At 69.3% G+C, this 111726-nt stretch carries 101 protein-coding genes and 1 pseudogene (2 of these 102 cut by a window edge); 51 read left to right on the top strand and 51 right to left on the bottom strand.

The genetic code is table 11. The features are described from left to right. Positions 1 to 1302: the 3' portion of a serine/threonine-protein kinase gene (locus ASC91_RS30095; protein ID WP_056205039.1), read on the top strand. 480 nt of this gene lie to the left of the window's left edge; 1302 of the gene's 1782 nt are visible here — the last part of the coding sequence; its start codon lies off the left edge, out of view; it ends in the stop codon at positions 1300 to 1302. A 35-nt stretch (positions 1303 to 1337) separates the two neighbouring features. Here the strand turns inward: ASC91_RS30095 and ASC91_RS27280 are convergent, their stop codons facing one another. Then, complete coding sequence (locus ASC91_RS27280; RefSeq protein WP_056205036.1) at positions 1338 to 2288, bottom strand: tetratricopeptide repeat protein; 951 nt, start codon at positions 2286 to 2288, stop codon at positions 1338 to 1340. Between the two features lie 381 nt (positions 2289 to 2669). On the opposite strand from ASC91_RS27280, the gene purE reads away from it, so the two are divergent. Genes purE through ASC91_RS27260 form a run of 4 tightly spaced genes read left to right on the top strand, consistent with a single transcriptional unit; the run spans position 2670 to position 6288 of the window. Further along, the gene (purE, locus tag ASC91_RS27275; RefSeq protein WP_056205300.1) at positions 2670 to 3134 is read left to right on the top strand and encodes a 5-(carboxyamino)imidazole ribonucleotide mutase; all 465 of its coding nucleotides are present in this window, start codon (positions 2670 to 2672) and stop codon (positions 3132 to 3134) included. Further along, positions 3131 to 4318 carry a 5-(carboxyamino)imidazole ribonucleotide synthase gene (locus ASC91_RS27270; RefSeq protein ID WP_056205032.1) on the top strand — a complete coding sequence of 396 codons (1188 nt, stop codon included), beginning with the start codon at positions 3131 to 3133 and terminating at the stop codon, positions 4316 to 4318. Before purE ends, ASC91_RS27270 begins: the two co-directional genes overlap by 4 nt. Beyond that, the gene (locus ASC91_RS27265) at positions 4318 to 5304 is read left to right on the top strand and encodes an L-threonylcarbamoyladenylate synthase (protein ID WP_056205029.1); all 987 of its coding nucleotides are present in this window, start codon (positions 4318 to 4320) and stop codon (positions 5302 to 5304) included. The genes ASC91_RS27270 and ASC91_RS27265 overlap by 1 nt, the downstream gene beginning before the upstream one ends. Before the next feature lie 24 nt (positions 5305 to 5328). Further along, positions 5329 to 6288: an SGNH/GDSL hydrolase family protein gene (locus tag ASC91_RS27260; RefSeq protein WP_157282187.1), complete on the top strand. Its 960-nt coding sequence runs from the start codon at positions 5329 to 5331 to the stop codon at positions 6286 to 6288. Between the two features lie 104 nt (positions 6289 to 6392). Here ASC91_RS27260 and ASC91_RS27255 read toward each other — a convergent pair whose 3' ends face one another. Further along, positions 6393 to 8138: a long-chain-fatty-acid--CoA ligase gene (locus ASC91_RS27255; RefSeq protein WP_056205025.1), complete on the bottom strand. Its 1746-nt coding sequence runs from the start codon at positions 8136 to 8138 to the stop codon at positions 6393 to 6395. Between the two features lie 62 nt (positions 8139 to 8200). Continuing rightward, positions 8201 to 8902, bottom strand: a complete 702-nt coding sequence (locus ASC91_RS27250) for an FFLEELY motif protein (RefSeq protein WP_235532123.1) — start codon at positions 8900 to 8902, stop codon at positions 8201 to 8203. A gap of 35 nt (positions 8903 to 8937) precedes the next feature. On the opposite strand from ASC91_RS27250, the gene ASC91_RS27245 reads away from it, so the two are divergent. Beyond that, positions 8938 to 9801 carry a triacylglycerol lipase gene (locus tag ASC91_RS27245; protein WP_157282185.1) on the top strand — a complete coding sequence of 288 codons (864 nt, stop codon included), beginning with the start codon at positions 8938 to 8940 and terminating at the stop codon, positions 9799 to 9801. Here the strand turns inward: ASC91_RS27245 and hppD are convergent. Beyond that, positions 9753 to 10892 carry a 4-hydroxyphenylpyruvate dioxygenase gene (gene hppD, locus ASC91_RS27240; protein WP_056205295.1) on the bottom strand — a complete coding sequence of 380 codons (1140 nt, stop codon included), beginning with the start codon at positions 10890 to 10892 and terminating at the stop codon, positions 9753 to 9755. The two genes, ASC91_RS27245 and hppD, sit on opposite strands and share 49 nt — an antisense overlap. A 120-nt stretch (positions 10893 to 11012) precedes the next feature. Between hppD and ASC91_RS27235 the strand changes: the two genes are divergently transcribed. Together ASC91_RS27235 and ASC91_RS27230 are read left to right on the top strand one after the other, a co-directional pair. Next, entirely contained in the window at positions 11013 to 11495 is a 483-nt protein-coding gene (locus ASC91_RS27235; protein WP_056205021.1) for an Lrp/AsnC family transcriptional regulator, read from the top strand. A 32-nt stretch (positions 11496 to 11527) separates the two neighbouring features. Then, positions 11528 to 12076 carry an RNA polymerase sigma factor gene (locus ASC91_RS27230; protein WP_056205018.1) on the top strand — a complete coding sequence of 183 codons (549 nt, stop codon included), beginning with the start codon at positions 11528 to 11530 and terminating at the stop codon, positions 12074 to 12076. Between the two features lie 13 nt (positions 12077 to 12089). Here the strand turns inward: ASC91_RS27230 and ASC91_RS27225 are convergent, their stop codons facing one another. The 4 genes from ASC91_RS27225 to ASC91_RS27210 form a co-directional block, all read right to left on the bottom strand. After that, a complete protein-coding gene (locus tag ASC91_RS27225) occupies positions 12090 to 12932 on the bottom strand; it encodes an HDOD domain-containing protein (protein WP_056205016.1) in 843 nt (280 codons plus the stop codon). Positions 12933 to 13237: 305 nt separating this feature from the next. Further along, positions 13238 to 13474, bottom strand: coding sequence for a hypothetical protein (locus ASC91_RS27220; protein WP_157282183.1), 237 nt, complete (start codon positions 13472 to 13474; stop codon positions 13238 to 13240). 75 nt (positions 13475 to 13549) lie between these two features. Then, positions 13550 to 13741: a hypothetical protein gene (locus ASC91_RS27215; protein ID WP_056205010.1), complete on the bottom strand. Its 192-nt coding sequence runs from the start codon at positions 13739 to 13741 to the stop codon at positions 13550 to 13552. A 285-nt stretch (positions 13742 to 14026) separates the two neighbouring features. Then, positions 14027 to 14590 (bottom strand): hypothetical protein, encoded by a 564-nt coding sequence (locus ASC91_RS27210; protein ID WP_056205007.1) that lies wholly within the window; start codon positions 14588 to 14590, stop codon positions 14027 to 14029. 148 nt (positions 14591 to 14738) lie between these two features. On the opposite strand from ASC91_RS27210, the gene ASC91_RS27205 reads away from it, so the two are divergent. Beyond that, positions 14739 to 15167, top strand: a complete 429-nt coding sequence (locus tag ASC91_RS27205; protein ID WP_056205004.1) for a nuclear transport factor 2 family protein — start codon at positions 14739 to 14741, stop codon at positions 15165 to 15167. A 3-nt stretch (positions 15168 to 15170) separates the two neighbouring features. Here the strand turns inward: ASC91_RS27205 and fusA are convergent, their stop codons facing one another. Continuing rightward, on the bottom strand, positions 15171 to 17228 hold the full coding sequence (gene fusA / locus ASC91_RS27200; RefSeq protein WP_056205001.1) for an elongation factor G: 2058 nt from the start codon (positions 17226 to 17228) through the stop codon (positions 15171 to 15173). A gap of 332 nt (positions 17229 to 17560) precedes the next feature. Here fusA and ASC91_RS27195 point away from each other — a divergent pair, with 332 nt between their 5' ends. Beyond that, complete coding sequence (locus ASC91_RS27195) at positions 17561 to 18970, top strand: M28 family metallopeptidase (protein ID WP_056205000.1); 1410 nt, start codon at positions 17561 to 17563, stop codon at positions 18968 to 18970. Positions 18971 to 19465: 495 nt separating this feature from the next. Here ASC91_RS27195 and ASC91_RS27190 read toward each other — a convergent pair whose 3' ends face one another. Continuing rightward, on the bottom strand, positions 19466 to 21310 hold the full coding sequence (locus tag ASC91_RS27190) for a hypothetical protein (RefSeq protein WP_056204997.1): 1845 nt from the start codon (positions 21308 to 21310) through the stop codon (positions 19466 to 19468). Positions 21311 to 21815: 505 nt separating this feature from the next. Continuing rightward, a complete protein-coding gene (locus ASC91_RS27185; protein WP_056204995.1) occupies positions 21816 to 22259 on the bottom strand; it encodes a hypothetical protein in 444 nt (147 codons plus the stop codon). Positions 22260 to 22471: 212 nt separating this feature from the next. Here ASC91_RS27185 and ASC91_RS30835 point away from each other — a divergent pair, with 212 nt between their 5' ends. After that, on the top strand, positions 22472 to 25030 hold the full coding sequence (locus tag ASC91_RS30835; protein WP_056204993.1) for an EAL domain-containing protein: 2559 nt from the start codon (positions 22472 to 22474) through the stop codon (positions 25028 to 25030). Between the two features lie 2 nt (positions 25031 to 25032). Here the strand turns inward: ASC91_RS30835 and ASC91_RS27175 are convergent, their stop codons facing one another. The 4 genes from ASC91_RS27175 to ASC91_RS27160 form a co-directional block, all read right to left on the bottom strand. Continuing rightward, positions 25033 to 25506: a hypothetical protein gene (locus ASC91_RS27175; protein WP_157282181.1), complete on the bottom strand. Its 474-nt coding sequence runs from the start codon at positions 25504 to 25506 to the stop codon at positions 25033 to 25035. A 122-nt stretch (positions 25507 to 25628) separates the two neighbouring features. Next, positions 25629 to 27098, bottom strand: a complete 1470-nt coding sequence (locus ASC91_RS27170; RefSeq protein WP_082533059.1) for a CHASE3 domain-containing protein — start codon at positions 27096 to 27098, stop codon at positions 25629 to 25631. After that, the gene (locus tag ASC91_RS27165) at positions 27061 to 27474 is read right to left on the bottom strand and encodes a response regulator transcription factor (RefSeq protein WP_056204985.1); all 414 of its coding nucleotides are present in this window, start codon (positions 27472 to 27474) and stop codon (positions 27061 to 27063) included. Before ASC91_RS27165 ends, ASC91_RS27170 begins: the two co-directional genes overlap by 38 nt. Before the next feature lie 134 nt (positions 27475 to 27608). Then, positions 27609 to 27938 carry a BON domain-containing protein gene (locus ASC91_RS27160; protein WP_056204983.1) on the bottom strand — a complete coding sequence of 110 codons (330 nt, stop codon included), beginning with the start codon at positions 27936 to 27938 and terminating at the stop codon, positions 27609 to 27611. A 187-nt stretch (positions 27939 to 28125) separates the two neighbouring features. On the opposite strand from ASC91_RS27160, the gene ASC91_RS27155 reads away from it, so the two are divergent. Continuing rightward, positions 28126 to 28776: a response regulator transcription factor gene (locus tag ASC91_RS27155; protein ID WP_056204980.1), complete on the top strand. Its 651-nt coding sequence runs from the start codon at positions 28126 to 28128 to the stop codon at positions 28774 to 28776. Here ASC91_RS27155 and ASC91_RS27150 read toward each other — a convergent pair. Next, positions 28770 to 28961, bottom strand: a complete 192-nt coding sequence (locus tag ASC91_RS27150) for a hypothetical protein (RefSeq protein ID WP_056204975.1) — start codon at positions 28959 to 28961, stop codon at positions 28770 to 28772. The two genes, ASC91_RS27155 and ASC91_RS27150, sit on opposite strands and share 7 nt — an antisense overlap. 125 nt (positions 28962 to 29086) lie before the next feature. On the opposite strand from ASC91_RS27150, the gene ASC91_RS27145 reads away from it, so the two are divergent. After that, on the top strand, positions 29087 to 29860 hold the full coding sequence (locus ASC91_RS27145) for an ABC transporter substrate-binding protein (RefSeq protein ID WP_056204973.1): 774 nt from the start codon (positions 29087 to 29089) through the stop codon (positions 29858 to 29860). On the opposite strand, the gene ASC91_RS27140 is transcribed toward ASC91_RS27145, so the two are convergent. The 6 genes from ASC91_RS27140 to ASC91_RS27115 form a co-directional block, all read right to left on the bottom strand. After that, positions 29857 to 31449, bottom strand: coding sequence for an acyl-CoA dehydrogenase family protein (locus ASC91_RS27140; RefSeq protein ID WP_056205292.1), 1593 nt, complete (start codon positions 31447 to 31449; stop codon positions 29857 to 29859). The two genes, ASC91_RS27145 and ASC91_RS27140, sit on opposite strands and share 4 nt — an antisense overlap. 152 nt (positions 31450 to 31601) lie before the next feature. Further along, on the bottom strand, positions 31602 to 32756 hold the full coding sequence (locus tag ASC91_RS27135) for a GGDEF domain-containing protein (RefSeq protein WP_056204971.1): 1155 nt from the start codon (positions 32754 to 32756) through the stop codon (positions 31602 to 31604). After that, complete coding sequence (locus ASC91_RS27130; protein ID WP_056204969.1) at positions 32753 to 33220, bottom strand: CreA family protein; 468 nt, start codon at positions 33218 to 33220, stop codon at positions 32753 to 32755. Before ASC91_RS27130 ends, ASC91_RS27135 begins: the two co-directional genes overlap by 4 nt. Before the next feature lie 9 nt (positions 33221 to 33229). Beyond that, positions 33230 to 34342, bottom strand: coding sequence for a beta-propeller fold lactonase family protein (locus ASC91_RS27125; protein ID WP_162247877.1), 1113 nt, complete (start codon positions 34340 to 34342; stop codon positions 33230 to 33232). Beyond that, entirely contained in the window at positions 34339 to 35622 is a 1284-nt protein-coding gene (locus tag ASC91_RS27120) for an alanine racemase (RefSeq protein WP_056204963.1), read from the bottom strand. The genes ASC91_RS27125 and ASC91_RS27120 overlap by 4 nt, the downstream gene beginning before the upstream one ends. Positions 35623 to 35629: 7 nt before the next feature. Further along, positions 35630 to 36529, bottom strand: a complete 900-nt coding sequence (locus ASC91_RS27115) for a diacylglycerol kinase family protein (protein WP_162247876.1) — start codon at positions 36527 to 36529, stop codon at positions 35630 to 35632. A gap of 122 nt (positions 36530 to 36651) precedes the next feature. Here ASC91_RS27115 and ASC91_RS27110 point away from each other — a divergent pair, with 122 nt between their 5' ends. Next, positions 36652 to 37842: a GGDEF domain-containing protein gene (locus ASC91_RS27110; RefSeq protein WP_056204957.1), complete on the top strand. Its 1191-nt coding sequence runs from the start codon at positions 36652 to 36654 to the stop codon at positions 37840 to 37842. A 162-nt stretch (positions 37843 to 38004) separates the two neighbouring features. On the opposite strand, the gene ASC91_RS27105 is transcribed toward ASC91_RS27110, so the two are convergent. Next, on the bottom strand, positions 38005 to 38601 hold the full coding sequence (locus ASC91_RS27105; protein ID WP_056204955.1) for a YdeI family protein: 597 nt from the start codon (positions 38599 to 38601) through the stop codon (positions 38005 to 38007). A 1-nt stretch (position 38602) separates the two neighbouring features. Beyond that, complete coding sequence (locus ASC91_RS27100) at positions 38603 to 39184, bottom strand: TMEM175 family protein (protein WP_056204952.1); 582 nt, start codon at positions 39182 to 39184, stop codon at positions 38603 to 38605. A 66-nt stretch (positions 39185 to 39250) separates the two neighbouring features. On the opposite strand from ASC91_RS27100, the gene ASC91_RS27095 reads away from it, so the two are divergent. The 4 genes from ASC91_RS27095 to ASC91_RS27080 all read left to right on the top strand — a co-directional run bounded on the left by ASC91_RS27095 (position 39251) and on the right by ASC91_RS27080 (position 43038). After that, positions 39251 to 40240, top strand: coding sequence for a transglycosylase SLT domain-containing protein (locus ASC91_RS27095; protein WP_235532122.1), 990 nt, complete (start codon positions 39251 to 39253; stop codon positions 40238 to 40240). 95 nt (positions 40241 to 40335) lie between these two features. Beyond that, positions 40336 to 41487 carry a GGDEF domain-containing protein gene (locus tag ASC91_RS27090; RefSeq protein WP_056204949.1) on the top strand — a complete coding sequence of 384 codons (1152 nt, stop codon included), beginning with the start codon at positions 40336 to 40338 and terminating at the stop codon, positions 41485 to 41487. Positions 41488 to 41644: 157 nt separating this feature from the next. Continuing rightward, positions 41645 to 42487, top strand: a complete 843-nt coding sequence (locus ASC91_RS27085) for an ankyrin repeat domain-containing protein (protein WP_235532126.1) — start codon at positions 41645 to 41647, stop codon at positions 42485 to 42487. Then, a complete protein-coding gene (locus ASC91_RS27080; RefSeq protein WP_056204943.1) occupies positions 42484 to 43038 on the top strand; it encodes a DUF4124 domain-containing protein in 555 nt (184 codons plus the stop codon). The genes ASC91_RS27085 and ASC91_RS27080 overlap by 4 nt, the downstream gene beginning before the upstream one ends. Before the next feature lie 3 nt (positions 43039 to 43041). Here the strand turns inward: ASC91_RS27080 and icmF are convergent, their stop codons facing one another. After that, complete coding sequence (gene icmF, locus ASC91_RS27075; protein ID WP_056204940.1) at positions 43042 to 46332, bottom strand: fused isobutyryl-CoA mutase/GTPase IcmF; 3291 nt, start codon at positions 46330 to 46332, stop codon at positions 43042 to 43044. A gap of 81 nt (positions 46333 to 46413) precedes the next feature. Here icmF and ASC91_RS27070 point away from each other — a divergent pair, with 81 nt between their 5' ends. From ASC91_RS27070 to ASC91_RS27060, 3 genes are all read left to right on the top strand, one after another. Continuing rightward, positions 46414 to 46896, top strand: coding sequence for an Lrp/AsnC family transcriptional regulator (locus ASC91_RS27070; RefSeq protein ID WP_056204937.1), 483 nt, complete (start codon positions 46414 to 46416; stop codon positions 46894 to 46896). Positions 46897 to 46993: 97 nt separating this feature from the next. After that, a complete protein-coding gene (locus tag ASC91_RS27065) occupies positions 46994 to 47911 on the top strand; it encodes an SMP-30/gluconolactonase/LRE family protein (protein WP_056204934.1) in 918 nt (305 codons plus the stop codon). Between the two features lie 77 nt (positions 47912 to 47988). Further along, positions 47989 to 49971: an OPT family oligopeptide transporter gene (locus tag ASC91_RS27060; RefSeq protein ID WP_056204933.1), complete on the top strand. Its 1983-nt coding sequence runs from the start codon at positions 47989 to 47991 to the stop codon at positions 49969 to 49971. An 80-nt stretch (positions 49972 to 50051) separates the two neighbouring features. Here the strand turns inward: ASC91_RS27060 and ASC91_RS27055 are convergent, their stop codons facing one another. Next, positions 50052 to 50729, bottom strand: a complete 678-nt coding sequence (locus ASC91_RS27055; RefSeq protein ID WP_056204929.1) for a Bax inhibitor-1/YccA family protein — start codon at positions 50727 to 50729, stop codon at positions 50052 to 50054. A 105-nt stretch (positions 50730 to 50834) separates the two neighbouring features. On the opposite strand from ASC91_RS27055, the gene ASC91_RS27050 reads away from it, so the two are divergent. The 5 genes from ASC91_RS27050 to ASC91_RS27030 all read left to right on the top strand — a co-directional run bounded on the left by ASC91_RS27050 (position 50835) and on the right by ASC91_RS27030 (position 56140). After that, entirely contained in the window at positions 50835 to 51731 is an 897-nt protein-coding gene (locus ASC91_RS27050) for a LysR family transcriptional regulator (protein WP_056204927.1), read from the top strand. Positions 51732 to 51827: 96 nt separating this feature from the next. Continuing rightward, on the top strand, positions 51828 to 53006 hold the full coding sequence (locus ASC91_RS27045; RefSeq protein ID WP_056204926.1) for an isovaleryl-CoA dehydrogenase: 1179 nt from the start codon (positions 51828 to 51830) through the stop codon (positions 53004 to 53006). A 23-nt stretch (positions 53007 to 53029) separates the two neighbouring features. Next, positions 53030 to 53704, top strand: a complete 675-nt coding sequence (gene can, locus ASC91_RS27040) for a carbonate dehydratase (RefSeq protein ID WP_056204924.1) — start codon at positions 53030 to 53032, stop codon at positions 53702 to 53704. A gap of 13 nt (positions 53705 to 53717) precedes the next feature. Further along, the gene (gene aceK, locus ASC91_RS27035) at positions 53718 to 55469 is read left to right on the top strand and encodes a bifunctional isocitrate dehydrogenase kinase/phosphatase (protein WP_056204922.1); all 1752 of its coding nucleotides are present in this window, start codon (positions 53718 to 53720) and stop codon (positions 55467 to 55469) included. A gap of 86 nt (positions 55470 to 55555) precedes the next feature. Next, positions 55556 to 56140, top strand: a complete 585-nt coding sequence (locus ASC91_RS27030; RefSeq protein ID WP_082533072.1) for a hemerythrin domain-containing protein — start codon at positions 55556 to 55558, stop codon at positions 56138 to 56140. Here the strand turns inward: ASC91_RS27030 and ASC91_RS27025 are convergent. Next, positions 56101 to 56301, bottom strand: coding sequence for a hypothetical protein (locus tag ASC91_RS27025; protein ID WP_056204921.1), 201 nt, complete (start codon positions 56299 to 56301; stop codon positions 56101 to 56103). The genes ASC91_RS27030 and ASC91_RS27025 overlap by 40 nt on opposite strands. A 174-nt stretch (positions 56302 to 56475) precedes the next feature. Here ASC91_RS27025 and ASC91_RS27020 point away from each other — a divergent pair, with 174 nt between their 5' ends. After that, entirely contained in the window at positions 56476 to 57219 is a 744-nt protein-coding gene (locus ASC91_RS27020) for a transporter substrate-binding domain-containing protein (RefSeq protein ID WP_056205287.1), read from the top strand. Between the two features lie 8 nt (positions 57220 to 57227). On the opposite strand, the gene ASC91_RS27015 is transcribed toward ASC91_RS27020, so the two are convergent. Then, positions 57228 to 57596, bottom strand: coding sequence for a VOC family protein (locus ASC91_RS27015; RefSeq protein ID WP_056205284.1), 369 nt, complete (start codon positions 57594 to 57596; stop codon positions 57228 to 57230). 188 nt (positions 57597 to 57784) lie between these two features. Between ASC91_RS27015 and ASC91_RS27010 the strand changes: the two genes are divergently transcribed. After that, positions 57785 to 58408: a hypothetical protein gene (locus tag ASC91_RS27010; RefSeq protein ID WP_056204918.1), complete on the top strand. Its 624-nt coding sequence runs from the start codon at positions 57785 to 57787 to the stop codon at positions 58406 to 58408. A gap of 91 nt (positions 58409 to 58499) precedes the next feature. On the opposite strand, the gene ASC91_RS27005 is transcribed toward ASC91_RS27010, so the two are convergent. The 3 genes from ASC91_RS27005 to ASC91_RS26995 all read right to left on the bottom strand — a co-directional run bounded on the left by ASC91_RS27005 (position 58500) and on the right by ASC91_RS26995 (position 62054). After that, complete coding sequence (locus ASC91_RS27005; protein WP_056204915.1) at positions 58500 to 58793, bottom strand: hypothetical protein; 294 nt, start codon at positions 58791 to 58793, stop codon at positions 58500 to 58502. Positions 58794 to 58805: 12 nt separating this feature from the next. Further along, complete coding sequence (locus ASC91_RS27000; RefSeq protein ID WP_056204911.1) at positions 58806 to 61349, bottom strand: serine/threonine-protein kinase; 2544 nt, start codon at positions 61347 to 61349, stop codon at positions 58806 to 58808. A 165-nt stretch (positions 61350 to 61514) separates the two neighbouring features. After that, the gene (locus ASC91_RS26995; protein WP_056204908.1) at positions 61515 to 62054 is read right to left on the bottom strand and encodes an ECF-type sigma factor; all 540 of its coding nucleotides are present in this window, start codon (positions 62052 to 62054) and stop codon (positions 61515 to 61517) included. Between the two features lie 88 nt (positions 62055 to 62142). Here ASC91_RS26995 and ASC91_RS26990 point away from each other — a divergent pair, with 88 nt between their 5' ends. After that, positions 62143 to 62391 carry a DUF3297 family protein gene (locus tag ASC91_RS26990; protein WP_056204906.1) on the top strand — a complete coding sequence of 83 codons (249 nt, stop codon included), beginning with the start codon at positions 62143 to 62145 and terminating at the stop codon, positions 62389 to 62391. Here the strand turns inward: ASC91_RS26990 and ASC91_RS26985 are convergent. Then, a complete protein-coding gene (locus tag ASC91_RS26985) occupies positions 62382 to 62768 on the bottom strand; it encodes a hypothetical protein (RefSeq protein ID WP_056204900.1) in 387 nt (128 codons plus the stop codon). The genes ASC91_RS26990 and ASC91_RS26985 overlap by 10 nt on opposite strands. Next, positions 62765 to 64123 (bottom strand): cytochrome P450, encoded by a 1359-nt coding sequence (locus ASC91_RS26980; protein ID WP_235532121.1) that lies wholly within the window; start codon positions 64121 to 64123, stop codon positions 62765 to 62767. The genes ASC91_RS26985 and ASC91_RS26980 overlap by 4 nt, the downstream gene beginning before the upstream one ends. Before the next feature lie 60 nt (positions 64124 to 64183). On the opposite strand from ASC91_RS26980, the gene ASC91_RS26975 reads away from it, so the two are divergent. The 6 genes from ASC91_RS26975 to ASC91_RS26950 all read left to right on the top strand — a co-directional run bounded on the left by ASC91_RS26975 (position 64184) and on the right by ASC91_RS26950 (position 68947). Next, positions 64184 to 65029 carry a helix-turn-helix domain-containing protein gene (locus tag ASC91_RS26975; protein ID WP_056204897.1) on the top strand — a complete coding sequence of 282 codons (846 nt, stop codon included), beginning with the start codon at positions 64184 to 64186 and terminating at the stop codon, positions 65027 to 65029. Between the two features lie 22 nt (positions 65030 to 65051). Continuing rightward, entirely contained in the window at positions 65052 to 65849 is a 798-nt protein-coding gene (locus ASC91_RS26970) for an ABC transporter substrate-binding protein (RefSeq protein WP_056204894.1), read from the top strand. Positions 65850 to 65952: 103 nt separating this feature from the next. After that, entirely contained in the window at positions 65953 to 67131 is a 1179-nt protein-coding gene (locus ASC91_RS26965; RefSeq protein ID WP_056204891.1) for an acetyl-CoA C-acyltransferase, read from the top strand. Beyond that, on the top strand, positions 67131 to 67760 hold the full coding sequence (locus ASC91_RS26960) for a LysE family translocator (protein WP_056204890.1): 630 nt from the start codon (positions 67131 to 67133) through the stop codon (positions 67758 to 67760). Before ASC91_RS26965 ends, ASC91_RS26960 begins: the two co-directional genes overlap by 1 nt. Next, a complete protein-coding gene (locus ASC91_RS26955; RefSeq protein ID WP_056204887.1) occupies positions 67757 to 68422 on the top strand; it encodes an SDR family oxidoreductase in 666 nt (221 codons plus the stop codon). The genes ASC91_RS26960 and ASC91_RS26955 overlap by 4 nt, the downstream gene beginning before the upstream one ends. Before the next feature lie 54 nt (positions 68423 to 68476). Beyond that, positions 68477 to 68947 (top strand): MaoC family dehydratase, encoded by a 471-nt coding sequence (locus ASC91_RS26950; RefSeq protein ID WP_056204884.1) that lies wholly within the window; start codon positions 68477 to 68479, stop codon positions 68945 to 68947. Here ASC91_RS26950 and ASC91_RS26945 read toward each other — a convergent pair. From ASC91_RS26945 to ASC91_RS26935, 3 genes are all read right to left on the bottom strand, one after another. Beyond that, entirely contained in the window at positions 68928 to 69296 is a 369-nt protein-coding gene (locus tag ASC91_RS26945; RefSeq protein ID WP_200955361.1) for a response regulator, read from the bottom strand. The genes ASC91_RS26950 and ASC91_RS26945 overlap by 20 nt on opposite strands. Continuing rightward, positions 69293 to 71104, bottom strand: a complete 1812-nt coding sequence (locus tag ASC91_RS26940) for a PAS domain-containing sensor histidine kinase (RefSeq protein ID WP_157282177.1) — start codon at positions 71102 to 71104, stop codon at positions 69293 to 69295. Before ASC91_RS26940 ends, ASC91_RS26945 begins: the two co-directional genes overlap by 4 nt. A gap of 115 nt (positions 71105 to 71219) precedes the next feature. Continuing rightward, a complete protein-coding gene (locus ASC91_RS26935) occupies positions 71220 to 74249 on the bottom strand; it encodes a VIT domain-containing protein (RefSeq protein ID WP_056204880.1) in 3030 nt (1009 codons plus the stop codon). 257 nt (positions 74250 to 74506) lie between these two features. On the opposite strand from ASC91_RS26935, the gene ASC91_RS26930 reads away from it, so the two are divergent. The 4 genes and pseudogenes from ASC91_RS26930 to ASC91_RS26915 all read left to right on the top strand — a co-directional run. Beyond that, entirely contained in the window at positions 74507 to 75823 is a 1317-nt protein-coding gene (locus ASC91_RS26930) for a hypothetical protein (RefSeq protein ID WP_056204877.1), read from the top strand. A 44-nt stretch (positions 75824 to 75867) separates the two neighbouring features. Further along, positions 75868 to 77004, top strand: a complete 1137-nt coding sequence (locus ASC91_RS26925) for an acyl-CoA dehydrogenase family protein (protein ID WP_056204874.1) — start codon at positions 75868 to 75870, stop codon at positions 77002 to 77004. A gap of 360 nt (positions 77005 to 77364) precedes the next feature. Next, complete coding sequence (locus ASC91_RS26920; RefSeq protein ID WP_056204871.1) at positions 77365 to 77964, top strand: response regulator; 600 nt, start codon at positions 77365 to 77367, stop codon at positions 77962 to 77964. A gap of 62 nt (positions 77965 to 78026) precedes the next feature. Beyond that, positions 78027 to 78971 (top strand): annotated as a pseudogene (locus ASC91_RS26915) (methyl-accepting chemotaxis protein); the annotation flags it as partial. On the opposite strand, the gene ASC91_RS26910 reads toward ASC91_RS26915, so the two are convergent. After that, positions 78968 to 79891: an L-lactate dehydrogenase gene (locus ASC91_RS26910; protein WP_056204865.1), complete on the bottom strand. Its 924-nt coding sequence runs from the start codon at positions 79889 to 79891 to the stop codon at positions 78968 to 78970. The pseudogene ASC91_RS26915 and the gene ASC91_RS26910 sit on opposite strands and share 4 nt — an antisense overlap. A 150-nt stretch (positions 79892 to 80041) precedes the next feature. On the opposite strand from ASC91_RS26910, the gene ASC91_RS26905 reads away from it, so the two are divergent. Next, positions 80042 to 80980: an ABC transporter ATP-binding protein gene (locus ASC91_RS26905; protein ID WP_157282175.1), complete on the top strand. Its 939-nt coding sequence runs from the start codon at positions 80042 to 80044 to the stop codon at positions 80978 to 80980. Between the two features lie 3 nt (positions 80981 to 80983). After that, positions 80984 to 82279, top strand: a complete 1296-nt coding sequence (locus ASC91_RS26900; protein WP_056204852.1) for an ABC transporter permease — start codon at positions 80984 to 80986, stop codon at positions 82277 to 82279. 49 nt (positions 82280 to 82328) lie between these two features. Here ASC91_RS26900 and ASC91_RS26895 read toward each other — a convergent pair whose 3' ends face one another. Beyond that, positions 82329 to 84485 carry an acyl-CoA dehydrogenase gene (locus ASC91_RS26895; RefSeq protein ID WP_235532120.1) on the bottom strand — a complete coding sequence of 719 codons (2157 nt, stop codon included), beginning with the start codon at positions 84483 to 84485 and terminating at the stop codon, positions 82329 to 82331. 181 nt (positions 84486 to 84666) lie between these two features. On the opposite strand from ASC91_RS26895, the gene ASC91_RS26890 reads away from it, so the two are divergent. Further along, complete coding sequence (locus ASC91_RS26890) at positions 84667 to 84960, top strand: hypothetical protein (protein ID WP_056204845.1); 294 nt, start codon at positions 84667 to 84669, stop codon at positions 84958 to 84960. Positions 84961 to 85011: 51 nt separating this feature from the next. On the opposite strand, the gene ASC91_RS26885 is transcribed toward ASC91_RS26890, so the two are convergent. Genes ASC91_RS26885 through ASC91_RS26875 form a run of 3 tightly spaced genes read right to left on the bottom strand, consistent with a single transcriptional unit; the run spans position 85012 to position 86794 of the window. Beyond that, positions 85012 to 85416: a carboxypeptidase-like regulatory domain-containing protein gene (locus tag ASC91_RS26885; RefSeq protein ID WP_056204841.1), complete on the bottom strand. Its 405-nt coding sequence runs from the start codon at positions 85414 to 85416 to the stop codon at positions 85012 to 85014. Between the two features lie 29 nt (positions 85417 to 85445). Beyond that, the gene (locus ASC91_RS26880) at positions 85446 to 86465 is read right to left on the bottom strand and encodes a hypothetical protein (RefSeq protein ID WP_056204838.1); all 1020 of its coding nucleotides are present in this window, start codon (positions 86463 to 86465) and stop codon (positions 85446 to 85448) included. After that, the gene (locus ASC91_RS26875; RefSeq protein ID WP_056204835.1) at positions 86462 to 86794 is read right to left on the bottom strand and encodes a hypothetical protein; all 333 of its coding nucleotides are present in this window, start codon (positions 86792 to 86794) and stop codon (positions 86462 to 86464) included. Before ASC91_RS26875 ends, ASC91_RS26880 begins: the two co-directional genes overlap by 4 nt. A 320-nt stretch (positions 86795 to 87114) precedes the next feature. Between ASC91_RS26875 and ASC91_RS26870 the strand changes: the two genes are divergently transcribed. Then, entirely contained in the window at positions 87115 to 87321 is a 207-nt protein-coding gene (locus ASC91_RS26870) for a hypothetical protein (protein WP_157282173.1), read from the top strand. A 134-nt stretch (positions 87322 to 87455) separates the two neighbouring features. Then, on the top strand, positions 87456 to 88727 hold the full coding sequence (locus tag ASC91_RS26865) for an SGNH/GDSL hydrolase family protein (protein WP_056205277.1): 1272 nt from the start codon (positions 87456 to 87458) through the stop codon (positions 88725 to 88727). Here ASC91_RS26865 and ASC91_RS26860 read toward each other — a convergent pair. The 4 genes from ASC91_RS26860 to ASC91_RS26845 are packed head-to-tail and all read right to left on the bottom strand — an operon-like array spanning position 88714 to position 93810. Continuing rightward, on the bottom strand, positions 88714 to 89424 hold the full coding sequence (locus tag ASC91_RS26860; RefSeq protein ID WP_056204829.1) for a ribonuclease activity regulator RraA: 711 nt from the start codon (positions 89422 to 89424) through the stop codon (positions 88714 to 88716). The two genes, ASC91_RS26865 and ASC91_RS26860, sit on opposite strands and share 14 nt — an antisense overlap. A gap of 8 nt (positions 89425 to 89432) precedes the next feature. Then, positions 89433 to 91160, bottom strand: coding sequence for an L-arabinonate dehydratase (araD, locus tag ASC91_RS26855; protein WP_056205274.1), 1728 nt, complete (start codon positions 91158 to 91160; stop codon positions 89433 to 89435). An 11-nt stretch (positions 91161 to 91171) separates the two neighbouring features. Beyond that, positions 91172 to 92209: an aldose epimerase family protein gene (locus ASC91_RS26850; RefSeq protein ID WP_056204826.1), complete on the bottom strand. Its 1038-nt coding sequence runs from the start codon at positions 92207 to 92209 to the stop codon at positions 91172 to 91174. After that, positions 92206 to 93810: a glycoside hydrolase family 43 protein gene (locus tag ASC91_RS26845; protein ID WP_056204823.1), complete on the bottom strand. Its 1605-nt coding sequence runs from the start codon at positions 93808 to 93810 to the stop codon at positions 92206 to 92208. Before ASC91_RS26845 ends, ASC91_RS26850 begins: the two co-directional genes overlap by 4 nt. 243 nt (positions 93811 to 94053) lie before the next feature. Here ASC91_RS26845 and ASC91_RS26840 point away from each other — a divergent pair, with 243 nt between their 5' ends. The 4 genes from ASC91_RS26840 (at position 94054) to ASC91_RS26825 (ending at position 102058) form a co-directional block, all read left to right on the top strand. Further along, entirely contained in the window at positions 94054 to 97794 is a 3741-nt protein-coding gene (locus ASC91_RS26840; protein WP_200955359.1) for a glycosyl hydrolase family 8, read from the top strand. A 66-nt stretch (positions 97795 to 97860) separates the two neighbouring features. Next, a complete protein-coding gene (locus ASC91_RS26835) occupies positions 97861 to 100470 on the top strand; it encodes a zinc-dependent metalloprotease (RefSeq protein WP_056204821.1) in 2610 nt (869 codons plus the stop codon). 92 nt (positions 100471 to 100562) lie between these two features. After that, positions 100563 to 100985: a hypothetical protein gene (locus ASC91_RS26830; protein WP_056205272.1), complete on the top strand. Its 423-nt coding sequence runs from the start codon at positions 100563 to 100565 to the stop codon at positions 100983 to 100985. 53 nt (positions 100986 to 101038) lie between these two features. Then, positions 101039 to 102058 carry a PHB depolymerase family esterase gene (locus tag ASC91_RS26825; protein WP_235532119.1) on the top strand — a complete coding sequence of 340 codons (1020 nt, stop codon included), beginning with the start codon at positions 101039 to 101041 and terminating at the stop codon, positions 102056 to 102058. Positions 102059 to 102067: 9 nt separating this feature from the next. Here the strand turns inward: ASC91_RS26825 and ASC91_RS26820 are convergent, their stop codons facing one another. Beyond that, positions 102068 to 103294 carry an MFS transporter gene (locus ASC91_RS26820; RefSeq protein ID WP_056204816.1) on the bottom strand — a complete coding sequence of 409 codons (1227 nt, stop codon included), beginning with the start codon at positions 103292 to 103294 and terminating at the stop codon, positions 102068 to 102070. A gap of 14 nt (positions 103295 to 103308) precedes the next feature. Next, positions 103309 to 103686, bottom strand: coding sequence for a YciI family protein (locus tag ASC91_RS26815; protein ID WP_056204814.1), 378 nt, complete (start codon positions 103684 to 103686; stop codon positions 103309 to 103311). A gap of 177 nt (positions 103687 to 103863) precedes the next feature. Between ASC91_RS26815 and ASC91_RS26810 the strand changes: the two genes are divergently transcribed. The 3 genes from ASC91_RS26810 (at position 103864) to ASC91_RS26800 (ending at position 106193) form a co-directional block, all read left to right on the top strand. Next, entirely contained in the window at positions 103864 to 104880 is a 1017-nt protein-coding gene (locus tag ASC91_RS26810; protein ID WP_056204811.1) for a LacI family DNA-binding transcriptional regulator, read from the top strand. Positions 104881 to 104984: 104 nt separating this feature from the next. Beyond that, the gene (locus ASC91_RS26805; protein ID WP_056204809.1) at positions 104985 to 105302 is read left to right on the top strand and encodes a hypothetical protein; all 318 of its coding nucleotides are present in this window, start codon (positions 104985 to 104987) and stop codon (positions 105300 to 105302) included. 75 nt (positions 105303 to 105377) lie between these two features. Then, positions 105378 to 106193, top strand: coding sequence for a CPBP family intramembrane glutamic endopeptidase (locus tag ASC91_RS26800; protein WP_162247875.1), 816 nt, complete (start codon positions 105378 to 105380; stop codon positions 106191 to 106193). Here the strand turns inward: ASC91_RS26800 and ASC91_RS26795 are convergent. The 4 genes from ASC91_RS26795 to xylA all read right to left on the bottom strand — a co-directional run. Further along, positions 106181 to 108139, bottom strand: a complete 1959-nt coding sequence (locus ASC91_RS26795; RefSeq protein ID WP_056204803.1) for a sialate O-acetylesterase — start codon at positions 108137 to 108139, stop codon at positions 106181 to 106183. The genes ASC91_RS26800 and ASC91_RS26795 overlap by 13 nt on opposite strands. 15 nt (positions 108140 to 108154) lie before the next feature. Beyond that, positions 108155 to 110008: a hypothetical protein gene (locus tag ASC91_RS26790; protein ID WP_056204801.1), complete on the bottom strand. Its 1854-nt coding sequence runs from the start codon at positions 110006 to 110008 to the stop codon at positions 108155 to 108157. A 94-nt stretch (positions 110009 to 110102) separates the two neighbouring features. After that, positions 110103 to 111566, bottom strand: a complete 1464-nt coding sequence (xylB, locus tag ASC91_RS26785; protein WP_056204798.1) for a xylulokinase — start codon at positions 111564 to 111566, stop codon at positions 110103 to 110105. Positions 111567 to 111568: 2 nt separating this feature from the next. Further along, a protein-coding gene (xylA, locus tag ASC91_RS26780) for a xylose isomerase (RefSeq protein WP_056204795.1) crosses the window boundary here: on the bottom strand, positions 111569 to 111726 show its final stretch. It continues 1159 nt past the right edge of the window; the window shows 158 of its 1317 coding nt (coding positions 1160-1317); its start codon lies beyond the right edge, outside the window; it ends in the stop codon at positions 111569 to 111571.

The raw sequence follows: 111726 nt of genomic DNA, 5'->3' as shown, positions 1-111726 counted from the left end.
GTCTGGCACCGTGACGTCGCGCCCGACAACATCTTCCTGCCCTCCGACGGCAGCCCGCCCATCCTGCTGGACTTCGGCGCCGCCCGCCAGGCGATCAGCGACCGCACGCAGGTCTTCACCGCCATCCTCAAGCCCAGCTTCGCGCCCATCGAGCAGTACGCCGAGGCGACGACACTGCGTCAGGGGGCCTGGACCGACTTCTATGCACTGGCCGCTGCCATGCATGAGCTGCTGACCGGCCGGCCACCGCCGCCGGCGACGGCCCGCGCGATGGGCGACGAACTCCTGCCGCTGGAGGTGCCCGGCTATTCACCGGCCTTCCTCGCCGGCATGGACTGGGCGCTGCGTGTCGCCCCCCATCAGCGCCCCCAGACGGTCGCCGCCTGGCGCGAGGTGCTGGACGGCCGTTCGGCCGTGCCGCGTCCCCAGCTCGCTCAGCCCCGGGTGCCGGCTGCACCGCCACCGCCGGCACCCTCGGAGCCGCTGGATCTCGAATTCGCCGACACGGTGCAAGGCCCGCCGCTGGACGAGGACGACGGGCAGACCGTTGTCGTGCCGCTGCGCAAGTCCGCGCCTCCTCCTCCGTCCCCACCCGCGCCGCCGCCGCGTGCCGCGAAACCATCGCAGCAGGCCGCGGCTGAGAAGCCGCCCTCCTGGCAGATGCCAGCCATGATCGGTGGCGGCGTGGGCGCCTTGCTGCTGCTTGGCCTTTTTGTCATGCAGTTGCGCGGCAACCAGGCCAAGCCCGAGGTGACACTGGCCGAACCCGCGGCCTCCGTGGCCGCGGCCGCGCCGGCGCCCGTGCAGCAGACGCAATCCGAACCGCCAGCTTCGGTGGCCAGCGCGCCGGCTCCGCAGTCCGCATCTGCGCCCGGACCTGTGGTCACACCGGTGCCTGCGCCCCTCAAGGCGGCCTCGTCGGCCGTGACCACGGTCAACATCCGCCCGGCGTCATCGTCCGCCTCGGCAACGTCGCGCCGTGAAACGGCGCCCAAGCCCATCGTGACCGAAAAGGCCGGTGACTTCCGCCCCGTGCCGCGCAGCCCCGTCTTCGCGGCGCCCGAGCCGGCGGCCTCCAGCCCGGCCGCCCCGTCGAGCAAGGCGGCACCGGCCCCGGCATCGGCGGCCCCTGCGCCGTCCACCGAGCCGCGCACCGCCAACGAGGCCTGCGGCGGCCGGGTGCTGTTCGCGCGCGCCTGGTGCATCGACCGGCAGTGCGAAAAGCCGATCTATCACAACGATCCGGAATGCGTGAGGCTGCGCGACATCCGCAGCAATCGCGGCAACAGCGGCGTGCCCTGAGTATTCCGGGCCGTGCGGCTGTCAGGCGGGCCTGATCAGAACAGCGCCATCGACAGCTTGCGCCGATAGCTGTCGATGAGCGGGTCGCTGGGCACGACGGCGGCCTTGCCGGAGAGTTCCAGCGTGCCACTTTTGGCCTCGGCGGCGTGCTTGGGAGCCGGCTTGGTCAGCAGCTCGAGGATGGCCACGTAGGTTTTGCGCGCGGCCTCGCCGTTCCAGGCCTTGTCGCGCATGATGATTTCCAGCAGCTCGTCCATGGCCTCGGTGAAGCGCTGGTTGGCCAGGTGCAACTGGGCCAGCGTGAAGCGGGCGTCGAAATCGCGCTTGTTGGCGGCGATTGATCCCTGCAGCGCCGCCGGGTCGGCGCCCGTGGCGGCTTCGAAGGCGCTGAGCCAGGTGGCCAGTGCCGCCAGGCGGGGCGAGGGCACCAGGGTGTCGACGGCCTTGGCCGCCACCGGGGCGAAGGCAGCGCGCGCGTCGTTGAGCAGGCCGAGTTCCAGCAGCGCCTTCACGTAATCGAAGCGGGCAGCGTCATTGGCCGGGTCGGTCTGCACGGCATGGGCCAGCTTGGTCAGCGCGGCTTCCAGGTCGCCGTCGGCCATCAGGTCCTGGGCATCGGCCAGGTCGGCCTCGGCTTCGAGTTCCTCGCCGGCCGGCACGTGCTTGTCCAGGAACTCGCGGATCTGCGCCTCGGGCAGGGCGCCGACAAAGCCGTCCACCGGCTGGCCGCCAGAGAACATCACGCAGAAGGGGATGGAGCGCACGCCGAACATCTGGCTGAGCTGGGTGGCGATCTCGGGCACCTCGTCGCTGTTCAGCTTGGCCAGCGTGAAACGGCCAGCGTAGGCGGTTTCCAGCTTCTCCAGGACGGGACCCAGGGTCTTGCAGGGGCCGCACCAGGGCGCCCAGATGTCCAGCAGCACGGGCTGGTTCTGGGACGCGACGATGAGTTCGGCTTCGAAGTTCTGGAGGTTGATGTCGATCATGGCTGAGGGTAGGAAGTCTGTTGGCGCCACGGGGGGCGGTGCGAGAGGGTCTGCGCGGGCGCAGGGCTAGGCGTCGCGCCGAAGCTCGGGCTGGTTTGCCCGTGCAAGGCGCGCAACAACGCCATGCGCCCGCGCAGGCCCTCTCCCGAAGAGGTTGGCACTCAAAAACCCGCGCGCAGCGTTGCGAAGCCTCGCTGGGGATGACCCCAGCTTCGTTTCGCGCCTTGCTCGCGGGCTTTTGAGTGGCAACGCATCCGCCCCCCGTGGCGCCAACAGACTTCGGGACGCGCCACCTACAATTCAAGGCTTTTCTGAGCCTTCCGGAGCGCGACCTTGTCCACCCCAGCCCCCCAGAACCCGGATGCCGTCATCGGCATCGTCATGGGCTCCAGCAGCGACTGGGAGACGATGAAGCAAGCGGCCGAGATTCTGACCGAGTTCGGTGTCGGCTTCGAGGCGAGGGTCGTGTCGGCCCATCGCATGCCCGATGAGATGTTTGCCTATGCCGAAGCGGCGGCAGGCCGCGGGCTCAAGGCGATCATCGCCGGTGCTGGCGGTGCGGCCCATCTGCCGGGCATGCTGGCCGCCAAGACGACGGTGCCGGTGCTGGGCGTGCCTGTCGCCAGCCGGCACCTGCAGGGCGTCGACTCCCTGCATTCCATCGTGCAGATGCCCAAGGGCATCCCGGTCGCGACCTTTGCCATCGGCAATGCCGGCGCGGCCAATGCGGCGCTGTTTGCGGTGGCGATGCTGGCGACGCGTGATGCGGCCCTGCTGGACAAGCTGAATGACTTCCGCACGAAACAGACCGAAATCGCCCGCGCGATGAGCGAGGAACTGCGTTGACAGCCCTTCTCCCTGGTGCGGCGACGCTTGGCGAGTCGCGGCAAGCGACGCTGGGCGTCTTGGGCGGCGGCCAGCTCGGTCGCATGTTCGTGCATGCCGCCCAGGCCCTGGGCTACCGTTGCATCGTGCTCGACCCTGACGCCGTCAGCCCGGCCGGCGCCGTGGCCGAGAAGCACATCAAGGCCGACTACCTGGATTCCTTCGGCCTGGCCCAGCTGGCGCGCGACTGCGACGCGATCACGACCGAGTTCGAGAACGTGCCGGCCCTTGCGCTGGAGACGCTCGCCGGCATGCGTGTCGTGGCGCCCGCCGCGGCGTCGGTCGCCGTCTGCCAGGACCGCGCCATCGAGAAGGCGCATTTCGAAGCGGCCGGCGTGCCCTGCGCGCCGCATGCCGTCATCACCAACGAGATCGAACTCACGGCCGTCGACCCGGCCCTGCTGCCAGGCATCCTGAAGACCAGCCGCATGGGCTATGACGGCAAGGGTCAGGTTCGCGTGGCCACCACCGCCGAGCTGGCCCAGGCCTGGGAAGGGCTCAAGCGCGTCCCTTGCGTGCTTGAGCAGTTGCTGCCGTTGAAAGCCGAGCTGAGCGTGCTGGTGGCGCGCGGCGCGGACGGGCAGATCGTCAACTTCCCGGTGCAGCAGAACCTGCACCGCGGCGGCATCCTGGCCGTCACCGAGGTGCCGGCGCCGGATGTGCCGGTCGAGGTCGACAGGCTGGCAGTAGCCGCCGCCCGCCAGGTCGCGGACGCGCTGAACTATGTCGGCGTGCTGTGCATCGAGTTCTTCTGGTTGCAAGATGGCCGCCTGGTCGTCAATGAGATGGCGCCGCGGCCGCACAACTCCGGCCACTGGACGATGAACGGCGCCGATGTGTCGCAGTTCGAGCTGCAGGTGAGGGCGCTGGCCGGCCTGCCATTGCCGGCGCCGCGCCAGCATTCGGCCAGCGTCATGCTGAACCTGCTCGGCGACCTCTGGTTCAACGACGACGGCGGCCCCACGCCCCCGGCCTGGGACCGCGTGCTGGCCCTGCCGGGCACGCATTTGCACCTCTACGGCAAGGCCGACGCCCGCCATGGCCGCAAGATGGGCCATCTGAACATCACGGCCGACACGCCTGAGGCGGCTCATGCGGTCGCCGTGGAGGCTGCCGCCATCCTGGGCCTGCCCACCGACTTCTGATGTTGCTTCTGCCCGGCAACGATCCCGAAGCCGTCCAGGCCGCCGCGCGCCGCCTGGCCGACGGCGAATTGCTCGGCCTGCCGACCGAGACCGTCTATGGCCTGGCCGCGCGCGCCGACCAGGACGAGGCCGTTGCCAGGATCTTTGCCGCCAAGGGCCGGCCCAGCGACCACCCGCTGATCGTCCATGTGCTGGACGCCGCCGGCGCCGAACCCTTTGCCGACCATCTGCCCGTCGCCGCACGCCGGCTGATGGATGCCTTCTGGCCCGGCCCGCTGACCGTCATCGTGCCGCGCAAGGCCGGCATGGCCGAGGCTGCGGCCGGTGGCCACGCCACCGTGGCGCTGCGCTCACCCGCCCACCCGGTCGCCCGCGCCGTGCTGGCCGCAGCGCGCGCGCTGGGCGTCGAGGGCTTGGCCGCGCCGAGCGCCAACCGGTTTGGTCGCGTCAGCCCGACGCTGGCTCGCCATGTCGTCGAGGAATTCGGCCCCGAGCTGATGGTGCTGGACGGCGGTGCCTGCGAGGTGGGCATCGAGTCCAGCATCGTCGACTGCAGCCGCGAGCATCCGGCCCTGCTGCGCCCGGGGCTGATCAGCCGTGGCCGCATCGAGGCCGCCCTGGGCCAGCCGCTCGTGGAGTCGGATGCCACGGCGCCCAAGGCCTCGGGCACCTTGGCTGCGCACTACGCGCCGAGCGCCCGCGTGCGCCTGCTGGATGCCCAGGCGCTGGCTTTACGTTTGGCCACAACGGCCGCCAGCGGGGGCTTGGAGGGGGTGGCGGTATATTCACGCGCCCAGCTGCCGGCTTGGCGCTGGCAGGCCATGCCGGCCGACCCGGCGGCAGCGGCCCACGAATTGTTCGCGGTGCTGCGCCTTCTGGACGCGGCCGGCGCGCGCGAAATCTGGGTCGAGGCACCGCCCCACGACCCTGCCTGGGATGGCGTGCGCGACCGGCTCAGCCGGGCCGCGGCCGCCTTTTCCGATTGAGTTCTTGTTCCTGAGTTGATCGTCATGCAACGTGTTGTCTCCCAGAAATTGAAGCGCGGCCTGGCTTTGGCCATGGTGGCAGCGGCCGCGCTGATCGCCGGCTGCGGCGGTGGCAGCTCCCAGCAGATCGACCCGTTTGCGCCGACCCGCGTCATCGCCTTCGGCGACGAGATGGGCACCATTCTGCAAAGCGGCAAGAAGTACACGATCAACGGCCTGAATCCCGACACCAAGCAGGTGGACTGCAAGCTCAGCCCGGTCTGGAGCCAGATCCTGGCCGGCGGCTTTGGCTTCGTCTACCCGCAGTGCAACACCGACTTCGTCGCGCTGCCCCAGGGCATCATGTACGCGGCACTGGGCAACAAGGTTGCCGATGTGCGCGACAAGATCGACCTGCATCTGTCCAACGACCGCTTCGGCCCCAAGGACATCGTGTCCATCATGGTCGGCGTCAACGACATCCTCGAGCTGTATCGCCAGTTCCCGGCCCAGAGCCGTGACTCGTTGATCAACGAGGCCAAGGCGCGCGGCAAGCTGCTGGCCGACCAGGTCAACCGCATCGCCAATGCCAACGGCCGTGTGCTGGTGGCCACCATCTTCGACGTCGGCCTGACGCCCTACGGTCAAAAGGAAAGACAGCAGCAGACCGACATCGACCGCGCCATCTTCCTGAACGACCTGAGCTCGGCCTTCAATACGACCATGCGTCTGAACCTGCTCAACGACGGCCGCCTGGTCGGCCTCGTGCTCGTTGACGAGACGATCCAGCAGATCGCGCGCTTCCCGGCCGCCTTCGGCTACGCCGATGTGACGAACGCGGCCTGCCGCACCGAGGTCGCGCCTCAGGACTGCACGACGGACACGCTGGTGACCGACGCCAACCCCACGCAATGGCTGTGGGCCGGCGACACCCTGCTCGGCCCGAGCGCGCAGCAGCGCATCGGCACTTTGGCGCTCACGCGCGCCAAGAACAACCCGTTCTAGCCCACCCCCGAGGCTGAGCCCGGACACAAACAGTCCTGAGGACTGTTTGTGCCTGGCGAAGGACAAGGCCTCTGGCCTTGGCAGCGAGCGCGGCCTAATAAGACTTAGGCAGTGTTGGTGCGGAGTTCTCTGCGCAGGATCTTGCCGACGTTGCTCTTGGGCAGTTCGTCGCGGAACTCGATGAACCGGGGCCGCTTGTAGGCCGTCATCTGTGCCGTGCAGTAGCTGACCAGGTCTTCCTCGGCCAGCGCCGGGTCGCTCTTGACGACGAAGAGCTTGACCGCCTCGCCCGACTTGGCGTCCGGCACGCCCACCGCGGCGCACTCCAGCACGCCCGGGTGCATGTTGACGACCTGCTCGATCTCGGTCGGGTAGACGTTGAAGCCGCTGACCAGGATCATGTCCTTCTTGCGGTCGACGATGCGCACATAGCCGCGCTCGTCCATGATGCCGATGTCGCCGGTCTTGAAGTAGCCGTCGGCGCACATGACGTTGGCGGTCTCGTCCGGGCGCTTCCAGTAGCCGGCCATGACCTGCGGGCCGCGGATGCAGATCTCGCCGCGTTCGCCGATCGGAAGGTCGCGGCCGTCGTCGTCGCGGATGGCGATCTCGGTGGACGAGATCGGCAGGCCGATGCTGCCGTTGAAGGCGCGCTGGTCCAGCGGATTGATGGTCGCCGCCGGCGAGGTCTCGGACAAGCCATAGCCTTCGACCACCGGGCAGCCGGTGACCTTGAGCCATTTCTCGGCCGTGGCCTGCTGTACGGCCATGCCGCCGCCGTTGGAGATGACCAGCTCGGAGAAGTCCAGCCGCGAGAAGCCCGGCTCGGCAGCCAGCGCGTTGAACAGCGTGTTGACGGCCGGGAAGATGTGGATCTTGTGGCCCCGCAGCGTCTCGATGAAGCCGGGGATGTCGCGCGGATTGGGCACCAGGATGTTGAGGTGGCCCATGCGCGCACCGAGCATGAAGCAGGCCGTCAGCGCGAAGATGTGATAAAGCGGCAGCGCACAGACGTTGGTGAACTGCATGTTCTGGTCGGGCAGCCGGGCCAGCATGGGCTGGAACCAGGCCTCGACCTGCAGGATGTTGGCGACGATGTTGCGATGCAGCAGCGTCGCGCCCTTGGACACGCCGGTCGTGCCACCGGTGTACTGCAGGAAGGCGACGTCGTCGGGGCCAAGTTCAGGCTTCTTCAGGTGCAGGCGCTCGCCATGGGCGAGGGCCTCGTTGAAGCGCACGACGGTGCGGCCGTCGCCCTCTTTTGACATGAGCTGCAGGCGGAACTCCGGCACCATCTTCTTCAGGTGGCGCACGGCAAAGTTGATCAGCGGGCCCTTCCACCAGTTCAGCAGGTCACCCATGGAGGCGAGCACGACATGCTTCACATCGGTCGCGTCGATGACCTCGGACAGCGTGTGCGCGAAGTTCTCCAGCACGACGATGGCGCGCGCGCCCGAGTCCTTGAGCTGATGCTCCAGCTCGCGCGGCGTGTACAGCGGGTTCACGTTCACGACGACGAAGCCCGCGCGCAGGATGGCCGCGATGGCCACGCCGTACTGCAGCAGGTTAGGCATCATGATGGCGACGCGGTCGCCCTGCTTGAGCCCCTGGGCCTGCAGCCAGGCGCCGAGCTGCATGGAGAGCTGGTCGATCTCCGAGAAGCGCATGCGCTGGCCCAGGCAGATGGCGGCATCGCGCGAGGCGTGCTTGCGGAAGGCCTCGTTGAGCAGGTCGACCAGCGAGCCGTAGATGCGGGTGTCGATCTGCGCCGGCACGCCGGCTGGGTAGCTGGCCAGCCAGGGCTTGGCGCGGGATGTCACTTCGGTGACTTCGGCAAGGACGGCGGTCATCGAGGGCCTTCTGACGTGCTTGGCGTGAAGCCTTCGATGTTGGGACGCCGTGTTACATCAAGCTAGGGGAGTTGCCCTAACGCGGATGCATCACCGCGAAACAATGCACGTGCGAGTGTGTCCTCACGGTGTCGCACAGTGGACAGGAACTCGCCCGCGCCCCGCATCGCGCGGAAGGTGTCAAAGCCGCTTTCGAGAAAGTTCTGCAGCGCGCCCAGGCCCGCCATCTGCGCGGGGCCGCGCATCAGCCGCAGCGTCTGGCGCAGCAGCGGCTTGCGGGTCAGCTTGTCCAGCGACTCGCCCACCGCCATCGTCAGCTCGATCTGCCGCTGCCGCGATACCGGGTCGCCGCAGGCGCGCCAGGCAATGGCGTATTCGTCGGGCTTGATATCGGCTGACAGCAGGTGCTCGGCCATGCGCGTATCCAGGCGTTCGGACAGGGCGTGCAGCTGCGCGAGCTTGGCGACCGTGTCGACGACCTCGGCGGGAAAGAGGCGGGTCAGCGTCGGGATGACGCGGGCGAACTGCGCATCACGCTGGCGGTAATCGTCGGGACCGTAAAGCTCGTGCAGGAAGAAGCGCGTGGCCGCCTCATAGCGTGGGTTGGCGAGCAGATCGGCATAGGTGGCCGCAAATCGGCGCTGCTGGAAGGCCTTCACGCTCTGGACGCGGGCCTCGAGCTCGGGGTCGGCAGCACGGCGGGCGCGTTCCGCGTCGACGGCGCGCAGTTCCTTCAGCAGGGATTCGGCACTCAGTTCATCCATGGGTCGGCGGAATTCTGCCTTCCTACACTCGGGCGATGAACGGACGACTGCAAAGGATCTGGGTGTTGCTGCGGCTGGCCCTGGCGCTGGCCGTGGGCTGGCGCTTCGGCTGGGGCTGGGGGCTGCTGACGCTGGGCCTGCATGCGCTCATTCTGGCGGGGGGCTTCCTGCAATTGCGCTGGGTGAACCGGCCCGCACCGGCCTGGGGGCAACTGCTTCGCGCCTGGGCCCGGGAGGTCGTCGCCAGCGAGTTGGCCTTCTCATGGCGCCAGCCCTGGCGCGAATGGGCCGAAGCGGATCATCTGCCGGCGGGCGCCGGGCAGGGCGTGTTGCTGGTGCACGGTTTCTCCTGCAATCGTGGCCGCTGGAATGGCTGGATGGAGCGCCTGCGCGAGCAAGGTGTCGCTTTCGTCGCGCCTTCGCTGGAGCCGGCTTTCGGCAGCATCGATGCCTATGCGGACGAGATCGAGGCCGGCGTGCAGCGGTTGAAGGCACTGACTGGCCGTATGCCCATTCTTTGCGCCCACAGCATGGGCGGCCTGGCGCTGCGGGCCTGGTGGCGCCGCTTCGGCGCGGGGCATGAGGCGCCGCATGTCATCACGCTGGGTTCACCCCACCAGGGCACGCGCATGGCGGCGCTTGGTCTGGGCGTCAACACGCAGCAGATGCGCCTGGGCAATGCCTGGCTGGCGGCGCTGCCGGGTCTGCCTGACGTTGACTGCTTTTGGACGCCCTGTGACCAGATCGTCAATCCGGCGGAGCGGGCGATCCTGGCCGGCGCGCGGGCGCACCGGCTCGATGGCGTCGGCCACATGGGCCTCGTCCATTCGGAGGAGGCCTGGCAGTGTCTTCAGACGGCCTTGGCGGGCTCGTCCTTCAGCACACCGCGGCGGATCTGATCCAGTTCGATGCTCTCGAACAAGGCCTTGAAGTTGCCTTCGCCGAAACCCTCGTTGCCCTTGCGCTGGATGAGTTCGAAGAAGATCGGACCGATGACTTCCTTGGTGAAGATCTGCAGCAGCAGTTCGTTGTCCACGCCCAGGTGGGTGGCGCCGTCGATGAGGATGCGCAGGCGGCGCAGTTCGTCCACGTTCTCGCCGTGGCCCGGCAGGCGCTTGTCGATGAGGTCGAAATAGGTCTCGATGGTGTCCTGGAACTGCACACCGGTGTTCTTCATGCCCTCGACCGTGCCGTAGATGTCGGTCGTGCCCAGCGCCACGTGCTGGATGCCCTCGCCGTGGTACAGGTCCAGGTACTCGGCGATCTGGCTCTTGTCGTCCGAGCTTTCATTGATCGGGATGCGGATCTTGCCGCAGGGGCTGGTCATGGCCTTGCTCTTCAGGCCGGTCAGCTTGCCCTCGATGTCGAAGTAGCGCACCTCGCGGAAGTTGAAGAAGCGCTCGTAGAACTCCGACCATTCCTTCATGCGGCCGCGGAAGACGTTGTGCGTCAGGTGGTCGATCTCGGTCAGGCCGTGGCCCACCGGGTTGGGGTCGACCGGCTGGCCCTGCGCGTCCAGCAGCGGCACGAAGTCCACGTCATAGATCGAGATATTGCCGATGGCACCGGCGCCCGCGCCGCCCTTGCCTTGCCAGCGGTCGACGAAATAGATCAGCGAGTCGCCGATGCCCTTGATGGCCGGGATGTTCAGCTCCATCGGGCCGGCCTTGTTGTCGAAGCCCCAGGCGCCCAGCTCCAGCGCGCGTTTGTAGGCATGGCCGGCGTCCTGCACGCGAAAGGCGATGGCGCAGATGGACGGGCCGTGCAGGCGCGCGAAGCGCTGCGCGAAGGAATCGCTCTCGGCGTTGATGATGAAGTTGACGCCACCCTGGCGGTACAGCGTCACGCTCTTGTGGCGGTGCTTGGCGACGGCCTTGAAACCCATGGTCTCGAACAGCTTGCCCAGGCCCGCCGGATCGGGCGCGGCGAACTCGATGAACTCGAAACCATCGGTGCCCATCGGGTTGTCCCAGGGGGTGAACTTGGCCATGAAAGTCTCCAGCGGCGTGATGCTTGAAAACGAAAATTCTGCGGCGCGGTTCGCGCAGGTTTCATGCATTCTTCGGCGCGGACTCGGCCATCGGCGCAGGAAACCTGCAAAATCACGGCCATGGAAGCCGCCATCGAGCTCGACGCCATTGACCGCCGCATCCTGCGGGCGCTGCAGCAGGATGGCCGCCTCACCTATGACACGCTGGCCGGCGAGGCTGGGCTGTCGTCTTCCGCCGTGCTGCGCCGCGTGCGTCGCCTGGAGGAGGCCGGTGTGATCGCCGGCTATGTCGCGCTGGTGGCGCCGGCGCGCATCGGCCTGGGCCTGACGGCCTATATCAATGTCAGGCTGGAGAAGCAGACCGACAACCCGCTGCGCAATCCGCGCGACCTCTTCCGCGCTGCCGTGCAGACCTGGCCCGAGGTGGTCGAGTGCGCGGCGCTGACGGGCGAGATGGACTATCTGCTGCGCGTGCTGGTGCAGGACATGCAGCACTACGCCCGCTTCATCAGCGACACGCTGCTGATGCACCCCAGCGTGCAGGACTGCAAGACCAGCTTCGTGCTGGAACGGCTGAAGAACACGACCGCTGTACCGGTTTGAACCTGTGCGCCGGCCGGTGGCATTCACCGGCCATGACCACGGTCGACCGGTACCGTTCCCGCCCTGGCACGTCGCTGCCCGACGTCGGCCTGGTGCTGGGCTGGCTGCCCCGGCTGCACCGCTATGCGCGGTCGCTGCGGCGCAACCGCGAGGACGCTGATGATCTCGTGCAGGACACGCTGGAGCGCGCCTGGTCGCGCGCCGGGCTCTGGCAGGGCGTGGGCGACATGCGCGGCTGGCTGTTCAGCATCATGCACAACCTGCACGTCGACGCTTTGCGCCGTGGCCGGCTGGATGTGGTGGACCTCGACAGGCAGGTGCTGGACATCCCCGTCGCTGCTGCGCAGTCCGAACGCCTGGCTCTGCGCGACCTGCACAAGGCCGTGGCCGCCTTGCCGGTGGAGCAGCGCGAGGTGCTGCTGCTGCTGGCCGTCAATGGCATGGCCTATGCCGAGATCGCCGCGGCCCTGGGCATTCCCGTTGGCACCGTGATGTCGCGGCTGTCGCGCGGTCGCACGAGGCTGCGCGGCCTGATGGCGGGGAATGCGCGGCGGCTGAACTTCCAGGGGAGAAGGGAATAGCCTGGCGTTGGCGTCAGTCGAATTCGTGAAGCAGCTTGAGGGCGTGCGCTTCGCCGAGGTTGAGCAGTTCGGCGATGTCGTGCAGATCGTCCGGCACGCCCGCGTCATCCCAGCCCCGCGCCGTGTGCCGCGCCAGGCGTACGGCCAGGTGCACGCAGCGCACCTGCGGGTTGCGGCCGTCTTTCTCGCTGGTGATGCGCGCGAGCAAGTCCGGCAGATGCCAGCGTCGCATCAGGGCCTGCTCCAGTTCGGCCAGTTCAATGCCCAGCACCTGGCGCTGGGCAGCCGTGCTGCGCAGATGCCGGTCGGCGTCCTGCAAGGCGGCGATCTTCAGCGCCAGCACGGGCGCATGTACCCACAGCAGCATCTCGGCGAAGTCATGCAGCAAGGCGGCGCTGTGGATGACGGCGGCATCGGGGTCGGCCCGATGGGCCGCAAAGCCCAGCGCGAAGCGCGAGGCACGTTCGGCGCGCTGCATGACACGTGACAGCCCGAGCAGGGCCTCATCGTTGTCAGCCAGCACCAGTTCGAGCGTCGGCTGCGGACCGAAGTCGCGGAAAAAGGGGGTGATGCCCATCAGCACGATGGCAGCGGTCACTGTTTCGGCGTCGGCCCTGAGCCCGGAAGTGCTGCCGCGCCGCTGTTCACTGGCATGGGCCAGCACCTTCAGCGTCATCAGCGGGTCGGTGGCGATCATTTCTCCCAGGCCGTGGGCGTCGACGTCGTCTTCGGTCGCACGCATGTGCTCAAGCGACTCGGCCGTCTCGGCCAGTACGGGGATCTCGGCCCGCGCAAAGGCGTCCACCCAGGCCTCCAGGCTATGGAGTGGCGCGGTCAGGCAGAGGCGGTCGGACATGGGGCCGATGCTAGGCCTGGGCGGGGCCGCCTGCTCGTCGGAGGCGGCCCCGTTTTGCCAACCATTTCAGCTTTGACGGCACCCCTATCTCGGGGCGAGCGCCGGGCTGCCATGGGCCAGAGCCCCATGGCCTGTCGTAGGCACAAGCAGTCCGCAGGGACTGCTTGTGTCCGACTCCAGTTCCCAAGCCGGCCCGGCTGGCGATGTGCTTGCCGGTCAATACGGCAAGCATCGCCGTCCCCTCGGGGGACCGTTCGCACTTGCCGGCGTTCAGCCGGAGCAAGAGCAAACGAGGGGCGACTTTCCTACAGCCTGCGCACGCCTTCCAGCCGGGCGGTCAGCTGGCCATCGACGTAGAGCGCGCCTTCAGGCGCGCCGGCTTCGGCGTAGAACTCCAGATGGTTGCGGGCACGGCGCCGGCGGTAGGCCGGCGAGAACACCAACCGGATGGCACGGGCCGCGCGCTTGACGCGGGTCCAGCGGCGGGCCCAGGCGGCGTGGGTTTCGGCGGCATCGGGGCCGCTCAACTCGATCAATCTCATGAGGGTCTCCTTGGCGCCGGGCCGGCCCTCATGACATGGATCGGTCATGGCTGAGGGGCAGGCGGCGCGCTGTGGTCAGGGGCTGTCGTCGGGGAAGCGGTCGCGCAGCAGGCGTCGCAATTCGAGGCGGGCTTGCTGGCGCTGGGCATGGGCGTCGTGCGCGCTTCGGTGGGCGCCGGCCTGGCGTTGCATGGCCGGTGCCACCAGCGGATTGCGCGGTTTGAGCGCTTTGATCTGCAGGGGACGCGGGGAGGTGAATTGGGACATGGCGTGCTCCGGTTGGGGCCGCACGTGGGCGGCGGGCAATGCGGCGGCTCGGCCCGGGGTGGCGCCTGCGTTTGCATGGATGAGTTGGGGCCCGGGGCTTGCGCTCGAGGCAAGCGGGCCGGGCGGTCAGAGGGCTTGGGTGTGCGACCTCGCTGTGACGGGAGAACTGCAACACGCCACAACTTGCGCAAATGATAAACAAACGTTGCTCTTGCGCAAGCGGTTTTTATCCAACACCCCTAACGTGAGTAGTACCGGCCGTCCAGTGATGGATGCGCGGAAGGATCAGCGCTTCTTGGCCTTCAGCGGCGCGACGCGCGCCTGCAGCTTGCGCCACTCGTCGAGCTCGGCCTGCGGACTGGGCGCGGCCGCCTTCACCGGCACGGGTGCCGGTGTGGTCGACGTCAGCACCTCGCCGAGCAGATCCAGCAGCCGCGTGCGGGCGCGCTGCGGGTGGCGGCGGTAGTAGGTCAGCACCAGGCCGATGATGAAGCGCTCGTCGTCATCTCGGGGCATGCTGGGCGAGTCGCTTGCCGCAGGCGCTGCTGCAGCGGGCATGGCCGGTGCCTCGGCAGTGGCCATTGCACCGTGCTCGATGTCCATCCAACCCGGCGCCTTGTGACAGAGCTGCTCGAACTGCCGCGCCAGGCGCTCGCCGATCTGGCGCGAGCGGCCCTTGATCTGGCTCCAGTAGCTGGGCTGGATCTGCAGCCTCTCGGCGAAACGCCTTTCCAGGCCACGCAGGGTGGCGGCATCGGCATTCTTGACGGTGGCGCTGACGAACTCTTCGAACAGCCGCATCGCGTTGTCCAATCGGATCTGCGCGACGTCGCGGGGGGCGCTGGGCATGGGCCGCAATGATAAATGGATCTTCACCTTCACTTCTGCGCGATCCCGGGTCGTAGGACGGTTCCGACCCGGCTGAGCCGGCAACTCCTACTGAATGCCCGCCAGGCTGCACCCATATTGAGGTTTTAGGCCGTCAAAGGAGATTGGCATGCATACCGCAGACAGCACCCTCATCGCGCTGGAGAAGAAGTTCTGGCAGTCGATGGTGGACGAAGACACCGACACCGCAGTGGCGCTGCTGGACGAACCGGCGCTGATGGTGAGTTCACACGGCGCCATGCAGTTCGATCGCAAGCAGTACAAGCACATGGCGGAAGAAGGCCCGATGGTCATCAGATCGTTCGAGTTCAGCGACATGCAGGTCATGCACCCGAACGACGACACCGCCGTGCTGACCTATCGAGTCAAGCAGGCCATCGCGCCTCGCGGCAAGTCGGAGGAGAAGGAGCAGGAGATGGCCGACTCGTCCGTCTGGCTGCGCAAGGATGGCGAATGGTTGTGTGTCATGCACACGGAGACCGAGGTGGACGCCAAGGCCAAGCCGGCCAGGAAGACCACCGCCAAGGCCAAGCACTGAAGCTCAGTCCCCTTCGTCGTGCGCCTTGTAAGCGCCGACGAGGGCGGCCTGCGTGTTCGGCGGCACCGGCTCGTAGTGCGACAGCAGCAGCGTGTAGCGCCCTTCGCCTGCCGTCATCGCGTTCAGCCGCGTCTGGTAGCTGGCCAGTTCGGCCAGCGGTGCCAGGCCCTGCACGATGAGGCTGCCCGGCACGGCGGAGCGCGTGCCGTTGACCTGACCGCGGCGTGATGCGAGGTCGCCGGTGATGTCGCCGATGCCGTGCTCGGGCGCCGTGATCTCGACCTGCACGATGGGTTCCAGGATCAGCGGCCGGGCCTCGCGCACGGCCTCGATCAGCGCGCGGCGGCCGGCGGTGACGAAGGCGATTTCCTTGCTGTCCACGGAATGGTGCTTGCCGTCATAGACGACCACGCGCAGGTCCACCAGCGGATAGCCGGCAATGACGCCGCTGGCCAACGCCGAGCGCACGCCTTTCTCGACGGCCGGCATGAACTGGCCCGGAATGGTGCCACCCTTCACCGCGTCGACGAACTCGAAGCCGGCGCCGCGCTCCAGCGGCTCGACGCGCAGATAGACCTCGCCGAACTGGCCCGCGCCGCCGCTCTGCTTCTTGTGGCGGTAGTGGCCTTCGGCCGGCGCCGAGATCGTCTCGCGGTAGGCGATGCGCGGCGGCTCGGTGAGGACTTCGCTCTTGTAGAGCTCGCGCAGTCGCTCCAGCAGAAGGCGCAGATGCAGTTCACCCAGGCCGTAGACCAGCGTCTGGTGCGTTTCACCGGCCTGTTCGATGCGCAGGCAGGGGTCTTCCTCCACCAGCCGGGCCAGCACCTCCCAGAGCTTCTGCTCATCGCCGCGGCGCGCGGGGCTGATGGCCAGGCCGTGCACCGGGGTGGGGAAATCCAGCGGCTTCAGGTAGATGTGCTCGTCCTCTTGCGCGTCATGCAGCACGGCGTCAAAGGCGAGGTCTTCCACCTTGGCAATGGCGCAGAGGTCACCCGGCAAAGCCTCGTCAATGTCGACATGCTTGGCGCCCTGCAACATGAAGAGGTGTGCGACGCGGATGGGCTTGCGCGCATGGCCGACGAAGAGCAGGCCGCCCTTGGCGACGCGGCCCTGATGCACGCGCATGACGCCCATCTTGCCGAGGTAGGGGTCGGCGACGATCTTGAAGATATGGGCCAGCACATGGCCGGCTGGGTCGGGCCGGGCGGGGTAGGGCGTGGGCTCCGTGCCCTTGCCTTCCAGAAAAGGGGGCGGGTTGCCCTCGGCCGGGTTCGGCATCAAGGCTTCGATCGCCGACAGCAGTTCGCCAATGCCGGCGCCGGTCTTGGCTGAGCAGAAGCAGACCGGGATCAGATGCCCTTCGCGCAACGCCTGCTCCAGCGGCGCATGCAGCTCGCGCGGGTCGACGTCGCCGTCGGTCAGGTAGCGGTCCACGAATGCCGCATCGACCTCGACGACCTGCTCGACCAGGGCCCGGTGCGCTTCGGCCACGGACGAAAAATCGGCGTCCCCGGACGCCGCGAAGAAACAGTCGGCGACGCGCTTGGCGCCGCTGGCCGGCAAGTTCAGTGGCAGGCACTCCTTGCCAAACACCTCGCGGATCTGGGCGAGCAGCCCGGGCAGGTCGGTGTCGGGACAGTCGATCTTGTTGACGACGATGAGGCGTGTCAGCCCGCGCTCGGCGGCGGCGGCCAGCAAGCGCTGGGCCATCAGCTCGATGCCGTTCTGGGCGTTGATGACGACGATGGCGGTGTCCGCCGCCTCCAGCGCCGGCAGGGCCTGGCCGACGAAATCCGGTGCACCGGGCGTGTCGATGGCGTGCACGCGGATGCCGCCATGGGTGAAGTGGGCGAGGCTGGATTGCAGCGAATGGCCCAGGCGCCGCTCCAACGGGTCATGGTCGCTCACCGTGCTGCCGCGCTCGATGCTGCCGGCCTGCGGGATGGCGCCGGCATGGGCCAGCAATGCGTCCAGCAACAGCGTCTTGCCGGCCGCCGCCGGCCCCACCAGCGCGACCGTTCGGATGGTGCTCACTCGCGAATCCAGGCTCGTCTCGCTCATCGGAATCTCCTCGGTGTGGGGCCTGTGAACCCCTCTGGAATCGGTGCGAGAGGGTTTGCGCGGGTGCAGGGCTAGGCGTGCGACGCCGCCTGGGCTCATGCCCAGGCCAGGCGCGCAACAACGCCATGCGCCCGCGCAGACCCTCTCCCGAAGGGTTGTCACTCAAAAGCCCGCGCGCGGCGTTGCGAAGCCTCGCTGGGATCGACCCCAGCTTCGACTTCGCGCCTTGCTCGCGGGCTTTTGAGTGGCAACGCATCCGATTCCAGAGGGGTCCACAGGCCCCTGGCAGAGTAGAAGAACGCGGCCAACCCGGCAAGGGCAGAATCGTTTGCATGCAAGCCCGATTGACCGCCCTCATTCTCTTCCCCCTGCTCGCCGCCACGGCCCAGGCCCAGTCTGCGCCGGCCGACGAGCTGAAGGCCATGCTGGCCGAAGTCAGCCCGGCCCGCATCGAGTCGCGCATCCGCCGGCTGGTGGCCTTTGGCACGCGCCATACGCTGTCCGACATCGCCTCCGACACCCGCGGCATCGGTGCCGCGCGCCGCTGGATCACGGCGGAGCTGTCCAACTGCTCCAGGCTCGCCGGCGGGCGGCTGCAGGTGGAGGAGCAGAGCTTCATCGAGCCGGCCGGCAACCGCGTGCCGCAGGCGACCGAGCTGGTGAATGTCGTCGCCACGCTGCCGGGCCGCGGTGCGTCGAAGAGCCGCGTCCTCGTCGTCAGCGGCCACTACGACTCGCGCAACAGCGACGTCATGGATTCCCTGGGCGAGGCGCCCGGCGCCAACGACGACGCCTCCGGCACGGCTGCGGTCATGGAGCTCGCCTGCGTGATGGCCGGGCGTCAGTTCGACGCGACCCTCGTCTTCATGGCAGTGCCGGGTGAGGAGCAGGGGCTGCTGGGCGCCGCGCAATGGGCACGCGAGGCACGTGCTGCGGGCACCAATGTCGAGGCCATGATCACCAACGACATCGTCGGCAGCTCGCGCGGCGACGCGGGCCAGGCCGACCCCAAACGCCTGCGCCTGTTTGCCGACGGCCTCGACCCGCTGGTGCGCCTGCTGACCGCCGCCAACGCCAACCGCCCTGCCAGCGACGCCGACGTCAGGTCCGTCGCTGCCATGCAGGCCGAGCTGCTGCCGTTGCTGCAGGCCGGTGGCAACGAGGACCTGCCGACCCACCAGCTCGGCCGCCACCTCAAGGCGGCCGCCGAGGCTGCCATGCCTGGCTTCACGGTCCAGCTCATCCAACGCCGCGACCGCTATCTGCGCGGCGGTGACCACATCCCCTTCCTGGAGCGTGGCTATGCGGCGGTGCGCTTCTCCGAACCCTTTGAGAACTTCGCCCACCAGCACCAGAACCCCAGGACCGAAAACGGTGTCGTGTTCGGTGACCTGCCCGAGTTCGTTGACTTCGCCTACGTGGCCGATGTGGCGCGCGCCAACCTCGCCGGCCTGGCCACGCTGGCCTGGGCGCCGGCGCCGCCCAAGGGCGTGAAGCTGGATGCGCGCGAGCTGACCAACGACTCGACGCTGGAGTGGCAGGCCAGCGACGACCCCGAGGTGGCCGGCTACCGCGTCGTCTGGCGCGACACCGACTCGGCCGCCTGGCAGCAGTTCAAGGACGTGGGCCGGGCCACGCGCTCGACGCTGCCGGTGTCCAAGGACAACGTCGTCTTCGGCGTGCAGTCAGTCTCGAAGAAAGGTTATGCCAGCCTGGCGAGCTACCCGCTGCCACGGCGCTGAATAGCGCTGAAGAACGCTGACGCCCGGTCGCCAAAGGCAACCCTTGCTTACTGCGGTGGGCGTGGCGATGGACGAATATTCAGCCGCCACCACCGCGAGGGCTGATGCATTGAGCATGACCGCCTTGCCCGTGTCGCCCCTGGCCGTCCACTGTCGAGCTGCGGCGATGAGGCGGTGATGGCTCGGGCGCGACAGCCGGTCCACCGGCTGCCGCGCCCGTTCTTTTAGGGCCTGTTAACACTACGGCAATGGGTCGCGAAGGCCCGCCGCCAGGGCCAATCAAGGCGCGGCACGCCGCCCGCACTCATGTGCGGGCCAGTGGCGCAACGCCGAGTGGCCCCTGGCGGCGGGCCTTCCCTTCGGGTTGTGGCCAGAAATGCCGCGCGCGGCGTTGCAAATGCTCGCCGGGTGTCCAACCCGACTCCGCTTTGCGCCTTGCTCGCGCCCTTTCTGGCCACAACGCGACCCGTTGCCGTAGTGTTAACAGGCCCTGGCTCAGCAGGGCAGCCCCGAGGTCTGCGCCGAGCAGGACTGGCTGTCCAGCTGCAATACCAGGCCGTCAGGCATGCGGCCGATGATGCGCAGCAGTTTGTAGCTGTTGACATTGAGGGCCGTGTTGCCCACGGTTGCGCTTAGCGAGGCGCCGGTGGCGAAGGCGCCCTTGGTGGAACCTTCCTTGGTGACGACGCCGAGTTCCGTTTCGGCCAGTTTGCTGTTGCAAGCCGTGTCGGTGCAGAGCAGGGCGCGGTCTGGCAGCAGGTCGCCGCGCGGCAAGGTCCACGTCGGGCCATAGCTGATCTTGGCGTTGACGGCGCCCTTCATCCCGGTCAGGTCGGTGACCGCCTTGGCCACCAGCGCCGGCCAGGGCAGGCCGCTCTGGGTGGCGGCCGTGATGGGCAGCTGGCCGGCGAGTTCAATGCCAAGGCTGTCGCCATCCAGGCCGCCGAGCGGCGTGCCGCAGGCGCCGTCCTGGAACAGCTCGATCTTCAGGTTGCGGCCCGCGCGTACGAAATTGCGCGCCACGGCGTCGCCGGCAGCGCCCGCGGGCACCGGCAGGCTGACGATGTTGTTGCCGCGCGTGGCTCCGCTGAGCGGATCGAGGCTGGGTGTGCCGTCGCTGCTGCTGACGCTCCACAGGCTCAGATAGCCGCCAGCGCCGGCCTTCTTGAACAGCGCCAGCGGCACATCGGCACCGCTCGCGTCCTTCTGGCTGACCCGGGCGCACTGCAGCACACCCCCGCCGCTGGCGCTGATAGCGGGAATGCTGATATCCAGATAGCGCGCATAGCTGTCCGGTGCCGCGCTGTCGACGCGGCGCGTCAGCACCAGGCGGGCGGCGGCCGTGGCCTGCACCTCCAGGCGGTTGCCAAGGAAGGTCCAGCCGGAGGGGCGCTTCACGGCGGCCTGCTCCAGCCCCAAGCGCCGCTGGAAGCCCGCGGCGTTCTGATAGACGAAGCCGACGCGGCACAGCGGGTCACCGACACCGAAGTCGCAGCGGCCGAGCGTGGAGCGCAGCAGCTTCCCGCCGAACATGACCTCGCCCTCGCCCAGGATGCCGTTCATGCGCAGGCAGACCAGCTGCGCCGCGTCCTTGGCCCCAGTGAACGGGGCCGAGATCGCATCGACGCTGGCACGCGCATTCGCGTCGAAGATGGACTCCAGGCCGATCAACTTGCTCTGGCAGTTGTTGATGTTGGCCGTGGCCGTGATCAGCTTGGTGAACAGCGCATCCAGGCCTGTGAGGTCCACCCCCGCCGCTGCGGCGTCGAAGCCCAGGCTGCCCTGGGTCGTGTTGGTCTCCAGATAGGCGGTGCCTGCCCCAAGGCGGGACGTCAGCGTCACGAAGGCCTTGCTGTCGGCACCCAGGCCGACGGCGACGGTGTCCAGCATGCGGTCGTAGCCGGTGTGCGAACCGGCCGTCAGCGCGCCAGCCAGCAGATCGAAGTCGCTTGCCAGGCCTGCGTCGGCCAGGGCTGGCGCGAGCGCTGCGCGCAGGCGGGTCTGGGCGCCGGCCAGGGCGGTGTCGCCCAGGCCCTGCACGGCGCCGGTCATCAGCGTCTCGGGAGCCTGGTCACTGGCCAGCACGGTGATGGCACTGGTCAGTGGCGTCAGATGCAGCGTGCCGCCACTGCTGGTGACACCCCAAAGGCAGATTGGCTTGTCGGCGACGCTGCCACAGGCCTCGACGCGGAAGGGGCCGTCGCCACTCAGTGCAATCGGGCCGTAGGCACCGGTCGCGGCGGTGACGGGTTTGCCGGTGGCGATGGCCTTGCCGGTCGCGTCCAGCACGCGCACCGTGGCGCTGTTCAGCGCCAGCCCCGCCGCGACGATGCCGGACACCGGTGGTGGTGGCGGAGGAGGCGGAGGAGGCGGCGGGGGGGGCGGCGGTGTCGGCGTCGGCGAAGGAGCGGGCGACGGGCTCGGGCTCGGGCTGGGCGCGGGGCTGGGCGCGGGGCTGGGCGCCGGTGCAGGACTTGGCGACGGGCTGGGCGTTGGCGAGGGGCTGGGCGTTGGCGAGGGGCTGGGCGTTGGCACCGGGACCGGGACCGGCATGGGCAGCGGGCTGGGCGTGGCCGCTGGCGGCGGCGGGCCGGGCGCTTCGCTGGGCGCGGAGCCGCCGCCACCACCGCAGGCGGCGAGAGCCAGGGCCATGGGCCACGCATAGGCCGAGACCCGGCGCGGGGCCGGCGGCGGGGTCAGCGGGGTTGGGAAAGAAAGGTCAGCAGAGTCGGGCATCCGGCCAGCCGCACAAGCGGCACAACGGTCAGGGTTGACCCGACTTTAGGCCGCCGAGCCCGCTGGCGATGGCCGGAACTGCAGGTCCGGCGTGGCCTTTTGCGAGCTATCAGTCGCGGTGGCCGTGCCCGTGCCCGTGCCCGTGGCCGCGGTCGTGACGGCCGCGGTCATGCCAGTCGTCACGGCGCCCGTCGCGGTCACGGTAGACGACGACGTTCTGGCGGTACCAGCCGTCCTCGACGAAATAGACCGGTGCGCCGCAGGCGCCGTAATAGCCGCAGTGGCGGCGCCAGTTGTGGCGGTGCTCGGGCGGCACCCACAGATAGACCGGCTGGGCGCGGTAGGCCGGGCGGCCGATGATGACCGGCTGGGGTGCCAGCAGCACCGGTTGCGGATAGCGGCCGATGTCGACGCGCCCGTACACGCCCGGTTGGCTGAAGCCGATGGAGACGCCGACGTCCGCGGCCCGGGCGGCAGGCAGGGCCGCCATGGCAGCCACGCCCAGCAGAGCCGGGGCGATCCAGTGTGCGAAGGGGTTGCGACGGGTGGTCATGGGATTTCTCCTGAGGAATGCGGCGGTGCCGCTGCACCCAGTGAACGCCCCGCCGGGGCAGGTGGTTGTCAGTGCGCCGCCGCGGTGCTTGTAGGACAAGCGGTAGGCCCGCGTGGATGCGGCCCTGTCCTACAAGTCCTTGCCCGTCCTGCCGACGCGGCCCCGCTCCTGTGGGCTTGATGCTTGCCCGTCTTTGCGTCGGAGCAGCATCGATGAGCGAACCCCAGCAGACGGGTGTGCCCGCAGACGAGGCACCGCGGGATGTGCTCGCCGCTTCGGTGTCAGCCGCGCAGCTCGCGCTGGCGCAGAACGCGCGCTTCCTGGAGCGCTGCAGCCGCCTGGCTGGCGTCGGCGCCTGGGAATGGCAGGCCGGCACCGAGAAGCTGACGGTGTCCGACTCGGCCTGCGAGTTGCTTGGCCTGCCCATTGGCCAGGTACCGACGCTGGCAGCCCTGTTGCAGCGTTTCGGCCCCGATGGTGCTGCCATGTTGGACGCGGCCCTGCAGCGCGCTGCGGCAGACGGCGAGGGCTGGGATGTCGAGTTGCCGTGCGAGACCGGCCCGAACGGGCACCGCGTGCTGCGCGTGGTTGGTCGCCATGACGAAGACGAAACCGGCCGGCGTGTCGGTGTCGTCATGCAGGACGTCAGTGAACCCGCCAAGGTGCGTGCCGAGCTGGAGCGCACGCTGGAGCGCCTGGCCCTGGCCACCCACAGCGGCGGCATTGGCGTCTGGAATCTGGACCTGCGGGACTCTCGCCATGGCGAACTCACCTGGGACGACGCCATGTGGCGTTTGCACGGCGAGCCGCCGCGTGGCCAGCGCACCAGCCTCGCGAACTGGCGCAAGCGCCTGCATCCCGAGGACCGCCGCGCCGCCGTCATGGCCGTGCGGGCGGCCCTGCGCGACGGGCCCCAGCTGGACGGCGAATGGCGGGTCAGCTGGCCCGATGGCAGCGTCCATGTGTTGCGCAGCGCCGGTCGGGTGCTGCGCGATGCCGGCGGCCGGCCGCTGCGCTTGTCGGGCGTCTGTTGGGACGTCAGCGAGTCTCGCCGGTTGCAACAGCAATTGCAGGAGCAGCATGAGCTGCTGGAGGTCACGCTGCAATCCATCGCCGATGCGGTGCTGACCACCGATGCCCTCGGTCGCGTGACCTGGCTCAACCCCGTCGCCCAGCGGCTGACGGGCTGGGCTGCCGCCGAGGCGCGCGGCCAGCCGGCCAGCCATGTCTTCCTGGCCCAGCGCGAGGAAACCGGCGAGCCCTTGGCCGACCCGGTGCAGCGCTGCCTGGCCACCGGCCGGCCGACGCGCCTGTCTGCCGGTGCCATGTTGCTGAGCCGCGAGGGCGAACTGCGCGCCGTGGACGACTCGGTCGCCCCCATCCGCGATGCCGACGGCCGCGTGCTTGGCGCCGTGCTGGTCTTTCGCGACGTGACCCAGCAGCGCCGCCAGTTCGACGAGATCCGCTGGCGCGCCAGCCATGACGGCCTGACCGGCCTTGTCAACCGCGTCGAGTTCGGCCAGCGCCTGGCGCGCACGCTCGAGCGAGCCAAGCGCGATGGCAGCCACCATGCGCTGCTGGCTTTCGACCTCGATCGCTTCAAGCTCGTCAACGACCACTGCGGCCATGCCGCCGGCGACGAGGTGCTGCGCGAGGTTGCCCGCCGCCTGGAGGCCGGCGTTCGCGGCCGCGACACGGTGGCGCGCCTGGGCGGCGACGAGTTCGCGGCCATTCTGGAAAACTGCTCGCTCGACGAGGCCCTGCACGTGGCACAGAAGTTGTGCGACGCGATGGACCAGTACCGCTATGTGCACGGCGAGCAACGGTTTCGCATCGGCACCAGCATCGGCGTGGCCCCGCTGGATGGGCGCTGGCCCGATGCCGATGCCGCCATGCGCGAGGCCGATGCCTGCTGCATGATCGCCAAGGAGCAGGGCCGCAACCGCGTGCAACTGTGGGCGCCCGATGACGCCACGCTGCGCGCCCACCAGAGCGAGCACCGCTGGGCGACGCGGCTGCAACAGGCCCTGGACGAGGACCGCTTCGAGCTCGACCTGCAGCGTGTGCTGCCGGCCCAGGGTGAGGACGATGGCCGGCTGCGCGGCGAGCTGCTGTTGCGCCTGCGCGAGCGTGACGGCAGCCGTGTGTTGCCCGGCGCCTTCATGCCGGCGGCCGAGCGCTTCCATCTCGCGCCGCGACTGGACCGCTGGGTCTTGAGGCAGGCGGTTGACTTGCTGCAGCGCGGCGGCCCCCCGGAGGTCGCGTCGCTGTCCATCAATGTGTCGGCCCTGACGCTGCAGGATGCGGCCTACCACCAGGAAGCCCGAGCCCTGCTGACGGCGCTAGGCCCCACGCGTGCCGCGACCTTGTGCCTGGAAATCACCGAGACGGCCGTCATCACCCAGCTCGGCGAGGCGGCGAGCTTCATCCAGCAGATGCGGGCCCTGGGTGTGCGCATCGCGCTGGACGATTTCGGCGCCGGCGCCTCCTCATACAGCTATCTGAAGGCGCTGCCAGTGGATCTGCTGAAGATCGACGGCCAGTTCGTGCGCGCGTTGATGACCGACCCGCTCGATCAGGTGGCGGTGCGCAGCTTTGTCGACGTTGCCAGGACGCTCGGCCTGACGACGGTGGCGGAATGCGTGGAGACACCCGAGGTGCTGCTGGAGTTGGTGCGCCTGGGCGTCGGCGAGGTGCAGGGTTTCCTGCTCCACCGGCCCCAGCCACTGGCTGAGCTGCTGGTTGCCGCCGAAGAGACGATGCCCGCCTGAACTCAGCGGGCGGTCGCCTGCGACTCGCGGGGCGGCTGCGGCGCCACGTCGGCGCGCACTGGCTGGTCGCGGTCGTCGGCATCAACGGCCGGCGCTTCGGCCTTGGCGACGATGGTGGCGTCATCGGGTATCGAGGCCGGCGGCGCACTGTTGTCGCGCCCGTCCGCGACCGCGCGCAGCGACACCTGCAGGCCGCGCGACAGCTGCTGCTGCCAGCCGTGCAGGGTGTCCGCCGCCTTGTGCATGACGGCACTCAGCTGCACGTCCAGCGGGCGCGGGTCGTCGACCATGTCCACGCCGGCGCTGGCCCCGAGGGCCGCGATGGCGACGAGCATGGCGGCTGCGTGGAAGCGGCGGCTGTGCAAGGGCGGTGACAGCGCGTCGGCGTCCCGCGACATGATGGACATGTCGGGTACCGGCGGTGCCGGCATCTGCGTGTGCCAGCCCTCGGCATGCGGTGATCGCGGGAATTGCATGGTGCCCTCCTGGCTGCGTCTGAGACGGTTACCGCGCGCTCTGTCGGTGCGGCGCCCGGGAGCAGTTTGGGTGCGCCCGATGCGGCGCCATGTCGGCTCGGGCAGGCTTGGCCTGTAGGACTTCAGGAAGGGCTGGGGCTGCCCAGTTCGCCGGGCGCGGTCACGGGGGCTGGCTCGGGTTCTGGATCTTCGCGCATCGGCAGGCGCGCCAGCACCAGCGTGCCGCGGCCGGGCGCGGACAGCAGCTGCAGCGTGCCGCCCAGGCTTTCGATGCGGTAGCGCATGCCCAGCAGGCCATGGTGGCCGGCCCCCACCGCTTCGGGGTTGAAACCCTGGCCATCATCGCGGATGTGCAATTGCAGCCAGCCATCCGATTCGGCCAGCGAGACGCGCACATGCTTGGCCTTGGCGTGGCGCAGCACATTGGTCAGCGCCTCCTGCACGAGGCGGTACATCGCCAGCCGGCTGGCCTCGTCACTGGGGGCCTCCATCAGCTCCAGGCTGAGCTGCAGGCCGGAGCGCTGCGCGAACTCCTGGGTCAGGATCTCCAGCGCCGGGATGAGGCCGAGGTTGGACAGGGCCGATGGGCGCAGGTCCTCGATGATGCGGCGCTTCAGCGCAATGCCCTGGTCGAGCAGCTCGCTCATGTGCTTGAGGCGCTCGTCGATCTCGGGCGCCGCGGTGCGCGTCATGCGGCGGATGCGCGCGACGTCGAGCTTGGCGGCCGTCAGCAGCGCACCGAGCTCGTCGTGCAGCTCGCGGGCCAGATGGGCGCGCTCGTCCTCGCGCACCGTCTGCAGGTGGTGGGCCAGCTCGGTCAGCTCGGCGGTGCGGCGGGCCACCTCGCGGTCCAGCCGGTCGCGTTCCTGCGCCAGCTCCTGGGCGTGCTCACGGCGGGCCGCGTGCAGGGCCTCGTTGCGGCGCAGGAAGATGGCCAGGCCGAACAGGCTGAGCAGCGTCAGCCCGTGCACGCCGATGCGGCCGTAGTTCAGCGAGCGCACGACGGCGTCGCGCTCGGTGGCAATCTGCGTCAGTTCGTGCTGATCGAGCTGGCCGACGGCGTCGCGCACCGCCTGCATCTTCTCGCGGCCGATGTCGGACTCGACCAGCCCGTGCCAGGCCGTGTCCTGCCCGTCGCGGTAAAGCTTGACGACCAGCTGCAGCTCGGAGAGTTTTTCGCTGGCGCGCCGGCTCGCGTCGGCCACCAGGGCCTCCCATTCGGAGCTGGCGTACTGGCCGCGCAGCCGTGACAACACATTGGGCAGCTCCTGCTCGGCCAGCTTGATCGGCGCGAGGTAATCGTCGCGCCCGGTCAGCAGATAGCCGCGCTGCGCGGTCTCGGCATCGGTCAGCAACTCGCGCAGGCGCAGGCCGTCGTTGCGCGCCTGGTGGCGGGCCTGGGACTGGTTCAGCGCCTCGTCAGCACCCCAGAAGGCGGCCTCGCTGACGCCCATGACGGCGGCTGCTGCCAGTGCCGCGAAACCGACGGCCAGACCGCGATTGCGGCTGGCGCCTTCCAGCCAGGGATCGAGATGACGCAGCACGGGCAGCCGTTCAACTGGCCGCGGCTGCAGGGCGCGCTGATGAGGCATGTTCGGCCAGTTCGGCGCAGTAGCTGATGAGGTCGTCGAGCTCGCGGCTCTTGTCAAACACCCGTTCCGCGCCCAGGCTGGCGCAGCGCCGGCGCATTTCCTCGGTGGCGTAATTGGTCAATACGACGCGCCGCGCCCGGATGCCGAGCTGCTGGGCGGCCTGCAGCACGCCCAGGCCGGTGCCGGAACGCAGGAAGACGTCGACGATGAAGAGATCGGCATTGCCGTCGGGGTCTCGGCTCATCCAGCGCACCGCGCTGGCTTCATCGGCCACCGAGCCCACCACTTCGACCTGAGCCAGTTCCTCAAGCGTCGCAATCAGGTTCTCAAGGATCACCGGACTGTCTTCGACGATGAAGGCTTTGAGTGCTGGCATGGCCCGACGGCGGCGCGAGGATGATGAGGTTGAAGTATGGACCGCTTCCGCGTCGGGCCGGCAGTGCCGGCAGCGCATCGCGCTGTAGGACTTCTCCTAGGGAAACTCCCTTGGAAGTCCTTCAGCGGCGGTCTTCAGTTAGGGTGTCGCACGGCGATGTCATTGCGCACGGCGACGACACCGGAGGTCTCGCGGGCCAGCTTCTCAGCCATGGCCTTTTCCTCGTACGACTTGGCGAAGCCGGACAGTTGCACCGTGCCCTTCAGCGTCTCGACACTGATGGCCATCGCGCTGACGGTCGGGTCGGCGGCGAACTTGCCCTTGACGCGGGTGGTCAACGCGGCGTCATCAACATAGGCGCCCACGGTTTCCTGGTTGCGGGTGACGGCGCAGCCGCTGGTGCCGGCCAGGGTGGCCGTGAGAGCGGTGGCGACGGCCAGAGTGAGGATGGACTTGTTCAGCATTGCAGTTCTCCTTGGATGGCGGCTTCACGGAGCCGCTGGAGCCACTATCGCGGCGCGCCACCACGGGCGGCATAGTCCCGAAGCGCGGCCCCCTGTCGGACTCGGCCGGCGTCGATGTAGGACTGAAGGTATCGCGGCGCGCCTTGCGGACTGCTACGCTGGGCCATCCCTCAACACCGCGTTCATCATGATCCGTATCGGCATCGTCGACGACCACGCCATCGTGCGCACCGGCTTGCGCCAGTTCCTGTCCGACCACGTCGACCTGCGCGTCACGGGCGAAGGCGCCAGTGGCCACGACGCCCTAGAGATGGCGCGTGGCGGCGAGGTCGACGTGCTGCTGCTGGACATCTCCATGCCCGACCAGAGCGGCGTGGACGCGTTGGCCGCCATCAAGGCGCGATTCCCCGAACTGCCGGTGCTGATCCTCAGCGGCTTTCCTGAGGCGCATTACGCGACGACGCTGCTGCGCCAGGGCGCCAGCGGCTACCTCAACAAGGAATGCGATCCCGACGAAATCGCCAATGCCATCCGCCTGGTGGCGCGTGGCCGGCGCTACATCAGCCCGGCGGTGGCGGAGCAACTGGCGGACAGCGTGGTGGGTGGCGGCAGCGCCGGCAATGCGCCCGACAAGCCCCTGCACGAGGCGCTGTCGGAGCGCGAGTTCCAGGTCTTCCTGCGCCTGGCCCAGGGCGAGACCGTGGGCCATATCGCCGAGGCGCTGTTCCTCAGCGTCAAGACCGTCAGCACCTACCGCACGCGCGTGCTCGAGAAGCTCAAGCTGGCGACCAACAGCGATCTGACCTACTACGCGCTGAAGAATGGGTTGATTCAGTAGCGGGGTTCGCCGCTGTCCCTGGGCGCGTCCTCGCCGAGGGTCCAGGGCAGCGCGCATTCATAACCCAGCTCGGCCTCGCTCGAGGTGGCGGCCGGCGACCACAGGCGCGTCAGCGCTGACCAGAAGGGGCGGTGCGGGCTGGATTCGGCCAGGGAGTTGTGCTGCAGCGAGGCTTCGATGGTCATGGGAGATTCCGGCTGAAGTTGGCGCGCCCAGCATCGCCAGGGGCGGGGGCGGCGTGTATCGGCCGGTGTCGCAGTGGCCTGTCGGAGCTGGCTGACAAGCCCGCCGTCTCGATCAGAATGCGGGCGTGCTGTCGCCTCTGTCCCTGCTACGCCTGAGCCTGACCTGCCTTGCGCTTGCCTTCCTGCCGGCGTCGGCCTGCGAGCTGCGCGTGCGCTGGAACCCCGACCCGCCCTACAGCATGCGTGACGGGCAGGGCCACCTCATCGGCATGCAGACCGAACTGGTCGAGCGCACGCTGGAGCGCATGCAATGCCGGGCGGTCTGGGTCGAGCTACCCTGGGCACGCGCCCTGGTCGAGTTGCAGGCCGGCCGCCTGGACCTGCTGCCCGGCGCGCTGCGCCGCCCCGAACGCGAGGCCTATGCGCATTGGGTCGAACAGCACATTGCCGTGGCCAACCGCCTCTTCGTGCGTGCCGGTCGCGAGGCCGACTTCGCCAGCGCGACGCGGCTGAAAGAGGCCTGGCGGCAGGGCCTGAAGCTGGGCGTGCAGATCGGGGTGGTCTACGGCCCCGACTACGCCGAGTTGCTCGCTGACCCGGCCTTTCGCGCCACGCTGACCCAGGCCTCGGCGCGCCGCAGCCTGTGGCAGATGCTGGAGATCGGCCGCGTCGATGGCGTGCTGGCCAGCGAGGCGACGGCGCGCTGGGAGCTGGGCGAGCTGGGCCTGGCCGGCCGCATCGTGCCCACGTCCGTGGTGGTGCCGCATGAGCCCGCGCAGCTGATGTTCAGCAGGCGTTCGGTCGACGCGGCCCTGGTGCAGCGCTACCGTGAAGCCAGCGAGGCGCTGGAGCGCGATGGCACGCAGGCGAGCATCGTGCGCCGCTACCTCGGCGACTAGCCAACCAGCGCCGCGTCGAGGATCTTTGCCGCCTGCGGCACGGCCAGCGTGCCAACAAGGCGGCCATCGCCGCCGAAGCGGGTCGCGATGAAAGCGTCCGCGGCAAGGGTGGACGATTGCTCACGCATCAGCAGGCCTTGGGCGCACAACACCAGGCCTTGCGCAACGCGGCGGGCCTGGGCTTCCAGTGCCGCCGGGTCGCCGGTCAGCAGGCGCCGCAGGCTTTGGGCTTCGGCGCGCACCGGGGCGTCCGTGCTCCCGTCAAACGCATCGAGCAGTGCGAAGGCCACCTCGGGCTCACGGGCGACGGCACGCAGCACATCCAGGGCCATCACATTGCCCGAGCCCTCCCAGATCGAGTTGACCGGCGCCTCGCGGTACAGCCGCGCCAGCACGCCATCCTCCACGTAGCCATTGCCGCCGAGCAACTCCATGGCCTCGCCGGTGCACTCGATGGCGCGCTTGCAGACCCAGAGCTTGGCGGCCGGCGTCATCAGCCGTTGCCAGCCGGGCTCGTTGCTCTCGAAGCCCCGAGCCAGGCGCAGCATCAGCCGCATCGCGGCCTCGCTCTCCAGCGCCAGGTCGGCCAGCACGGTCTGCATCAGCGGCTGCTCGGCCAAGTGCCGGCCAAAGGCCGAGCGCTCGCGGGCGTTGTGCAGCGCCTGCACGAGGCCGGCGCGTAAGAGCGCTGCGCTGCCGATGACGCAGTTCAGGCGCGTGTAGCCGGCCATCTCGATCAGCGTCGGGATGCCGCGGCCTTCTTCACCGAGACGCCGCGCCCAGGCGCCGTGGAACTCGACCTCGCTGCTGGCGTTGCTGCGGTTGCCGAGCTTGTCCTTCAGGCGCATCACCTGGATGGCGTTGCGCGCGCCATCGGGCGTGTAGCGGGGCAGCCAGAAGCAGGTCGGGCCCGCTTCGGTGCGGGCCAGCACGAGGTGGGCGTCGCTGCTGGGCGCCGAGAAAAACCATTTATGGCCGGTGATCGCATAGCTGCCGTCGGCCTGGCTCGCGGCTGCAGTCGTCACGCGGCGCAGGTCGGAGCCGCCCTGCTTCTCGGTCATGCCCATGCCGACCCAGATCGACGGTTTCTCCGTCAGCGGCCGGTCCAGCGGGTCGTGCTCACGGCTGAAGAACTTGTCGCGCAGCGGCGCGAACAGCTCGGGCTGCCTGGCCAGCACGGGAATGGCGGCCTGGGTCATCGTTGCCGGGCACAGCGAGCCGGCCTCGACCTGGCCATGCAGATAGCAGCCGGCCGCGAAGTGGGCCCAGCGGCCGGGCGTGTCGGTGGCGAAGACGTCGGCCACGAGGCCCTGGCGGCGGTACATGGCCAGCAGGGCATGCCATGCCGGGTGGAAGTCGACGAGGTCGACACGGCGGCCGCGCGCATCGAGCTGGCGCAGCTGCGGGCCATTGCGGTTGGCGTCGCGGGCCAGCTGGGCGGTCTCGGCGCTGCCGAGTTCGGCGCCATAGCGCGTCAGCGGCTCGACCGCCTGCGGCGCGGCCTCGCGCAGCGCGGCCAGCAAGGCCGGGTCGGAGGCCAGCAGGTTGTGGCCGACCCATTCGTCGACGAGGTTGTCAGAGGTGGACATCTCGGTGACTCCATCCCAGAAGACTTGCGGGACGAGCGACGGGCCGCTCCCTAGCCGGCCCGCGCTGGCGATGTGCTTGCCGGTCGCGCCGGCAAGCATCGCCGTCCCCCCGGGGGACCGGCCAACGTACCCGTTGGACGAGAGGCTTCATGTCAGTCCTGGACCCCCGGCTCGGCCATCAACTGACCCTTGCCGGCGCGCCGGGCTTCGTAAAGGGCCGTGTCGGCGCGGCGTTGCAGGTCGGCCAGGCCGCGGTCACCGGGGCGCAGCTTGGCCCAGCCGGCGCTGAAGGACAGCGCCATGCCCAGCTCGGCCGGTGCGCGTTCGGCCAGCGCCTTGCGCAGGCGCTGGTCCAGGGCCTGCGGGCCCTCGGGCAGGCAGCGCGCCATCAGCACACCGAACTGCTCGCCGCTCAGGCGGCCGGCGAGGTCGCCCAGGCGCATCTGGGCCTGAATGCAGCTGGCAAACAGGGCCAGGGCGCGATCGGAAAAATCCATGTCGCGCTCTGCTTGCAGGGTCGCGAAGTCGTCCAGGTCCAGCACCACCAGGGCCAGGGGCTCGTCGTAGCGGCGCGCCATGGAGATCAGGTCGACCGAGCGCTGGGTGAAGGCGTTGCAGTCCGCCAGGCCGGTCAGGCCGTCGGTCTGGGCCAGGCGCGCCAGCTCGGCCTCGGTCTGGCCGCGCCAAGCCAGTAGCAGCATCGGCAGGGCCAGCAGCAGGGCGAGCTGGCCGGCCAGCGCCAGCAGCAGGTCGGGCCAGGGCGCGGTGTCGCCGAGCAGGGTGGTGGCGGCGCGGCCCAGCATGGCTGCCAGCAGCGGCAGCACGGCGGCCAGCCCCAGCAGGCGCCAGCGCCGGCTGTTCAGGCCCTGCAGCACCGTGCTGCGGCCCGGCAGCATCAGCGCCACGCCCAGCCAGGCGAGTTGGGCGCCGAGCACCGCGTCAGCCAGGGTTTGGCCGACGGCATGCTCGTCCGCCAACAGGGCGTGGCCAATGCCCAGCACCAGCGGTGCAGCCGCCATGAGCCAGCGCCCCGGCCGCGGCGTCAGCCACAAGCCCAGGGCCCACCAAAGCGCGGACAGGCCGAGGCTGATGACGGCCAGGCCGACGCTGTGCAGGGTCGGCACAGCCATTCGATCGCCGTGGGTCGGGCTCGCCATGGCCAGGCCCAGGGCCAGGGCTGCCATGCCCACCTGGGCCCAGCGGCCGCCGGCATTCGCGCCGTGCCAGCCGATCAGCGTGATCAGCACCAGCGCCGCGGCCAGCGCCTGCATGGGCATCAGCGCGAACAGGGCGGCAGTGAATGTCATTTCTTGATGGGGATGGGGGTTTCGCGGCCGACCGGTACGGCGGTCACGCTGTTCTGCGGCGAACCGTCGATGAGGCGGTCGGAGTAGGTCAGGTAGACCAGGGTATTGCGCGACGCGTCCACCATGCGAACGATGCGCAGCCGCTTGAAGACCAGGGATATGCGCTCGTTGAAGACCTCTTCCTGGCGCGGCAGTGCCTGGCTGATGGTGATGGGGCCGACCTGGCGGCAGGCGATGGAGGCCTCGGCCTTGTCCTCGGCCAGGCCGATGGCGCCCTTGATGCCGCCCGCCTTGGCGCGCGACACATAGCAGGTCACGCCCTGCACCTTGGGATCGTCATGGGCATCCACGACCACCTTGTGGTCGGGGCCGATCAGCTTGAAGGCGGTGTCGACCGAGCCGATGGGTTCGGCGCGGGCCAGCGCCGAGGCGACGAGCAGGAAAACGAGGGCGGCTTGCTTCATCGGCTCAGTCTAGAGCGAACAGGCCCCGGCGGGGCTGGGCACCGCCGTCTGGCGCCCCGTGAAGCGCGGCTGCTCGGGGCGGCCGAGGTCGAAATGGCTGAGCTGGTCGCTGCGCTGGTTGCATACGAACAGGTGGCGGCCGGCGCGGCAGGCGCTGCGCGGGTAGCTGCCATGCACCCAGTGATGGTCCAGCAGGCGCGGGCGGCGCGGCTGGGCCAGGGCGATGACGGCCAGGCTGTCGTGCAGTCGGTTCAATGCGTAGAGATGGCGGCCGCCGGGTGCGACGAGCAGGTCGGAGGCGTAGCTGGTGCCGGCAAAGCCGGCCGGCAGTACGGAGATCTCGTCAATCAGGCGCGGGCCGGCCGCCGTCAGCTCGACGGTCGACAAGGTGGACGACTCTTCCTGCAGCACGTAGACCCAGCGGGCGTCCGTGGGATGGAAGGCGAAGTGGCGCGGACCCGAGCCCGGGCTGAGTGCGAGTTCGAAAGCGGCGGCCTTCGGCGCACCGGACTTGAGCGGCCAGACGAGCAACCGGTCGCGGCCCAGGTCGGTGCCGAGCAGCCAGCGGCCGTCGGGGCTGGCCTGGATCATGTGGGCGTGCGGTGCTTCGTGACCGCTGCTGGCCTGGCTGCCGGGCGGAGCCTTGGCCGCCTGTTGCGGGCCCGGCCGGCAGTCTGGGCCGGCGCAACTGGGCCAGCTCTCGGTCTCGCCGAGATGACCATCGGCTTGCAGTGGCAGCGCAGCAAAGCGGGCATCGCCGTAATGGGCAACCCAGGCGTGGCCGTTGCTCAGCGACAGCTGCACCGGGCCGCGGCCGCCGCTGGGCTGGCGCTGCACAAGTTCGAGCCGACCGTGCGCGTCCTGGATATAGACAGCGACATGGTCAGCGCCTTCCTCTGCGGCATAGACGTGGTGGCCCTGGGCTGCCAGCCAACTCGGGCTGCGGGCGTTGGCCGTCAGGCCCAGGGGTTTCAGGCCGCCGTCGGCGGCGATGGCAAAGCTGTAGAGGCCCTGGCCCAGCGGGGCATAGGTGCCGACGTGCAGGAAGCGCGGCGGTGGCGTGGCGGCGGTGGCGGGCATCAGGGCTGCGGCGGAGAGGCTCAGCAAATGACGGCGTTTCATGCGAACTGCGTCGTGATGGCATCGACAACGCGGTCGTCCTCGTCGACGACGGCCATCCAGGCCCATTTGTCGAAGGTCGTGCACGGGTGCGAGGGGCCCAGCGCGACGCGCTCGCCGACGGCCGGGCCGTCCCATCCGCTCGGATCCCAGCGCAGATAGGCATGCTGGTCATTCAGGCCGGTGACACGCCAACCTGCGGGGGCCTTGGATCGCTCGGCGCCGCGCAGATGCCAGACCGGCAGCGGCCAGCCGGCATCGAAGGACACATCACGCCGGCCGGCATTGAGCAAGGCCAGGCCCGGCTCGGGGCAGGACAGCACCTGGGTCCAGACCTCCAGCGCCGGCTGCAGGCTGGGCGCCGACAGCGGCGTGCCCATGCGCTCGTCCATGCTGCGCATATAGCGGCCGTAGTGCTCGTGGTCATGACAGACATAGCAGCCCGAGCGCAGCAGGCCCAGGCGGCCAGGCTTGCCGGCCAGCACGGGGGCGACGAGATCGAAGAGGGCCGAGCCGCCGCCGCTGAGCCACAGCGGCTGCGCATCGGCGTCGATCAGGCCCTCCGCTTCGATGTCGCTCAGCAGTGCCTCGATGCGCGTCTGCCATTGCTGCATCAGCGCGCGGTCGGGTTCGCTCTCGCCTCGGACCTGCAGGCCCTCGTAGAAGCCGATGCCGCGCAGCCGCAGTGCCGGGTGGGTTTTGAGTGCACGCGCCAAGGCCAGCGCCGGGCCATGCTCGCGCACGCCGCAGCGCGAAGTGCCGAGTTCGATCAGCACGTCGATCCGAGCCTCGCCTTGGCCCAGATCCGCCCAGTGCGCCGCCAGCAGATCCAGCTGTGCCTGCGAGTCGACAAAGAAGGCCAGCTCCAGGCCAGGGTGGCGGCGCCGCAGGTCCAGCAATTCGGCCAGCTCGGCCGCGCCGATGAGCTGGTTGGCGATCAGCGCCCGCCGCGCGCCAGCGGCCAGGCCCAGGCGCAACTGGTGCACGTTGGCGAACGTCAGGCCCCAGGCGCCGGCGTCGAGCTGGCGGCGGAACAGCTGCGGGCTCATCGTCGTCTTGCCATGCGGCGCCAGCTGCACGCCGCGCTGGGCCGCAAAGTTCTGCATCCAGGCGATGTTGTGGGCCAGGGCCTGCTGGCGCACGACGGCCAGGGGTGTCGGCAGCTCGTGCAGCGTCCAGCCGCGCTGGGCCACGTCGGCCAGTGGCAGGGGCGGCTGCAGTGCCGGAAAGCCTTTCAGCCAGGGACCGAGCCAGCCGGCGCGCGGGGTGTCGTCATGATCCATGGCGCCATCATCGCGCGCGGACGACGCTGAGGGCCTGCGGCAGCACGCGCACTGCGATGTCGGTGGCGGACGGCAGGGGCTCGCCGTCCACGGCCAGCGGCACGGACGCGGGGCTGGTCAGGTGCAAGGCCTTGAAGCGGCTCAAGCTCACCTTGGCATGACGCAGGTGCAGCCCGGTCAGCAGCAGCGGCATCATGGCCAATGCACCCAGCCGCCCGAAGGCGGCAACGCGCAGCAGCTGCAGCTCGCCGTCGTCCACGCGCGCGCCGGGTGCAGCCGGCATGCCGCTGCCATAGCTCGGCGTGTTCAGGCTGGAGGCGAACAGCATCGGCCCGTCGCTCAGCAGCTGGCCATCGGCCTCGACGCGCATCGGGTAGACGCGCAGCCGGCCAATCTCGTTGAGCGTGGCCCACAGATAGCGTGGCTGGCCGCGCAGCCAGTGGGGTGCGGCCTGGGCGCGGATGGCGATGGCCGCGTCGAAGCCGGCGGTCAGGCTGGACATGAAGAGCTGGGCGCCGCCTTCGGCCGTCGTGATCTCGCCCAGGTCCATCGCTGCGGCCGGCGCGCGCTGTGCGTGGGCCAAGGCCTCGCGCCAACCCATGCGTGCCAGGCCGAGTGCGCGGGCCAGGTCGTTGCCGGTGCCGCCGGGCAGGATGGCCAGCTGCAGCCGGCGTGCGACCAGGGCCGGCAGCAGCTGGTGCACGGTGCCGTCGCCGCCGGCGACGATGACGCGGCTGCCTTCGGGCAGGGCCAGCAGGCGCTGGCGTGCGGCGGCGACGTTCTCGGGCAGCACCAGCGGTACCCCGGGCAGCGCCTCGCGCAGCGGGGCGGCGAGGGCGGCGCAGCGGCCGTTGGCGGCATGCGGGTTCAGCAGGCACAGCGCCGGGGTCAGGGCAGAGGCGATCACGCCGGGCATTGGATTCGGCGGCGCGCCCTCACGCCATCGGCGCAGACCCTGCGGCGCAGTGTGCCGGCTCTGTCTACACTGGGTGTTACAACTCAACACAACCAACGAGGCGCCGCTCGCGCATGTCGCTGCACATCCCCACCCTGGTGCTGATGCTCGTGCTCGGATTCGGGCTGCTGACGCTGCAGCTGTGGATGGCTGGGCGCGGGGCACTCAGCCGCGGCGAGCTCAAGCGCCTGGGTTGGGCGGGGCTGGCCTTCAGCTTTGGCTTTGCCTTCTTTGCGCTGCAGCCCTGGCTGCCTGGCTGGGCTGTACTGCTGGGCGGCAACTGGCTGCTGATGGCGGGCCTCGCTGGTTTCGCAGCAGCGGTATCGCGGCATCTGCTGAACCGCGGCCTGCCGGTTTGGCACCACGGGTTGCTGCTGCTTGCGGCCTTGGCCGTGCCGGCGGTGCTGGACGTGTCGCAGCCGGTGCGCGCTGGCGCGATGTCGGCGGCCATGGGCGCGCTGCTGCTGCCGGCCACCCTCGCGTCGCTGCGGCTGGGCTGGCGCGGCGAGACGAGTTTTCGCGCCGTCTCACTGATGTTGCTGCTGGCCAGCCTGGCGCTGTGGCTGCGCGTGGGCTTTGCCGCCTGGTGGCTGCGTGCCGCGCCGGCCGACGCCGAGCCCTGGCAGGCCTGGAGCGGCGCCATCTTCATGCTGGCCTTCATGGCGATGCTGGCGGCGGGCTTCGGCTTCGTGCTGGCGAATTTCGAGCGTATGGCCAGCCAGATGCGCAAGCTCGCCAGCGTCGACGGGCTGACCGGTGCCGTGAACCACAACACGACGGTGTCGCTGCTGGCGCATGCGATGGAGCGTGGCCGCCGCGAGGGCCAGCCGGTCGGCTTCGTCATGCTGGACCTGGACCACTTCAAGCGCGTCAACGACCGGCATGGCCATGCCGTGGGCGACCAGGTGCTGAAGGCCGTCGCGGCCTGCACGCGCTCGCGGTTGCGCGGCTCCGACGTGCTCGGGCGCCTGGGCGGCGAGGAGTTCGGCCTCGTGCTGCCTGCCACCGGTGCCGCCGGCGCCAAACATCTGGCCGAGCAGGTGCGCCTGGCCGTGGAGGCGCTGGAACTGCAGGGCGACGGCGGCATGCCACTGCGCGTGACGCTGTCGGCGGGCGTTGCCGAAGCGGCCAAGAGCGACACGCCCGAAACGCTGATGCACCTGGCCGACAAGGCCCTCTACCAGGCCAAGCAGAAAGGCCGCAACCGCGTCGTCGTGGCCGACGACTGGATGCGCAATTCGACCTTGCAATCCGTGGTGGGTTGAGCCTCCGGTATTTGCTTTGCGTATTCGGGTCGAGCGCCGGGCCGCTCCCAAGCCGGCCCGCCATGGCGATGCTTGCGGCTCAATGCCGCAAGCATCGCCGTCCCCTCGGGGGACCGGCTAGATTGGCGCGCGTTCAGCGCTGCAAAGCTGGACGAGGGGCAATCAACAACTCTCGTATTTCCAGTTGCGTGATTTGCCGTCAGCGATCCACTCCACCGCCTGGGCGATGCGCTTGGTGCGTGTGTCCTCGCGCTTGGCCTCCAGCACCCATTCGAGGTAGTCGCGCTGCTTGCTGGGCGCGAAGGCGTCGTAGTGCTGCTTGGCCGCCTTGACCTTGCTCAGCGCCGCGGCGAAGTCGTCGGGCATCTCGAGCTGGGGCCGCGGCTCGCGATTAGGTTTTGCGGCGCGCGGCGCGCCGGCCCGCAGCAGTGCGGCGGCGGCCTTGACCTGCTTGCGCAACTCTGCGCTGCTGGGCAGGTCGGCCAGGGTCGTGATGCGGCCGAAATCGCCCATGGCACCGGGCTGTCCAGGTGTCGCGCCCTCGCGCTCCCAGAAGCCGAAGGTGCAGTGCACCTTGAAGGCCGACATGCCGCAAAGCAGCTTGTCATCCAGCGTGAAGTGCGGCCGGCTCCACTTGATGGTCTCGACGACGTCGGGGCAGGCTGCGTGCACGTCCTCGCGCAGCCGCGTCAGGATGGGCCGGGCGAACTCGGGCACGCTTGCCAGGTAGGTGTCGATGCGCGGATCGAGGGTGGGCATTTCACTCACTCCTGTTCAAGTGGTGCTCGATGCGCCGGTCCGGGATCAGCCACAGCGCCGCGGCGATGGTGTAACCCGCCAGCGACAGGCCGACGTGCACGAAGGCCAGCGCGATGGACACCAGGTAGATGACTGCCGAGATCTTGCCCTTCCAGTCCTTGCCCAGCGCCTGGGCCAGCACGGTGTTGTTGCCGGGGATGCAGATCAAGGCCCATTGCAGCAGCATGTAGGCCAAGGCGGCCATGACGAGCACGCCGCCATAGACAGCCACTGGCAGCGGCGCAAAATGGTTTTCGCCCATCCAGCCGGTGGCAAACGGCAGTAGCGACAGCCAGAACAGCAGGTGCAGATTGGGCCAGAGCACCCCGCCGCTGATCTTGTGCACCGCATGCAGCAGATGGTGGTGGTTGTTCCAGTAGATGCCGACGTAGACGAAGCTCAGCACATAGGACAGGAAGACCGGCCACAGCGGCTTGAGGGCCTCCCAGTCGGTACCGTGAGGCACCTTCAGCTCCAGCACCATGATGGTGATGATGATGGCGATGACGCCGTCGCTGAAGGCTTCGAGGCGGGTCTTGTTCATGCAGGCGGCGGGTTGTTTGGGCCAGTCTAGACTTCCGCCCCCTGATTGCCGCCTCCGGACTGACCCTTGCGACGCCTTCTGCCGCTCCTGTTCTTCGCCTGCTCAGCGGCCCTGGCCCAGCTGCCGACGCTGACGCTGGAGCAGTTGCCGCGCCCGACCATGCCACCGGGCGAGCGCGGGCCGGTCGTGCCGGCCCAGGTGGAGCGCTGGCGCCTGGAGGCCAAGGCACTGGAGTATGGCGACGGCGTCAGGCGCGACGAGGTAGCCGCTGCCAAGCTCTACTGCCGCGCCGCCCGCTATGGCGACGCTGAAGCCCAGTTCAGCCTGGGCTGGATGCTGACGAATGCGCGCGGCATCCAGCGCAACGATGCCGAAGCCGCCCACTTGTTCGCCGCCGCAGCCGAGCAAGGCATGGAGCAGGCGCAGAACATGCTCGAGCGCATGGGCGGCACCCCCCTGGGCGACCCGCCGCCCTGCCTGCGCCCGCCCGAGACCGACCTGCCGGTGGCTGTCGCTGCCCTGCCACCCGCTGCGCGCAATGCCAAGCCGCTGTCGCTGTGGGCGACGCTGCCGCTGCCCCAGAACGCTCCGCCGGCCATCGTCAACTACGTGAAGCTGCTGGCGCCCGAATACCAGCTCGCGCCGGCGCTGGTGCTGGCGGTCATGGCCACCGAGTCCAACTTCGACCCGCTGGCCGAGTCGCCCAAGCGGGCTCAGGGCCTGATGCAGCTGCTGCCCGAGACGGCGACGCGTTTCAATGTCATCCGGCTGCGCGACCCGTCGCAGAACATCCGCGGCGGCATGGCCTATCTGCGCTGGCTGCTGGCCTATTTCGAGGGCGACGTGATGCTGGCCGTGGCGGCCTACAACGCCGGCGAGAGGGCCGTGGACCGCTACCTCGGCGTGCCGCCCTATGCCGAGACGCGGCTGTACGTGCGCAAGATCATGGCGGCCACCGGCGGCCAGCGCCTGCACCCTTTCGATGCCAAGGTGACCGGCGCCTCGCCCATGCTGCTGCGCGTCAAGGCCGCCATGCAGAGCCTGCAGGCGCGCTGACTTCCGTGAGATCAATCACGGCGCGCTCGTGGCGCGCATCACGGCGGCCACGCGATGCAGGCATCGTGCCTCGTCGAGGCTGAACCAATCTCGCGATGGAACCCCTGCACGCCGACACGCTGCTGCGCGTCTTCCAGCTCGTCACGACGATGCTGGCCCTGGCCACGCTTGGCGGCGCCTGGCATCTGAAGGGCGAGCGCGCGCTGTGGTTCTGGGCCGGTGCCTTTGCTGCCGCGGCGCTGACCCAGGCGGCGCGCGTGGCCCTCATCGCCATGGGCGCACCGCGCACCTTCTGGGCGGTGGGCCATCTCGGCAGCCTGCTGTCCGCGCTGATGGTGCTGCTCGGCCTGCGCGTCTACCTCGGCCTGCCGCTGCGCTGCCCCTGGCCGCTGGTGCTCACGGGCCTGTCCTGCATCGGCTCCTTCGCGCTGACGGCCTGGACGGGGCAGTTCTGGCCCTCGATCACGTTGACGATGCTGGCCTCGGCCGTGCTGACCATGCCTGCCGCCCATGCCGCCCTGCAGGCCTGGCGCGCGCAGCGCGGCTTTCCGCTGGGCCTGCTGGCGGCCGACCTGATCATCAGCGCCATCATCGAGGTGGCGCGCGGCCTGGCCGTGTCGCCCCTGATCGCCCAAACGCGGGCCGAACTGGTGCAATACAACTCGATGGGCCTGTTCGCCGTCATCGCCCTGCTCATCGGCCAGGCCCTGGCCATGCTGCTGCTGCTGCAGGACCGTGCGCTGCGCCAGATCGAGCGCCTCATCGAGATCGACGTGCTGACCGGCCTGCTGAACCGGCGTGGCTTTGACGAGCGCCTGCGCCGCCTGCTGCAGCGCGGCGTCGAGCATCCGCCGGTGCTGGCCCTGCTGGACGTGGATCACTTCAAGCGCATCAACGACACGCACGGCCACGCGGTGGGCGACGCCGTGCTCAGTGGCATTGGCGCCCGCCTGCACGACACCTTGCGGCCATTGGATCTGGCGGTGCGCCTGGGCGGCGAGGAATTCGCCGTCATCTGGCTCAAGCCTGAGGCCGGCGGCGAGCTGCGCCTGGTTGAGCGGCTGCGCGAGGCCATCGGCGGCCAGCCCTTCGAGACGGCGGCCGGCCCGCTGACCGTGACGGTCAGCATCGGCGTGGCCCAGGCCCTCGCGCCCGACGAGGCGCCCGAGGCGCTGTTCAGCCGCGCAGACGCGGCCCTGTACGAGGCCAAGCGCGCGGGGCGGGACCGGGTGGTGCTGGCGCGCTGACCCCGCTTTCGGGGGAGTCTAGGGGGCGGCATCGAGTCTGGCACCCTGGTTTGAAAAAGTGCTGCTGCACAATCCGCCCCGCCTAGAAAAGCGGGGGGAAGCAGTGGAGCGGGAAGGCATCAATTGGCTGGGGATCGGTCTGCGAGCAGCGGCCTTGGTGGTCATCATTTCGCTGCTGACCTGGTGCAGCATGGCGCGGCGCAGCACCCAGGACGTCGCCGGCCTCGGGCCCGAACTGCGCGAGATGATGCTGATGAACGGCATGGCCGACGCCAGCGGCATGATCGACATCGACAAGACGGCCAAACGCGTGGGCGCCGTCGGGCTGAACCGCCTGCTCTACGACAACGCGGGCACTGGCAGCCTGCCGGCGCTGCGCTGGATCGCCAACCATGGGGCCGAGCCTCGCAACGTCGGCGCGCTGGACAAGGGCACGCTGCTGCAGCAGGCCGCCGCCAAGCCGACGCTGGACCGGCTGAAATTCTTCATCGAAGAGCTCAAGCTCGACCCCAGGCAGGAGACGCCCGATCATGTCGGCGTCATGCACCTGGCGGCGCGCAACGGCGCTGATGCCCAGGCGCTGGTGTTCCTGACCAGCCGGGGGCTGAACATCAACTCGCCCGACATCGGTGGTCGCCTGCCCATCCATTACGCGGCGCTCAAGTCCATCGGCCCGCTGGTGTCGGCCGGCGCTGACATCAACGCGCTGGACGGCCAGGGGCGCACGGCCCTGCACTGGGCCGTCGAGGAAGGGCGGCATGACGCGGTGGCCGAACTGATTCGCCTGCAGGCCTCGGTCTTCACGCAGGACCGCCAGGGCAACACGCCCCTGCACCTGGCCGCGGTGGGCAATTCCGACGCCATCGTCGATACCCTGCTCGCCGCGGGCGCACCCAAGGCCGCGCGCAATGCGGATGGGCTGACGGCGCGCGAGTATCTCGAGAAGTCTCGCTACAAGCGCCGCTACAGCAATGGCGGCGACCGGGAGCAGAAGCTGTGACCCCGACCCGCCTGGCCTGGGCCGCGTTGGCCGTGCTGGCACTGACGGGCATGGCCAGGGCCGAAGGCGCGGGTGTCTATAAATGCCGCAAGCCCGACGGCACCACGGCCTTCAGCGACCGACCCTGCCCTGAAGCCGATTCCACGCAGATCGCGCGCCTGGGTCCCAAGGCGCCAGAAGCCAGCCAGTTCATGAGCCCGCGCTGCCTGCGCCTGCGCGAGCAGTTGAACCAGGCCGGCAGCGATGGTGGCGCCGACGAGTCCACGCGCCAGCAGCTGGACTACCGTTACCAGCGCGACTGCTATGCCGAAGAGCAGGACGCCAATGAGAAGGTCAACCAATTGATGGAGGACGTGCGCAACCGCTCGCTGCAGGAGCGCCGCGCGCTGGCTCAGGCCAAGGCGCGGCAGGAGCGCGAGTTCGCGCAATGCGTCGAACTGCGCAACAGCCTGCGCGCCCGGCGCGCCCGTGAGGCCGAGATGACGGCAGGTGAGCGCGGGGATCTTGAGCGCCTGGCAGCTGCCTTCGAGCAACGCTGCCGCGGGCTGTAAGCCCTACATGCTGCGGCGGTACTGGCCACCGACCTCGAACAAGGCGCCGGTGATCTGGCCCAGCGAGCACACGCGCACGGCTTCCATCAGCACGTCGAACACATTCCGGTTCTTGATGACGGCCTGCTGAAGGCGGGCCAGCATGGCCGGCGACTCGGCGGCGTGGCGGTCCTGGAACTCGGCCAGGCGCGACAGCTGCGACTGCTTCTCTTCGTCTGTCGAGCGGGCCAGTTCGATGTGCTCCGGCACCGTCTCCCCATTGGGGTTGCGGAAGGTGTTGACGCCGATGATGGGGTACTCGCCGGTGTGCTTGAGCATCTCGTAGTGCATCGACTCTTCCTGGATGCGGCCACGCTGGTAGCCGGTCTCCATGGCGCCGAGCACGCCGCCGCGTTCGCTGATGCGCTCGAACTCGCGCAGCACTGCCTCTTCGACCAGCTCGGTCAGCTCGTCGATGATGAAGGCGCCCTGCGACGGGTTCTCGTTCTTGGCCAAGCCCCACTCGCGGTTGATGACGAGCTGGATGGCCATCGCGCGGCGCACGCTCTCGTCAGTGGGCGTCGTGATCGCCTCGTCGTAGGCGTTGGTGTGCAGGGAGTTGCAGTTGTCGTAGACGGCGATCAACGCCTGCAGCGTGGTGCGGATGTCGTTGAAGGCGATCTCCTGCGCGTGCAGGCTGCGGCCCGACGTCTGCACGTGGTACTTGAGCTTCTGTGAGCGCTCGTTGGCGCCGTAGCGGTCGCGCATGGCGATGGCCCAGATGCGGCGGGCGACGCGGCCCAGCACGGTGTACTCGGGGTCCATGCCGTTGCTGAAGAAGAAGCTCAGGTTGGGCGCGAAGTCGTCGATGTGCATGCCGCGCGCCAAGTAAGCCTCCACGAACGTGAAGCCGTTGGACAGCGTCAGCGCCAGCTGCGAGATCGGGTTCGCGCCAGCCTCGGCGATGTGATACCCCGAGATCGACACCGAGTAGAAATTGCGCACGTAGTGGTGCACGAAGTACTCGGCGATGTCGCCCATGACCTTCAGCGAGAACTCGGTCGAGAAGATGCAGGTGTTCTGGCCCTGGTCTTCCTTCAGGATGTCGGCCTGCACGGTGCCGCGCACATTGGCCAGCACCCAGTCCTTGATCTTGGCGGCCTCATCGGCGGTCGGCTCACGGCCGTTGTCGGCCTTGAACTTGGCGAGGTTCTGGTCGATGGCCGTGTTCATGAACATGGCCAGGATGGACGGCGCGGGGCCGTTGATGGTCATCGAAACGGAGGTGGTCGGGCTGCACAGGTCGAAGCCGTCGTACAGCACCTTCATGTCGTCCAGCGTGGCGATGCTCACACCGCTGTTGCCGACCTTGCCGTAGATGTCGGGCCGCGGCGCGGGGTCGGCGCCGTACAGCGTCACCGAGTCGAAGGCGGTGGACAGGCGCTTGGCGGGCATCCCTTCGGAGACGAGCTTGAAGCGGCGGTTGGTGCGGAAGGCATCGCCTTCGCCGGCGAACATGCGCGTCGGGTCCTCGCCTTCGCGCTTGAAGGCGAACACGCCGGCCGCGTAGGGGAAGCTGCCGGGCACGTTTTCCAGCATCAGCCACTTCAGCAATTCGCCGTGGCACTCGTAGCCGGGCAGCACGACCTTGCGGATCTTGGTGCCGGACAGGCTCTGGGTGACCAGCGCCGTGCGGATTTCCTTGTCACGGATCTTCACGACGTACTCATCACCCGCATAGGCCTTGACCATGTCGGGCCACTGCTGCAGCAGCTGGCGGGCGTCGCCGTCGAGCTTGGCCTTGCGCTGCTCGGCGAGGTCGCCCAGCGCGGTGCGGGCACCATTCTTGTCGGGGTTGGCGGCCTCCAGCATGGCGCGGCTGGCTTCCAGCTGCTGGATCTCGCGGGCCAGCGCGGCCTGCTTGCGCGCACGGGCCTTGTAGCTGCGCACGGTGTCGCTGATGTCGGCCAGGTAGCGCACGCGGGCAGCCGGGACGATGGGGGTCTGGTGCGTGCTGTGGCGGGTGTCGACGCGCGGCAGGCGGCCTTCGCTGAAGGGGATGCCGAGGTCGGCCAGGCGCAGCTTCAGGGCTTGATACAGCGCCGTCACGCCGTCGTCGTTGAAGCGGCTGGCCATGGTGCCGAACACCGGCATGGTGTCCGGCATCACCGTGAAGGCTTCGCGGTTGCGCTGCACCTGCTTGCTGACATCGCGCAGGGCATCAAGGGAGCCCTTGCGATCGAACTTGTTGATGGCGACGAACTCGGCGAAGTCCAGCATGTCGATCTTCTCGAGCTGGCTGGCGGCGCCGAACTCGGGCGTCATGACGTACATGGGCACGTTCACGAGCGGCACGATGGCCGCGTCGCCCTGGCCGATGCCGGAGGTCTCGACGATGACGAGGTCGAAGCCTGCGACCTTGGCGGCGGCGATGACATCCGGCAGGGCAGGGGAGATCTCGCTGCCGAAGTCACGCGTGGCCAGCGAGCGCATGAAGACGCGCGGACCTTGGCCCCAGGGGCTGATCGCGTTCATGCGGATGCGGTCACCCAGCAGCGCGCCACCGCTCTTGCGGCGTGACGGGTCGATGGAGATCAGCGCCACGCGCAGGGCGTCGCCCTGGTCGAGGCGCAGGCGGCGGATCAACTCGTCGGTCAGGCTGGACTTGCCGGCGCCACCGGTGCCGGTGATACCGAGCACCGGCGTCTTGATGCTCTTGGCCTGGTCGCGCAGCGCGTCGACGATGCCCGCATCGGCCTTGCCGTTCTCCAGCGCCGTCAGCAGCTGGGCCAGCGACCGCCAGGCCGCTTCCGAGTGGCCGGTGATGGCCGACAGGTTCTGCGGCGCATAGACGCTGAAGTCCTGGTCGGCCTTCATGACCATCTCGCCGATCATCCCTTGCAGGCCCATGCGCTGGCCGTCCTCGGGGCTGAAGATGCGCACGCCGTGCTCGGCCAGCTCGCGGATCTCGGCCGGCACGATGACGCCGCCGCCGCCGCCAAACACCTGGATGTGCTCGCCGCCGCGTTCCTTCAGCAGTTGCACCATGTACTTGAAGTACTCGACGTGGCCGCCCTGGTAGGAGCTGATGGCGATGCCCTGGGCATCTTCCTGCAGCGCCGCGGTGACGACTTCGTCCACCGAGCGGTTGTGCCCGAGGTGGATGACCTCAGTGCCCATGCCCTGCAGGATGCGCCGCATGATGTTGATGGCGGCGTCGTGCCCGTCAAACAGGCTGGCGGCGGTGACGAAACGGACCTTGTGGGTCGGGCGGTACTCGGCCAATGCTTTGTAGTCAGCGGCGAGATCGGTCATGGCTGTCTCCTTGCTCGGGCCGGATTCTAGGTCGCCAATTGACGTTAACGTCAATTGAGCGTCCGGGTATGGTGCTCGGCCATGACGGACTCCGCACCTGATCTCGACAAATTTGATCGGCAAATCCTCGGCCGCCTGCAGGACGACCCGCGCCAGCCGGCCGAGCGCATCGCCACCGCCATCGGCCTGTCGGTCACGGCCGTGCAGCGGCGCATCCGCCGGCTGCGCGACGCCGGCGTCATCCGCGGCGAGCGCCTGGTGCTGGATGCGGCGGCGCTGGGTTACGGCCTGGCGGTGTGGGTGGAGGTGGAACTGCGCGAGGCCAGCCGCAAGGCCGTCATCGACGGCTTCAAGCGCCGCATGGCCGCCGCGCCGCGCGTGCAGCAATGCTTCTATGTGGCGGGCGACAGCGATTTCCTGCTGCTCATCCGCTGCCGCGACGTGGCCGAGTTCGAGGCGCTGACGCGCGAGCTGTTCTTCGACGACCCCAACATCCGCAAGTTCCGCTCGGTCTTCGTGCTGGACGAGTGCAAGGCCGACGCCGGGCTGCCGCTGGCGGACTGAAATCGCCGCGAAGCGGCATTCGCGCGCCCTGCAACGCCGCCCAGCGACGGGTCCGTCGCCGGACGATGTCGTTCTTCCAATGAAAGGACGACACGAGATGAGTTTCGAGATCCCCAGCGAGCCGACCGAATTCGAAGTGCTGGACGCGCGCTTCGAGGACTGCTTTCGCAAGAGCGCCCGGCTGGAGCGCCTGGCCAGCGGCTGCCGCTGGACCGAGGGGCCGGTCTATATCCCCTCCCAGCGCCGCCTGCTGTGGAGCGACATCCCCAACGAGCGCATGCTGAGCTGGTGCGAGGTCTCCGGCCACGTCGCCGAGTTCCGCAAGCCCTCGGGCTACACCAATGGCCATACGCTGGACCGGCAAGGGCGCCTCATCAGCTGTGAGCAGGGCGGCCGGCGCGTCGTGCGCACCGAGCACGACGGCTCGCTGACCGTACTGACCTCGCACCATGAAGGCAAACGGCTCAACAGCCCCAATGACGTGGTCGTGAAGTCCGACGGCAGCATCTGGTTCACCGACCCACCCTATGGCATCGTGGACGACTATGAAGGCATCCGCTCGCCGCAAGAGCAGCCGGGCTGCTATGTCTACCGGCTTCAACCGGACACCGGCGAGCTGCGCGTGGTGGTCGACACGATGACCCACCCCAACGGCCTGGCGTTCTCGCCCGACGAGCGCTGGCTCTACGTCGCCGACACCGGCCTGGACGTCGGCACGATGCGCCGCTTCTCCGTGGACGCCGACGGCACGCTGACCGGCGGCGAGGTCTTCATCAGCTGCGACACCGGCTTCTACGACGGCTTTCGCTGCGACACCGCCGGCCGCATCTGGACCAGTGCCGGGCGCGCCATCCACTGCCACGAGGCGGACGGCACGCTGATCGGTCGCATCCGCATGCCCGAGCGGGTGTCCAACCTCGTCTTCGGCGGCCCCAAGGGCAACCGCCTCTTCATCTGTGCGACGAGCTCGGTCTACTCGGTGCTGCTGGCGGTCAACGGCGTCAAGCCCTGCTGAACGCGGGGGAACCCGGTCCGGCCGGCCGGCGAATGGGGGCATGATCCGCCCCCATCTCAAACTCCCGCCTCCAGCCCGTGACCACCAACGCCTCACCCGCGCCGCTCGGGACCGAACTGACCGCCCGCGGCATCGTCCTGGGCATCCTCATCACCCTGGTCTTCACGGCCGCCAACGTCTATTTCGGCCTCAAGGCCGGCCTGACGTTTGCGACCTCCATCCCGGCCGCCGTCATCTCCATGGCCCTGCTGCGCCGCGCGGCGGGCAACTCCATCGGCGAGACCAATATCGTGCAGACGATTGCCTCGTCGGCCGGCACGCTGTCCTCCATCATCTTCGTGCTGCCCGGCCTGGTCATGATCGGCTGGTGGACGGGCTTCCCGTACTGGATGTCGATGACGCTGTGCGCCCTGGGCGGCGTGCTGGGTGTCATGTATTCCATCCCACTGCGCCGGGCGCTGGTCACCAACTCGCCGCTGCCCTATCCGGAAGGCGTGGCCTGCGCCGAGGTGCTCAAGGTCGGCCATGCCGCCGACAGTGGCGAAGCCAACCGCCAGGGCCTGGCCGCCATCGTGGCCGGCACCGTCGTGTCGGCCGGCTTCAGCATCGTCGTTGCCACCCAGCTCTTCGCGGCCAATCTGGCGCAGTACTTCCGGCTGCCCGGCGGCGAGAAGAGCGGCAGTGGGCCCACAACAGGCTATGACCTGAACTTCAGCTTCGCGCTGCTGGCCGTGGGTCACCTCGTCGGCCTGTGGGTGGGTGTGGCCATCCTTGTCGGCGCCTGCATCGCCTGGCTGGGTGGCGTGCCCATCCTGACGTCCGGTGTCGACGGCGCCGCAGAAGCGGTCGCACTGTTTGCCTGGAGCAAGAAGGTGCGCTTCATCGGCGCCGGCTGCATCGCCGTCGCGGCGATCTGGACGCTGGTCAAGCTGGCCAAGCCGGTCGTTGCCGGCCTGCACTCGGCCGCCATGTCGGCTCGCGTGCGCAAGGCCGGCAAGGCCGACACGCTGCCGCGCAACGAGCAGGACATCCCCATCGGCACCGTCGGCCTCATCACGCTGGCCTGCATGCTGCCGATCGGCTTCATGCTGTCCAGCTTCGCCACAAGCGCCGGCCTGGGCGACCAGCTTGGCCTGCTCGTGGTCGGCGGTGTCGTCTATGTCGTGTTGATGAGCTTCTTCGTGGCCGCGGTCTGCGGCTACATGGCCGGCCTGATCGGCTCGTCCAACAGCCCGCTGTCGGGCGTCGGCATCCTCGTCGTCATCGGCGTGTCGCTGCTGCTGGCCCTGGTCGTCAAGCCCATGCTGCCGGCGTCCACCGGCCAGGCGCTGGTCGCCTTTGCGCTGTTCGTCACGGCCGTCGTGTTCGCGGTCGCAACCATCTCCAACGACAACCTGCAGGACCTGAAGACCGGCCAGCTCGTTGACGCCACGCCCTGGCGCCAGCAGGTGGCGTTGATCATCGGTGTCGTGGCCGGCGCCATCGTCATCCCGCCGGTGCTGGACCTGCTGAACCAGGCTTATGGCTTCGCTGGCGCGCCGGGTGTCGACCCCAAGAAGGCCCTCGCTGCGCCCCAGGCTGCCCTGATCTCGGCGCTGGCCAAGGGAGTCATCCAAGGCGACCTGAACTGGAACCTCATCGGCATTGGCGTGCTGATCGGCGTCGCCACCATTGCCGTGGACGAGGTATTGAAGCGTGCGACCGGCGGCAAGGCGCATTGCGCGCCGCTGGCCGTCGGCCTGGGCATCTATCTGCCGATGAACAGCACGCTGATGATCGTCGTCGGCGCCGTGGCCGGCTGGTGGTTCGACCGCCGTGCTTCGCACAAGCGTGACCCCGAGGCCACCAAGCAGCTCGGCGTGCTGCTGGCCTCCGGCCTCATCGTCGGCGAGAGCCTGCTCGGCGTCATCCTCGCGGCCGTCGTCGTGTTCTCCGGCAACGGCGCGCCGCTGGCCTTGGTGGGCGACAGCTTCGCGACCGCAGGCCAGGTGCTGGGCTTGCTGGCCTTTGCCGGCATCGGCGTGGGCCTGTACCGCTGGCTGCTCAGCAAGCAGCCCTGATCGTCATGCCAGTCGCCCAGCATGGCGCCTGGCCTTCGGCAAGCGTCGGACAGCGCGCAGGCGCTGTCCTCGGTCCGGCCTCAGTCATCCGAACCTGCGAAGCCGAACAGGTGCAGCAGGCTCGTGAACAGATTGAAGATGGACACGAACAGGCTGACGGTGGCGAGCACGTAGTTGGTCTCGCCGCCGTTCACGATCTGCTGGGTCTCGAACAGGATCAGGCCAGCCGACAGCAGGGCCACGACGGCCGAGACCGTCAGTGCCAATGCGGGGATCTGGAAGAAGATCGCTGCCAGGCCTGCAAGCACGGCGACGACCATGCCGGCGAACAGAAAGCCGCCCATCCACGACAGGTCACGCTTGGTTGTCGTCGCATAGGCCGACAACGCCAGGAAGACGGCGCCCGTCGCGCCGAGGGCCAACATGATGGTCTGGGCGCCGCCGGGCAGAGACAGCGTGCGCGTCAGCAGCGGGCCGAGCGTCCAACCCATGAAACCGGTGAGCGCGAAGACGAGGCCGACGGCGGCGCCGCGGTTCTTCAGCTTGTGGATGCCGAACAGCAGGCCGAAATAGGCCACCAGCGTCAGGATGATGCCGGGTGCCGGCAGGTTGAAGGCGACGGCCGCAGCAGCGACGGCGGCGCTGAACAGCAGCGTCATCGACAGCAGGGCATAGGTGTTGCGCAGCACCCGATGGGCGGTGCCGCGGTCGAGGGCGCCGCCGTGGGGCATGGCAATGGCGATGGGGCGGGTTTGCATGGCAGGCCTCCGGTTTGAAAGAACACGGGCAGGGTACGTAGGCAAGACACCAAATAAAAGCAGAGAATCGCGAAACGTTTCTTCGTGATTACTTGCTGAATCGCCATGAGCCTGAGCTTCAGTTACCGCCACCTCTACTACTTCTGGGCCGTTGCCAAGGAGGGCGGATTGACGCGGGCCGCGGAGAAGCTGGGGCTGTCGGTGCAGACCGTCTCGACCCAGGTGCGTGAGCTTGAGCAGGCCCTCGGTGCGGCCCTGCTCAAGCCGGCCGGCCGCGGCCTGACGCTGACCGAAGCCGGCATCGCGGCGCTGGAGCAGGCCGAGCAGATCTTCCAGATCGGCGAGACCCTGCCCGAGCGGGTGCGGGATGCCGCCACCGCGCCGACGGTGCGCCTGGCCGTGGGCATCTCCGACGGCTTGCCCAAGCTCGTCGCGCAGCGCCTGCTCGCGCCCATCCTCGATACGCCGCAACTGCGCCTGCTTTGCCACGAGGACGAGTTCGACGACCTGCTGGGCGACCTCGCCCTGCACCGGCTCGACGTGGTGCTGGCCGACCGGCCGGCGCCGGCCAACCCGAATCTGCGCGTTTACAGCCATTCACTCGGCAGCTCGCCGGTGGCCTGGTATGCCCACCCGCGCTGGGCGGCCGCGGCGGCGCGCGACTTCCCCGCCTCGCTGGCCGACGTGCCGCTGCTGCTGCCCACCTCGCACGCGGCCTTGCGCCCGCGGCTGGACCACTGGCTGACCGACCTCGGCCTGCGCCCGCGGATCACTGGCGAGTTCGAGGACAGCGCGCTGCTGGCCACCTTCGGCAGCGAGGGCCTGGGCGTGTTCCCAGCCGCCACCGCGGTGGACGACGCGCTGACCGGCCGCTATGGGTTGGTGAACGTCGGCGCTGCCGAAGGCGTCGTCGAGCAGTTCTACGCGGTGGGCACGGACAAGAAGATCAGCCACCCGCTGGTGCGCCGGTTGTTGCCGCAGCCTGCCGACGCAGCGGGTTGATCCGGACGCGCTTGCTACAGTTGACGTTTACGTCAATTAACCTGCCCTGCAGGCCCGGCACGAGCGGGCACTGACAGGGCGGACCAGGAGACCCGAATGAACCTGCCCGGCCTCAACTTCCAACTCGGCGAAGACATCGATGCCCTGCGCGACGCGGTGCGCGCCTTCGCCGACGAAGAGATCGCGCCCCGCGCGGCCGAGATCGACAAGAGCGACCAGTTCCCGATGGACCTGTGGCGCAAGATGGGCGACCTGGGCGTGCTGGGCATCACCGTGCCCGAGGAATACGGCGGCGCCAACATGGGCTATCTGGCCCACATGGTGGCGATGGAAGAGATCAGCCGCGCGAGCGCCTCGGTGGGCCTCTCCTACGGCGCGCACAGCAACCTGTGCGTGAACCAGATCAAGCGCAACGGCAACGACGCGCAGCGCGCCAAGTACCTGCCCAAGCTGATCAGCGGCGAGCATGTCGGTGCGCTGGCGATGAGCGAACCGGGCGCGGGATCTGACGTGCTGAGCATGAAGCTCAAGGCCGAGGGCAAGGGCGGCGTCTACCTGCTCAACGGCAACAAGATGTGGATCACCAACGGCCCCGACGCCGACACGCTGGTGGTCTACGCCAAGACCGAGCCGGAGCTGGGCGCACGCGGCGTGACGGCCTTCCTCATCGAGAAGGACATGAAGGGCTTCTCCATTGCGCAGAAGCTCGACAAGCTGGGCATGCGCGGCTCGCACACCGGCGAGCTGGTGTTCCAGGACGTCGAGGTGCCGGCCGAGAACGTGCTGGGTGCCGTGAACGGCGGCGCCAAGGTGCTGATGTCGGGCCTGGACTACGAGCGCGCGGTGCTGACCGGCGGGCCGCTGGGCATCATGCAAAGCGTCATGGACAACGTCGTGCCTTACATCCACGACCGCAAGCAGTTCGGCCAGAGCATCGGCGAGTTCCAGCTCATCCAGGGCAAGGTGGCCGACATGTACACCGTGCTGCAGGCCGCACGCAGCTTTGCCTACACGGTGGCCAAGAACCTCGACATGCTGGGCGCCGAGCATGTGCGCCAGGTGCGCAAGGACTGCGCCTCCGTCATCCTGTGGACGGCTGAGAAGGCCACCTGGATGGCCGGCGAAGGCGTGCAGATCTTCGGTGGCAACGGTTACATCAACGAATACCCGCTGGGCCGGCTCTGGCGTGACGCGAAGCTTTATGAGATTGGCGCCGGCACCAGTGAGATCCGCCGCATGCTGATTGGCCGCGAGCTGTTTGCGGAGACGATGTAACTCGCCATTGAGACAATGCCGGCATGACGACGACCAACCCCGAACTGCAGGATCTGCTCGACAACAACAAACGCTGGGCCGCTGACACCGAGGCCCGCGAGCCGGGCTTCTTCTCCAGCCTGCTCAAGCAGCAGACGCCGCAATATCTTTGGATAGGCTGCGCCGACAGCCGCGTGCCGGCCAATGAGCTGGTGGACCTGCTGCCGGGCGAGCTGTTCGTGCATCGCAACGTTGCCAACGTCGTCGTGCATTCGGACCTGAACTGCCTGTCCGTCATGCAGTTCGCGGTGGACCAACTCAAGGTGCGCCACATCATCGTCGTCGGCCACAGCAATTGCGGCGGCGTGCGCGCGGCGCTCTACGACATCCGCACCGGTCTGGCCGACAACTGGATCCGCCACGTGCAGGACGTGCGCAACGACCACCTGGCTTGGTTGGACAGCTTGCCCGAGGCCAGGCGCGTCGACGCACTGTGCGAGCTGAACGTGCTGGAGCAGGCGCGCAATGCCTGCCAGACGACGGTCGTGCAGGACGCCTGGCAGCGCGGCCAGGAGATCGTCGTGCATGGCTGGGTTTACGGCCTGCACAACGGCCTGCTGGAGGACCTGCAGCTCACGGCCACCAAGGCCGAGGACGTGGAGCCGTCCTACCGCCGTGCGTTGGAGCGCGTCAAGGCGCGCTACGCCACAGTGGCCTGAATAGAGTCGGGGCATGTTCCCGACCCAGCTCACGGACTCGCGCGCCTTCGACATCGCCCAGGCCCTGCTGGGCGGTTTCGATCGCCACTACAAGCTCTTCCGCGCCACGTCCGCCGAGGCCAAGGCGCGCTTCGAGCATGGCGACTGGCAGGGCCAGCAGCGTGCCCAGGCCCTGCGCATCGAGTTCTACGACGCCCGCGTTGCCGAGGCCAGCGAGCTGCTGGAGGCGCGCTTTTCGGCGTCGACGCTGGCCATGGAAGTCTGGCAACAGGTCAAGCTGCACTACATCGGCCTGCTGACCAACCACCGCCAGCCCGAACTCGCCGAGACTTTCTTCAACTCGGTGTGCACGCGCATCCTGCACCACGCCTATTTCCACAACGACTTCATCTTCGTGCGCCCGGCCATCTCGACCGAGTACATCGAGAACGACGAGCCCGGAGCGACCCCGACCTACCGCGCCTACTACCCGGCTCCGGACAAGCTGCGCGAGACCCTCCAGCGCGTCATCACCAACTTCCAGCTGAACGGCGAGTTCGCCCACCTTGACGCCGACGTCGACCAGGTGCTGGCCGCCGTCGCGCAACGCCTGGGCGAGTTCCGCCGGCGCGCCAACTTCCAGCTGCAGGTGCTGTCCAACCTGTTCTACCGGAACAAGGGCGCCTATGTCGTTGGCAAGATCATCAACGGCTTTACCGAGACGCCGTTTGCCCTGCCCATCCTGCGTGACGACGACAGCGGGCGCTTCTTCATCGACGCGGCGCTGTTCGGCGAAGACGATCTGCTGATCCTGTTCAGCTTTGCCCGCGCTTACTTCCTCGTCGACATGGAGGTGCCGAGTGCGTATGTGCAATTCCTGCGCTCCATGATGCCCAGGAAGCCACGCTCCGAGATCTATTCGGCGCTGGGCCTGCAGAAGCAGGGCAAGAACCTTTTCTACCGCGACTTCCTGTACCACCTGCGCCATTCCTCGGACAAGTTCCGCATCGCGCCCGGCATCAAAGGCATGGTCATGCTGGTGTTCGACCTGCCGAGCTGGCCCTTCGTCTTCAAGGTCATCAAGGACTTCTACCCGCCGCAGAAGGACACCACGCGCGAGCTCATCCAGAGCAAATACCTGCTCGTGAAAAGCCACGACCGGGTCGGTCGCATGGCCGACACGCTGGAGTACACGCGGGTGGCCTTCCCGCGGCATCGCTTCGAGGAAGAGCTCCTCGATGAGTTGAAGCACTTCTGCGGGAGCCTCATTGAAGAGAATGGCGACGACCTCGTCATCCGCCACGCCTACATCGAGCGCCGCATGGTGCCGCTGAACATCTACTTGGCAGAAGCCACGCCCGAGCAGGTGGAACGCGTCGTCATCGAGTACGGCAACGCCATCAAGGACCTGGTGGCCGCCAACATCTTCCCCGGCGACATGCTGTGGAAGAACTTCGGCGTGACCCGCCACGGCAAGGTCGTGTTCTATGACTACGACGAGATCGAATACCTGACCGACTGCAACTTCCGCCGCGTGCCCGAGCCGCGCAATGAGGAGGAAGAAATGTCAGGCGAGGTCTGGTACGCCGTCGCGCCGCGCGACGTCTTCCCCGAGACCTTTGCGCCCTTCCTGCTCGGCAATCCGAAAGTGCGTGAGTGCTTCATGCGCCACCACGCGGACCTGCTGGACGCGGGCTTCTGGCAGAGCCACAAGGAGCGCATCCTGGCGGGGCATGTGCATGATGTGTTCCCCTACGACCCGGCGCGGCGCTTCGCAGCGGCCTGAGCCGAAGCGGCTCCGTCCGACAGGCGCCGCCCCGCCGCCCATCAACAATGGCGCCGCCGCAACCCGTGGCCTCTGGGGACAACCGCATGATCTTCGACGCCATCCGCGAAAGCCACGACTTGCAACGCGATCTGTGCCGCAAGCTCACCGCGTCACGCGGCGACATGGCCGCGCGCCAGTTGCTGTTCCTGCAGTTGAAGGTCGAGCTGATGGCACACGCGGCGGCCGAAGAGCGCTTCCTCTACGTGCCGCTGCTGATGGAGGACGGAGGCCTTGATGCCTCGCGGCATGCGCTGCATGAGCACCACCAGGTGGACGAGCTGCTCGAAGACCTGTCGGTGCGCAACAAGCAGCAGGATGGCTGGATTGCGACCGCCAAGGAACTCAGCTTCAAGGTGCGCCACCACCTGAAAGAAGAGGAGTCCAAGTTCTTCCACGTCGCCGGCCGCCTGCTGTCAGACACGAAGAAGCAGCAGCTCGCCGGCAAGTACCAGCGCGAGATGGTGCGCATGCGCAAGCAATACGCCGCCGAGTACCAGACCGTGGCCGTGTCTGCGGCGACCGGCCTGGTCAAACCCGCCAAGCCAGCCGCCGACAAGCCGGCGACGCGCGGCAACGCCAGCGCCGGCGCTCAGCTGCGCGGCAAGAGCAAGCCGCGGCGCACGCGCTGAAGCGAGGTGGGCTCGTCAGCACTGACCTGGCGCTGCGCTTCGCCCCACGGTGCTTTGGCCAGCGCGGTCAACGCCGGCAGCGTCGGCGCCTTCACCTGGACGGATTGCTCCGCCACGGGCCGACGGTCCACGACGGGCCTGGGGCGCATGAAGAAGAACATGGAGCGGAGTTGGGGGCGCCAGGCGAGGGTGCCAGATAGAACAAACCCCAGCGTCGCTGACGTGTAGGCTAGCCAGCCATGAGCGCAGGCATCAACACCTCAACTGCTGTGGACCGTCGCGCGCTGAATGCGTTGTGCATCCTGCTCCTGCCCATTCTTGCCGCGTGCGCCGCCATGCCAACACCCGCTCCCGAAGCAATCGCCCAACTGGCACCCACCAGCCGGCTGCGCGCCGTCATCAATCTGGGCAATCCCATCCTGGCGAACCGCGACCCCAGCACCGGCGAAGCCTCGGGTGTGTCGGTCGACCTGGCGCGTGAGCTGGCACGGCAGCTGGGCGTCCAGGCTGAGTTGATGGTGGTGAAGTCCGCGGGCGAAGCGGTGGATGCTCTGGCCACCGGCCGCGTGGACGTAGGCTTCTTCGCCATCGATCCCGCGCGGGCCGCGTCCACCGCCTATTCGGCTGCTTACGTGCAGATCGAGGGCGCCTACCTCGTGCGCAACGATTCGCCGCTGCAGGCCAACGAGGACGTGGATCGCGCAGGCACGCGTGTCGCCGTCGGCGCACGCAGCGCCTACGACCTCTACCTGACACGCGAACTCAAGGCGGCGACGATCGAGCGCGCACCGACCTCACCCGAGGTGGTCAGCTTTTTCCTGGCGCACCAGCTCGACGTGGCCGCCGGTGTGAAGCAGCAGTTGGAAGCCGACGCCAAGCGCTTGCCGGGCCTGAGGCTCTTGCCCTGGCGCTTCATGGTCATCAACCAGGCCATGGGCATGGCCAGGGGCAAGGCGGTCGGTGCGCATTTTCTCGCCGCCTTCGTGGAACAGGCCAAGGCCTCAGGCTTCGTCGCGAGGTCGTTGGAACGCCACCGCATCGAGGGCGCCGCCGTCGCGCCGTCTGCGGCGCGCGACTGAGGGGCTGCTCAACCCTGCGTCGGCCTGAACACCCGCACCCGGTGGCCGTCCGGGTCCGCGGTGACTGCCGTGAAGCCGAAGTCCATCGCCGTCGGCACCTGCAGCACCGGCCAGCCCGAGGCCTTCCAGGCGGCGACGGCGGCATTGACTTCGTTGTCCGTGCCGACCGTGATGCCGATCTCGGCGCCGCCGCCGCGCTGGCCGCTGCCCGGTTGCACGTCATGCGCGGCCCAGAGGCCGAGCATGGTCTTGTCATTGAGCATGAACATCGCGAAGTTCGGGCTCTGCTCGACGGGTTCCCGGCCCAGCAGCGAGCGATAGAAGAGCACGCTCTCGGCAGGGCTGTGCACGTAGAGGATGAGGCAGTCGGGTTGCATGGTGGTCTCCGTTGGGTGATGAATGAAGCCATCGTCGGCGCCGGTCATGTCACCGGCTGTCAGCAGGCCCTGGGGGCTATCCCGGCGGTAGTTTTCACATCGCGCGTGTGATCCCTGGCGGGCCGCACTTGCGTCCTTGATGACAGGCCCGGCGTGTTGCCGTGCCCCACCTCTATCGGAGAACCATCATGGCCGCATTGCCCGTCACCATCGCCCTGAAGAGCATCAAGTGCAAGATCGAGACCGACGAGGTCGGCTCGGACGAGCCCTATGTGCTCGTCACTGCCGTCGACCTGACCAACCCGATCCTGCCCAACGCCGAAGTCACGCTCTACGGCCCGTGGGGCGACGTCGACGAGGGCGAATCCCGCAGCACCCAGCCGCTGCAGCCGGGCATCAACCCGAGCGACATGCCCTTCATCATCTGGCGCCGCAATGCCTGGGGCCCGTCGGGCCAGGCCAAGGCCATCGCCAACCCGGCCAATGCCGTCATCCTCGTGTCGATGATGGAGCACGACGATGGCAAGCCTGGCACGGCGCGCGAGCTGACCAAGGGCGCCGTCGTCAGCTCGCTGGCGGCCTCTGCCGGCATGACGCGGGCTCAGCGCGTGAGCAAGCTGAAGGCCGACATCCACGGCGCGCTCGGCATTCCCACCGGCTTCCCCAACTTCGACGACCGCGTCGGCACGACCCAGGAGTTCGTGCTCAGCACCAACCTGCTCGACGTGGCAGCCGGCCCCAAGAGCAAGACGCTGACCATCGTCGGGGATGGCGGCAAGTACGAGGTCACGCTGGTGGTGACGAAGGGCTGAGACCCGACCGGGCGCAGAACCTTCGCCCTGTGCGACGCGGGCCGAAGGACTGCCGCCGTACAAGGCGGCAGGCATAACGGTCCACTACTTGCTAACCGCCCGTCTTGACTGGCACCTTCACCGCCGGGCAGGCGGTGTTGGCCGGGTCGGGGCACTTGGGCAGCTTGGGTTTGACCTGGGTGCCGGTATTGCTGCCATCGGTCGCGGCGCCACCACCGCTGCCACCGGCGACGGGCGCGCCGCCGGGCGGGGTGGCAGCCTTCACCGCCGGTGAGCTGGCGGCCTTGACCGCCGGGGTGCCGGTGGCCGGTGCCACATCAGCGGCGTGCGCCGCGAGCGCGGCGCCCAGGCATGCCGTTGCCAACATCGAATCGAGAAGCTTCATCGCAGTCCTCCGTCAGAAGTCCAGCAGGGCCAGGCCCGGCGGCGCCGGGCGGGATGTGGACGATAGCAATTGCGACAGCCGCGTGCGCATGGCCGCGGCGTCAGCACGGTCGGCCAGCGCACCAGCGTAGGCATCCAGCTCGGCGCGCGCGTCGCGGCCGTCTCCGAGCGCGACGAGCGCCCTCAGCCGCAGGCGGTCCGGATGGCCCGGCGGCAGGCCGGCCTCGGCCAGCGCCAGGGCCTCGTGATAGGCGGCGCGAGCCGGCTCGATGCGGCCGGCGCTTTCATGGGCCAGCCCCAGCAGCGCCAGCGTCGGCCAGCGATCGGTGTCCTGCAACCCCAGGCGCGTGCGCTGGGCGGCCTCGGCCTGCGTCAGCATCGCGACGGCCTCGGCCGTGCGCCCCTGGCGCAGCGCCGCCTCGCCGAGCAGCGCGCGTGCGCGCTCCGCCGCCGGGTGTCCTGCCTCTTCCAGCGTGGACAGCAGCGGGCGCATCCGCGCCTCGGCCACGGCCGGCTCGCCACGGCGCATTTGCTGGCGTGCTGCCACCAGCCCCACGACGGCGGTCGCCTGGGCTTCGCCGCCGCGGCGGGCCTGCGCCAACGCCAGCTCCGCTTCGCGCGCCGCCTCGTCGGGTCGGCCGGCGTGGAACAGCGCGGTGGCCAGCCAGGTGCGCGTCGAGACGGTGTTGAGGTCGGCCGGTCCCAGCACTTCCTGCAGCTCCTGCACGCTGGCGCGCAGCAGGGGCAGGGCGGCGACGTGGTGCCCCAGTTCGACCTCCATCGTCGCGACGGCCATCCGGGCCTGGGCGGCGATCAGCCGCCCCGCGCCTTCGCTGGCATCGACGAGGGCTTGCAGCCAGCGCCGCGCATCGTCCCAGCGCCCCTGGGCCCGGGCGAGGCTGGACATCGCATCGGCCACGCGCCGATAGCGCTCATGGCGCGTGCCGAAACGCTCGCGAACCCCTTGCTCGGCCCGCGTCAGCAGCGACTGCGCCTCGTCGAGGCGGCCGGCCTCCATCGCCATCTCGCCGAGATGGGCGAGGGCGGACAAAGCCACCGCGTCGTCCTGGGCCGGCAGCGCGGGCACCAACCCCGTCAGCAGCGCGCGCGCATCGTCGGTCTGGCCCAGGCGGCTGCGGGCATTGGCGAGCTCGAAGGCGACGTCGCGACCCGCCTCGCCGCGGCCCTGCAGCTGGGCGTGTGCGAGCGACAGCGCTTCGGCCGCCAGGGGCATGTCGCCGGATTGGTTCAGCAGCAGCCCCAGTGGCCGGGCCACTTCGGCCAGCATGGCCGGGTCATCGCCCAGCCGGCGCTTGGCCTCGGCCCAGCTGCGCCTGAGCAGCTCGATCATCGGCACCGTCGCGCTGCCGGAGGCGTCGGGGCTGAGGCCGGCGAGGAGCTCGGTCAACACGCTTTGCACGCGGCGAGTGCGTTCGGCTTCTCGCGCGGCCTCGCGCCACTGCCAGGTGGTGGTGGCCATGCCGGCCAGCAGGCTGGCCAGCACCAGGCTCAGCGCGACCAACTGCAGCCGGTAGCGGCGCGCGAACTTGGCGCTACGGTAGGCCAGCGAGTCAGGCCGCGCGAGGATGGGGCGATGCTCGAGATGGCGGCGCACGTCGTCGGCCAGTGCGCTGGCGCCGGCATAGCGCTCGTCGGGGCGCTCCTTCAGCGCGCGGCCGACGATCAGGGCGAGGTCGCCGCGCAGTGTGGCCGCAGGCTCACGCTGGCCGGTCAGCAGCAGGCACAGCAGGCGGCCCAGCGCAAACACATCGGTGGCGGTGCTGACGGGCTCGCCGCGCAGCTGCTCAGGCGCGGCGTACTCAGGCGTCAGGCCCGCAGGCAGTTGCGCAGTCAGCTCCGCGCCGGTGTCATCAACAAGCAGCTTGGCGACACCGAAGTCCAGCAGCTTCACCTGGCCGTCCGCGGTGACAAGGATGTTGCCCGGCTTGAGATCGCGGTGCACGACCAGGCGCGCATGCGCATGAGCCACCGCGTCGCACACCTGCAGAAAGAGCCGCAGCCGCTCGTTCACATGAAGGTTCCGCAGTTCGCACCAGCGGTCGATGCGCTCGCCCTCCACCAGCTCCAGCACCAGATAGCGCGTGCGCGTCGCGCCGACCAGGGCTTCGCCGATGTCCAGCAGGCGGGCAATGTGTGGATGGGTCAACCGCGACAGCAGCTCGCCCTCGCGGCGAAAGCGCGCCTGGTTCCCCTCGCCGCGCCAGGGGCTGTGCAGCAGCTTGATGGCCGCCTCGCCGCTGTGGGCGCCATCGCTGCGCCGAGCGCGCCAGACCTCGCCCATGCCGCCGCTGCCCAGCGGTGCGACGAGGGTCCAAGCGCCCAGCACCTGGCCGGCCAGTTCGGGAGCGCCCGGTACTTGCGCCGGCTTGGCCAGAAAGCCGCGCTCTTCGGCCGCGTGGTCAGCGTTGATGAGGGCCTCCAGCCGCTCCCGTTGCGCCGGTGGCAGCTCGGCCAGCAAGGCTTCACGCTCGGCCGGCGTCGCGTCCTGCCATTCATCGAAGGCGGCGAGCGCGCCGGCCCGGTCAGTGGTGTTCACGTCAACTGGCCGCGGCGGCAAATCGGGCCGAGCGCCGGGCCGCTCCCAAGCCGGCCCGTCAGGCGATGTGCTCGCGGCTTGATGCCGCGAGCATCGCCGTCCCCGCGGGGGACCGGCTGGGATGGCCCGCGTTCAGCGAGGCGCGACCGGACGAGGGGTTTCATTTCACGCCTGCAACGCGTCGAACAAGAAAGCCCGCGCTTTACGCCAGTCGCGCTTGATCGTCGGCACCGAAACGCCCAGCAGCTCGGCGATCTCCTCCAGCTCCAGGCCGCCGAAGAAGCGCATCTCGACGACCTGGTGGGCGCGGCCGTCGGCGCGCTCCAGCATCTGCAGCACGTCGTCGAGCTTGAGCACATCGGGCGGTGCGATCTGCTCCAGCGCGGCCGTCGACAGCGTCACCTCGGCCTGCCCGCCGCCGCGCTTGTCGGCGTGGCGCTCGCGAACGTGGTCGATGATGACGCTGCGCATGACCTTGCTGGCATGGGCGAAGAACTGCGCGCGGTGCTGCGCGGCTTCGCGGCCCGCACTCTTCAGCCAGACCTCATGGATCAGTGCCGCCGGCTCCAGCGTCATCGGGGCGTGGCCGGCGAGATGACTTCTTGCCAGGCGCTTGAGCTCGGGGTAGAGCAGGGTGTAGAGGCGGTCTCGCGCCTCAGTCTCGCCGGACGCCAGGGCCGTCAGCAGCTGGGTGATCTCTGTCATGGGCGCGATGCTGGCGCCAAGTGCGCCCGTGCGGAACCCCCACCTTGCGCGCGAGAATGCCGGTTTGCTTCTCCGCCCGCCCCATTCCATGCCTGATACCCCCAGCCGCCCCGAACTGCCCGACCATCTCAGCGTCGACCCGCGCAGCCCTCACCACGTCGCCGCCGTCTTCGAGCACGACATCGGCATCCGCTTCAACGGCAAGGAGCGCCAGGACGTCGAGGAGTACTGCATCAGCGAGGGCTGGATCAAGGTGCCCGCCGGCAAGACGCTGGACCGCAAGGGCCGGCCGCTGTGCATCAAGCTCAAGGGCGCGGTCGAAGCCTTCTATCGATAAGACATCAGCACCAAAGCGGCTGCCGCGAGCAGCGCGATCCAGGCCGGGTGACGGCCGCGGTTGCTGAGCAGCACCAGGCCCCCGCTGACCGCCAACGCCGTGGCGGCGGCCGCTTCGATGATGCCGCCGGACATCGCCTGCACCGCCGGTTGGGCCAGCCACGCCAGCACCACCGCCAGTGCCCAGGCCAGGGCGGTCACGACATGCCAGCTTGCCCACAGGATGCGGGTCTGGAATTCGCGCAGCGCCGGCTGGCCGCCGACGGGCACCAGGCCGCCAGCGCGCAGATGGCGAAACAGCAAGCGCTCGCCCAGCCATGAGTGCGCCAGGCCGATGACGAAGACCAGCGCCGCCGCGCCAACGAGCCAGGGGTTCATGCCGCCCTCCGTGAAGTGAGCCTCAGTGTGAGGCCGGACTCGGGCCGCAGCGTGACGGCCATGCGCGGCTTGGGCGCCTCGTTGCCGGCCGGGCTCAGCTCGAAGCGCTGCAGCAGAAGCGCCGCGATCAGCGTCATCTCCAGCACCGCGAAATGCTGGCCCAGGCAGACGCGCGGGCCCAGGCCGAAGGGGATGTAGGCGCCGCGCGGGATTTCGTGTGCAGCCCCTGGCATGAAGCGCTCGGGCTTGAAGGCCAGCGGCGCATCCGGCCACCAGCGCGGGTCGCGGTGCAGCAGCCAGGGCGTCACGCGCACCAGCGTGCGGGCCGGCAGGCGCACGCCGCCCAGCGTAATCTCACGCGTCAGGCGGCGCGTCATGACGGCCGCCACCGGCGGGTACAGGCGCATCGCCTCCTTCAGCGTGGCGGAGAGAAAGGGCAGGGCGCCCGCGTCATCGGCCGTTGGCACGCTGCCGGCCAGCACGGCATCAACTTCGGCCCGGGCGCGCGCCTGGGCTTCAGGGTGTGCCGCCAGCAACCAGCTCCACCACAGCAGGGCCGTCGCGCTCGTCTCATGGCCGGCCTGGAAGCTGACCATGCACTGGTCGTAGACCTCCTGTGGCGACAGCGCCTCGCCGGTCGCCTCGTCGCGCAATGCCATCAGCATGCCGAGCAGGTCGGGCTTGCCGTCGCCGGGCGCGCGCCGGGCGTTGACATGGCCGCCCAGCAGTCCGTGCATCAGCTTGTGTGCGCGCCGCTTGGCGGCCTTGCCCGGCAGCGGCAGCCAGTCGGGCAGCGTGAATGGCCAGAACATCTCGGCCAGCGCCGTCTCGCTGAGCACCTGCACGGCGTGCGCAGCGGCCGCGGTGTCGGCGCCGATCGGCGTGCTGAACAGCGTGCGCGAGATGACGTCCATCGTCAGGTGGCTGAACAGCGTGTCCATCGCCACCTCGCCGTCCTGTACGCCGGCCAGCCCGGCGACGGCCGCATCGGTCATCAGCGCCGCATAGCCGGCCACGCGCTTGGGCGTGAAGGCCTGCATCAGCATGCGGCGCTGGCGCTGCCAGGTGGGCCCTTCAGTGACGAGGACGGACTGGCCCATCAGCTGGGAAAACACCTCGGGCCCGCGCGCCCAGCGGATCAGCGCGTCGGCATGGTCCACCATGACCTCGCGCACCAGTTCCGGGTCGAAGACATCGACGCCGCGTTCGCCGAGGATGGTCTGGCGCGGCAGATCGCCCAGCGATCGCTGCGCGGAGATCACCGCGAGATAGTCGCGCCGCATGGCCGCAAGCACGGGGATGCCCCACCAGCGCGTGGGGTGGCCAGGCAGGTCGTTCCAGGTCAGTGTTGTCATGGACCGTGATGCTGCGCTCCCGGGGCGGACGGGTCTTGAACGAATGCGACACTGATCGCGATGCAAGCCCACACACGCCTCTGGCTGCCGCCGCTGGCCCTCGCCGGCTGCGTGCGTGGCGTGATGCTGCGCGACACGCGCGGCCGAAACCTCGAGGCCGTGCAGCGCGAGAACTACTTTCCCGCAACACCGCTGGTCCAGCTGTTCTGGTGGGCCGAGGGCAGCAGCGAATGGCTGGCAACACCGGGTTTCTCAACACCGCCGCCGGAGCGCCGCCACGCGCCCGTGCTGTTCGGCGGGCCGTTCACGCTGCCCACGCACACGCGCAACCTCGGCGAGGTGTGGGCCTTCAAGCTGCTGCTGTTGCCCGACGCCTTCATCGCGCTGACTGGTGTCGCGCTGGACCGCCACGTCAACCGGGTCGTCGATGCGCGCGAGATGCTGCCCGCGGACTGGCTGGCCTGGGCCGAGCAGATGTCCGCCGCGCCCGATGACGCCACGCGCTTGCAATTGCTCGAAGACTTCCTGCTGCCACGCTGGCAGGCCCTGGGCACGCAGCGCCCTGGCCACCGCTATGCCGACTGGACCCAGGCCCTGGCGGTGCGCGCCGCCACCAGCGCGGCCGGCCGCAGCCTGCGCCAGCTCGAGCGCCGCATCAAGGCCTGGGCCGGCTTGCCGATGCGCGAGCTGCGCGCCGTGTCGCGCGCCGAGAACGCCTTCCACGCGGTGGCTGCCGCCGAGGCCGGCGCGGGTGTGAACTGGGCCGACATCGCCGCCGACAACGACTACGCCGACCAGAGCCATCTCTGCCGCGAGACGCGCCGCCTGACCGGCTTCAGCCCCGAGGACCTGCGCCGCCGCATCCAGACGGAGGAAGCCTTCTGGGCTTACCGGTTATGGCGCTGAACCCGAGGCCTAAACTGGCGCGATGACCCGCCTGCTGCTCCTGGCCCTGTTGCTGTGCTGGGTGGCTACATCGACCCGCGCGGCGCCCTGCCCGCAGCCGCTGCGCATCGGCTTCAGCGATGCTGCCTCGCCGCCGGGCCTGCTGGGCCAGGGCCCCGACTTTCCCGAGCCGCCAGGTTGGGAGGTCGTCGCCGTGCGCGAGGCGCTCAAACGTCTGGGCTGCCAGGGCGAACTGCTGCGCCTGCCCAACCGCCGCCTGTCGGCCTCATTGGCCCAGGGCGGCGTCGACATCGCGCTGCTGTTCGGCACCACGCCCGAGCGACTGCGCAGCTTGCGCTTCCCCCTCGATGCTCAAGGCCGGCCCGACGTCGCCTGGGCCCCCGTATTCGGCCACCTGGCGCTGTTTGGTCGCGGTGGCGAGGCTCCCGATCCCGCCTGGGACGGCAAGCTTCTGCCCAAGGGCCTGCGTGTGGGCGTGCTGGCCGGCTCGGTGCAGGACGCCATCGCGCGCGGTCACGGCTGGGCGGTCGAGCCCATCAGCGCACTCGACGCGGGGCCGACCATGCTGCAGGCGCGCCGCTTCGACCTGCTGCTGAGCACCCGCGAGGTGCTCACACCCGAGCAGCGCGCCGAGCTCGTCGAATGGGCGCCAGGCGTGGCCAAGCTGCCCTATTTCGCGCCGGCCTCGCCGCAGTTCGCCCAGCGCCACCCGGACTGGACGCGCGCCTTCTGGCGCCAGTTGTGCCAGGCCGTGCGGCGGCTGGAACCCGACATCCGCCCGGTTGAATGCGGCAGCGCGCCGGCCACGGCCTGGCGCTAGGCCCCAAGCCCAACCGATTGACCCTGGCATTGCGCGGCAATTGACGCGCACGTCAATTGATCGCGTCAGAATGGCGCATCTGAGTTACCAACGGAGTACAGCCATGTCCGACCCGATCGTCATTGTTTCCGCCGCCCGCACCCCCATCGGCGGCCTGCTGGGTGATTTCGCCGGCCTGGCCGGCTGGGAGCTGGGCGCCATTGCCATCAAGGCGGCCGTCGAGCGCGCCGGCGTGCCGGGCGACTCGGTCGATGAAGTGCTGATGGGCAACTGCCTGATGGCCGGCCAGGGCCAGGCGCCCGCCCGCCAGGCCGTGCGCAAGGCCGGCCTGCCCGATTCGGCCGGCGCCGTCACACTGAGCAAGATGTGCGGCTCCGGCATGCGCACCATGATGTTTGCCCACGACATGCTGGCAGCCGGCTCGGCCGAGGTCATGGTGGCCGGCGGCATGGAGAGCATGACCAACGCCCCCCACCTGATGTTCGCGCGCAAGGGCGTCAAGTACGGTGTTGCGCAGATGTACGACCACATGGCCCTGGACGGTCTGGAAGACGCCTATGAGCGCGGCAAGGCCATGGGCGTGTTCGCCGAACAGTGCGTGAGCAAATACGGCTTCAGCCGCGAGGCCATGGACCAATACGCCATCACCTCCACCCAGCGTGCCAAGGCCGCCAACGAGAGCGGCGCCTTCGATTGGGAAATGGCGCCGGTGACGATCAGCTCGCCTAAGGGCGACACCGTCATCAAGTTCGACGAGCAGCCCTTCAAGGCCAAGCTCGACAAGATCCCGTCGCTCAAGCCCGCCTTCAAGAAGGACGGCGCCATCACCGCCGCCACCTCGTCCAGCATCTCCGACGGCGCCGCCGCCCTGGTACTGATGCGCGAGAGCACGGCCAAGGCCCGCGGCCTGGCACCGATCGCCCGCATCGTCAGCCATGCCGTGCACGCCCAGGCGCCGGAATGGTTCAGCACTGCGCCGGCCGGCGCCATCCAGAAGGCGCTGGCCAAGGCCGGCTGGCAGGCGGGCCAGGTCGACCTGTGGGAAGTCAATGAAGCCTTCGCCGCCGTCACCATGGCCGCGATGGCCGACTTCAAGCTGCCCCACGACATCGTCAACGTCAACGGCGGTGCCGTGGCACTGGGCCACCCCATCGGCGCCAGCGGTGCGCGCATCGTCGTCACACTGCTGGGCGCGCTGAAGGCCCGTGGGCTCAAGAAGGGCATGGCGGCGTTGTGCATTGGTGGTGGTGAAGCCACGGCGCTGGCGGTGGAGATGCTCTGATGCTGGGCACCCACGATCTGGCGCTGTTTGCCGCCACCGTCTTCGTGCTGAACGCGACGCCCGGCGTCGACATGGCCTACACGGTCGCCAGCACCTTGCGTGGCGGCTGGCGCCAGGGCGTGGCGGCGGCGGTCGGCATCATGGCGGGCTGCGTGCTGCATTCGCTGGCCGCGGCCTTTGGCCTGGCGGCGCTGTTGGCCACGTCGGCCGAGGCCTTCACGGTCGTCAAGCTCGTGGGTGCGGCGTATCTGCTCTATGTGGCATGGGGCATGGCCCGGGCCGGGCTGCGTCCGGCGTCGGCCGCGGCCGAAGTGAGCGCGCCGCAGTCGCTGTGGCGCACCGCGCGACAGGGCTTCTTTACGAATGCGCTGAATCCCAAGGTCGCGCTGTTCTTCCTTGCGCTGCTGCCGCAGTTCATCGCGGCGGACGCGTCGAACAAGACGCTGGCCTTCCTGTTCCTGGGTGGCTGGTTCATCGCTCAGGGGCTGCTGTTCCTGCTCGCCCTCATCGTGCTGGTGGCGCCGTTGCGCCGCAGCCGGCCGCGGCCCTGGCTGGGGCGCGGCCTCAACCTCGGCGGTGCTGGCCTCTTCACCGTGCTGGCCGCCAAGCTCGCATTGACCAAACCATGAACGTTCTGATCATCGGCGCCTCGCGCGGCCTGGGCCTGGAGTTCGTGCGCCAGTACCGCGCGGCCGGCGCCCGCATCACGGCCACGGCCCGCGACGAGGCGGCGCTGGACCGGCTGCACGCCCACGGCGCCCGCGCCTTGAAGCTGGACGTGGCCGACACGGCCAGCGTGTCCGGCCTGGCCTGGCTGATCGACGGCGAGAGCTTCGACGTCGTCGTCATCAACGCCGGCGTCTACGGTCCCAGCACTTCGGGCCTGGAGACGCCGACGGTGGAGGACTTCGACGCCGTCATGCACACCAATGTGCTGGGTCCGATGCTCCTGCTGCCGCAGATTGCCGAGGCGCTGGCGCCGGGTGCCCGCGTGGCCATCCTCTCCTCCAAGATGGGGTCCATCGGCTCGCGCGCCAGCACCAGCGGCTGGCTCTACCGGGCTTCCAAGGCGGCGGTGAACTCCGTCATGAAAGATGCCGCGCTGACCCTGGCAGGCAAGGCCACCGTCATCAGCTTCCACCCCGGCTGGGTGCGCACCGACATGGGCGGCTCGGGCGCCGACATCGACGCGTCGACCAGCATCGCCGGCATGCGCACCGTGCTGGCCAGCGTGAAACCGGCGGATACGGGCAGTTTCTTCAATTACGACGGGCAACGATTGGACTGGTGAGTCCCCTTTATTGGCGGCGCGGCGGCCCGGCGGATTGCGCTAAGGTCTCGACCCATGGACACAACCCTCGCAGAAGCCGAAACGACCAGCCTGATCCGTGCCGGGGAAACCTGCGAACGTCACATCCGCTTCACGCGTGAGGACATCGCCGCTTTTGCCCGCCTGACCGGCGACTCCAACCCCCTGCACCACGATGTGCAGGCGGCCCAGCGGGCACGGCACGGCGAGATCATCGCCAGCGGCCAGCAGACGACGGCGCAGATGATCGGCCTCGTCGCCAGCCACTTCTCGCGCGGCGATGACGGCGCGGATCGCGAGCTGTTGTGCCTGAACTTCAATTTCGCCTTCAAGGCGCCGGTGTTCGCCGAGCAGGAGCTGCTGCTGCACTGGCGCGTGGCCAGCGTGGAATGGAATGCGACGCTCGGTGGGTGGCTGGCCCTCGTCGATGGGCGCGCGACCGTGCGCAACGCCCACCCTTGCGTAGTCGGGCGTGGCACGCTGCTCGTCAAGGCAGCCAGGGCCTGATTTCGTCCGCGAGCGTGGTCACATCGATGGGTTTGCCGATATGGGCGGCACAGCCGGCCGCCAGCGCTCGGGCGCGTTCCTCGGGCATGGCCTGGGCGCTCATCGCCAGCACGGGCACGTCGCGCAGCGACGGATCGGCCTTCAGTCGGCGTGTGGCCTCGTAGCCGTCGAGAACCGGCATGCGCAGGTCCATCAGGATGATGTCGGGCCGGCGCGCGGCGGCAGCTTCCAGGCCAAGTTGGCCATTGGCCGCCCAGTCGACCTCGAAGCCGGCGGCCTCCAGCACGTAGCGCGCGAGATAGGCGTTGGCCGCGTTGTCCTCGACCAGCAGCACCCGCGGCAGCGTCATGGCAGCGCGTCCATCTCGATGATGAAGCGCGAGCCCCCACCTTCGGCAGGCTCGTGGCGGATGCGACCCTGCATGCCGGCCAGCAGCTGGGCGCTCAGATAGAGGCCCAGCCCCGTGCCCTCCTGGGCATGGGCGACGCCGCCTTCGAGCTGGCGGAAGGGCTGGAAGAGCAGGGCTCGATGCGCCTCGGGGATGCCGGGGCCGTGATCCCTGACGCTCAGGACCAGGCGCTCGCCGTCTTGCCAGGCCTGGATCTCGATGTCACCTTGCTCGGAGAACTTGATGGCATTGCCCACCAGGTTGATCAGCACCTGGGTCAGCTTGCGGCGGTCCCCACGCCAGGGCAGCGACGGGGCCATGGCCAGCTTCAACACCAGGCCCCGGGGTTCGGCCAGCGGGCGCAACTGGCCCGCCACGTCGGCAGCGATCTCGGCGATGTCGATCGGCTCGATGTGGAGGTCCATGCGACCGGCCTCGATGCGCGACAACTCCAGCAGGTCGTTGATGAGGGCCAACAGGTGGCGGCCGGAGCTGGCGACGAAACCGAGCTGGCGTTTCTGCTCGGCGTTGACCGGGCCGCTGCGGCCACCGTGGATCAGGTCGGTGAAGCCGAGGATGGCATTCAGTGGCGTGCGCAGCTCATGACTCATGCGCGCCAGGAACTCGGACTTGAGCCGGTCAGCCTCCTGCAGCCTCAGGTGCTCGGCGGCCACGCGCTCGGCGGCCTTGCGTTCCGAGATGTCGTGCACGAAGCCGACGAACAGCGTCTCGCCGTCGAGCTCGAAGCGCGCGAAACGGATCTCCACCGGCAGATCCCGGCCATCGGCATGTCGGGCCAGCGTCTCGACGCCGCGCCAGTCCAGGCGTTTTTCTCCGGTCGCCATGTGGCGGGCCAGGCCAGCGACGTGCTGCGCCCGCAGGGCCTCGGGCTGCAAGGTCGCCAGCGGCTGGCCGTTGAGGCTGCCCGGTTCATGGCCGAGCAGCGCGTGGATGGCGGGATTGGCGAAACGGATGCTGCTGCCGGCATCGATGATGACGGCGCCGTCGATGCTGGTCTCCCACAGCGAGCGGAACAGCGCCTCGCTGCGCTGCACGGCCTGGTGGGTGCCCTGGTCCTCGCGGGCGCGCCGCATCACGAGGCCAGCGGCGGTCAGGCCGAACAGCAGGGCGCAGACCATCAGCATGCCGATCAGTGCCGCCGCCGTGATGCGCGACGCCAGCCCGAGGCTGGCCGAGAAGCGCTGCTCCATCGGCGTCAGCCGCGCATCCAGCGCCAGCACGCGGGGCTGCAGCGCGGCACGGGCCTCGGGAGGCAGTTCGCGGGCCTGGTGGGCCAGCGCGGTCATCTCGGTGATCAGCTCGTCGGCCTCGCGCCAGATGGCGACCGACTCGGCCATATAGGGCAGGCCGCGGCAGCAGCGGTAGAGCCGGATCAGGCCGGACGTGTCGTCGGCATGGTTGCGCGATTCGATGAAGCCCTGGCGGGCCTCGTCGTCATGGGCGCCACCTCCGTCCATGGCCTCGCGTGCACGCCTGGCGTTCAGGGGCACGGCGATCTCGCGCTCGAACGCCTGGTATTGCGCCTCGTCGCCGGATTGCAGATAGAGCACCAGGGCCAGCGTCGCGCTCTTCTGCGCACGTGACCATTGGCTTTCGCCAGCGACGTAGGCCCGTGCGGCCGACAGCGCCGTGATGGCATACAGCCCCAGCACCGCGAGCAACGCCGCCATGCCGATCAGCAGCCAGGCCACGCGGCGCGCACCGTGCGGCAGCACGGCGGCTGGGGTGGAGGCGGAAGCGTGACTCACCGTGTCCGAGTATGCCCAGACGCTGCCGGCGCGGGAACCTCAGGACGTAGGACGTTGCCTTCTGTTCTGCCTCGGCAGGGGTGTCATGCGCCGAGTGGTCAGAGCAAACCTGTCGTTACTTCGCTGCGCCACCAGCCCGTCCCTCCACCTCGAAGCTGCCCACCAGCACCTGGTCACCCCGGCCCGACAGGCGAAGCACGACGCGTTCGTCCTTCTGCGCGCCGGTGCCGAAGCCGGTGGCCAGCCACAGCATCAGCGTCGTGTAGGGCGACACCAACTGCTGGCTGTGGCCATAGAACTGGACGCGCACCTCGTAGCGGCCCGGCTTGGCGCGGCGCAGCGAGAACTCCTCGGGGCCGTAGCCGCCGGTGAAGTCGCGCGACATCGCGCCGCCCTGGCGGGTCAGGCGGTGGGCGTAGTAGGCCTTCTCGCCGTCGGGGTCGGTCACCCAGAGGTCGATGTCGGTGTTGTCGGCGTCCCAGGTCAGCACAGCGCGCAGGTCCAGCGGCAGGTTTTGGCGCAGACGCGCGTCGACACGCGACAGGTCCAGCTTGGGCGTCCGGGCGGCCAGGGCATTGAGCTCGGTCAGCGCAATCAGGTCGATGTCGGCAAAACGCCCGTCCCAGGGCCGGCTGGCCACGTCCCACAACAGGTCCAGCGCGCGCTGGGGCTGGGTGGCGGCGAGGGCCAGGGCGAGGTCGCGCGAGGACTGCGGCTCGTCCGGTGCCAGTTCGCGCACGCGCTCCAGCAGCGGCACGGCCAGGGGGGTCTGGCCGGCCTGCTGCAGCCGGTAGGCCAGGATGCGCAGGATGTGGCGGTTCTCCAGCTCCATCTCGGCGAGGTTGGACAGCACGCGCACGGCCAGTGCCTGCTGGCCCTTGGCGAAGAAAATCTCGGCCGCGTCGATGAAGAAGGCAGTGCTGGACAGATAGCCGGGCCGCTCGTCCAGGTAGATGGCATAGCGCTCGGCGTCGCTGGCCTCGCGCAGGCGGCGTGCGTAGGCGGCATCGGGCTCCCAGGCTCTCAGCGCGATGCTGGCCGGGGCGGCCGTGGTGCCGGCGTCCTCTTCGCGGGCGCGGCGCAATCCCGTCACGGCCACGGATTCGAGCGCGGGCGCAGCTGAGGGAGTCAACATCTGCGCGAGAGGCGGCGGTGCCGGCGCTGCGACGGGTGCTGGCGGCGGCTCTCGCAGGGCGATGGGGGCCGCTGGCTGCGCGATCGATGGGCGGACCGGCGCAGGCGCTGCCGGCCGGGACTCGGCCACGGCGACGGGCGGCGTCTCGACGGGCCCCCGCGGGAACTCCTGGGCCCACCAGGCCTGGCGCTGCTTGAAGCGCTGCACGAGGCTGTCGATATGCCTTTCGCGATCGGCCTGGCGCGTGGCGCCGCGCTGGGCCAGGCTCTGCCGGTAGGCCGCGCGCAGGGTGGCCGTGGGGGGCGCGATCTCGTAGCGCACATAGTCGGCCAGCTCGTCGAGCACGATCAGCGAGGTCTCGGCGCTGAGCAGGCGGAACTGCTCGCCCAGACGCCGGATCTGGGCGCGGTTGCGTTGCTGCTCGGCCGACAGTTCGGCGATGCGCAGCTCGGCCCAGCGCCGCGCCGCCAGCGGCAGCGTGGCCTCGTCGGACGGAGGGCTCTCGGTCGGCGCCTTCAGCTCGATGCGGCGCTGGCTGCGCCGCCCCTGGCCGTCGATGAGGGTGACGAGGAGGCGGCCGGTGACCACTGTCAGGCGAGTCGCGATGGCGAGGCGGCCGTTCTCGGGGTGCAGGGATTCGATGACGACGTCCTCGATGCCCTCGACGCCGTCGCCTTTCACGTCCAGTACCTGCAGGCCGGGCCTTGTCAGCGCGGTGAAGGCGGACGCGGTGCCCATCCGGGTCAGGTCCAGCAGGCGTGCACCGCCGGCCTCGGCGAGGCGGCGCAGTCGTGGCAGGTCGGCCCGGCTGGCGGCATTCACCGTGAACACGGGGCCGGCGGGTGGCAGGCCGCCGAGGTCGGGCCAGGTGGCCAGGCCGTCGCTGAACAGCAGGCTCATCGTGCCGCTGCCGGGGGGCGCGGCGGCCAGGCCGGCATACCAGGCGGCCGGGCTGCTGGCGCCGTCGTACGGCAACTGCTGCAGGGTGCGGCGCAGGGGCTGCCAGTCGCCACCGCGCACGTCGAAAACACGCACCGGCTCGGCGGCATCGCGTGCCACGGTCAGCTGCACGCGCACGTCGCGGGCGGCGGACAAGAGGGCATCGAGCAGGGCGAACTCGCGCGCATGGTCGCGCTCGGCGCCGGAGCCGGAGGCATCCCAGACGAGGTTGAGTTCGCGAGGCAGGCGGGTGGCGCCACGCGTGCCCTCGGCGGCGGCGATCTCCGCGTAGGCATAGACCTGGCCGAGATGTTCCTGCACGATGACGCTGTCGCCGCCGCTGGCGGTCCAGCTCAGAGCCAGCGCCTCGCGCGGCTGCCAGTTGCGGCGCTGCAGCCGCAGCGACGTCTCGTCGCCATGGGAGAAGGTCTCGACGCCGGCCAATGCGCCGCTCACCTGCGGCTTGCCGCCACGCAGGTCGAAGCGACCCTCGAACTGGCCCATCGGCTGGCCGAAGTTCAAGGGCAGGCGGTACTGCATGCGCCCCTGCGGGTCGGGCTGCAGCGTCTCGGCCAGTTGCAGCATGACGCGCCGCTCGCCGTTGGGTGGCACCGGATAGATGCGCAGCTTGAAGTTGTTGCCGGCGGTGCGCTCGAGCAGGGCCGGGTCGACGCGACGGCGGGAGATGTCGTCGAACACCTGGCGGCCCTTGTCCTTGGGCACCGGCACGGCGCTGACCATCTCGCCGCGGATGTCCAGCGCAAAGCCGACGACGCTCTGGCCGGCATCGAGCGGGAATTCCAGCGTGGCTTCCAGCTGGCGTGGGTTGGGGTTGTGCACGACGAGCTCGATGCGCGTCTGCGCCTGGGCGCCGGCCAGCGTGGCCTGCACCTGCACGCGCTGCAGCGTCAGCGGCTGGCTGGCGTCGGGCACGATGAAGCGCGGCATGGGCGGCGCTACCGGGGGCAGGGGCTTGGGCGGCGGTGGCGGAGGGCTGAGCGCGAAAGCGGCCGAGGAGGCCACCAGGGTCAGCAGGGCGAACAGCGAGCGAAGCGTCGAGACAGAAGGCATAAAGGTGTCCGGGACGGGCGGGCCAGGCGGGCACCGACAACACCTTGCCCAAACCGGCATCGTCGGCGAGTGCACCGTGTTCGTCAGCGTGAAGCTGGCGAACACAGGGCCTCTGCTTCTACGGCGGCAGCGGGCAAACAGGGTGAACGCCGCTCCGAAAACCGCCGGAGGGCGACCGAGGGAATATTCCCTTCGGTCCTTTACTGCTACCGCGACCGCTGCTGCCTAAGCTGCGCCGTCTTCATGGGAGCTTGTCGATGCGCCGTGGGTTCAAGGTGTTGCTGTGGATCGTGCTCGGTCCGATGGCGCTACTGCTGCTGCTTGGCCTTGCCTGGCTGGCCTGCAATGGTCGCTGGGCGGATGCCGACCCGCAGCCGGTACCCCCGGAGCTGCTGCCGCAGGCAGTGACGCTGGCGCCGCAGGACAACGCCTTCTTCGACGCCCAGGGGCTGCGCGCGCCGCAGGGCGAGGCGCCGAATGCCTGGGGGCAGCGCAGCTGGCGCGGTGAGGTCAGCGGCGAAGCCGGGCTGCTGGCGCTGCCATCGGGAGAGGACTGGAACTGCAACGCCGCCAAGGAGGATTGCGTGGCCCGCTGGCGCACCGCCGCGGCGGGGCTGAAGGCGCAGATGGCCAATGCCAGCCTGTTCGGCGAACGTTGCAAGGCGCTGGCAGCCAGGCCCAGCTTCCAGGAGCCGGCACCGGTGCGTCGGCCCCGCCCACCCGGCAGCTCGTCCTTCGAAGCCCTGGCGCTGCCGCAGTTCGGAGGCGTTACCCATTGCATGCGCTGGTTGCAGATCGAAGCCGTGCTCGCGCCGGATGCACAGCGCGCGGAGCCGTCCTGGACAAGGGCGGATGCGCTGCTGCGCCTCTTCGCCTCCGGCTCCCAGACCTTGCTCGGCCAAGCTGTCGGTTGGGCCACGGTCATGCGGCACCAGCAACTGCTGGCCCAGTGGGCGGCACGCCAGCCCGGTGGCGCCGCTCTGCCGGCTGCCTGGCGAGCCCCGCTGCCGGCACGCCTGCTGCAGCCGCGCCTGTGGATGGCGGCGGAGTCGCATTTCCAGCGCGAGACGGATGGCGACCAGATGTTCGACATGGAACCCAATCCGCTGCATGCCTGGGCAAGCCGGCACAGCCTGGGCCACCTGCCGCAGCTGACGATACAGGCCATGAGCGCCTACTGGTTGGCCGACATGCGGTCCTTCGGCCATCTGCAGGGCCCGGCGCTGGCGCGGCAGGTGCGCGGCAAGCCCGACCCCGAAGTCTCCTGGTGGCGCTTCCTGCGCTGGCGCAACACGGTCGGCCATGTGCTGGTGGAAGTCGCCCGGCCTGCCTTCGAGGGTTATGCCCTGCGCCAGGCCGACCTGGTGCTGTCCCAGGCCGCGCTCGACCTCAGCCAGCAACTGAATGTGCTGCCGGCCGCAGAACGCGCGGACTGGTGGCAGCGTCAGATGCTGGACGCCGGTATCCGCGAGCGCCTGAATCTTGAAGGCGACGCGCTGACGGTCCGCACCTGGCGGGGCGAAGTCGAGGCGGCGCATGCGGCGCCTTTGCGCTTCCCGCTGCGCCCCGGCTGACACAGCCTCGACAATGGCTCATCCAATCCAACAGGTTGAGCACCATGCTTCTTACCGAAGACCACCTCGCCGTGCAAGACGCCATCCGCGCCTTCGTGCAGGCCGAGATCGCCCCCCATGCCGCGGCCTGGGACAAGAACCACCATTTCCCCGCCGAGCAGTTGAAGGGCCTGGCGGCCCTGGGCTGCTATGGGGTTGCCGTGCCGACCGAATGGGACGGCGCGGGCCTGGACTATCTGGCGCTGGCAGTCATCCTCGAAGAGATCGGCGCGGGTGACGGCGGCACCAGTACCGTGGTCAGCGTCAACAACTGCCCGGTCTGCTCCATCCTGATGGGCTTTGCCAACGACGAGCAGAAGGAGCGCTTCCTCAAACCCCTGGCGCGCGGCGACATGCTGGGCGCCTTCTGCCTGACCGAGCCTCATGTCGGCTCGGAAGCCGGCGGCCTGCGCACGACGGCCGTCCGCGATGGCGATGACTATGTGCTCAACGGCGTCAAGCAGTTCATCACCAGCGGCAAGCACGGCGATGTCGCCATCGTCATGGCGGTGACCGACAAGGCCGCCGGCAAGAAGGGCATCAGCGCTTTCGTCGTCCCGACCAACACACCCGGCTACCAGGTCGCGCGCATCGAGGAGAAGATGGGCCAGCACAGCAGCGACACGGCCCAGATCCTGTTCGAGAACTGCCGCGTCTCCGCAGCCAACCGCCTGGGCGATGAAGGCCAGGGCCTGAAGATCGCCCTGTCGGGCCTGGAGGGCGGGCGCATCGGCATCGCCTCGCAATCGGTCGGCATGGCGCGCGCGGCCTTTGAGGCGGCACTGCGCTACAGCAAGAACCGGGTCACCTTTGGCCAGCCCATCTTCAACCACCAGGCGGTGCAGTTCAAGCTGGCCGACATGGCCACGCAGATCGAGGCGGCGCGCCAGTTGATCTGGCACGCCGCCAGCCTGAAGGATGCCGGCCGACCCTGCCTGAAGGAGGCGGCCATGGCCAAGCTGTTCGCCAGCGAGATGGCCGAGAGGGTTTGTTCAGACGCCATCCAGATCCACGGCGGCTATGGCTACCTCAGCGACTTCCCCGTCGAGCGCATCTACCGCGACGTGCGGGTGACGCAGATCTACGAGGGCACGAGCGAGGTGCAGAAGATCCTGATCGGGCGGGCGCTGGCGGCGGGCTGAGAGGGCGAGAGGCAAGCCAACGCGCGGAACGCCCTCTCGGGCATGCCGGATTCCCGCTCACCGTTCTGAGCGGCGCTCATCACGCCGTCAGAGCGGCTGCTGCTCGTTCGACCCGCCCGTTCCTTCACGCTTGCCGCGGTGCTCGGCGAGGGCCAACCGCATGGGGGATGCGGTTGGCTGGCTCGAACTCGTGAACACCGCCGGCCGCCGATCAACGCCAAGCGGCGCGCAGCGACAAGCCGCACGGCCAGCCGCCACCCCGTTACTGCCAGCTCTTTCGTGAAATCAGGCGCACGCCACGTTCTTGACTAACGTGACACACGGCTCTAACCTGACAGCAACAAATCAGGAGAAGCCGCCGTGAATGAGACTTTGACGAGTAGTGAGGCTGCGCGGATATGCGGCGTGAGCTTTCGGACGGTGATTCGATGGATCGAGCGCAACGAGCTGCAGGCCTATCGGTTGCCTGGCCGTGGCGACTATCGCGTCCTCGCGACCGAACTGCGCCGGTTCATGAGCGTGCATGGCATTCCTGATCCCGATGACATGCCCGGGCAAGCCAAACGCATCCTGGTGGTCGACGACGAAGCCGCGATGGCCAGCGCGATCAAGCGGGCGCTCAAGCGCGAAGGCTTCGAGGTGGCCACCGCGAGCGACGGCTTCCTGGCGGGGTCGATGCTGCACGTCTTCAAGCCGCACCTGATGACCCTGGACCTCCAGATGCCCGGCATCGACGGCTTCGGCGTCCTGCGCTTCCTGCGCGAGCAGCCGCCGCCGTTTCCGCTGAAGGTGCTCGTCGTTTCCGGCGAGAGCGAGCAACGTCTGCAGCAGGCGCTCGAGCTGGGCGCGCATGGCGCGCTGGCCAAACCCTTCGAGAACGAGGAACTGCGGCAGGCCGTCGGGCGGATCCTGGGCGAAGCGCCCCGGGGCGCGCGCACCGGTGATGACAAGGCGCCCTGAGGAGACCTTCGCTCGAGTGGGGCGCAGCCATGAACAACCACAGGCCAGGCGACACGACCAGCCTGCTGGCGCAGCTGCGGGAGATGCAGGAGAGCCTGTCTCGCGTGGTGGCCGGCGTGCGCGAGAACTCCGAAGCGGTCGCCACCGCATCGGCACAGATCGCCCAGGGCAACAACGACCTGAGCCAGCGCACCGAGGAGCAGGCCTCGGCGCTCGAGGAGACCGCAGCTTCGATGGAGCAGCTCAGCGCCACCGTCAAGCAGAACGCCGACAACGCCAGCGAGGCCAACGCACTCGCGCAGGGCGCCAGCGTCATCGCCATCAAGGGCGGCGAAGTGGTCGGCCAGGTCGTCGACACGATGAAGGAGATCAACGCCGGCTCGAAGAAGATTGCCGACATCATCGGCGTCATCGACGGCATCGCTTTTCAGACCAACATCCTCGCCTTGAACGCGGCGGTGGAAGCGGCGCGCGCCGGCGAGCAGGGCCGCGGCTTCGCGGTCGTCGCCAGCGAGGTGCGTAGCCTGGCCGGTCGATCGGCGAACGCCGCCAAGGAAATCAAGAGCCTGATCGGTGCGAGCGTGCAGCGTGTCGAGCAGGGCGCGGCGCTGGTCGATCAGGCCGGTGCCACGATGACGGAAGTGGTCAACTCGATCAAGCGTGTGACCGACATCATGGTCGAGATCAGCGCGGCCAGCACGGAGCAGAGTGCCGGCGTGTGCCAGGTGGGTGAAGCCGTCGGCCAGATGGACCAGGTCACGCAGCAGAACGCCGCGCTGGTGGAGGAAAGCGCGGCGGCAGCGGAGAGCCTGCGGGTGCAGGCACTGCGGCTGGTGCAGACGGTCGAAGTGTTCAAGCTGGCTCAGAGCAGCCCGGCGCACGAGCCCGCGGCGCCTGCAGCACCACGCGCCGCCGCGGCGCGCGTCGGCAGCGGTGTCAAGCGCCGCAGCCCGCAGCGCGCAAAGGCTGCGAGCCGGCCCGCATGGGGGCCCGCCAAGCTGGCCTAGGCGCCGGCGGCGAGTGACGCGAATGCTTGCGCCAGCACCGCGCTCGACGCCGCCAACGCCGCCCGCTCGGCCGTATCCATCGCTGGCTCCACCACCTGCACTGCGCCGCCCGCGCCCACCAGCGCTGGCAGGGACAACGCCACGCCGCGGATGCCACAGGCGCCCTCCTGCACGCGGCTGACGGGCAGCAGCCGGCGCTCATCATTGACGAGGGCGCCGATCAGCTCGCTCGTGACGAGCCCGATGGCGTGGTTGGTGGCGCCCTTGCGCTGGATGACGTCGTAGGCCGCGCGGCGCACGTGGCCCGCCAGCGTGGCTTCTTCGTCCGCCGGCCAGCCGGCCCAGTCGCGCAGCGCCACGCCACCGACGCGCGCGCCGGACCACAGCACGACCGACGAGTCGCCATGCTCGCCCACGACCTGCGCATGCACCGACGTCGGCGACACCTTCAGGTGCATGGCGAGCCGCTCGCGCAGCCGCGCCGTGTCCAGCAGCGTGCCGGTGCCGATGACACGCTCCGCGGCCAAGCCGGCGGCCGCGGCGACCACGCGGGTCAGCACGTCGACCGGGTTGGTCACGACGATGACGATGCCGCCGAAGCCGGCCAGCGCCCGGCCCATGCCGGCGGCGATGCGGGCGTTGTCGCGCAGCAGGTCCAGCCGGCTCTCATCCGGCCGGCCGTTGCGCCCGGCGGCCAGCACGACGATGTCGGCCTCGCGCATCTGCGCCAGCGGCACGGCACTCACGGCGCAGCGCGGGTAGAAGGCCGCACCGTCGGCCAGATCCATGGCCTCGCCCTCGGCCACGGCGGCGCGCTGGTCGCACAGCCACAGTTCGCGCGCATGCCCGGCGAGCAGCGTTGAAAACGCGACGCTGGTGCCGACCCAGCCCGTGCCGATGATGCCGATGCGTGCCTTCATGCCGGCAGTATCAACCGCCGACCCCAGCTTTCACAGTTGGCGCGCGGTGCCGTTCATCCGCGCCCGATGCTTGCCGTTCGTCGCATGGCAGGCGCGCGCCGCCCGGCCCCTGTCTAGCATCGCGCCCATTCGGAACCCATGGAGGCGGCAATGAAGGAAGACGTGCTGGTGGCGCGCGGCCTGCGCAAGGCCTATGGCGACCGCGTGGCCGTGCATGAAGTGAGCCTTGAGCTGCGGGCTGGTGAGGTGCTGGGCCTGCTCGGCCCTAACGGCGCTGGCAAGTCGACGACGGTCGGCATGATCTGCGGCCTGACGGTGCCCGATGCCGGCACGGTGACGCTGTCCGGTGGCGTCAGCCTCGCCAGCGACGAGGCCGGCTACAAGCGCCGCATCGGCCTGGTGCCCCAGGACATCGCGCTGTACGAGGAACTGCCGGCGCGCATGAACGTGGAGCTCTTCGGCAACCTCTATGGCATGGCGCCTGAACTGCTGAAGCGTCGCGCCGACGAGGTGCTGGCCATGGTGGGCCTGTCGGACCGCGCCAAGGACAAGCCCTCGACCTTCTCCGGCGGCATGAAGCGGCGGCTCAACATCGCCTGCGCGCTGATCCATGACCCCGAGATCATCCTGCTCGACGAGCCCACGGCCGGCGTCGACCCACAAAGCCGCAACGCCATCTTCGACAACCTGGAGATGCTCAAGCGCGCCGGCAAGGCCTTGATCTACACGACCCACTACATGGAGGAGGCCGAGCGCCTGGCCGACCGCCTCGTCATCATCGACCATGGCCGCGTCGTCGCCAGCGGCACCCAGGCCCAGCTTTTCGCGTTGCTGCCGGCCGCGCAGACGCTGCACGTCGAGATCGACGGCGAGCCCAACGATGCGGCGCTGCAAGGCCTGGCCGGCTTTCCCGATGTCAGGCGGGTGGGCCAGCGGCTGGACGTCAGCGTCGCCGACATCGGCCGCGACGCCGGCGCCGTGCTGGCCGCGCTGGCGCAGCGAGGTGTCAGGGTGCGCGGTCTCGCCTCGGCCCGCGCGACGCTCGAAGACGTCTTCCTGTCGCTCACCGGTCGTCAACTGCGGGACTGAACCATGCAAGCCATCCTCGCGCTCGTCCGTGCAGAACTGAAGCTGCACTTCTCCAACCGCCGCGCGCTGCTCATGAGCATCGTCGCGCCCATCCTCATCGCCGCCTTCTTCGGCAGCCTGTTCGGCTCCAGCAGCAAGATGGCCGGCATCGCCGTCGGTGTCGTCGACCTGGACCGCAGCCCGCTGTCGCAGCGCGTCGTCGCAGCACTGCAGGCCGAGTCCGCGTTGAAGACCACGGTCACCGATGAGGCCGACGTCGTGGCGCAGGTGCGCGCCGGCAAGCTGCGCGCCGCGGCCATCCTGCCGCAGGGCCTGGGCCAGCAAGCGGCGGGGGCCATGTTCGGCACCAGCCCGAAGCCCGTGATCGTGCTGCACTACGACCCCTCGCAGGCCAGCGCCCTGGCCGTCGTGCGCGGGCTGCTGGCGCAGACGCTGATGCAGGAGGTCAGCCGCAGCACCTTCAGCGCCGGCAGCCCCGTGCTGGCGGACATGAAGCAACAGGTCGAGACCTCGCAAGGCCTGGACACCGAACGCCGGGCCGAGCTTGTGCGCATGTTCGACAGCATCGGCGCCGTGCAAAAGCGCGAGGCCGCTCAGCCTCCGGGCGGTGCTTCCGCGGCGGCGGCGGGCGGCCTGTCCATGCCCTACACGACGCGCGAGGTCGAGGCCCTGCAATCTGGCACCAATGCCGCCCCCGTGGCCTACAACAGCTATGCCCACTCCTTCGCCGGCATGGGCGTGCAGTTCATCCTGATGAGCGGCGTAGAGATGGGCATGGGCCTGCTGCTGATGCGCCGCCTGGGCCTGTGGAAGCGGCTGCGCGCGGCACCGCTGTCGCGCGCCCAGCTGCTGGGCAGTCGCATCGCCGCCAGCGCGCTGATCTCGCTGATCGTCTTCACCATCATCTACGTCGTGGCCATCGCCGCCTTCGGCGTGCGCGTGCTCGGCAGCCCGGCCGGCTTTGCACTGGTGCTGGCCTGCTTTGCGCTGCTGACGGCCAGCTTCGGCCTGCTCATCGCGGCACTGGGCCGCACGCCCGAGGCCACACGCGGCCTGGCCATCCTGGCCACGCTGCTGATGGTCATGCTGGGCGGCGCCTGGGTACCGGCCTTCATCTTCCCGGAGTGGTTGCAGACGGTCTCGCTGGCCGTGCCGACACGCTGGGCCGTGGATGCGCTGGATGCGATGACGTGGCGCGGTCAGCCCTTCGCCGCGGCGCTGCTGCCCAGCGCGGTGATGCTGGGCTTCAGCGCAGCCTTCGGGCTGCTGGCGATCTGGCGGTTTCGCTGGGAGGAGTGATTTTTCAGGCCCAATGACGCTGCCCACAGGAAGACCTTGCTTCGTCGCGTCAGTCCACCTGAATGACCTTGTCCGCCGCGCGCAGATATGCCAGCGCGGCCTCGGGGTCGCGCGAGCTGGCGGCGGCGGCTTCCAGCGAGCGTGTGCGGCGCAGTGCGCGGTTCAGCTCGGAGACCGCCTCGGCTGGGGCGCCGCCCAATGCATCGGCCAGGCGCAGCGCGTCGGCCAGGTCGCGCAGCCCGCCGGTGGCCGGCGGGGTGAAGTCGGGGCACAGGCGGGCCACGAGCGAGGGATCGGTGCGCAGTGATTCGGCCAGCGCAACGAGATCGCGATCGCGCAGCGGTGCCAGGTGGCGGGTGCCGTGCAGCAGCAGCGGCGACAGCGCCTTCAACGCGCCCGAAGGCATGTTGGCGTGCAGATCTCGCAGCGTGGCCGCGGCGGCTTCGAGCCGGAAGCGGATGGCGGCCCGGGCGAATGGCAGCATCTTCGGGTCGCCCTCGCCCTGCTCCTCCACCTTGAAGCGCCACACGCTGGCCGCCGCCAGGTAGAGGTGGGAGAGCACATCGCCCAGCCGCGCGGACAGCAGCTCCATGCGCTTGAGCCGCCCGCCGAGCAGCCCCATCGCGAGGTCGGCCGTCAGCGCGTACTTGGCCGACAAGCGGGCGATGAGCCGGGCTTCCTTTTCAAGCCCTGGCGGCACACGGCCCTTCAGGCCGGCGCCGAAGAGGCTGGCGCCGAGGTTGCGCGCGACGTGGCCTGCGTGGCCGAGCAGGGCTCGGCCCAGCGCGGCTTCGTCCTTGGCCTGCACGGCAGCCATTTCGTCCATCACGTGTGGGTGGCAGCGCACGGCGCCCTGGCCGAAGATGATGAGGGCCCGCGACAGCAGGTTGGCGCCTTCCACCGTGATGGCGATGGGCGCATGCCGATAGGCCACGCCCAGCAGGTTGCTCGGGCCGCTGATGATGCCCTTGCCGCCCAGCACGTCCATGCCCGTGCTGACGGCGCGGCGGCCGGCCTCGGTGAGCTGCACCTTGAGGATGGCGCTGGCCACGCTGGGCCGCTCGCCGGCGTCGAGTGCCGCTGCCGTGTAGCGGCGCGCGGCGTCGGACGCGTACAGATCCGCCGCCGTGCGGGCTATGAGACCCGCAATGGCCTCGAAGCGCGCGATGGGCAGGCCGAACTGCTCGCGGATGCGGCCATAGCCCGTCATCACGTAGAGCGCTGTCTGCTGCATGGCCGCGCCCAACGCCGGCAACGAGATGGCGCGCCCCGCAGCGAGGCATTCCATCAGCATGCGCCAGCCCTGGCCCACCTGTGCCTCGCCGCCGATGACCCAGTCCATGGGCACGAACACATCGTCGCCGTGGATGGGCCCGTTCATGAAGGCGGAGTTCATCGGCCGGTGGCGGCGCCCGATCTCCAGCCCCGGCGTGGGCACGGGGATCAGTGCGCAAGTGATGCCGAGATGCTGCTCCGCCGGCGGGCGCGACGGGTCCACGGCTTGGAAGGCCAGCCCCACCACGGTGGCCACCGGTGCGAGCGTGATGTAGCGCTTGTCAAAGCGCACGCTGAAGCCGCGCACGGTGTGGCCGTCGATCTCGCGCTCGGTCAGCATGCCGGTGTCTGGGATGGCCGCAGCGTCGGAACCGGCGTACGGCGAGGTGAGGCCGAAGCAGGGCAGGTCGCGGCCGTCCGCCAGGCGGGGCAGGTAGTGGGCCTTCTGCGCGTCCGTGCCGTAGCGCAGCAGCAGTTCGGCCGGGCCCAGCGAGTTGGGCACCATGACCGTCACGGCGGTGGCCACGTTGACGGTGGCGATACGGGTCACCACGGCGGCGTGGGCGAAATGGCCGAAGCCCAGGCCACCCTGCTCGCGCGGGATGATCATGCCGAAGAAGCGCCGCTCGCGCAGAAAGCGCCACACCTCGGGCGGCAGGTCGTGCGCCTCGTCGATCGCAAAGTCGTCGAGCATGGCAATCAGCTCGCGCACGTCGCCGTCCAGGAAGGCCTGCTCGTCGGCCGTCAGGCGGTTGGGCGCCATGGCGAGCAGGCGGTCGAAGTCCGGCGCGCCGGCGAACAATGCGCCTTCGAAACCCACCGTGCCGGCCTCCAGCGCCGCGCGCTCGGTGTCGCCCATCTGGGGCAAGGCCTTGGCGAACGGTTCAAACGCCCAGCGACCCAGCAACGGGCCGAGCAAGCTTGCGATCACGGCTGTGGTCTCCTTGGGGCCCATGCTGCGCCAGGCGAGGGTGGCGCAGCGTCAGCCGTGTCTGATTCTCAAGATCGGCACGAACAACAAACGAAACAAACCCCTGCCTCGCCTGACGTCTCCTGGTGACCCGCGTCGAGCACAGTCAAGGCCCGTCCAACCAGCATTCAGGAGCCCTGCCATGTCTGTGCAACCGTCCCGCCCCTTTTCCTCACGCCGTGCGCTGGCCGCGCTCGTCGTCGCCTGCGCCTTCGTGTCGGGCGTTGCTCATGCAACCGATGCCACGCGAGGCATCGAGCAGGCGCTCACCACGGCGCTGCAGGACAAGCGCGGCATCACGCTCTACGTGGCCGGGCAGACGATCTCGGGCGCGGTGACGCGCATCGAACCGGGGCTGTGGGTTGAACTGCGCAATCAGCAGTTTGGCCGCATGATCGTGCGCCTGGACCGCATCGACGGCATCGCCGCGCCCTGAGCCCGAGCTTCGCGGCGGGCCCTTCTCACCGGGCGCTATCCGCAGCCGCCTTCACTGCGACTTCTTGAGTTCGATCTGCAGCGAGGTCGGCTCGCCGGCCTTGAGTTCCACGACGCCGCGACCGGACGCCCAGCCCAGCGCAATCACGTGGACTTCGGCCGCGCCCGGGGCGTTGAGAGTCAGCGAGGCTTCGCCGCGGTCATTGGTCACGAGGGAGATGCCGTCACCGCCGCCGACCTTGACCTTCACATCGGCGTGGCTGACGGGCTTGCCGTTGCCACTGACCTTGACGACCAGCCGGGTGGTCGATTTGTCCCGATCTCGATCCTTGTCTTTTGGCGGTTTGCCTTTTGGGGCCTCGTCGTCATTGCCGGTGGGCGCCGATGCTGCGGCGTATGCCAGGGCGTGCTGCGGACGCAGCGCCGCGGCCAGGACCAGGACGACGCCGCAAAGCAAGGAGCGGCGGCAGGGCAGTGGAATTGTGTTCATGGGCGTGCTGCCTCCTTCTCGCCTCGGTTGGCGCTGAACCTCAACATGTCGGTCAGCACGTCGTCATAGTCCTGGCGTTCCTTGAAGCTGGCGCTCGCAGCAGGAAAGACGACCAGGTGGAACTTGACGGCGCTGTTGGCTTCGCGGCTGTCCGCGGGGCCGTCCGGCACCAGGAATTCGGTGATGACGATGGAGCAGCGAAGCCCCTGCGGCAACTGCGTGTTGTCCAGCATGGGGAAGTCGTATTGGCTGACCCAGAAATGCCGGTCCACGTCCTGTTCCGAGTCCCCCGGGAAGTCGACGCGCAGCCTGACCTCCACCTCGCGGCGCTCCAGGTTCACATCCACGATCTCGACCTGGAAGTGAATGGATTCGCCTTTGCCGCCCGGTGCCGCTCGTGATCGCGGCATGAGGCGCTGCAGCGTGATCTTCTCGTCGATGAAGGGCTTGCCAAAGTTTTCTGCCCAACCGCCCAGCGGCTGCGGATAGCCCTTGGCGAAGCCCCGGTGCGACAGGCTGTCTACCTGCTTGGAGATCAGGTTGGCCGCGCTGAGGTCCAGTCGCTTCTTGAACTCGGCATTGCGCGGCGTGGACGAGGCGTCCTTGCCTGTCAGCTTGCGGGCCACGTCCTTGAACAGAGGCGCCAGGTCCAGCGACTGGTTGAAGTTGCTCGCGAGCAGTTCGAGTTGCAGCACCTGCGTTTCGAGGTCGCCCTTCTTGGGCTCCTTCAGAAAGTTGCTGATGACGACGTTGAACATGTCCTTGCGGATCTGCGCGTCCGACTGCTCGCGCTGCGTCAGCAACTGCGCGTACAGCTTCTCGTTGCCCTCGCGCGTCTCGCGTTCCTTCTGCAGGCCGGTCAGGTAGTAGCCGCCCACCACCGTCACGATCAGCGTCACTACCGGCATGCCGATCGCCTTGATCCACTCCAGGCGCGTGGCGCCGGTGTCCTTCTCGCCGGGCTTGCCCTTGTCTTGCGCCTTGTTGTTGACCTTGTCCGCCTCCTTGACCGTCACCGCAGCTTCTCCAGCCGCTGCCCGACGACGAAATCAAAGCGCACGGGGTTCTCGAACAGATAGACCTCGAATGGCGGGCCGATGCTGGTGCCGCGCTGCACGCGCATCTCGCACTTGCCATTCACGGGCAGGCGCAGCGCGAAGCTGCCGTTGGCATCGCTCGTCGCCTCCGTGATGCGTGCGCCCTGCCCGAAGCGGGGGCAGGCCAGCTGAACCTGTACGGCGCCCAGCGGCCCATGATCCGAGCGGACGGTGCCGTACAGCGCCCCTGCCATGGCGCCGAGCGGCAGCATGGCCAGGGACAGTGCGGCGAGGCGGCTGAATCGCATCGTGATCTCCTGGCGAGGCTGGCACTGTGCGCCTTCACGGCAGGCCCATCAAGCCTGCGGGAACGGCATGTCAGCTGTTTTGAGGATGTGAGGATGTCTGCGGGTCCTGGCAGGGCCTGCGCTTCGTCCCGAGGCGGCGTTGGCTCACGGTTCCTCTGATCGTGTTGGTGCTGCTGCTGATGGGGCGCCTGTAGGCCGGGTCGCTTAGCCTGGGCGGTGCGCTCACAAGCTGTATCAACCTTGAACGTCAACCGCACGGGTTGCCTGGCGTTCAAGGAGGGCCGATGGGATGACCTCGGCCCTTGATGAAAGCACCGACCATGACCACGCTGACCCTCGTCTTCAATGGCCCTTCGAATCAGGCCCGCAGGGCACTCGGGGGGCTGCTGCAGCGCTACCGCTCTGCCTATTTTGTTGAGCGCAGCAGCAATGAATATGCGGTGACGGCAGACGACGTCACCGCCGCGGAACTCGCGACGCAACCGCTGTGGTCGGCCCAGTTGGCCCAGGCGCCGGTACGCGGATGAAAAGCGCGCAGGACTCGGGCGCAGATCGCGGCTGAAAAGGCAAGCCGGGAGTTCTGGACAGGGCCTGCAGGTGCAACAACCACGCTCCCCGGGCCGCCTGGATGGCGAGCAAATGGTTGCGCTATCATTTTGGCATGAGCCCATCTCCAAGAGCGAGCCTCCGATTCGGCCTGCTGACTGCCATCCTGCTGCTGGCAGGGTGCGCCGGCGCGCCGCGAGACGATGCCGGCGGCACCTGGCTGGCGGCCTGGGCCAGCGCGCAGCTGGAGCAGGCGCCGCCAGCTGACGCCCCGCTCCCGTGGCGCCAGCCCCTGCGCGACGTCAGCTTGCGCCAGATCGTGCGCGTGGACGCCGCAGGTCGGGCCCTGCGGGTGCGCATCAGCAACCTCTTCGGCGCCGAGCCGCTGACCCTGGGCGCGGCCAGCGTGGCCTTGGTGGACGGCGTGGTGGTCAACGCGGCCAGCCTGCGTTCGCTGAGCTTTGGGGGTCGGCGTGAAGTCGTCGTGCCGGCGCATGCCGAGATTTGGAGCGACGTGATCGAATTCGCCGTCCCACGCCAGGCCGATGTCGCCGTGCAGATGCATGTGCAGGCCGGGCCGGCGCAGGCCAGTATGCATCCAGGTTCGCGCATCCGCAGTTGGGCGGTGCCAGGCGATCGCGTTGGCACGGCGGACTGGCCCGAGGCCGTGGCCCAGGAAGGCTGGAGACATCTGGCAGCCTTGGACGTGCGGGCTGCCAGGGTGCTGCCCGTCCTCGTCGCGACGGGTGACTCCATCACCGACGGCTATGGCGTGCCGTCGGGCAGCTACCAACGCTGGACCGATGTGCTGTCGCGTCGCCTGATGGCCGAGAAGCGGGAGGTCTCGGTCATCAACACGGGGATCGGCGGTGGGCGCCTGCTGCGCGACGGGCTCGGCCCCAACCTCGTGTCGCGTTTTGACCGCGACGTGCTGGAAAGAACCGGCGCCACGCATGCCGTCGTGCTGATCGGCGTCAACGATCTCGGCGTCAGCCATCGCGGCCGGCCGACGACGCCCGAGTCTCGCGCCACGCTGCTGGCCGAGATGAAGGCGGGTTTCACTGACCTCGCCCAGCGTGCCCGCTCACGGGGCGTCTGCTTGATCGCCTCGACCGTCATGCCCTATTCGGGCAGCGGCTACTACTCACCGCAAGCCGAGAACGAGGCCGATCGCCAGGCGCTGAACGCCTGGCTGCGTGAGCCGGGACGCTTCGATGCACTGGTGGACTTCGATGCGTTGATGCGCGACCCCGCGCGTCCGGCATTCCTGCGTGCCGAGGTCGACAACGACGGCCTGCATCCGTCGCTGGCCGGCTATCGCGTGATGGCCGAAGCCTTTCCTGTCGAAGTGCTCGACAGGCGATGCCCGAAGGTCAGCGCCCCTTGAGCTGGCGCCAGGCCGCGAAGTCCGCGGCCACGTCGGCGTCGGTCGGCGGGTACAGGCCCAGCACGCTGCGGCCGCCCATCACCTTGTCCTGCACGTAGTCCTCGAAGACGGTCATCTCGACGGATTCGTTCGCGATCTCGTCGGCCAGGTGGGCCGGGATGACGATGACGCCCTCGGCATCGCCGACGATCACATCGCCCGGGAACACCGGCGCATCGCCGCAGCCGATCGGCTCGTTGATGGCAATGGCCTGGTGCAGGGTCAGGTTGGTCGGTGCGCTCGGGCGCGAGTGATAGGCCGGCATGCTGTAGCGGGCAATATCCGGGCTGTCGCGGAAGCCGCCATCGGTGACGACGCCGGCCACGCCGCGCACCATCAGCCGGGCCACCAGGATGCCGCCCGCCGAAGCGGCACGCGCATCCTTGCGGCTGTCGATGACCAGCACCGCACCTTCCGGGCATTCCTCGACGGCCTTGCGCTGCGGATGGCTGCGGTCCTTGAACACGCTGATGTCGTTCAGGTCCTCGCGCGCCGGCATGTAGCGCAGCGTGTAAGCCGGGCCGACCATGTTCGGCAGGCCGGGGTTCAGCGGGCGCACGTCCTGGATGAACTGACCGCGCAGGCCGCGCTTGAACAGGGCGGTGCAGAGCGTGGCGGTGCTGACGCCCATGAGCTTCTTTCGGGTGTCGGGATTCATGATGGCTCTCAGTAGATGACAGGTTCGGGGACCGGTGCACCGAAGCTGGTTTCCAGGAAATCGAAGTCGCAGCCCTCATGGGCCTGCAGGATGTGGCGGGCGAACATCCAGCCGTAGCCGCGCTCGTAGCGCGCGGGCGGCGGTGTCCAGGAGGCGCGGCGCGCGGCAAGTTCCTCGTCGCTGACTTCGAGGTGGATGCGGCGGGCCGGCACGTCGACTGTGATGCAGTCGCCCGTCTTCACCAGCGCCAGCGGGCCGCCGATGAAGGCCTCGGGGCTGCAATGCAGCAGGCAGCCGCCGTAGCTGGTGCCGCTCATGCGTGCGTCGGACAGGCGCAGCATGTCCGTCACGCCGGCTTTCAGCAGCTTGGTCGGGATAGGCAGCATGCCCCACTCCGGCATGCCGGCACCCTTCGGGCCGGCGTTGCGCAGCACGAGGATGTCGTCGCCGGTCACGTCCAGATCCGGGTCGTCGACGGCGGCCTTCAGGCTCGGGTAGTCGTCGAACACGAGCGCCCGGCCGGTGTGCTGCAGCAGATGGGGCGCCACGGCGCTGGGCTTGATGACGACGCCGTCCGGCGCCAGGTTGCCGCGCAGCACGGCCAGCGCCCCTTCGGCGTAGATGGCGTTGTCGAGTGGCCGGATCACATCGGCATTGAACACCTCGGCGCCGGCGACGTTCTCGCCCACCGTGCGGCCGTTGACGGTCAGCGCGCCGAGGTCGAGCTTGTCCCGCATGACGTTCATCAGCGCGGGCAGCCCGCCGGCGTAAAAGAAGTCCTCCATCAGGTAGGCATCCCCGCTGGGCCGGATGTTGGCGATGACGCCGACATGGCGGCTGGCCGCGTCGAAGTCGTCCAGCGTGACCGGCAGCCCGGCGCGGCGGCTGATGGCGACCAGATGAATGATGGCGTTGGTGCTGCAGCCCATGGCCATGGCCACGGCAATCGCGTTGGCGAAGCTGCCCTTGCTGAGCAACTTCGCTGGCGTCAGGTCCCCCCACACCATCTGCACGATACGCCGGCCGCATTCCGCCGACATGCGGATGTGGTTGGCGTCTGGCGCGGGGATGCTGCTGGCGCCCGGCAGCGTGAAGCCCAACGCCTCGGCAATGCCCATCATCGTGGCCGCCGTGCCCATCGTCATGCAGGTGCCGTGGCTGCGTGCGATGCCGGCCTCCATCTCGGCCCAGGCCTGGTCACTCAGGCGGCCGGCGCGGCGTTCGTCCCAGTACTTGAAGGCGTCCGACCCCGAGCCCAGCACCTGGCCGCGCCAGTTGCCGCGCAGCATCGGGCCGGCCGGCAGGTAGATGCAGGGCAGGCCCATGCTGAGGGCGCCCATCAAGAGGCCGGGCGTGGTCTTGTCGCAGCCGCCCATCAGCACGGCGCCGTCCACCGGGTGGCTGCGCAGCAGCTCCTCGGTCTCCATCGCGAGGAAGTTGCGATAGAGCATGGACGTCGGCTTGACCATGCTTTCGCTGAGCGAAATGGCCGGCAGTTCCAGTGGCCAGCCGCCCGCTTGCAGGACGCCGCGCTTGACGTCCTCCACCCGCTGCTTGAAGTGGCTGTGGCACTGGTTGGCATCGCTCCAGGTGTTGACGATGGCGATGACGGGTTTGCCGATGAAGTCCTCGGCGGCGTAGCCCATCTGCAGCACACGGCTGCGATGGCCGAAGCTGCGGAAATCGTCCTTGGCGAACCAGCGCGCGCTGCGCAGCTCTTCGGGGGTCTTGGTCATGGGCAGCGGCTTCATCGGGCGAGGGCGTCGAACTCCAGGCGCATCCAGCGCGCCAGCGTCTGGCCGGGGCGCAGGATGCAGCCCTGCTCGCGCCAGGCCGGGTGGTTGGGCGCGTCCGGGAAGAACTGCGGCTCCAGCGCGATGCCGGCATGGCGTGAAAAGGGCAGGCCGTCGCGGCCCTTGGCATGGTGCACGAAATTTCCGCTGCAGACCTGCAGGCCAGGGTAGTTGGTGAAGAGTCGCATGGCCAGGCGCCCGTCGGTCGAGACCAGCGCGGCGGCGGGCGCCTCGCCGCGGGCGGCGTTCTCGTCCAGCACGAAGCAGTGGTCGTAGCCGCTGCCGTGCGCCTGCTGCTCGCCCTGGCCCAGGCCATCGCCGATGGGGCGTGGCTGACGCAAATCGAAGGGCGTGCCGTTGACCGGGGCGACTTCGCCGGTCGGGACCATGTCGGGCCGCACCGGCAGCATCGCGCTCGCGGCCACCTGCAGCCGATGGCCGAGCACGGGCGCTGCCGAGCCGTCGAGATTGAAGTAGGGATGGCTGGTCAGGTTGACCGGGCAGGGCGCGCTCACGCGGGCGCCGAAGTGCAGCGTGAGGACTGGGCGCTGCGTGTCCAGGCGGTACTCGACTTCGGCGCTCAGTGCACCGGGGTAGCCCTGGTCGCCATCGGGCGAATGCAGGGCCAGGCGCAGGTGGTGCGTACCGTGGTCGACGACCGTCCAGCTGCGGCGGTCGAAGCCATCCGGACCGCCGTGCAGCTGGTTCTCGCCCTCGTTGGCGACGAGCCGATGCGCGCGCCCGTCCAGCGTGATGGCGGCGCCGCCGATGCGGTTGGCATAGCGGCCGACGATGGCGCCAAAGAAGCCGGGCTCGCGCAGGTGATCGGCCGGCGTCGCGTGCCCGAGCACGACCTCACGCCGGCTGCCATCCGGCATGGGCGCGAGGCAGGACAGCCAGCGCGCACCGAAGTCGCTGACCTGGATCTGCAGGCCGCCAGCCGTGCCGAGCGTGAAGACCGCGGGATCGGCTGCTGAACCCTGGGTGCTCATCGAGGCAGGTAGTCGAAGCGGGTGAAGTCAGCCGTTTGGGCGCGGCCGCTGGTGTCGAAGGCCAGCATGCCGATGAAGGCGCCGGTGAAGGAGGCATGCTCGGCGCGGCCGCCTTCGTCGGAGATGACGCTGGCGTCCAGCACCGGCCCCACGGGCTGCCAGCCCTGGCCCCAGTCGGCGAGGAACTGCAGATGCGGGCCGTCGATGTCGGCAGCGAGTTGCACGGGGCCCTCGGCGGGCAAAGGCACGGGTTCGCCGAGGGGGAACTGCAACCGGTTGTCCGGCCAATCGCCGGGGCAGGACAGGATGCTCAGCACGCGGCCCAGCCCATCCGCCCAGGTGATGAGGAGGGCGTGGAACTTGTGGCGGTTGTAGTAATGGGTCAGGCCCGCGGCCTGTTGGTAGGTGTCGGGAGAAAAAGCCGCCACCGTCGTCTCGGCGCGCAAGCCGGCATCCTCCTGGCGCCGCGCCACCAGGCTTTGCTCAAACCAGCTGCCCACCGACTCGCGCCCGGTCAGCCGCAGTGCGCCGCCGGTGAGCGTGAACAGCCGGTCAGGCTCGGGCGTGCGCAGCCACTGGAATTCCTGCGGCAGGCGCGGGCAGTTGACGAAGCTGCGCCGCACGGCTTCGCGCGGCAGCGGCTGCGCATCAGTGGGCGCAGCCACCTCGACGGCCGGCACCATGCCGCCGTCGGCGAGGTAGAGCCAGTCGTCCTCACCCCAGACGCAACGTTGGATGGCCGTCTCGCGGCCGCGCGGCGAGCGCCGCGTGCCCGGCAGCGGCCGGCCGCAGAGGTGGGCGAGGTAGACGCTGCCGTCGGCCAACTGCACGACCTGGCCGTGGCCGGCGCGCTGCAGCGGCGCGTCGGGTGCGTCCTTGCTGCTGACGACGTGCCGCTGGGAGTGGGTCTCGTAGGGGCCATGCAGCGCGCGCGAACGCGCCAGCGTCACCGCGTGGCCGTAGCCGGTGCCGCCCTCGGCCGTCATCAGGTAGTACCAACCCTGGCGCTTGAAGAGGTGCGGCCCTTCGACCAGGCCCAGCGGCGTGCCGCGGTAGATGTTGGTAACCGACCCGACGAGCTGGCGGCGTTCGGCGTCCCATTCCTGCAGCAGGATGCCGGCGAATGCGGAGGCCTTGGGCTGGCCGCCGATGGAGCCGGTGCGGTGGTCCCACAGCATGTTCAGGAACCACTTGCGGCCATCTTCATCGTGGAAGAGAGAGGGATCGAAGCCCGACGAGTTCACGTAGACCGGGTCGCTCCAGGGGCCCTCGATGCTGGGCGCCGTGACGATGTAGTTGTGCGCATCCTTGAAGTTACCCTCGAAGCGCTTCACATCGGTGTAGACCAGCCAGAACAGGCCGTCCGCGTAGGACAGGCAGGGCGCCCAGATGCCGCAGGAGTCCGGGTTGCCGCGCATGTCGAGCTGGCTCTTGCGGTTCAGCGGGCGCGTCACCAGCGTCCAATTGACGAGGTCGCGCGAATGGTGAATCTGCACGCCGGGGTACCACTCGAACGTGGAGGTTGCGATGTAGAAGTCATCGCCGACGCGGCAGAAGGAGGGGTCCGGATTGAAGCCGGGCAGCACGGGGTTGTGGATCATGAATCGTGGCCTGCTGGACGTGGGCAGTGCGGGCGGCTTCGAAAAGGTTACGCTACCATAAATAGACTGAAGCGCGCCTTTCTGGAATTCATCATGGCGACGCGCATCGGGCAGAAGTGGGCTGAGATACCAGGGAAAATCCCGAGAAGCCCCCGCGATCATCTTTGTGCTTTAAAACTGATTGCGTAAACATCAATGGCCAAAGAGCGTCCCGTGCCAGGACGCCGGGCGTGGAGACTAGCGGTGATTCGTCGTGTTTTGAAAATCCTCGCGGGGCTGCTGGTCGCGGCTGGCGTTTGCGTGCCCGCCCTGGCTTGCGACGCACCCGTGTCGGTCTGCGCGCGCGACCCCGGCCGCGCGCTGGCACTGGTGAAGGCGGGCCAGGCGGCTGGCGTTGTTGTCGATGCTGCGGCCGATCCGGCGCTCCAGCATGCAAGCCGCAACTTCGCGGCGGACCTGGAGCGCGTGTCGGGCAAGCCGGCAGCGCTGCTGAACCGTATCGCCGACGCGCGCGGCGAAATCGTGGTCATCGGCGAGCTGGGGCGCAGCCCCATGCTGGACGATCTCGTCGCCCGCCGCAAGCTCAAGCTCGACGGGCTCAAGGGCCGCTGGGAGGCCTACCGCCAGGTGGTCGTCGAGCAGCCCTGGCCGGGCGTCGCCCGCGCCCTCGTCATCGTCGGTTCTGACCGCCGCGGCGCGGTCTTCGGCACCTACGACCTGTCGGCCCGCATGGGCGTCAGTCCCTGGGCCTGGTGGGCGGACGTGCCGGTGGAAAAGAAGACCGATGTCTTCATCACCGCGGGCGCCCGTGACGACCAGCCCCAGGTCAAGTACCGCGGCATCTTCATCAACGACGAGGCGCCGGCGCTGAGCACCTGGGCGCAGGCCAGGTTCGGCGGCGCCAACTCGGCCTTCTATGCCCATGTCTTCGAGCTGATCCTGCGCCTGCGCGGCAACTACCTGTGGCCGGCCATGTGGGCGCCGCGCGCCTTCAATGCCGACGACCCGAGGAACATGGTGCTGGCCGACGAGATGGGCGTCGTCATGGGCACCTCCCACCACGAGCCGATGTCGCGGGCTCATGACGAATGGGCGCGCTCCAAGGGCGGCGCCTGGGACTACGCGAAGAACCCCGAGCAGCTGCGCGAGTTCTGGCGCGGCGGCATCCAGCGCACGATGGGCCGGCCCGGCGGCAAGGCCTTCGACACCCTCGTCACCGTGGGCATGCGCGGCGACGGCGACGAGCCGATGAGCGAGGGCACGGCCACCGCACTGCTCGAAAGCGTCGTGCGCGACCAGCGCAAGATCATTGCCGACGTGACCGGCCAGCCGGCCGAGAAGACGCCGCAGATGTGGGCCCTCTACAAGGAGGTGCAGGACTACTACGACAAGGGTATGCAGGTGCCCGACGACGTGCTGCTGCTGTTTGCCGACGACAACTGGGGCCAGATCCGCCGCCTGCCGGTGAAAGACCTCGACCGCAAGGGCGGCTACGGCGTGTACTACCACTTCGACTACGTGGGCGGGCCGCGCAACTACAAGTGGCTCAACACCAACCAGATCGAGAAGACCTGGCAGCAGATGAACCTGGCCCACGAGCGCGGAGCGGACGCGCTGTGGATCGTCAACGTCGGCGACATCAAGCCGATGGAGTTCCCGATCAGCTTCTTCCTCGACATGGCCTGGTCGCCCACGCGCATGACGCCGGCGGCGTTGACGGCCTACCCGCGCGACTGGGCGGCGCGGACCTTCAGCGGCGCTCAAGCCGCGGAGATCGGTGAGCTGGTCACTCGCTACAGCCAGTATGCGGCACGGCGCAAGCCTGAGCTCGTCGACGCGGGCAGCTTCCGTCTCGGCAACGCCTCGCCCGATGCGCTGGATGGCGGCGACTTCGGCCGCCGCGTCGCCGAATGGGAGGTGCTGGAAGCGCGCGTGGCGAAGGTCAAGGCGGGGCTGAAGGCCGACCAGCTCGACGCCTACTTCCAGCTGATCGAGCACCCCGTGCTGGCGATGGCCAACCTCTACCGGCTGCACTACGCGGCGGCATGGAACCGCAAGCTGGCTGCGGCGGGTGACGCACGCGCCAATGTCTTTGCCGACCGCGCCGAGGCCGCTTTCCAGCGCGACCAGGCCATCGCCGACCAGTACCACGCCCTCGCGAACGGCAAATGGGCCGGCATGATGCTGCAGACCCATATCGGCTACACGAGCTGGCAGCAGCCGGACAAGAACATCATGCCGGCGGTGAAGCGCGTGGCGGGCAGCGCCGATCCGGCCGAAGTTCAACGCCAGCTGGAGCGCGCCACGGCAGAACCGTCGAACGCGATCACGCTGGAGGCGATTCGCTTCAGCCGCGCCATCAACGGCCAGGGCCTGACCTGGACGGTCATCCCCAACCTCGGCCACGGCCTCGGCGCTGTGACGGCCTTGCCGCAAGGCCACGCGCCGACAACGCTGGCCGATGGCGTGCGGCTGGAGTACGACGTCGACACGTCGCATGCCGGCGACACGCTGCTCAGCCTGCACATGGTGCCGACGCTGGACACGCGCAATGCGGGCGGCATCCGCCTGGCCGTGGCCGTCGACGAGTTGCCGGCGCAGGAGCTCAAGCTGAACCTGGTGCCGACTGCAGGCCCCGAGCTGAGCCGCGGCGAGAAGGACTGGGCGCAGGCCGTCAAGGACAACGGCTTTGTGCTCAGCGCACGCGTTGCCAGCCTGCAGCCCGGCCGCCATGTCATCAAGGTCTGGCGCCTCGATGACAACGCGGTGCTGCAAAAGCTGGTGCTGGCACCGCTGGCCTCGGTCACCCTCCCGCCGCGTGGCGCGGCACATACCGGCAACTACCGCAACCTGCTGCGCGAGATCCGCCCCAGCGTGACCGAGGCCGACATCGACGCCAGGCTGGCCGGCTACTGGCAGTCGCTGTTCGAGGGCGACGCCGAACACCGTGTCGTCTACCCCGCGCCCGCCACCCCCGACGGCCCGGCGGCCTATGTGCTGGACGTCAACAACGCCGATGTGCGCAGCGAGGGCATGTCCTACGGGATGATGATTGCCGTGCAGATGGGCCGCAAGGCGGAGTTCGACGCGCTGTGGAACTGGGCCGCCACGCATATGCGCTACCGCACGGGCCCGCGCGCCGGCTACTTTCGCTGGCAATGCCAGCCCAAGGGTTGCGACAAGGACACCGTGCCCGCGTCCGACGGCGAGGAGTACTTCGCCACGGCGCTGCTGATGGCGGCCGCCCGCTGGGGCAATGGCCAGGGCCTGTACGACTACAACGCCCAGGCCCAGGCCTTGCTCAGCACCATGCTGCACAAGGAGCAGATGAACGGCGGCATCGTCGATGGCGTGCGCTCGATGTTCTCGCCCGAGCGCGGCCAGGTCGTCTTCGTGCCTATCGGCAAGGCGGCCGACTTCAGCGACCCGTCCTACCACCTGCCCGCCTTCTACGAGATTTGGGCCCGCCGCGCCGCCAAACCCGAGGACCGCGAGCGCTGGGCCGAGATCGCCGGGATCAGCCGCGCCTACTTCTCCGTGGCGGCTCATCCCAGGACCGGCCTGACGCCCGACTACGCCGAATTCGACGGCCGCCCCCGGGTGCACGAGGGCCATGAGGACTTCCGCTACGACGCCTTCCGCACGGCGGTGAACTGGAGCGTCGACCAGGCCTGGTGGGACAAGAACCCCGACGCCGCGGGCCTGAGCCGCAAGCTGCTGGGCTTCTTTGCTTCACAAGGCAAGTACGGCAAGCCCTATCCGCATCTCTACACGGTGGACGGCAAACCCTTGAATGACGAGGCCGCCACGGGCCTGATGGCCAGCAATGCCGTCGCGGCCTTACTCGTCGACAAGCCGCTGGGTGCGCGCTTTGTCAACGATCTCTGGGCGCTGGAGCCGCCCGCCGGCCAATGGCGTTACTACGACGGCCTGCTGCAGTTCATGGCGCTGCTGCATGTCACGGGGCGCTTCAAGGCTTGGTGAGCGCGTCGGCCCCTTGCCTATGATGCCCACCGTGCGCGCTGTGGTGCGCCGGACCCAAGGGATGCCATGAAAAACAAGACGCAAAGCCGGGCGCTGTCAGCCGCCCTGCTGCTGGCTCTGGCCGTTAGCCAGGCTTTCGCCCAAACGCCCCCCGCTCCGCCGGCCTCCGGCGCCTCGGCGCCCGCTGGCGCAACGCGCCCGGCGGCGCCCGACGTGACCGAGCCCAAGCCCTTCGACAAGGTCATCACGGCCGAGGCCAAGACGCAGGAGGGCCTGTTCCGCGTCCACAACCTCAAGAACAAGCTCTATTTCGAGATCCCCAAGGCCTTGCTGGAGCAGCCGCTGCTGATGGTGGCCAACGCCACCGCCGTGCCCGCGGGCCAGGATCATGTGGGGCGCACACTCAACCAGGACGTGCTGCGCTTCGTGCTCAAGCAAAACCGCGTGATGCTGCAGCTCGTGTCGCACGATGCGGTGAGCGCGCCGGGCAGCCCGATCGCGGACGCCGTGCGCCTGTCCCAGCGGGATGCCATCCTGGCGGTGTTTCCGGTGGAGGCTTTCGGCAAGGACGGCGCGCCGGTGATTGAGGTCACGCGGCTGTTCAACTCCGAAGTGGGCGATTTCAGCGCCCGTGCCATGGTGCGCGGCGGCGTGGACAGCAGCCGCAGCTACGTGGAGCAGACCAAGGCCTTCCCCGGCAGCGTGCGGGTGGACGCGGTGCATACCTACACCGTCATGCCGACGCCCATGCCCACGATACCGGGCCTGCCCGTGCTGCCGCAGATGCAGGCGGCGCGCAGCGTGTCGCTCAACCTGGCCTACAGCATCGTGCAACTGCCCCAGCAGCCCATGATGCCGCGCCTGCTGGACGACCGCGTGGGCTTCTTCAGCGTCAGCCGCACCGACTTCGGCGCCGGCGCGCACGAGGTCCGGCGCGAGCGCCTGATCACCCGTTGGAGGCTGGAGAAGAAGGACCCCGGCGCCGCGGTGAGCGAGCCGGTCAAGCCCATCGTCTGGTACATCGACAGGGCCACGCCCACCTCGCTGGTGCCCTATGTGAAGAAGGGCGTCGAGGCCTGGAACGAGGCCTTCGAGGCCGCGGGCTTCAAGAACGCCGTGCAGGCGCGGCCATTCCCCACGCCCGAGGAAGACCCGGAGTTCGACCCCGAGGACGTGCGCTACAGCGTCATCCGCTGGGTGCCGTCGCCCACCGCCAATGCCTACGGCCCGCACCTGGCAGACCCGCGCAGCGGCGAGATCCTGAACGCCAACATCGTGATGTTCCACAACATCGTCCAGCTGCAGCGCGACTGGTACGTCACGCAGGTGGGCCCGCTGGACCCGCGCGCCCGCAAGCTGCCGCTGCCGGATGACCTCATGGGCGACCTGGTGGCTTTCGTCGTCACGCACGAGGTGGGGCATTCGCTGGGCTTCCCGCACAACATGAAGGCCAGCTCCCTGTACCCGGTGGACAAGCTGCGCGACCCCCAGTGGCTCAAGACCATGGGCCATGTGCCCACGCTGATGGATTACAGCCGCTTCAACTACCTCGTCCAGCCGGAGGACAACGTCGATCCCGCGCTGCTGATTCCCAAGATCGGCCCCTACGACGTGTTCGCCACCCGCTGGGGCTACACCCCCATCCCCAGCGCCAAGACGCCCGAAGAGGAGCGCCAGCAGCTCAACCTGTGGGCGCGCGAGCAGGACGGCAAGCCCTGGCTGCGCTTCAGCGCGCCCAAGGCCGAGGGCGGCGACTTCGGCGAGAACGCCGAGGCCGTCGGCGATGCGGACGCCGTGGCTGCCACCACGCTGGGCATGCGCAACCTGGAGCGCGTGGTCAAGATGCTGCCGGGCCTCGTGCCGCAGGACGGCAAGGACGACAAGACCCTGGAGGATCTCTACCGCGCCACCTGGACGCAGTGGCTGCGCGAACTCAGCCACGTGGCGGCCATCGTGGGCGGCTACGGCGTGCAGAACAAGCACAACGACCAGCCCGGCGCCATTGCCACGCCCGTGCCTCGCGCCCAGCAGGTTCGCGCGGTGAAGTTCCTGACCGGCCAACTGCTGGCCACCCCGCCATGGCTGCTGGACCCGGCCGTGACCCAGCGCCTGCGCGCGTCCGAGCCACCCGGCATGGTCAGCACCTCCCAGCGCAGCCTGCTGCGCATGATGCTGGACCCTGCCCGCACACAGCGCCTGGCAGCCCAGGAGGCGCATTTCGGCGCCCAGGCCTACCGCCTGGACGAGCTGTTGTCCGAGCTGCGCCGCGGCGTGTTCACCGAACTCGCCAGCGGCGCTGCCATCGCCGCGCCGCGCCGCGGCCTGCAGCGCCACTATGTCGACACCCTCGCTGCGCGCCTCAATTTCACCGGCCTCAGCATTGCCGGCCTGATGGGCCTGGACGACGGCCAAGCCGTGGTGAGGGCCGAGCTGCGCGATCTCAAGGGTGTGATCAGTGCCAAGGCCACCAGCGGGGACCGCATCCAGCGTGCCCATCTGCAAGGCCTGGTGGACACCATCGACAAGGCCCTGGACCCCAGGTTCGCCCCTGCCGCCAACCCGCTGGCTTCGCTGCTGCGCGTCATCGGCTACCAGGCCGCGGATGCCTGGGAGCCCGCGGATCAATCGCAGTGCTGGCCCTGGCCTGCGCTGCTGCCCGGGCAGGACAGCGACTGATGCGGCCTGCCGCCCTTGGCTCGGCCGGGCGCTTTGAAACGCTTACAAAATAAGGCTAGTGGAATCCAAGTGGATGGTTGCATGATGGCGCCATGCCTTCCACACCTTTGCTCTCGCCCAAGGCGGCCAAGCCTGTCGACGAAAAGCTCACCCTCAACATCGGCTGCGTCGACCTGGGCCAGATCGACCTGCTGGTGCAGGAGGGTTTCTATGCCAACCGCAGCGACCTGATCCGCACGGCCATTCGCAACCAGATCGCGACGCACGCAGATGTGGTGCGCCAGGTGGTCTCGCGCAAGAGCATCGTGCTGGGCATCCAGCAGTTCAGCGCGGCCGACCTGGCGGAGGTCCAGGCGGCGGGGCAGAAGCTGCAGATCCGCGTGCTGGGCCTCGCCGTCATCGCGCCCGATGTCACGCCGGAACTGGCGCTCGCCACCATCGAGTCGCTGACCGTGCTTGGCGCCCTCCACGCCAGTCCCGCCGTCAAAACCGCCCTGGTCGGGCGGCTGCTTTAAGCCGGGCCGCTCGACTCTTGAAAGTCCCCATGCATCCGCAATTCGGTCAATTGATGAAGAACGCCACCGCGCTCACGCGTGCCGGCGACCTGCAGGCCGCGATGGCGGCCATCACCGAGGCGCTGGAACGCAGCGCAGCGCCGGTTCGCCCCTCCCCACCGCTGGATGACGCCGTCATTGACGTCGAAGCGCGTGTCATTGAAGAAGGGATGCCGGCGGCCGCTCCTGAAGTCAGCGCGAACTCGCAGTTCGTCAGCGGCCACTACACCCATCGCGCTGGCGTACGCGACTACCGCCTGTTCATCCCGCCGGCCCAGGCTGACAAGCCGCGCGCGTTGGTCCTCATGCTGCATGGCTGTACGCAGAATCCCGACGACTTCGCCAAGGGCACGCGCATGAACGCGCTCGGTGCCGAATACAACGCGCTGGTGCTTTACCCGGCACAGGCGCGCCAGGCCAATGCGCAGGGCTGCTGGAACTGGTTCAAGCACAACCACCAGGGCCGCAACCGCGGCGAACCCGCCTTGTTGACCGCGATGGTTCAGCACATCGCTGCCAGCCACGGCGTCGACGCCAAACACATCTTTGTGGCCGGCCTGTCTGCCGGCGGCGCGATGGCGGCGATCCTGGCCGACACGCACCCAGACGTCTTCGCCGCGGCAGGCGTGCACTCCGGGCTCGCTGCCGGTGCGGCGCGCGACCTGCCGGGCGCACTGGCCGCGATGCAGGGCCGGAGCAGCCCCACGCCGTCGGGCAAGGCCAAATCCGGCGTGCGCATGATCGTCTTCCACGGCGATGCCGATGCCACGGTCCATCCGAGCAATGCCGACCAGGTGGCGGCCACCCACGGCTGCACCGCCGTCAGCGTGGATGAACAGCAAGGTCTCCAGCGCGGCGGGCGTTTTTGCAGGCGGCGGCTGCACAAGGACGCGCAAGGCCAGGTCGTGACCGAGCAATGGCTGGTGCGGGGTGCCGGCCACGCCTGGTCGGGCGGCGATCCGTCGGGCTCCTACGCGGACGCTCGTGGGCCCGATGCCAGCGCGGAAATGATGCGTTTCTTCTTCGAGCGCTGAACGCAGCGCTCAGGCCGCCGCCGCAGCAAACGGCCGCCGTGGCAGGCGCATGAACATCAGCGCCGACAGGAAGGCGCCCATGCCCAGTGCGAATGCGCCGATGAAGAGCCAGGCGTAGCTCGAGAACGAGTCGTAGATCAGCCCGCCCAGCACCGGCCCCAGCGCCATGCCGATGCTGCTGGCCATGGTGGTGCCGCCGATCACCGTGCCCATCATGCGCAGCGGGAAGTTCTCGCGTGCGATGACGGCGAACAGCGGCATCACGCCGGCGTAGGTGAAGCCGAACAGGGCGGCTACCGTGTAGAAGCTCTTCAGCTCGCGCGCATACAGATAGCCCAGCACGACCACCGCCTGAGCCAGCAGGGCCAGCACCAGCGTGCGCGCGGCGCCGAAGCGGTCGCCGAGCAGCCCGAACACGAGACGGCCGCCCATGCCCGCCAGCCCCTCCAGGCTGTAGATCGACACCGCGGCCATCAGCGGGATGCCGCAGGTCACCGCATAGCTCACCGTGTGGAAGATCGGGCCCGAGTGCGTGGCGCAAGTCAGGAAGCTGGTGAGCACCAGGATCAGGAAGGGTGCCGAGCGCACCGCTTGGCCGACCGACATGCCGGGTTCCTGCGCCTGGCCCGGTGTAGTGGCGGCCGCCGTCAGCGCCGGTGGCCGGCGCACGAGCATCGCTGCCGGCAGCATGATGACGGCCACCAGCGCCGCGACGATCTGCAGCGTGCTGCGCCAGTCGTGGCCCTGCACCAGCCAGGCCACCAGCGGCGACATGGTCAGCGGTGCCATGCCCATGCCTGCCGAGACCAGGGACACGGCCAGGCTGCGCCGCGTATCGAACCAGCCGGTGACGCAGGCCATCAGCGGCGCAAAGATCGCCGCCGCGCTGACGCCGACGATGGCACCGAAGCAGAGCTGGAAAGCCACGAGCGAGGTGGCGAGGCTGGCCAGCACGAGGCCCGCGGTGAGGAGCAGGGCACCCGTCACCACCACGAGGCGCGGGCCGACGCGATCGGACAGGGCACCCCAGAACATGCTGCCGACGGCCAGCGCCACGAAGGCGACCGTCATGGCGGTGGAGATGCCCGTGGTGGACCAGCCCGTGTCCAGGGCGATGGGCCGCAGCAGCACCGGCAGGGAAAACAGCGCGCCGATCGCCACGCAGCCGAGCAGGCCGCCCGCGGCGACGACGATCCAGCGGTAGTGCTCGCGCAGGGACGTTGACCAGGAGGGCATGGCCGGTCCTTTCTTCAGGAAATTGAATGGGTGCAGCCCTCTCCGGGGCCGTCGATCTGGCGCAGTTCGCACGCGAGGTCCCAGCCGGTGCCATGCAGACGCAGGAAGCGCTGGGTCAGCTCGAATGCCTCGGCACGGGAGGGCGCCTCGAAGATGGCGTAGCCGGCGATGACCTCCTTGGTCTCGGTGAAGGGGCCGTCCACCACCGAGAGCTGGCCGTCGCGGTGCAGGCGCACGCGCACGCCTTCCGAGGAGGGCCGCAGCCCGGCGGTGCTGACCAGCTGCCCCGAGCGGGTCAGCTCGTCGATCAGCTGGCCCATGTCGGCCATCAACTGCTCGGTGGGGCCTTGGCCGGTAGTTTCGTCGGCGCGGATCATCGAAAGGAATCGCATGGTCGGGTCTCCAGAGGCAGGGTGCGGCAGAAGAATTCCGCCGTCTCACCCCACGACGAACGACGACCCGTGAAATCGACAAGCGATCTGGCCCGACCTCTGCGCTTGCTCAATTGCAGATGTTGATGCACGATTGCACACCAGTTGACAACGCTGTCATTTCTGTCTGATGGTTCGATGAAAAGTCACTCTCCCTCTTCCCATGCCGCCACCCTGCGCATGGTGGCCGACGCCTCCGGCGTGTCGACGACGACGGCCTCGCGCGTGATCAACAACGCGCCGCATGTGCGCCCCGAAAAGCGCGACGCCGTGCTCGCGGCCATCGCGCGGCTGGGCTTCGTGCCCAACACGATCGCGCGGGCGCTGGCCGATGGGCGCTCCCGCACCATCGGCATCGTCGTGCAGCACTTCGAGAGCCCCTGCTATGCCTGGACGCTGCGCGGCGTCGAGGAGGCGTTGTCCAAGGCTGGCTATGGCCTCGTCGTCGCCAGCGGGCATTGGGACCGGCGCGAAGAGGAGCGCTGCGTGCAGTCGCTGAAGGCACGCCGCGTGGACGGCATCATCGTGCTGACCGGCACGCTGGACGACCGCTTCCTGACCGAGCTGGCCCTGGAGCTGCCGGTCGTGGCCACGGGCCGGGAACTGCGGGCACCGGGCCTGCACAGCCTGCACTCCAACGATTTCGAGGGCGCCCGCGCCGCGACGCGGCATCTGCTGCAGCGCGGCCACCGGCGCATTGCTCACATCACCGGCGACCCGACCCACCCGGATGCGCTGGAGCGCGAGCAGGGCTACCGGGCGGCGCTGGAGGAGGCCGGCATTGCGCTGGACCGGGCGCTGGTGCAGCGGGGCAACTACCAGGAAGCCAGCGGCGAGCGCGCCGCGGAAGACCTGCTGCGCCGCGGCATCGAGTTCTCGGCCCTCTTCGCTGCCAACGACCAGATGGCCACCGGCGCCGCCCAGGCGCTGTACCGGCACGGCCTGCGCATTCCCGAGGACGTCTCTGTCGTCGGCTTCGACGACGTGCTGGCCGCGGCCCATGCCTGCCCGCCGCGCACGACAGTCAACCTGTCGCCGGCCGAACTGGGCCGCCGCGCCGCCGCGGCCATGCTGGACCTGCTGGCGCATCGCCGGCCCAGGGCCGTCGCGCCCGAACCCGAGTTGGTGGTGAGGTTGTCGACGCGCTTTGTCTGAAGCCATGGCGCCTGCATGGCCAACGGATGTAATTGGCACAGCGTCCTACAACACTGCGAACCTCAGCGTCGCATGGTGGGAGCTTTCCACTCCCGGAGACCGCCATGCCCCGAGGTGACAAATCGTCGTACACCGACAAGCAGAAACGCCAGGCCGAGCACATCGAAAGCGGCTATGAACACCGCGGCGTGCCCAAGGAAGAAGCCGAGGCCCGCGCCTGGGCAACGGTGAACAAGGAGACCGGCGGCGGCAAGAAGTCGGGCTCCGGTCGCGGCCAGCCCGAGAACCACGAGCCCTCGCGCAAGGGTGGCCGCCTGGGTGGCAAGGCCGCGGCCAGCCGCACGGCGGCCGAGCGATCGGCGTCGGCCAAGAAGGGCGCCGAGACCCGCAAGCGCAACGCTGCGGCACGCACGCATCATTGAGGCCGTCATCGACGGCGGTGCCTGGCAGGCGGTCAAATGGACCGCTGGGTATCGCACGCTCCTCGACAGGCTTCAATGACCACCTTCCCGTTCCCGCCTGGAAGTCCTGCGCCGCTGGCGCCTTCAACATCGATTCGTCGGGCGCTGCTGTTCCTGTTGATCTGTGCGCCGATCTGGGCGGTGCCGAATCTCCTCGGTGTCGGGCATCCGATCGTGCTGGTCGCGGCCGTCGTCGCGCTGAGCCATCTTTTCCTGCGGTACGAGGGGCGCTCCCTTGCGGTGCTCGGCCTCGATGCGTCATGGCGCCGGCTGGGGCAGCTCGTCGCCGGGTTCGTGGCCGGGGCGCTGCTCATCGTGATGATCGCGCTTGTGATGCGGCTCGCGCTGCCCTTTCCCTGGGCGTGGAATCCGCGCTTCAGCGTAGGAATGGCGGCGTGGTCGCTGCTCTGGCTGCTGTGCGGCAACGCCGTCGAGGAGCTCGTGTTCCGCGGCTACAGCTTCGAGCGGCTCATCGCTGGATGGGGCCACTGGCAGGCGCAGCTCTTCACCGCGCTGCTGTTCGCGGTGTTCCATGTCGTCAACGGCTGGCCCTGGCAGGTGGCGCTGCTGGGCACCACGGTGGGCTCGCTGTTGTTCGGGCTGGTGTTCGTGCGCTGGCGCAGCGTTCCCGCGGCGGCGGGCGTGCACGCCGCGGTGAACTGGACGCGGGACCTGCTGCTGACTGATCCGCCGACCGTGAAGACGCTGCTGGCACCGCTCTCGCCACGGCCATGGACGGCGGGCGAGCAGCTGAGCACGATGCTGCTGATGGACGGTGCCTTCCTGCTCGTGTGCATCGCGCTTGCGATCTCGATCAAGCGCCGACGGCTCTCCGCTGCTCAGTCGGGGTAGCGCCGGCCTTGCGTCTCCAGCGCCCAGCTGTCGCTGCGCCAAGGCGCCATCGGCAGCCCGTCGCCGCCGATCAGGTTGGCCTCGCTGGGGTTGTCGACCCAGGCGTAGCGCGCCGCCGCCGGTGCGGCCACGGCCGGGCTGCTCAACACGATGACATCGGTGCCCTCCAGCCGCGCCTGGGCCGGTTGCCAGCGCTGGTCGGCACCCGCCAGCAGGAAGCCGCGCAAGGCTTCGCCGGCCCGGGCCGTGCGCAGGCCGCCGGCGGTCTGCGCAAAACGCAGCCGCAGCTCATTGCCGCGCACCTCGGTGCCGGTCAGGCGCGGCCCCGTGGCGGGCGACGGGCGCAGGCCCAGCTCATGCATGGCCAGGGCGGCCAGGCGTTGGCCGACGCTGCGCTTGTTGCGGGGGTGGATGTCGGCCGCGTCGCCGATGTCGATGGCGACCGCCATGCCGGTGTGCGGCAGGGCCAGCGCGGCGGCCTGGGCCTCACGCAGTTCGGCCCAGCCACCGTGGCCGGGCCGGTTGTCGGCCAGCGGCAGGAAGGCGGCCAGCTGCACGAAGAGGAAGGGCAGCTCGGGGGCCTGGAACTGGGCGCGCCAGTCCTGGATCAACCGCTTGAAGCCGTCGGCGTAGGCGGCTGCGCGGCCGGTGTTGCTCTCGCCCTGGTACCAGAGCACGCCGCGCACGCTCAGGCCCTGCAGCGGTGCGATCAGGCCGTTGTGGGCCAGCGTGGGCGCGTCGTTGGCCGTGGGCCCGGTGTTGGCGCTGGCCTGCTCGACACGCGCCCGCCAGGCGCCGGCCAGCGGCAGGCTGCCGGCCGCCGTGTCCAGCCGCAAGGCCGCCGCGTCGCCGTGGAAGCCTCCGCCGCCGCCGGTGTCGGTGATGCGCACGGCGATCCAGTTGGCGCCGGCCCGCAACAGGCCCGGCGCCAGCTCGTAGCGGCGCGGCTGGTCGTAGCCGCACTGGCCGCCAACGCGCTGGCCGTTGACCCAGACCTCGTCGCAGTCATCGACCTTGGCGAGGTGCAGCTGCGCGGCGCCGGCCGCCTGCGTGGCGCTGAGCTCGATGCGCCGGCGCATCCAGACGATGCCGTCCAGGTCGGGCAGGCCTTGCGATTCCCAGACCTGCGGCGCCTGCAGCGTCGGCCAGGCGGTGTCGATGTCGGCGGCGGCCGACCAGCCGCTGGCGTCCACGCCCTGCCAGGGCAGGCCCGGCTGCCAGGCCGCGACCGCGGCCTCGATGCGCTCACGGCGCGCGCGGGCGAAGGCTTTCTCGTCGGCCGGCAGGGCCTTGACTGCCGGCGCCAGGTCCGGGTCGCGCAGGGCCGCTTCGCGGCGCACCCAGGTCTCGAGATGGGAGCCGCCCCAGGCGGTGTTGATGAGGCCGATGGGCACGCCCTGCACGGCCTGCATCTGGCGCGCAAAGTGGTAGCCGACGGCGCTGAACTCGCCCACGGCGCCGGGCTGGGCCACCTGCCAGGCGGCGGGCGCGATGTCGGCTTGCGGCTGCAGGCTGGCGCGCAACGGCACGCGCAACTGGCGCAGCTGCGGATTCTGCGGCGACGCGACCTCCTGCGGCCCGGTGTCGGTGGTCGCCAGCGGCCACTCCATGTTGGACTGGCCGGACAGCAGCCAGACATCGCCGATCAGCACGTCGCGCAGCTCCACCGTTTGGTCGCCCTGCACGCGCAGGCGGTGCGGGCCGCCGGCGGGCAGGGGAGGCAGCTGCGCGCGCCAACGGCCGTCGGCGGCGACTTGCGTGCGGGCCTGGTGCCCGGCCAACTCGACGGTCAGCGTCTGGCCGGGCGTGGCCTGGCCCCACAGGCGCAGCGGGCGCTCGCGCTGCAGCACCATGTGCTCGCCGAACACGGGGGCCAGGCGCACCTCGGCCTGAGCGGTGGCGGCCAGTACGGCCAGCAGGGCAGGCAGCAGGACAGTCTTCTTCATCGGGGTGTCTCGTTCTTATGGGGTGACCAGGGTGGTGAGGCTTTTGGCCGGCAGCGTCAGGCTCAGGCGCCCGGCCGTGGCGGACAAGGCCGCCTGCCGCTCGAAACGGGCGGTGGCGGTCGTGACATAGGGCGTCCAGCTGCTGTCCGCGCGGCCGGCCAGGGCCAGGTCCAGGGTTTGCGGCTGGCTGCCGTCGTTGATCAGCACCAGTACGGCGCGCGGGCTGGCGGCGCCGGCCGGCGAGGCGTAGGCCGACAGCCTCACGCCCGGCAGCGGCTGGGCGGTGGCCTCGACGCGCTGCAGCCCGGGGCGGATGAAGTAGGCGTAGTGCTTGAGCCCCAGGCCAAAGTGGTTGGGCCGGTTGGCGGCGTCGATGAGGCCGGTGGGCTGGGCGTCGTTGGCGTTCACCAGCCACCAGTGCACGTAGGCGTTGTACTGGCCGAGGGTGAAGCCCTCGTGCACCTCGCGCGCGATGGCCAGGGCGTCGTCGATGCCGGTGGCCCAGGCCGTGGCCGTGCCGGACTTGTTGACCGAATCCAGGAAGTGCTCGGTCATCCACACGGGACGGCCCTGTGCGCCCTCGGCCGCCTGCGGCACGCCGCCGTAGAGATGGCCGCCGAGGACGCCGATGCGCGCGGCCACGGCGGGGTCGGCCAGCAGAGCCTCGGTGGTGGCGGGGGAAAAGTTCAGCGACTCGGGCGCCATCAGCAGCGTCTTCGTGCCGGCCACGGCCGCCGCGCCGTGGTTGGCGATCCAGGCCTTGAGCTCGTCGGCATTCCACAGGCAGGACTCGTAGTCGGCCGGGTCCCAGTCGGGCTCGTTCTGCGGCGAGACCGCGTAGAGGCTGACGCCGCGGCTCGTGGCGTAGCGCAGGTAGGCGTTCAGGTACTCGGCATAGGCGGCGTAGGCGGCCGGGTCCAGCCGCCCGCTCCACAGCGGGTCGCGCCGCTCGGGATTGGCGAGCTTCATCGAGGCGGGCGGCGTCCAGGCGGATGCGAACACCAGGGCTCCGCGCGCCTGGGCAGCGACGGCATTGCCCATCTCGGCGCTCCAGGCGCCGGTGTCGGCGGTCCGGGCGGTGGCGTCCCAGGCCGCGGGGGCGATGCGCAGGCGCAGGATGCTCAGGCCGAGGGCGTCATCGCCCTGGGTGCCGAACAGCACGTCCGCGCGGGCGGCGGCCATGGGCGTGTAGTACCAGGCCGCCGAGCCGCCGAAGCCCTGGATGGTCTGGCGCGCCGCGCCGAAGTCAACGCTCGCGGTGGCTGCCGCGGGCTTGACGCTCAGCAGGGTCTGCACCCAGCCGGGCTCGTAGTGGGCCGTGTCCTGCGGCAAGAAGCGGGCGCGCAGCACAGTGCTGCCCGGTGTGGCGCTGGCCTGGCTCAGCGGCCGGCCGTCCAGCAGGCTGAACGAGGCCGGGTCGGCCGCGCCCTGCACGCCGTAGAGGGCGCGGGGTGCGCTGCCCATGGTGGCGGCCGTCACGGCGGCGCCCTGCACAACCGCCCCGGGCGCGTCCCAGCGCAGCGCCGGTCGCGCCTTGTCGACCCGCAACGGGCGGCTGAGCGTGACGCTGCGGTAGCGGGTCGCGTCCTGGGGCGTGAAGACCAGGCTCAGCGTCTGGCTGCCCACCTCGGGCCGGCTGCCGGTGGCCGGCGTGTAGGCATAGCTGCCGGCCACGCTGGCCTTGGCGTTGAGCTCGGCGGCGCTGAGCGTGGTGCCCCAGGTGATGGCGGCCGGTGCGGGCCAGGTCAGCTCGGGCGTCAGCAGGGCCGGCGTGCTGGCCGGGGGCTGTTCGGCGGCACCGCCTCCACCGCCGCCGCATCCGGCGAGCAAAGCGAGGAGCAGGGCGGCGAAGGCGGTGGTGGGGCGCATGCGCAGGACTTGGTGCTGGTGAGAGCAGATCAGTTGTCTGAGCGCTTCAGTGTCGGCGATGCATGGCGCGAAGCCGCCCGCCTGGCAGTGACGCTCAGCTGAACTCGGCCCGCAGCGCGCCATACAGGCGCTGGAAGCGCTCAAAACGCGGGCGCAGTTCGGCGGCCAGCGCGGCATCGGGCTCGGCCACGCGGGCGATCTCGGGCGTGCGGCAGACCTCGTCGACGCTGCCGCCACAGGCCAGCCAAGCCAGGCGCGCCGCGCCGAGCGCGCCGCCGGCTTCGGCACCCACGCCATTGACGAGGCGGATGTTCAGCAGCGAGGCGAGCAACTTCGCCCACCACTCGCTGCGCGCGCCGCCGCCCACCAGCCACAGCGACTCGGCCGTGCCACCGCCGGCCTGCAAGGCCTGCCAGCCGTCCAGCAGGCCAAAGCCCACGCCTTCGAGCACCGCGTAGCCGAGGGCCGCGGCATCGTGCTCATGCGTGAGGCCGAAGAACACACCCTGCGCATTCGCGTTGTTGTGCGGCGTGCGTTCGCCGCTCAGGTAAGGCAGGAAGAGGGGCGCGCGTTCGCGCTGGGCCGGGGTGAGCTGGGCGACCTTGGCGATCAGCTCGGCCTCGCTCGATTCCTTGAGCAGCAGCGTCACCCAGCGCAGCGCACTCGCCGCGCTGAGCATGACGCTCATCTGGTGCCAGGTGTTCGGCAGCGCATGGCAGAAGGCATGCACTGCACGCGCCGGGTTGGGGCTGAAGGCCTCGTTGCACAGGAAGATGACGCCCGAGGTGCCGAGAGACAGAAAGCCCTGGCCTGGCTTGACGACGCCCATGCCGACGGCGCTGGCCGCGTTGTCGCCACCACCGCCCGCAATCGGGATGCCGGCGCGCAGGCCCCAGCGTTCGGCCAACTCGTGCTTCAAGCCAGCGCTCGGGTCGCTGCCTTCCACCAGCCGCGGCATGTGGCTCTCGTTCAGCCCCGTCAGCGCCAGCGCCTCGGGCGACCAGCGGCGGCGAGCGACGTCCAGCCACAGCGTGCCGGCGGCGTCACTCATCTCGCTCACAAAGGAGCCGCTCAAGCAAAGGCGCAACCAGTCCTTGGGCAGCAGCACCTTGGCCACGCGGGCGAACAGCTCGGGTTCGTGCTGGCGCATCCAGGCGAGCTTGGGCGCCGTGAAGCCCGGCATCGCCAGGTTGCCGGTGATGGCCGGCAGCTCGGGGCAGGCGGCCATCATCTCGGCGCATTGCGCGGCGCTGCGGCCGTCGTTCCACAGGATGGCCGGCCGCAGCACGCGGTCGGCGTCGTCCAGCGTGACGGCCCCATGCATCTGTCCCGACAGGCCGATGCCGCGCACCCTTGCGAGGGCGGATGCGTGGCTCTGGCCGAGTTGCGCCATGCCTTGATCGAGCGCGGCCCACCAGGCAGCGGGGTCCTGCTCGCTCCACAGCGGCTGCGGACGCTGCACGGTCAGCGCGACGCCGGTGGTCGCGACGATGTGGTGCTGCTCGTCCAGCAGCAGCAGTTTCAGCTCGGAGGTGCCGAGGTCGATGCCGAGAAACATGCTTAAACGAAAGCGTTGACGACGTTCTCCAGGCGCTCCTGACGGCCGGAGCGCGCAACGGGCGAAATGCCCTGGGCGTGCACGATGGCAGCCAAATCGTCAAGGCTGGCGCCCGCCTGGATCTTCTGGCCCAGCTCGCCGTTCCAGCCCGCATAGCGAT

The sequence above is a fragment of the Pelomonas sp. Root1237 genome (assembly GCF_001425055.1).
In the GTDB taxonomy this organism is placed as follows: Bacteria; Pseudomonadota; Gammaproteobacteria; order Burkholderiales; family Burkholderiaceae_C; genus Pelomonas.
This window is presented reverse-complemented; position numbering and strand designations above follow the sequence as displayed.

What these genes read in the sequence shown, in the direction of transcription:
- ASC91_RS27280 (WP_056205036.1), bottom strand. Translation starts at nt 2,288, where the DNA reads ATGATCGACATCAACCTCCAGAACTTCGAAGCCGAACTCATCGTCGCG.
- purE (WP_056205300.1), top strand. Translation starts at nt 2,670, where the DNA reads ATGGGCTCCAGCAGCGACTGGGAGACGATGAAGCAAGCGGCCGAGATT.
- ASC91_RS27265 (WP_056205029.1), top strand. Translation starts at nt 4,318, where the DNA reads ATGTTGCTTCTGCCCGGCAACGATCCCGAAGCCGTCCAGGCCGCCGCG.
- ASC91_RS27260 (WP_157282187.1), top strand. Translation starts at nt 5,329, where the DNA reads ATGCAACGTGTTGTCTCCCAGAAATTGAAGCGCGGCCTGGCTTTGGCC.
- ASC91_RS27255 (WP_056205025.1), bottom strand. Translation starts at nt 8,138, where the DNA reads ATGACCGCCGTCCTTGCCGAAGTCACCGAAGTGACATCCCGCGCCAAG.
- ASC91_RS27250 (WP_235532123.1), bottom strand. Translation starts at nt 8,902, where the DNA reads ATGGATGAACTGAGTGCCGAATCCCTGCTGAAGGAACTGCGCGCCGTC.
- ASC91_RS27245 (WP_157282185.1), top strand. Translation starts at nt 8,938, where the DNA reads ATGAACGGACGACTGCAAAGGATCTGGGTGTTGCTGCGGCTGGCCCTG.
- hppD (WP_056205295.1), bottom strand. Translation starts at nt 10,892, where the DNA reads ATGGCCAAGTTCACCCCCTGGGACAACCCGATGGGCACCGATGGTTTC.
- ASC91_RS27235 (WP_056205021.1), top strand. Translation starts at nt 11,013, where the DNA reads ATGGAAGCCGCCATCGAGCTCGACGCCATTGACCGCCGCATCCTGCGG.
- ASC91_RS27230 (WP_056205018.1), top strand. Translation starts at nt 11,528, where the DNA reads ATGACCACGGTCGACCGGTACCGTTCCCGCCCTGGCACGTCGCTGCCC.
- ASC91_RS27225 (WP_056205016.1), bottom strand. Translation starts at nt 12,932, where the DNA reads ATGTCCGACCGCCTCTGCCTGACCGCGCCACTCCATAGCCTGGAGGCC.
- ASC91_RS27220 (WP_157282183.1), bottom strand. Translation starts at nt 13,474, where the DNA reads ATGAGATTGATCGAGTTGAGCGGCCCCGATGCCGCCGAAACCCACGCC.
- ASC91_RS27215 (WP_056205010.1), bottom strand. Translation starts at nt 13,741, where the DNA reads ATGTCCCAATTCACCTCCCCGCGTCCCCTGCAGATCAAAGCGCTCAAA.
- ASC91_RS27210 (WP_056205007.1), bottom strand. Translation starts at nt 14,590, where the DNA reads ATGCCCAGCGCCCCCCGCGACGTCGCGCAGATCCGATTGGACAACGCG.
- ASC91_RS27205 (WP_056205004.1), top strand. Translation starts at nt 14,739, where the DNA reads ATGCATACCGCAGACAGCACCCTCATCGCGCTGGAGAAGAAGTTCTGG.
- fusA (WP_056205001.1), bottom strand. Translation starts at nt 17,228, where the DNA reads ATGAGCGAGACGAGCCTGGATTCGCGAGTGAGCACCATCCGAACGGTC.
- ASC91_RS27195 (WP_056205000.1), top strand. Translation starts at nt 17,561, where the DNA reads ATGCAAGCCCGATTGACCGCCCTCATTCTCTTCCCCCTGCTCGCCGCC.
- ASC91_RS27185 (WP_056204995.1), bottom strand. Translation starts at nt 22,259, where the DNA reads ATGACCACCCGTCGCAACCCCTTCGCACACTGGATCGCCCCGGCTCTG.
- ASC91_RS30835 (WP_056204993.1), top strand. Translation starts at nt 22,472, where the DNA reads ATGAGCGAACCCCAGCAGACGGGTGTGCCCGCAGACGAGGCACCGCGG.
- ASC91_RS27175 (WP_157282181.1), bottom strand. Translation starts at nt 25,506, where the DNA reads ATGCAATTCCCGCGATCACCGCATGCCGAGGGCTGGCACACGCAGATG.
- ASC91_RS27170 (WP_082533059.1), bottom strand. Translation starts at nt 27,098, where the DNA reads ATGCCTCATCAGCGCGCCCTGCAGCCGCGGCCAGTTGAACGGCTGCCC.
- ASC91_RS27165 (WP_056204985.1), bottom strand. Translation starts at nt 27,474, where the DNA reads ATGCCAGCACTCAAAGCCTTCATCGTCGAAGACAGTCCGGTGATCCTT.
- ASC91_RS27160 (WP_056204983.1), bottom strand. Translation starts at nt 27,938, where the DNA reads ATGCTGAACAAGTCCATCCTCACTCTGGCCGTCGCCACCGCTCTCACG.
- ASC91_RS27155 (WP_056204980.1), top strand. Translation starts at nt 28,126, where the DNA reads ATGATCCGTATCGGCATCGTCGACGACCACGCCATCGTGCGCACCGGC.
- ASC91_RS27150 (WP_056204975.1), bottom strand. Translation starts at nt 28,961, where the DNA reads ATGACCATCGAAGCCTCGCTGCAGCACAACTCCCTGGCCGAATCCAGC.
- ASC91_RS27140 (WP_056205292.1), bottom strand. Translation starts at nt 31,449, where the DNA reads ATGTCCACCTCTGACAACCTCGTCGACGAATGGGTCGGCCACAACCTG.
- ASC91_RS27135 (WP_056204971.1), bottom strand. Translation starts at nt 32,756, where the DNA reads ATGACATTCACTGCCGCCCTGTTCGCGCTGATGCCCATGCAGGCGCTG.
- ASC91_RS27130 (WP_056204969.1), bottom strand. Translation starts at nt 33,220, where the DNA reads ATGAAGCAAGCCGCCCTCGTTTTCCTGCTCGTCGCCTCGGCGCTGGCC.
- ASC91_RS27125 (WP_162247877.1), bottom strand. Translation starts at nt 34,342, where the DNA reads ATGAAACGCCGTCATTTGCTGAGCCTCTCCGCCGCAGCCCTGATGCCC.
- ASC91_RS27120 (WP_056204963.1), bottom strand. Translation starts at nt 35,622, where the DNA reads ATGGATCATGACGACACCCCGCGCGCCGGCTGGCTCGGTCCCTGGCTG.
- ASC91_RS27110 (WP_056204957.1), top strand. Translation starts at nt 36,652, where the DNA reads ATGTCGCTGCACATCCCCACCCTGGTGCTGATGCTCGTGCTCGGATTC.
- ASC91_RS27105 (WP_056204955.1), bottom strand. Translation starts at nt 38,601, where the DNA reads ATGCCCACCCTCGATCCGCGCATCGACACCTACCTGGCAAGCGTGCCC.
- ASC91_RS27100 (WP_056204952.1), bottom strand. Translation starts at nt 39,184, where the DNA reads ATGAACAAGACCCGCCTCGAAGCCTTCAGCGACGGCGTCATCGCCATC.
- ASC91_RS27090 (WP_056204949.1), top strand. Translation starts at nt 40,336, where the DNA reads ATGGAACCCCTGCACGCCGACACGCTGCTGCGCGTCTTCCAGCTCGTC.
- icmF (WP_056204940.1), bottom strand. Translation starts at nt 46,332, where the DNA reads ATGACCGATCTCGCCGCTGACTACAAAGCATTGGCCGAGTACCGCCCG.
- ASC91_RS27070 (WP_056204937.1), top strand. Translation starts at nt 46,414, where the DNA reads ATGACGGACTCCGCACCTGATCTCGACAAATTTGATCGGCAAATCCTC.
- ASC91_RS27065 (WP_056204934.1), top strand. Translation starts at nt 46,994, where the DNA reads ATGAGTTTCGAGATCCCCAGCGAGCCGACCGAATTCGAAGTGCTGGAC.
- ASC91_RS27055 (WP_056204929.1), bottom strand. Translation starts at nt 50,729, where the DNA reads ATGCAAACCCGCCCCATCGCCATTGCCATGCCCCACGGCGGCGCCCTC.
- ASC91_RS27050 (WP_056204927.1), top strand. Translation starts at nt 50,835, where the DNA reads ATGAGCCTGAGCTTCAGTTACCGCCACCTCTACTACTTCTGGGCCGTT.
- ASC91_RS27045 (WP_056204926.1), top strand. Translation starts at nt 51,828, where the DNA reads ATGAACCTGCCCGGCCTCAACTTCCAACTCGGCGAAGACATCGATGCC.
- can (WP_056204924.1), top strand. Translation starts at nt 53,030, where the DNA reads ATGACGACGACCAACCCCGAACTGCAGGATCTGCTCGACAACAACAAA.
- aceK (WP_056204922.1), top strand. Translation starts at nt 53,718, where the DNA reads ATGTTCCCGACCCAGCTCACGGACTCGCGCGCCTTCGACATCGCCCAG.
- ASC91_RS27030 (WP_082533072.1), top strand. Translation starts at nt 55,556, where the DNA reads ATGATCTTCGACGCCATCCGCGAAAGCCACGACTTGCAACGCGATCTG.
- ASC91_RS27025 (WP_056204921.1), bottom strand. Translation starts at nt 56,301, where the DNA reads ATGTTCTTCTTCATGCGCCCCAGGCCCGTCGTGGACCGTCGGCCCGTG.
- ASC91_RS27020 (WP_056205287.1), top strand. Translation starts at nt 56,476, where the DNA reads ATGCCAACACCCGCTCCCGAAGCAATCGCCCAACTGGCACCCACCAGC.
- ASC91_RS27015 (WP_056205284.1), bottom strand. Translation starts at nt 57,596, where the DNA reads ATGCAACCCGACTGCCTCATCCTCTACGTGCACAGCCCTGCCGAGAGC.
- ASC91_RS27010 (WP_056204918.1), top strand. Translation starts at nt 57,785, where the DNA reads ATGGCCGCATTGCCCGTCACCATCGCCCTGAAGAGCATCAAGTGCAAG.
- ASC91_RS27005 (WP_056204915.1), bottom strand. Translation starts at nt 58,793, where the DNA reads ATGAAGCTTCTCGATTCGATGTTGGCAACGGCATGCCTGGGCGCCGCG.
- ASC91_RS26995 (WP_056204908.1), bottom strand. Translation starts at nt 62,054, where the DNA reads ATGACAGAGATCACCCAGCTGCTGACGGCCCTGGCGTCCGGCGAGACT.
- ASC91_RS26990 (WP_056204906.1), top strand. Translation starts at nt 62,143, where the DNA reads ATGCCTGATACCCCCAGCCGCCCCGAACTGCCCGACCATCTCAGCGTC.
- ASC91_RS26985 (WP_056204900.1), bottom strand. Translation starts at nt 62,768, where the DNA reads ATGAACCCCTGGCTCGTTGGCGCGGCGGCGCTGGTCTTCGTCATCGGC.
- ASC91_RS26980 (WP_235532121.1), bottom strand. Translation starts at nt 64,123, where the DNA reads ATGACAACACTGACCTGGAACGACCTGCCTGGCCACCCCACGCGCTGG.
- ASC91_RS26975 (WP_056204897.1), top strand. Translation starts at nt 64,184, where the DNA reads ATGCAAGCCCACACACGCCTCTGGCTGCCGCCGCTGGCCCTCGCCGGC.
- ASC91_RS26970 (WP_056204894.1), top strand. Translation starts at nt 65,052, where the DNA reads ATGACCCGCCTGCTGCTCCTGGCCCTGTTGCTGTGCTGGGTGGCTACA.
- ASC91_RS26965 (WP_056204891.1), top strand. Translation starts at nt 65,953, where the DNA reads ATGTCCGACCCGATCGTCATTGTTTCCGCCGCCCGCACCCCCATCGGC.
- ASC91_RS26960 (WP_056204890.1), top strand. Translation starts at nt 67,131, where the DNA reads ATGCTGGGCACCCACGATCTGGCGCTGTTTGCCGCCACCGTCTTCGTG.
- ASC91_RS26955 (WP_056204887.1), top strand. Translation starts at nt 67,757, where the DNA reads ATGAACGTTCTGATCATCGGCGCCTCGCGCGGCCTGGGCCTGGAGTTC.
- ASC91_RS26950 (WP_056204884.1), top strand. Translation starts at nt 68,477, where the DNA reads ATGGACACAACCCTCGCAGAAGCCGAAACGACCAGCCTGATCCGTGCC.
- ASC91_RS26945 (WP_200955361.1), bottom strand. Translation starts at nt 69,296, where the DNA reads ATGACGCTGCCGCGGGTGCTGCTGGTCGAGGACAACGCGGCCAACGCC.
- ASC91_RS26935 (WP_056204880.1), bottom strand. Translation starts at nt 74,249, where the DNA reads ATGCCTTCTGTCTCGACGCTTCGCTCGCTGTTCGCCCTGCTGACCCTG.
- ASC91_RS26930 (WP_056204877.1), top strand. Translation starts at nt 74,507, where the DNA reads ATGCGCCGTGGGTTCAAGGTGTTGCTGTGGATCGTGCTCGGTCCGATG.
- ASC91_RS26925 (WP_056204874.1), top strand. Translation starts at nt 75,868, where the DNA reads ATGCTTCTTACCGAAGACCACCTCGCCGTGCAAGACGCCATCCGCGCC.
- ASC91_RS26910 (WP_056204865.1), bottom strand. Translation starts at nt 79,891, where the DNA reads ATGAAGGCACGCATCGGCATCATCGGCACGGGCTGGGTCGGCACCAGC.
- ASC91_RS26905 (WP_157282175.1), top strand. Translation starts at nt 80,042, where the DNA reads ATGAAGGAAGACGTGCTGGTGGCGCGCGGCCTGCGCAAGGCCTATGGC.
- ASC91_RS26900 (WP_056204852.1), top strand. Translation starts at nt 80,984, where the DNA reads ATGCAAGCCATCCTCGCGCTCGTCCGTGCAGAACTGAAGCTGCACTTC.
- ASC91_RS26890 (WP_056204845.1), top strand. Translation starts at nt 84,667, where the DNA reads ATGTCTGTGCAACCGTCCCGCCCCTTTTCCTCACGCCGTGCGCTGGCC.
- ASC91_RS26875 (WP_056204835.1), bottom strand. Translation starts at nt 86,794, where the DNA reads ATGCGATTCAGCCGCCTCGCCGCACTGTCCCTGGCCATGCTGCCGCTC.
- ASC91_RS26870 (WP_157282173.1), top strand. Translation starts at nt 87,115, where the DNA reads ATGACCACGCTGACCCTCGTCTTCAATGGCCCTTCGAATCAGGCCCGC.
- ASC91_RS26865 (WP_056205277.1), top strand. Translation starts at nt 87,456, where the DNA reads ATGAGCCCATCTCCAAGAGCGAGCCTCCGATTCGGCCTGCTGACTGCC.
- ASC91_RS26860 (WP_056204829.1), bottom strand. Translation starts at nt 89,424, where the DNA reads ATGAATCCCGACACCCGAAAGAAGCTCATGGGCGTCAGCACCGCCACG.
- araD (WP_056205274.1), bottom strand. Translation starts at nt 91,160, where the DNA reads ATGACCAAGACCCCCGAAGAGCTGCGCAGCGCGCGCTGGTTCGCCAAG.
- ASC91_RS26850 (WP_056204826.1), bottom strand. Translation starts at nt 92,209, where the DNA reads ATGAGCACCCAGGGTTCAGCAGCCGATCCCGCGGTCTTCACGCTCGGC.
- ASC91_RS26845 (WP_056204823.1), bottom strand. Translation starts at nt 93,810, where the DNA reads ATGATCCACAACCCCGTGCTGCCCGGCTTCAATCCGGACCCCTCCTTC.
- ASC91_RS26835 (WP_056204821.1), top strand. Translation starts at nt 97,861, where the DNA reads ATGAAAAACAAGACGCAAAGCCGGGCGCTGTCAGCCGCCCTGCTGCTG.
- ASC91_RS26830 (WP_056205272.1), top strand. Translation starts at nt 100,563, where the DNA reads ATGCCTTCCACACCTTTGCTCTCGCCCAAGGCGGCCAAGCCTGTCGAC.
- ASC91_RS26825 (WP_235532119.1), top strand. Translation starts at nt 101,039, where the DNA reads ATGAAGAACGCCACCGCGCTCACGCGTGCCGGCGACCTGCAGGCCGCG.
- ASC91_RS26820 (WP_056204816.1), bottom strand. Translation starts at nt 103,294, where the DNA reads ATGCCCTCCTGGTCAACGTCCCTGCGCGAGCACTACCGCTGGATCGTC.
- ASC91_RS26815 (WP_056204814.1), bottom strand. Translation starts at nt 103,686, where the DNA reads ATGCGATTCCTTTCGATGATCCGCGCCGACGAAACTACCGGCCAAGGC.
- ASC91_RS26810 (WP_056204811.1), top strand. Translation starts at nt 103,864, where the DNA reads ATGAAAAGTCACTCTCCCTCTTCCCATGCCGCCACCCTGCGCATGGTG.
- ASC91_RS26805 (WP_056204809.1), top strand. Translation starts at nt 104,985, where the DNA reads ATGCCCCGAGGTGACAAATCGTCGTACACCGACAAGCAGAAACGCCAG.
- ASC91_RS26800 (WP_162247875.1), top strand. Translation starts at nt 105,378, where the DNA reads ATGACCACCTTCCCGTTCCCGCCTGGAAGTCCTGCGCCGCTGGCGCCT.
- ASC91_RS26795 (WP_056204803.1), bottom strand. Translation starts at nt 108,139, where the DNA reads ATGAAGAAGACTGTCCTGCTGCCTGCCCTGCTGGCCGTACTGGCCGCC.
- ASC91_RS26790 (WP_056204801.1), bottom strand. Translation starts at nt 110,008, where the DNA reads ATGCGCCCCACCACCGCCTTCGCCGCCCTGCTCCTCGCTTTGCTCGCC.
- xylB (WP_056204798.1), bottom strand. Translation starts at nt 111,566, where the DNA reads ATGTTTCTCGGCATCGACCTCGGCACCTCCGAGCTGAAACTGCTGCTG.